The 110985-nt window shown below is 60.9% G+C and carries 116 protein-coding genes, 1 tRNA gene and 2 pseudogenes (1 of these 119 only partly in view); 62 read left to right on the top strand and 57 right to left on the bottom strand.

The genetic code is table 11. The features are described 5' to 3' along the window. Positions 1-871, top strand: partial view of a tRNA dihydrouridine(20/20a) synthase DusA gene (gene dusA / locus AC1D1L_RS06890; protein ID WP_477339976.1) — the 3' portion only. The gene continues 131 nt to the left of window position 1, outside the view; 871 of the gene's 1002 nt are visible here — the last part of the coding sequence; its start codon lies off the left edge, out of view; it ends in the stop codon at positions 869-871. A 5-nt stretch (positions 872-876) separates the two neighbouring features. Here the strand turns inward: dusA and AC1D1L_RS06885 are convergent, their stop codons facing one another. After that, the gene (locus tag AC1D1L_RS06885) at positions 877-1581 is read right to left on the bottom strand and encodes a TIGR02281 family clan AA aspartic protease (protein ID WP_477339974.1); all 705 of its coding nucleotides are present in this window, start codon (positions 1579-1581) and stop codon (positions 877-879) included. A 13-nt stretch (positions 1582-1594) separates the two neighbouring features. Continuing rightward, on the bottom strand, positions 1595-1828 hold the full coding sequence (locus AC1D1L_RS06880; protein WP_477339973.1) for a DUF1289 domain-containing protein: 234 nt from the start codon (positions 1826-1828) through the stop codon (positions 1595-1597). Positions 1829-2045: 217 nt separating this feature from the next. Here AC1D1L_RS06880 and AC1D1L_RS06875 point away from each other — a divergent pair, with 217 nt between their 5' ends. Beyond that, the gene (locus tag AC1D1L_RS06875; protein ID WP_477340731.1) at positions 2046-3044 is read left to right on the top strand and encodes a nicotinate-nucleotide--dimethylbenzimidazole phosphoribosyltransferase; all 999 of its coding nucleotides are present in this window, start codon (positions 2046-2048) and stop codon (positions 3042-3044) included. Positions 3045-3053: 9 nt separating this feature from the next. On the opposite strand, the gene AC1D1L_RS06870 is transcribed toward AC1D1L_RS06875, so the two are convergent. Beyond that, positions 3054-4574, bottom strand: a complete 1521-nt coding sequence (locus tag AC1D1L_RS06870; protein WP_477339971.1) for a sensor histidine kinase — start codon at positions 4572-4574, stop codon at positions 3054-3056. Positions 4575-4649: 75 nt separating this feature from the next. Here AC1D1L_RS06870 and AC1D1L_RS06865 point away from each other — a divergent pair, with 75 nt between their 5' ends. The 4 genes from AC1D1L_RS06865 (at position 4650) to AC1D1L_RS06850 (ending at position 7200) form a co-directional block, all read left to right on the top strand. Continuing rightward, entirely contained in the window at positions 4650-5273 is a 624-nt protein-coding gene (locus tag AC1D1L_RS06865) for a thermonuclease family protein (protein ID WP_477339969.1), read from the top strand. Between the two features lie 60 nt (positions 5274-5333). Next, positions 5334-5945: a glutathione S-transferase gene (locus AC1D1L_RS06860; protein ID WP_477339967.1), complete on the top strand. Its 612-nt coding sequence runs from the start codon at positions 5334-5336 to the stop codon at positions 5943-5945. A 1-nt stretch (position 5946) separates the two neighbouring features. Next, on the top strand, positions 5947-6564 hold the full coding sequence (locus tag AC1D1L_RS06855) for a uracil-DNA glycosylase family protein (RefSeq protein ID WP_477339965.1): 618 nt from the start codon (positions 5947-5949) through the stop codon (positions 6562-6564). A gap of 144 nt (positions 6565-6708) precedes the next feature. After that, complete coding sequence (locus AC1D1L_RS06850; RefSeq protein WP_006333679.1) at positions 6709-7200, top strand: Lrp/AsnC family transcriptional regulator; 492 nt, start codon at positions 6709-6711, stop codon at positions 7198-7200. Positions 7201-7211: 11 nt separating this feature from the next. Here AC1D1L_RS06850 and AC1D1L_RS06845 read toward each other — a convergent pair whose 3' ends face one another. From AC1D1L_RS06845 to moaA, 13 genes are all read right to left on the bottom strand, one after another. Further along, positions 7212-7781, bottom strand: a complete 570-nt coding sequence (locus AC1D1L_RS06845; RefSeq protein WP_477339963.1) for a DUF3299 domain-containing protein — start codon at positions 7779-7781, stop codon at positions 7212-7214. 47 nt (positions 7782-7828) lie between these two features. Next, positions 7829-8407 (bottom strand): GNAT family N-acetyltransferase, encoded by a 579-nt coding sequence (locus AC1D1L_RS06840; RefSeq protein ID WP_477339962.1) that lies wholly within the window; start codon positions 8405-8407, stop codon positions 7829-7831. Next, a complete protein-coding gene (locus AC1D1L_RS06835) occupies positions 8367-9071 on the bottom strand; it encodes a DNA alkylation repair protein (RefSeq protein ID WP_477339960.1) in 705 nt (234 codons plus the stop codon). The genes AC1D1L_RS06840 and AC1D1L_RS06835 overlap by 41 nt, the downstream gene beginning before the upstream one ends. A gap of 6 nt (positions 9072-9077) precedes the next feature. Next, positions 9078-9947, bottom strand: a complete 870-nt coding sequence (locus AC1D1L_RS06830) for an NAD(P)-dependent oxidoreductase (protein ID WP_477339958.1) — start codon at positions 9945-9947, stop codon at positions 9078-9080. Positions 9948-10051: 104 nt separating this feature from the next. Next, positions 10052-10873, bottom strand: a complete 822-nt coding sequence (locus tag AC1D1L_RS06825) for an ABC transporter permease (protein WP_477339956.1) — start codon at positions 10871-10873, stop codon at positions 10052-10054. Beyond that, on the bottom strand, positions 10870-11589 hold the full coding sequence (locus AC1D1L_RS06820; RefSeq protein ID WP_192254027.1) for an ABC transporter permease: 720 nt from the start codon (positions 11587-11589) through the stop codon (positions 10870-10872). Before AC1D1L_RS06820 ends, AC1D1L_RS06825 begins: the two co-directional genes overlap by 4 nt. A gap of 74 nt (positions 11590-11663) precedes the next feature. Further along, positions 11664-12446, bottom strand: coding sequence for an ABC transporter substrate-binding protein (locus tag AC1D1L_RS06815; protein WP_477309758.1), 783 nt, complete (start codon positions 12444-12446; stop codon positions 11664-11666). Between the two features lie 216 nt (positions 12447-12662). Continuing rightward, positions 12663-13166 carry a molybdopterin-guanine dinucleotide biosynthesis protein B gene (mobB, locus tag AC1D1L_RS06810; RefSeq protein ID WP_477339953.1) on the bottom strand — a complete coding sequence of 168 codons (504 nt, stop codon included), beginning with the start codon at positions 13164-13166 and terminating at the stop codon, positions 12663-12665. Beyond that, the gene (gene mobA, locus AC1D1L_RS06805; protein WP_477339951.1) at positions 13163-13795 is read right to left on the bottom strand and encodes a molybdenum cofactor guanylyltransferase MobA; all 633 of its coding nucleotides are present in this window, start codon (positions 13793-13795) and stop codon (positions 13163-13165) included. Before mobA ends, mobB begins: the two co-directional genes overlap by 4 nt. A gap of 4 nt (positions 13796-13799) precedes the next feature. Further along, entirely contained in the window at positions 13800-14720 is a 921-nt protein-coding gene (locus tag AC1D1L_RS06800; RefSeq protein WP_477339949.1) for a DMT family transporter, read from the bottom strand. Between the two features lie 227 nt (positions 14721-14947). After that, positions 14948-15304: a hypothetical protein gene (locus AC1D1L_RS06795; protein ID WP_477339947.1), complete on the bottom strand. Its 357-nt coding sequence runs from the start codon at positions 15302-15304 to the stop codon at positions 14948-14950. Positions 15305-15423: 119 nt separating this feature from the next. Next, positions 15424-15897: a hypothetical protein gene (locus AC1D1L_RS06790; RefSeq protein ID WP_477339946.1), complete on the bottom strand. Its 474-nt coding sequence runs from the start codon at positions 15895-15897 to the stop codon at positions 15424-15426. A 54-nt stretch (positions 15898-15951) separates the two neighbouring features. Then, complete coding sequence (gene moaA / locus AC1D1L_RS06785; RefSeq protein WP_477339944.1) at positions 15952-16947, bottom strand: GTP 3',8-cyclase MoaA; 996 nt, start codon at positions 16945-16947, stop codon at positions 15952-15954. 199 nt (positions 16948-17146) lie between these two features. On the opposite strand from moaA, the gene AC1D1L_RS06780 reads away from it, so the two are divergent. After that, positions 17147-17500, top strand: a complete 354-nt coding sequence (locus AC1D1L_RS06780; RefSeq protein ID WP_112561700.1) for a gamma-butyrobetaine hydroxylase family protein — start codon at positions 17147-17149, stop codon at positions 17498-17500. A 65-nt stretch (positions 17501-17565) separates the two neighbouring features. Then, a complete protein-coding gene (locus tag AC1D1L_RS06775; protein WP_477339942.1) occupies positions 17566-18177 on the top strand; it encodes a pyridoxamine 5'-phosphate oxidase family protein in 612 nt (203 codons plus the stop codon). 24 nt (positions 18178-18201) lie between these two features. Here AC1D1L_RS06775 and AC1D1L_RS06770 read toward each other — a convergent pair whose 3' ends face one another. Continuing rightward, positions 18202-18654 (bottom strand): MarR family winged helix-turn-helix transcriptional regulator, encoded by a 453-nt coding sequence (locus tag AC1D1L_RS06770; protein ID WP_192254043.1) that lies wholly within the window; start codon positions 18652-18654, stop codon positions 18202-18204. 48 nt (positions 18655-18702) lie between these two features. Here AC1D1L_RS06770 and AC1D1L_RS06765 point away from each other — a divergent pair, with 48 nt between their 5' ends. Beyond that, the gene (locus AC1D1L_RS06765; RefSeq protein WP_477339940.1) at positions 18703-19614 is read left to right on the top strand and encodes an alpha/beta hydrolase; all 912 of its coding nucleotides are present in this window, start codon (positions 18703-18705) and stop codon (positions 19612-19614) included. Between the two features lie 9 nt (positions 19615-19623). On the opposite strand, the gene AC1D1L_RS06760 is transcribed toward AC1D1L_RS06765, so the two are convergent. Then, entirely contained in the window at positions 19624-20019 is a 396-nt protein-coding gene (locus AC1D1L_RS06760) for a rhodanese-like domain-containing protein (RefSeq protein WP_192254046.1), read from the bottom strand. Here AC1D1L_RS06760 and AC1D1L_RS06755 point away from each other — a divergent pair. Together AC1D1L_RS06755 and AC1D1L_RS06750 are read left to right on the top strand one after the other, a co-directional pair. Continuing rightward, positions 20018-20779, top strand: coding sequence for an SDR family oxidoreductase (locus tag AC1D1L_RS06755; protein ID WP_477339938.1), 762 nt, complete (start codon positions 20018-20020; stop codon positions 20777-20779). The two genes, AC1D1L_RS06760 and AC1D1L_RS06755, sit on opposite strands and share 2 nt — an antisense overlap. 216 nt (positions 20780-20995) lie before the next feature. Next, the gene (locus tag AC1D1L_RS06750) at positions 20996-22867 is read left to right on the top strand and encodes a L,D-transpeptidase family protein (RefSeq protein WP_477339936.1); all 1872 of its coding nucleotides are present in this window, start codon (positions 20996-20998) and stop codon (positions 22865-22867) included. 97 nt (positions 22868-22964) lie between these two features. On the opposite strand, the gene AC1D1L_RS06745 is transcribed toward AC1D1L_RS06750, so the two are convergent. The 3 genes from AC1D1L_RS06745 to AC1D1L_RS06735 all read right to left on the bottom strand — a co-directional run bounded on the left by AC1D1L_RS06745 (position 22965) and on the right by AC1D1L_RS06735 (position 24614). Next, on the bottom strand, positions 22965-23435 hold the full coding sequence (locus tag AC1D1L_RS06745) for a hypothetical protein (protein ID WP_477339934.1): 471 nt from the start codon (positions 23433-23435) through the stop codon (positions 22965-22967). Between the two features lie 91 nt (positions 23436-23526). After that, complete coding sequence (locus tag AC1D1L_RS06740) at positions 23527-24267, bottom strand: lysozyme inhibitor LprI family protein (protein ID WP_477339932.1); 741 nt, start codon at positions 24265-24267, stop codon at positions 23527-23529. An 86-nt stretch (positions 24268-24353) separates the two neighbouring features. Next, positions 24354-24614, bottom strand: coding sequence for a PepSY domain-containing protein (locus AC1D1L_RS06735; protein ID WP_192254054.1), 261 nt, complete (start codon positions 24612-24614; stop codon positions 24354-24356). Positions 24615-24975: 361 nt separating this feature from the next. Here AC1D1L_RS06735 and AC1D1L_RS06730 point away from each other — a divergent pair, with 361 nt between their 5' ends. Together AC1D1L_RS06730 and AC1D1L_RS06725 are read left to right on the top strand one after the other, a co-directional pair. After that, positions 24976-26748, top strand: a complete 1773-nt coding sequence (locus AC1D1L_RS06730) for an adenylate/guanylate cyclase domain-containing protein (protein ID WP_477339930.1) — start codon at positions 24976-24978, stop codon at positions 26746-26748. Between the two features lie 129 nt (positions 26749-26877). Further along, the gene (locus AC1D1L_RS06725; protein WP_477339928.1) at positions 26878-31185 is read left to right on the top strand and encodes a cytochrome P450; all 4308 of its coding nucleotides are present in this window, start codon (positions 26878-26880) and stop codon (positions 31183-31185) included. Between the two features lie 7 nt (positions 31186-31192). Here the strand turns inward: AC1D1L_RS06725 and AC1D1L_RS06720 are convergent, their stop codons facing one another. Continuing rightward, a complete protein-coding gene (locus AC1D1L_RS06720; protein ID WP_477339926.1) occupies positions 31193-31879 on the bottom strand; it encodes a Crp/Fnr family transcriptional regulator in 687 nt (228 codons plus the stop codon). 540 nt (positions 31880-32419) lie between these two features. Here AC1D1L_RS06720 and AC1D1L_RS06715 point away from each other — a divergent pair. From AC1D1L_RS06715 to AC1D1L_RS06690, 6 genes are all read left to right on the top strand, one after another. Then, positions 32420-34684, top strand: coding sequence for a DNA/RNA non-specific endonuclease (locus AC1D1L_RS06715; RefSeq protein WP_477339924.1), 2265 nt, complete (start codon positions 32420-32422; stop codon positions 34682-34684). A gap of 9 nt (positions 34685-34693) precedes the next feature. After that, on the top strand, positions 34694-35674 hold the full coding sequence (locus tag AC1D1L_RS06710; RefSeq protein ID WP_477339922.1) for a trypsin-like peptidase domain-containing protein: 981 nt from the start codon (positions 34694-34696) through the stop codon (positions 35672-35674). Positions 35675-35856: 182 nt separating this feature from the next. Continuing rightward, positions 35857-37107 (top strand): hypothetical protein, encoded by a 1251-nt coding sequence (locus tag AC1D1L_RS06705; RefSeq protein WP_477339920.1) that lies wholly within the window; start codon positions 35857-35859, stop codon positions 37105-37107. Beyond that, positions 37104-39764, top strand: coding sequence for a DNA/RNA non-specific endonuclease (locus AC1D1L_RS06700; RefSeq protein ID WP_477339918.1), 2661 nt, complete (start codon positions 37104-37106; stop codon positions 39762-39764). Before AC1D1L_RS06705 ends, AC1D1L_RS06700 begins: the two co-directional genes overlap by 4 nt. 22 nt (positions 39765-39786) lie before the next feature. Further along, complete coding sequence (locus tag AC1D1L_RS06695) at positions 39787-40137, top strand: hypothetical protein (RefSeq protein ID WP_477339916.1); 351 nt, start codon at positions 39787-39789, stop codon at positions 40135-40137. Positions 40138-40772: 635 nt separating this feature from the next. Further along, positions 40773-41153 (top strand): hypothetical protein, encoded by a 381-nt coding sequence (locus tag AC1D1L_RS06690; protein WP_477339914.1) that lies wholly within the window; start codon positions 40773-40775, stop codon positions 41151-41153. A gap of 72 nt (positions 41154-41225) precedes the next feature. Here AC1D1L_RS06690 and AC1D1L_RS06685 read toward each other — a convergent pair. From AC1D1L_RS06685 to AC1D1L_RS06675, 3 genes are all read right to left on the bottom strand, one after another. Further along, a tRNA-Val gene (locus AC1D1L_RS06685) sits at positions 41226-41300 on the bottom strand. A 127-nt stretch (positions 41301-41427) separates the two neighbouring features. Beyond that, the gene (locus AC1D1L_RS06680) at positions 41428-42111 is read right to left on the bottom strand and encodes a phosphoglycolate phosphatase (RefSeq protein WP_477339912.1); all 684 of its coding nucleotides are present in this window, start codon (positions 42109-42111) and stop codon (positions 41428-41430) included. Continuing rightward, positions 42108-42314, bottom strand: a complete 207-nt coding sequence (locus AC1D1L_RS06675; protein ID WP_477339910.1) for a hypothetical protein — start codon at positions 42312-42314, stop codon at positions 42108-42110. The genes AC1D1L_RS06680 and AC1D1L_RS06675 overlap by 4 nt, the downstream gene beginning before the upstream one ends. Positions 42315-42443: 129 nt before the next feature. Between AC1D1L_RS06675 and rpiA the strand changes: the two genes are divergently transcribed. The 4 genes from rpiA to AC1D1L_RS06655 all read left to right on the top strand — a co-directional run bounded on the left by rpiA (position 42444) and on the right by AC1D1L_RS06655 (position 46505). Then, entirely contained in the window at positions 42444-43175 is a 732-nt protein-coding gene (gene rpiA / locus AC1D1L_RS06670) for a ribose-5-phosphate isomerase RpiA (protein ID WP_477339908.1), read from the top strand. Continuing rightward, the gene (locus AC1D1L_RS06665; RefSeq protein WP_477339906.1) at positions 43162-43791 is read left to right on the top strand and encodes a DUF2059 domain-containing protein; all 630 of its coding nucleotides are present in this window, start codon (positions 43162-43164) and stop codon (positions 43789-43791) included. Before rpiA ends, AC1D1L_RS06665 begins: the two co-directional genes overlap by 14 nt. Before the next feature lie 124 nt (positions 43792-43915). Then, positions 43916-45307, top strand: a complete 1392-nt coding sequence (gene gor, locus AC1D1L_RS06660) for a glutathione-disulfide reductase (protein ID WP_477339904.1) — start codon at positions 43916-43918, stop codon at positions 45305-45307. Positions 45308-45347: 40 nt separating this feature from the next. Continuing rightward, entirely contained in the window at positions 45348-46505 is a 1158-nt protein-coding gene (locus AC1D1L_RS06655) for a serine hydrolase domain-containing protein (RefSeq protein ID WP_477339902.1), read from the top strand. Positions 46506-46564: 59 nt separating this feature from the next. On the opposite strand, the gene mgtE is transcribed toward AC1D1L_RS06655, so the two are convergent. Further along, positions 46565-47932: a magnesium transporter gene (gene mgtE / locus AC1D1L_RS06650; protein ID WP_477339900.1), complete on the bottom strand. Its 1368-nt coding sequence runs from the start codon at positions 47930-47932 to the stop codon at positions 46565-46567. Positions 47933-48212: 280 nt separating this feature from the next. Then, entirely contained in the window at positions 48213-50105 is a 1893-nt protein-coding gene (locus AC1D1L_RS06645) for an ABC transporter ATP-binding protein/permease (RefSeq protein ID WP_477339898.1), read from the bottom strand. A gap of 640 nt (positions 50106-50745) precedes the next feature. On the opposite strand from AC1D1L_RS06645, the gene AC1D1L_RS06640 reads away from it, so the two are divergent. Next, positions 50746-51180, top strand: coding sequence for a hypothetical protein (locus AC1D1L_RS06640; protein WP_112561726.1), 435 nt, complete (start codon positions 50746-50748; stop codon positions 51178-51180). Positions 51181-51182: 2 nt separating this feature from the next. Here the strand turns inward: AC1D1L_RS06640 and AC1D1L_RS06635 are convergent, their stop codons facing one another. Next, the gene (locus AC1D1L_RS06635; RefSeq protein ID WP_477339896.1) at positions 51183-51863 is read right to left on the bottom strand and encodes a DsbA family oxidoreductase; all 681 of its coding nucleotides are present in this window, start codon (positions 51861-51863) and stop codon (positions 51183-51185) included. 100 nt (positions 51864-51963) lie between these two features. Beyond that, entirely contained in the window at positions 51964-53784 is a 1821-nt protein-coding gene (locus tag AC1D1L_RS06630) for an extracellular solute-binding protein (RefSeq protein WP_477339894.1), read from the bottom strand. 260 nt (positions 53785-54044) lie between these two features. Here AC1D1L_RS06630 and AC1D1L_RS06625 point away from each other — a divergent pair, with 260 nt between their 5' ends. Beyond that, entirely contained in the window at positions 54045-54674 is a 630-nt protein-coding gene (locus tag AC1D1L_RS06625; RefSeq protein ID WP_112561729.1) for an invasion associated locus B family protein, read from the top strand. Between the two features lie 71 nt (positions 54675-54745). On the opposite strand, the gene hspQ is transcribed toward AC1D1L_RS06625, so the two are convergent. Both hspQ and AC1D1L_RS06615 read right to left on the bottom strand, forming a co-directional pair. Beyond that, on the bottom strand, positions 54746-55069 hold the full coding sequence (hspQ, locus tag AC1D1L_RS06620; RefSeq protein ID WP_023668971.1) for a heat shock protein HspQ: 324 nt from the start codon (positions 55067-55069) through the stop codon (positions 54746-54748). Positions 55070-55333: 264 nt separating this feature from the next. Then, positions 55334-56542, bottom strand: coding sequence for a UbiH/UbiF family hydroxylase (locus AC1D1L_RS06615; protein ID WP_477340729.1), 1209 nt, complete (start codon positions 56540-56542; stop codon positions 55334-55336). Positions 56543-56644: 102 nt separating this feature from the next. On the opposite strand from AC1D1L_RS06615, the gene AC1D1L_RS06610 reads away from it, so the two are divergent. The 8 genes from AC1D1L_RS06610 to AC1D1L_RS06575 all read left to right on the top strand — a co-directional run bounded on the left by AC1D1L_RS06610 (position 56645) and on the right by AC1D1L_RS06575 (position 64963). Beyond that, entirely contained in the window at positions 56645-57541 is an 897-nt protein-coding gene (locus tag AC1D1L_RS06610; protein WP_477339892.1) for a DUF2182 domain-containing protein, read from the top strand. A 14-nt stretch (positions 57542-57555) separates the two neighbouring features. After that, the gene (locus AC1D1L_RS06605) at positions 57556-58170 is read left to right on the top strand and encodes a DUF1326 domain-containing protein (protein ID WP_477339890.1); all 615 of its coding nucleotides are present in this window, start codon (positions 57556-57558) and stop codon (positions 58168-58170) included. Continuing rightward, complete coding sequence (gene pcsA, locus AC1D1L_RS06600; protein WP_477339888.1) at positions 58167-59012, top strand: phosphatidylcholine synthase; 846 nt, start codon at positions 58167-58169, stop codon at positions 59010-59012. The genes AC1D1L_RS06605 and pcsA overlap by 4 nt, the downstream gene beginning before the upstream one ends. A gap of 20 nt (positions 59013-59032) precedes the next feature. Then, a complete protein-coding gene (locus tag AC1D1L_RS06595; protein ID WP_477339886.1) occupies positions 59033-60010 on the top strand; it encodes a quinone oxidoreductase family protein in 978 nt (325 codons plus the stop codon). A gap of 215 nt (positions 60011-60225) precedes the next feature. After that, entirely contained in the window at positions 60226-61803 is a 1578-nt protein-coding gene (locus AC1D1L_RS06590) for an ABC transporter ATP-binding protein (RefSeq protein ID WP_477339884.1), read from the top strand. Beyond that, positions 61800-62924: an ABC transporter permease gene (locus tag AC1D1L_RS06585; protein ID WP_477339882.1), complete on the top strand. Its 1125-nt coding sequence runs from the start codon at positions 61800-61802 to the stop codon at positions 62922-62924. Before AC1D1L_RS06590 ends, AC1D1L_RS06585 begins: the two co-directional genes overlap by 4 nt. Next, entirely contained in the window at positions 62924-63844 is a 921-nt protein-coding gene (locus tag AC1D1L_RS06580; protein ID WP_477339880.1) for an ABC transporter permease, read from the top strand. The genes AC1D1L_RS06585 and AC1D1L_RS06580 overlap by 1 nt, the downstream gene beginning before the upstream one ends. A 51-nt stretch (positions 63845-63895) precedes the next feature. Then, entirely contained in the window at positions 63896-64963 is a 1068-nt protein-coding gene (locus AC1D1L_RS06575) for a BMP family ABC transporter substrate-binding protein (protein WP_477339878.1), read from the top strand. A gap of 45 nt (positions 64964-65008) precedes the next feature. On the opposite strand, the gene AC1D1L_RS06570 is transcribed toward AC1D1L_RS06575, so the two are convergent. Beyond that, complete coding sequence (locus tag AC1D1L_RS06570) at positions 65009-66109, bottom strand: acyltransferase family protein (RefSeq protein ID WP_477339876.1); 1101 nt, start codon at positions 66107-66109, stop codon at positions 65009-65011. 238 nt (positions 66110-66347) lie between these two features. On the opposite strand from AC1D1L_RS06570, the gene AC1D1L_RS06565 reads away from it, so the two are divergent. Then, positions 66348-66791: a hypothetical protein gene (locus AC1D1L_RS06565; RefSeq protein WP_112561741.1), complete on the top strand. Its 444-nt coding sequence runs from the start codon at positions 66348-66350 to the stop codon at positions 66789-66791. A gap of 75 nt (positions 66792-66866) precedes the next feature. Here AC1D1L_RS06565 and rimO read toward each other — a convergent pair whose 3' ends face one another. Further along, positions 66867-68180 (bottom strand): 30S ribosomal protein S12 methylthiotransferase RimO, encoded by a 1314-nt coding sequence (gene rimO, locus AC1D1L_RS06560; protein WP_477339874.1) that lies wholly within the window; start codon positions 68178-68180, stop codon positions 66867-66869. A gap of 141 nt (positions 68181-68321) precedes the next feature. Beyond that, positions 68322-68981: a TerC family protein gene (locus AC1D1L_RS06555; RefSeq protein WP_477309421.1), complete on the bottom strand. Its 660-nt coding sequence runs from the start codon at positions 68979-68981 to the stop codon at positions 68322-68324. Here AC1D1L_RS06555 and AC1D1L_RS06550 point away from each other — a divergent pair. Continuing rightward, a complete protein-coding gene (locus AC1D1L_RS06550) occupies positions 68956-69102 on the top strand; it encodes a hypothetical protein (RefSeq protein WP_477340779.1) in 147 nt (48 codons plus the stop codon). The genes AC1D1L_RS06555 and AC1D1L_RS06550 overlap by 26 nt on opposite strands. A gap of 42 nt (positions 69103-69144) precedes the next feature. Here the strand turns inward: AC1D1L_RS06550 and AC1D1L_RS06545 are convergent, their stop codons facing one another. Continuing rightward, a complete protein-coding gene (locus AC1D1L_RS06545; RefSeq protein ID WP_192254106.1) occupies positions 69145-69552 on the bottom strand; it encodes a DUF930 domain-containing protein in 408 nt (135 codons plus the stop codon). 456 nt (positions 69553-70008) lie between these two features. Between AC1D1L_RS06545 and AC1D1L_RS06540 the strand changes: the two genes are divergently transcribed. Further along, positions 70009-70296: a hypothetical protein gene (locus AC1D1L_RS06540; RefSeq protein ID WP_477339872.1), complete on the top strand. Its 288-nt coding sequence runs from the start codon at positions 70009-70011 to the stop codon at positions 70294-70296. 623 nt (positions 70297-70919) lie between these two features. On the opposite strand, the gene AC1D1L_RS06535 is transcribed toward AC1D1L_RS06540, so the two are convergent. Further along, complete coding sequence (locus tag AC1D1L_RS06535; RefSeq protein ID WP_477339870.1) at positions 70920-71291, bottom strand: hypothetical protein; 372 nt, start codon at positions 71289-71291, stop codon at positions 70920-70922. A 229-nt stretch (positions 71292-71520) separates the two neighbouring features. Between AC1D1L_RS06535 and AC1D1L_RS06530 the strand changes: the two genes are divergently transcribed. Next, positions 71521-71802: a hypothetical protein gene (locus AC1D1L_RS06530; RefSeq protein WP_477339868.1), complete on the top strand. Its 282-nt coding sequence runs from the start codon at positions 71521-71523 to the stop codon at positions 71800-71802. 79 nt (positions 71803-71881) lie between these two features. Next, entirely contained in the window at positions 71882-72142 is a 261-nt protein-coding gene (locus AC1D1L_RS06525) for a hypothetical protein (protein WP_477339866.1), read from the top strand. Positions 72143-72182: 40 nt separating this feature from the next. Here AC1D1L_RS06525 and AC1D1L_RS06520 read toward each other — a convergent pair whose 3' ends face one another. Further along, positions 72183-72491 (bottom strand): hypothetical protein, encoded by a 309-nt coding sequence (locus AC1D1L_RS06520; RefSeq protein ID WP_477339864.1) that lies wholly within the window; start codon positions 72489-72491, stop codon positions 72183-72185. A 310-nt stretch (positions 72492-72801) separates the two neighbouring features. Continuing rightward, positions 72802-73044 (bottom strand): hypothetical protein, encoded by a 243-nt coding sequence (locus tag AC1D1L_RS06515; protein ID WP_477339862.1) that lies wholly within the window; start codon positions 73042-73044, stop codon positions 72802-72804. 491 nt (positions 73045-73535) lie between these two features. Here AC1D1L_RS06515 and AC1D1L_RS06510 point away from each other — a divergent pair, with 491 nt between their 5' ends. Beyond that, complete coding sequence (locus tag AC1D1L_RS06510; protein WP_477339860.1) at positions 73536-74117, top strand: hypothetical protein; 582 nt, start codon at positions 73536-73538, stop codon at positions 74115-74117. A 468-nt stretch (positions 74118-74585) separates the two neighbouring features. Here AC1D1L_RS06510 and AC1D1L_RS06505 read toward each other — a convergent pair whose 3' ends face one another. Then, complete coding sequence (locus AC1D1L_RS06505; protein ID WP_477340727.1) at positions 74586-75176, bottom strand: NrsF family protein; 591 nt, start codon at positions 75174-75176, stop codon at positions 74586-74588. A gap of 199 nt (positions 75177-75375) precedes the next feature. On the opposite strand from AC1D1L_RS06505, the gene AC1D1L_RS06500 reads away from it, so the two are divergent. Continuing rightward, positions 75376-75606, top strand: a complete 231-nt coding sequence (locus AC1D1L_RS06500) for a hypothetical protein (protein WP_477339858.1) — start codon at positions 75376-75378, stop codon at positions 75604-75606. 57 nt (positions 75607-75663) lie between these two features. Here the strand turns inward: AC1D1L_RS06500 and AC1D1L_RS06495 are convergent, their stop codons facing one another. After that, a complete protein-coding gene (locus AC1D1L_RS06495; RefSeq protein WP_477339856.1) occupies positions 75664-76566 on the bottom strand; it encodes an AbiTii domain-containing protein in 903 nt (300 codons plus the stop codon). Between the two features lie 173 nt (positions 76567-76739). Continuing rightward, positions 76740-77120, bottom strand: coding sequence for a hypothetical protein (locus tag AC1D1L_RS06490; RefSeq protein WP_477339854.1), 381 nt, complete (start codon positions 77118-77120; stop codon positions 76740-76742). Positions 77121-77948: 828 nt separating this feature from the next. Here AC1D1L_RS06490 and AC1D1L_RS06485 point away from each other — a divergent pair. Both AC1D1L_RS06485 and AC1D1L_RS06480 read left to right on the top strand, forming a co-directional pair. After that, positions 77949-78806 carry an ATP-dependent DNA ligase gene (locus AC1D1L_RS06485; RefSeq protein ID WP_477339852.1) on the top strand — a complete coding sequence of 286 codons (858 nt, stop codon included), beginning with the start codon at positions 77949-77951 and terminating at the stop codon, positions 78804-78806. Between the two features lie 501 nt (positions 78807-79307). After that, the gene (locus AC1D1L_RS06480) at positions 79308-79634 is read left to right on the top strand and encodes a hypothetical protein (protein WP_477339850.1); all 327 of its coding nucleotides are present in this window, start codon (positions 79308-79310) and stop codon (positions 79632-79634) included. Positions 79635-79803: 169 nt separating this feature from the next. Here AC1D1L_RS06480 and AC1D1L_RS06475 read toward each other — a convergent pair whose 3' ends face one another. After that, positions 79804-80112, bottom strand: a complete 309-nt coding sequence (locus AC1D1L_RS06475) for a hypothetical protein (protein WP_477339848.1) — start codon at positions 80110-80112, stop codon at positions 79804-79806. Here AC1D1L_RS06475 and AC1D1L_RS06470 point away from each other — a divergent pair. The 5 genes from AC1D1L_RS06470 (at position 80111) to AC1D1L_RS06450 (ending at position 83821) form a co-directional block, all read left to right on the top strand. Next, positions 80111-80299 carry a hypothetical protein gene (locus AC1D1L_RS06470; RefSeq protein ID WP_477339846.1) on the top strand — a complete coding sequence of 63 codons (189 nt, stop codon included), beginning with the start codon at positions 80111-80113 and terminating at the stop codon, positions 80297-80299. The two genes, AC1D1L_RS06475 and AC1D1L_RS06470, sit on opposite strands and share 2 nt — an antisense overlap. 471 nt (positions 80300-80770) lie before the next feature. Next, complete coding sequence (locus tag AC1D1L_RS06465) at positions 80771-81898, top strand: tyrosine-type recombinase/integrase (RefSeq protein WP_477339845.1); 1128 nt, start codon at positions 80771-80773, stop codon at positions 81896-81898. 187 nt (positions 81899-82085) lie between these two features. After that, positions 82086-82292: a helix-turn-helix transcriptional regulator gene (locus tag AC1D1L_RS06460; RefSeq protein WP_477339843.1), complete on the top strand. Its 207-nt coding sequence runs from the start codon at positions 82086-82088 to the stop codon at positions 82290-82292. A 58-nt stretch (positions 82293-82350) separates the two neighbouring features. Continuing rightward, entirely contained in the window at positions 82351-82611 is a 261-nt protein-coding gene (locus tag AC1D1L_RS06455) for a hypothetical protein (RefSeq protein WP_477339841.1), read from the top strand. 103 nt (positions 82612-82714) lie between these two features. Continuing rightward, on the top strand, positions 82715-83821 hold the full coding sequence (locus tag AC1D1L_RS06450; protein ID WP_477339839.1) for an AAA family ATPase: 1107 nt from the start codon (positions 82715-82717) through the stop codon (positions 83819-83821). Between the two features lie 599 nt (positions 83822-84420). Here AC1D1L_RS06450 and AC1D1L_RS06445 read toward each other — a convergent pair. Together AC1D1L_RS06445 and AC1D1L_RS06440 are read right to left on the bottom strand one after the other, a co-directional pair. Then, the gene (locus AC1D1L_RS06445) at positions 84421-84876 is read right to left on the bottom strand and encodes a phasin (RefSeq protein ID WP_477339837.1); all 456 of its coding nucleotides are present in this window, start codon (positions 84874-84876) and stop codon (positions 84421-84423) included. Between the two features lie 1276 nt (positions 84877-86152). Next, entirely contained in the window at positions 86153-86344 is a 192-nt protein-coding gene (locus AC1D1L_RS06440) for a hypothetical protein (protein ID WP_477339835.1), read from the bottom strand. A gap of 683 nt (positions 86345-87027) precedes the next feature. On the opposite strand from AC1D1L_RS06440, the gene ligD reads away from it, so the two are divergent. Together ligD and AC1D1L_RS06430 are read left to right on the top strand one after the other, a co-directional pair. Further along, positions 87028-89673 (top strand): DNA ligase D, encoded by a 2646-nt coding sequence (gene ligD / locus AC1D1L_RS06435; protein ID WP_477339833.1) that lies wholly within the window; start codon positions 87028-87030, stop codon positions 89671-89673. Further along, the gene (locus AC1D1L_RS06430) at positions 89670-90692 is read left to right on the top strand and encodes an ATP-dependent DNA ligase (protein WP_477339831.1); all 1023 of its coding nucleotides are present in this window, start codon (positions 89670-89672) and stop codon (positions 90690-90692) included. Before ligD ends, AC1D1L_RS06430 begins: the two co-directional genes overlap by 4 nt. A 68-nt stretch (positions 90693-90760) precedes the next feature. On the opposite strand, the pseudogene AC1D1L_RS06425 reads toward AC1D1L_RS06430, so the two are convergent. Beyond that, a pseudogene (locus tag AC1D1L_RS06425) lies at positions 90761-91180 on the bottom strand (GFA family protein); the annotation flags it as partial. 499 nt (positions 91181-91679) lie between these two features. Between AC1D1L_RS06425 and AC1D1L_RS06420 the strand changes: the two are divergent. After that, entirely contained in the window at positions 91680-91907 is a 228-nt protein-coding gene (locus tag AC1D1L_RS06420; protein ID WP_477339829.1) for a hypothetical protein, read from the top strand. Between the two features lie 380 nt (positions 91908-92287). Further along, entirely contained in the window at positions 92288-93271 is a 984-nt protein-coding gene (locus AC1D1L_RS06415; RefSeq protein ID WP_477339827.1) for an extracellular catalytic domain type 1 short-chain-length polyhydroxyalkanoate depolymerase, read from the top strand. 39 nt (positions 93272-93310) lie between these two features. On the opposite strand, the gene AC1D1L_RS06410 is transcribed toward AC1D1L_RS06415, so the two are convergent. The 5 genes and pseudogenes from AC1D1L_RS06410 to AC1D1L_RS06390 form a co-directional block, all read right to left on the bottom strand. Next, entirely contained in the window at positions 93311-93529 is a 219-nt protein-coding gene (locus tag AC1D1L_RS06410; protein WP_477339825.1) for a hypothetical protein, read from the bottom strand. A 33-nt stretch (positions 93530-93562) separates the two neighbouring features. Further along, positions 93563-95674: a catalase gene (katE, locus tag AC1D1L_RS06405; RefSeq protein ID WP_477339823.1), complete on the bottom strand. Its 2112-nt coding sequence runs from the start codon at positions 95672-95674 to the stop codon at positions 93563-93565. 82 nt (positions 95675-95756) lie between these two features. Next, the gene (locus AC1D1L_RS06400) at positions 95757-96362 is read right to left on the bottom strand and encodes a hypothetical protein (RefSeq protein ID WP_477339821.1); all 606 of its coding nucleotides are present in this window, start codon (positions 96360-96362) and stop codon (positions 95757-95759) included. A 33-nt stretch (positions 96363-96395) separates the two neighbouring features. Next, positions 96396-97145, bottom strand: coding sequence for a DUF4142 domain-containing protein (locus tag AC1D1L_RS06395; protein ID WP_477339819.1), 750 nt, complete (start codon positions 97143-97145; stop codon positions 96396-96398). A 286-nt stretch (positions 97146-97431) separates the two neighbouring features. Beyond that, a pseudogene (locus tag AC1D1L_RS06390) lies at positions 97432-97584 on the bottom strand (DUF982 domain-containing protein); the annotation flags it as partial. Between AC1D1L_RS06390 and AC1D1L_RS06385 the strand changes: the two are divergent. Both AC1D1L_RS06385 and AC1D1L_RS06380 read left to right on the top strand, forming a co-directional pair. Then, the gene (locus AC1D1L_RS06385) at positions 97583-97885 is read left to right on the top strand and encodes a hypothetical protein (protein WP_477339817.1); all 303 of its coding nucleotides are present in this window, start codon (positions 97583-97585) and stop codon (positions 97883-97885) included. The pseudogene AC1D1L_RS06390 and the gene AC1D1L_RS06385 sit on opposite strands and share 2 nt — an antisense overlap. A gap of 64 nt (positions 97886-97949) precedes the next feature. Beyond that, complete coding sequence (locus tag AC1D1L_RS06380) at positions 97950-99350, top strand: phospholipase D family protein (protein WP_477339815.1); 1401 nt, start codon at positions 97950-97952, stop codon at positions 99348-99350. 297 nt (positions 99351-99647) lie between these two features. Here the strand turns inward: AC1D1L_RS06380 and AC1D1L_RS06375 are convergent, their stop codons facing one another. Both AC1D1L_RS06375 and AC1D1L_RS06370 read right to left on the bottom strand, forming a co-directional pair. Then, the gene (locus tag AC1D1L_RS06375) at positions 99648-101648 is read right to left on the bottom strand and encodes a sensor histidine kinase (RefSeq protein WP_477339813.1); all 2001 of its coding nucleotides are present in this window, start codon (positions 101646-101648) and stop codon (positions 99648-99650) included. A gap of 125 nt (positions 101649-101773) precedes the next feature. Next, positions 101774-102151, bottom strand: coding sequence for a response regulator (locus tag AC1D1L_RS06370; RefSeq protein WP_477339811.1), 378 nt, complete (start codon positions 102149-102151; stop codon positions 101774-101776). Positions 102152-103217: 1066 nt separating this feature from the next. Between AC1D1L_RS06370 and AC1D1L_RS06365 the strand changes: the two genes are divergently transcribed. From AC1D1L_RS06365 to AC1D1L_RS06345, 5 genes are all read left to right on the top strand, one after another. Further along, positions 103218-103628, top strand: coding sequence for a hypothetical protein (locus tag AC1D1L_RS06365; protein WP_477339809.1), 411 nt, complete (start codon positions 103218-103220; stop codon positions 103626-103628). 16 nt (positions 103629-103644) lie between these two features. Then, the gene (locus AC1D1L_RS06360) at positions 103645-104055 is read left to right on the top strand and encodes a phage holin family protein (RefSeq protein WP_477339808.1); all 411 of its coding nucleotides are present in this window, start codon (positions 103645-103647) and stop codon (positions 104053-104055) included. Further along, positions 104039-104698: a hypothetical protein gene (locus AC1D1L_RS06355; protein WP_477339806.1), complete on the top strand. Its 660-nt coding sequence runs from the start codon at positions 104039-104041 to the stop codon at positions 104696-104698. The genes AC1D1L_RS06360 and AC1D1L_RS06355 overlap by 17 nt, the downstream gene beginning before the upstream one ends. Positions 104699-104803: 105 nt before the next feature. After that, positions 104804-105247, top strand: a complete 444-nt coding sequence (locus AC1D1L_RS06350) for a DUF6894 family protein (RefSeq protein ID WP_477339804.1) — start codon at positions 104804-104806, stop codon at positions 105245-105247. Beyond that, the gene (locus AC1D1L_RS06345; RefSeq protein WP_477339802.1) at positions 105228-105896 is read left to right on the top strand and encodes a cysteine hydrolase family protein; all 669 of its coding nucleotides are present in this window, start codon (positions 105228-105230) and stop codon (positions 105894-105896) included. Before AC1D1L_RS06350 ends, AC1D1L_RS06345 begins: the two co-directional genes overlap by 20 nt. Before the next feature lie 88 nt (positions 105897-105984). Here the strand turns inward: AC1D1L_RS06345 and AC1D1L_RS06340 are convergent, their stop codons facing one another. From AC1D1L_RS06340 to AC1D1L_RS06320, 5 genes are all read right to left on the bottom strand, one after another. Continuing rightward, complete coding sequence (locus AC1D1L_RS06340; protein WP_477339801.1) at positions 105985-106281, bottom strand: hypothetical protein; 297 nt, start codon at positions 106279-106281, stop codon at positions 105985-105987. 77 nt (positions 106282-106358) lie between these two features. Beyond that, positions 106359-107354, bottom strand: a complete 996-nt coding sequence (locus tag AC1D1L_RS06335) for a YihY/virulence factor BrkB family protein (RefSeq protein WP_477339799.1) — start codon at positions 107352-107354, stop codon at positions 106359-106361. 87 nt (positions 107355-107441) lie between these two features. Next, positions 107442-107915, bottom strand: coding sequence for a VOC family protein (locus tag AC1D1L_RS06330; RefSeq protein ID WP_477339797.1), 474 nt, complete (start codon positions 107913-107915; stop codon positions 107442-107444). Between the two features lie 305 nt (positions 107916-108220). Further along, positions 108221-108424 carry a hypothetical protein gene (locus AC1D1L_RS06325; protein WP_477339795.1) on the bottom strand — a complete coding sequence of 68 codons (204 nt, stop codon included), beginning with the start codon at positions 108422-108424 and terminating at the stop codon, positions 108221-108223. A gap of 19 nt (positions 108425-108443) precedes the next feature. Continuing rightward, complete coding sequence (locus tag AC1D1L_RS06320) at positions 108444-108635, bottom strand: DUF3606 domain-containing protein (protein WP_477339793.1); 192 nt, start codon at positions 108633-108635, stop codon at positions 108444-108446. Between the two features lie 554 nt (positions 108636-109189). Between AC1D1L_RS06320 and AC1D1L_RS06315 the strand changes: the two genes are divergently transcribed. The 4 genes from AC1D1L_RS06315 to AC1D1L_RS06300 form a co-directional block, all read left to right on the top strand. Then, positions 109190-109531 carry a low affinity iron permease family protein gene (locus tag AC1D1L_RS06315; protein WP_477339791.1) on the top strand — a complete coding sequence of 114 codons (342 nt, stop codon included), beginning with the start codon at positions 109190-109192 and terminating at the stop codon, positions 109529-109531. Further along, the gene (locus tag AC1D1L_RS06310) at positions 109528-109815 is read left to right on the top strand and encodes a hypothetical protein (protein ID WP_477339789.1); all 288 of its coding nucleotides are present in this window, start codon (positions 109528-109530) and stop codon (positions 109813-109815) included. Before AC1D1L_RS06315 ends, AC1D1L_RS06310 begins: the two co-directional genes overlap by 4 nt. A gap of 108 nt (positions 109816-109923) precedes the next feature. Next, positions 109924-110187: a YMGG-like glycine zipper-containing protein gene (locus AC1D1L_RS06305; protein ID WP_477339787.1), complete on the top strand. Its 264-nt coding sequence runs from the start codon at positions 109924-109926 to the stop codon at positions 110185-110187. 375 nt (positions 110188-110562) lie between these two features. Beyond that, positions 110563-110985: YidB family protein (locus AC1D1L_RS06300; protein ID WP_477339785.1), on the top strand; the 423-nt coding region annotated here is incomplete at its 3' end.

The following is a 110985-nucleotide window of genomic DNA, read 5'->3' as shown; positions in this document are numbered from 1 at the left end:
GGATGCCGTCATCCATGGTGCACGCGAACGCCTGATTGGCTTTGATGACGCCGAACATCCGGTGGCGCTGCAGCTCGGCGGCTCCGATCCGCAAAAGCTGGCCGAGGCGGCGCGCATCGGCGAGGCCTTCGGCTATGACGAGATCAATCTCAATGTCGGCTGCCCGTCGGACCGCGTCCAGTCGGGCACGTTCGGCGCTTGCCTGATGAAGGTGCCCGACCTTGTCGCCGATTGCGTGGCGGCGATGAAGGTGGCGGTGAAGATCCCGGTGACGGTGAAATGCCGCATCGGCGTCGATGAGCAGGATCCCGAGCCCGCGCTCAATGCGCTGGCCGACGGCGTCTTCGCGGCCGGCGCCGACGCGCTTTGGGTGCATGCCCGCAAGGCCTGGCTGGAGGGGCTGAGCCCCAAGGAAAATCGCGATATCCCGCCGCTAGACTATGGCAGGGTCTATCGCCTCAAGGCTGGAAAACCGAACAAATTCATCGGCATTAATGGCGGAATTCAATCGCTCGAGGAGGCTGTTCGACACCTCGATCATGTCGATGGCGCCATGCTTGGCCGCGCCGCTTATCACACGCCGGGCATTCTGGCGGGCGTCGATGCCGCGTTTTATGGGGCTGAACCCGGCGCATTCGATTTCGCCGCGCTGATCGATACGATGGCTGATTACGCCGCGCGCCATATCGCGCAGGGTGGGCGGCTCGGCCATGTCACCCGCCACATGGTCGGCCTGTTCCACGGTCTGCCCGGCGCGCGCCGCTTCCGGCAGATCCTGTCGACCGATGCGACGAAGCCCGGCGCAGGGCCGGATGTGTTGAAGGTGGCGTTCGCTGCCGTCGATTTCGACCGCGCCGAACAGGCCGCCTAGGCGGTTCAGTCGCGCAAAATCATCCGGTCGCCGCGCACGTCGAAACCCGACAGCGAGCCAATAAAATTCATGCCGAGCAGGCTCTGGCTGAGTGCGCCCGGTGCGGCGACCATGACCTGCATGTTCTTGCGTACGATGCCGCCGATCGCTAGTTCGTCGGTCCTCACCGAAGCGGCGCGCGCCATGCCGTTGGCGGTCGAGACCGGAACGGTGAAGCTCAATGCAGCCGGATTGAAGCCGGCCGCTTGCGCGTCTTCGGCCGTCAGCACCGTGCTGGTCGCGCCGGTATCCACCACGGTGCGGATCGGCGCGCCGTTGATCGTGATGCGGGCTTCGAAATGGCCGCTGTCGGCCTTGTCCAGCGTCACGGTGGCGTGGCCATCCTCGACGCCGAGCGCCAGCGGGCTGCCGGGAATGAGGCCTGCCGTCACCCGGCTTGCGAAATCCTGCAACTCGTAGCGGTACTGGTAGCCGGCGACGACCGCCAGCACGATCGCGGCCCAGGTGCCGAGATTGCGGGCCATGGCGCCGAGCGGCCTGCCGGATCGGATCAGGCCGGCGCTGACCAGCAAGCCGATCGCGCCCAGCCAGACCAGCCGGCTGAAATCGTAGTTCTCGATGCCGAACGTGCTGCCGGCGTCGTTGTTGATCATCAGCAGCACCAGCCCGACGCTGATTGCCGCCATCACGATCCAGAACAGTCGGTTCATTGGGTCTGCCGTTTCACGAGAGGACGTCGCGCTCGCGCGCCACGCGGCTGCGGCGTGTTTCCCGGCGCGGCCGACGCTCGACCGTCTCCAGCCGGGCCGGCAATTCGGCCATGACGCTGCGACGGTTTTCCGGCGTCATGCCCATCCAGGCGCCAATTTCATCGCGCGTGCGACCACACCCGAAACAGAAGCCGGTTTTCATGTCGATCGAACAGACCAGGATGCAGGGGGATTCGATGGCCGTCATGATGTTCTCGTGAGATCCCTTTGCGGAATCCCTTGTCCCGCTTCCACATGGTGCAACGGCAAAGCCAATGCAAGCCCTCCGGATTTCGCCACCGGCAGCCGCTTTTGCGGCACGGCCCAGTGTTGCGGCTTGATGGTTGTGGTTGCGGCTTGATGGTTGTGCCGGCCGGGCAAGGCGGCTATGCCGCTTGGCAATCTTGGAGATGAGCACCGACGTCATGACCAGCGCACTGCCTTTCGACGATTTCCGCGATCTGCTGGCGAACCTGCCGCCGGCTGACGAGACGGCCGAGGCGCGCGTGCGCACGCTGCTTGCCAGGGCCGACAAGCCGAAGGGTTCGCTCGGCCGCATCGAGGACATCGCGGCCTGGCTTGCCGCCTGGAGCGGCCGCGCGCCGCCGGCGGTGAACCGGCCCCTGGTGGCGATTTTCGCCGGCAACCACGGCGTCACCCGTCACGGCATTTCGCCGCGCGACGTCGCTGCGACCGCCAGTGCCGTCGAGTTTTGCGCTGCCGGCGGTGCCGCGATCAACCAGGTCTGCATCGCCAACGATCTCGGCCTGAAAGTTTTCGACCTGGCGCTGCACATTGCGACCGCCGATATCACCGAGGACGCGGCCCTCGACGAACGTGGCTGCGCCGCCACCATGGCCTTCGGCATGGAAGCGATTGCCGGTGGCGCCGATCTGATCTGCCTCGGCGATCTAGGCGTCGGCAATTCCACTGTCGCGGCAGCCTTGTGCGCGGCCTTGTTCGGCGGCAGCGGCGCCGATTGGGTCGGCCCCGGCTCTGGCGCCGACGCGGCCATGCAGGCGCGCAAGGCTGACGTCGTCGACGCCGCCCTTGCCTTTCACGGCGCTGCTCTCAGGGATCCGCTGGAGGCGCTGCGCCGGGTCGGTGGCCGCGAATTCGCTGCCATCGCCGGCGCCATCATCGCTGCCCGGATGCAGAAGATCCCGGTGCTGCTCGATGGCTTTGCCGCGACCGCCGCGGCGGCGGTGCTGCACGCCGCCAATCCCGCGACGCTCGACCATTGTCTGCTGGCCAGCCTGTCGCCGGAGCCCGGCCAAAGGCTTGCCGTCGAGCGGCTCGGCATCATTCCGCTGCTCGATCTCGGCGTCAGCCACGGCGAGGGGGTAGGGGCAGCCCTTGCCGCCGGCCTGGTCAAGGCCGCCGCGCTTACCAGTTCGGGCATGGCGGCTGCGGTCAAAGCATAGAACAGGCCGCTAGCGCCGCCGCGCCGCTACCGCCTTGGTCGGCAGCGCGGGCAATTCCTCCATCACCCGGCTCAGCGGGAAGATGGCGATCGCCTCGGTGCCTTCGCGCAATTTGGAAAGAAGTTCGAATTCGCCGCCATGCATGGCGAGCAGGCCCTGCACAATCGGCAGCCCGAGCCCGGTGCCCTGTTCGGCGCTCTTGATGGCGATCGAGCCCTGGCCGAAGGCGGACAGCACGATCGGGATTTCGTCTTCCGGAATGCCCGGCCCGTTGTCCTTGACCGAAATGTATTGGCCGCCGCCCGCCGTCCAGCCGACGCGCACACGAACTTCGCCGCCGGTGGCGGTGAATTTTATGGCGTTGGACAGAAGGTTGAGCGTGATCTGCCGCACCGCCCGCTCGTCGGCGAACAGGCGTGGCAAGGCGCTTTCGAAATCCTGGACGATGCGGATGTCCTTGTTGCGCGCCTTCAACTCCATCATGTGGCAGCAATCCTCGGCGATGTTGAGCAGCATCACCGGCTCCTCGTTGAGCTGGTAGCGGCCGGCCTCGATGCGCGACAGGTCGAGGATCTCGTTGATCAGGTCGAGCAGGTGCTGGCCGGAATCGTGCACGTCGCGGGCGTAGTCACGATAGGTGGGGTTGCTCATCGGCCCCAGCACCTCATTGGCCATCACCTCGGAAAAACCGAGAATGGCATTGAGTGGTGTTCTCAGCTCATGGCTCATCGAGGCGAGAAAGCGCGACTTCGCCAGATTGGCGTCTTCGGCGCGCCGACGAGCTTCGTCCGACATCGATTTCGCTGTCTCGACCTCGGCGAGCAACGCATCCTTTTCGGAGCGGAACGATAGAAGCATCAACGACGAGTGGTTGAGATGACGCGCGAAGTAGGCGAAGAACGGCAGAGCCGCGACCAGCATTGCGACCATCATCGTCTCGACCGACATCCACAGTTTTGATTCGGCATAGGCATAGACCGCCACCGGAATGACGAAGGTGGCGAGCAGCGCGCTGCGCAAGGACGACGCGGTAATGGCGGTCGCTGCCATCGCCAGCAGCAGCACCATCGCCTTGATCACCGGGAAATAGTCGATCTGGCAGGAGGCGCAGCCGAGCCAGGCGAACCAGGCCCAGCCGAGGCCGCACAGCGAATGGCCGATCAGAAAATCCCGGCGTGTCAAAATAGGGTCGAGTTCGGCCGCTTCGGTGCGTTCGACGCGCCGCGCCATAAAGGCAACGATCGAATAGCAGATGAGCGTGAACAGCGCCCAGATGCTGATCTGCTTGTCTATGCCCGCCAGAATCCCGGTCGCCGCGATCGCCAGCACCAAAAGTGGAATGACGGTCGCACCCCCCACCATGGCGCGGGCATGCAGCTTCAGGAGCTCGCGGTCGAAGTCGAGATTGCCGACCTGTTGCGAAAGACGGTCGCGCGTTCTGCGCACCGCGCGCGCCACATCGCTGTTGCGGTGCGGTTTCCTGCGGTCCACAATGAATTTATCCGCTGTGTTCGAGCGTAGCAGAGGCATGGAAACTTCAATTTATGCGCGCAGCGATCTCAATTCGTTAAGCTACGTTCGAATGATTAAGAGACTGTTTGCCATATGAGCCGTTCGTGGTCGCCAAGGCCGCGCCGGCGATACTATCCGCCGCAGCCGCGAAGCCTGTGGCGCAGATTGCTGGATTACGCGCTGACCGTTCTCATGCTCGGCCTGCTGATCCTGCTCGCCGCGCGGCTCGACCGCTTCGAGACGCGCAAGGCGGAGGGCGCCGCGATCGTCAATGACGGCGATTCGCTGACCCTTGGCACTGAACGCATCCGCATGCGCGGCATAGATGCTCCGGAATACCAGCAGATCTGCCGCAAGGACGGCGCCGACTATGCCTGCGGCAGGCTGGCGCGGCAGGCGCTGGTGCGGCTGACATCAGGCAATCCGGTGACCTGCAGCGGCTGGCAGCGCGACCGTTACGGCCGCCTGCTCGGGGACTGCAAGGCCGGCGGCAAGGATTTGAACCGCGCCCAGGTTGAGGCCGGCTGGGCCATCGCCTATGGCGACTACGAAACCGAGCAGGCCGTTGCCCGCGCCGGCAAGGCCGGCATCTGGGCCGGCACGTTCGACCAGCCGCAGGACTGGCGCGAAAGCCACCACGAAGGCCCGGTCGAAAGACGGCACGGCACGCTGGCTTCGTTCGGTGACGCCTTGCGCGAAATCTTTCGCTTCCGGTGAGAGGCAGGCCGTGTCCTATAGCAAGCCCCGTGGTTGCCAGCAAATATCGGGAGGATTGAGATGAAACTGTTCGACGGTGGCCGCGCCCCCAATCCGCGGCGTGTCCGGGTCTTCCTCGCCGAAAAAGGCATCGAAGTGCCACTGGTGCCGGTCGACATGGGTGCCATGGGGCACAAACAGGAGCCGGTCAGCTCACGCAACCCGCTGGAGCGGCTGCCGGTGCTTGAACTCGACGACGGCAGCATCCTCACCGAATCCGTCGCCATCTGCCGCTATTTCGAGGAATTGCAGCCGGAGCCGGCGCTGTTCGGGCAAGGCGCGCTCGGCAAGGCCAAGGTCGAGATGTGGCAAAGGCGCATGGAGTTCAATCTGCTCAGTTGCGTCGCTCAGGCCTTTCGCCACATCCATCCGGCAATGAAGGAATGGGAAATTCCGCAAATCCCCGAATGGGGCGAAGCCAACAAGACGAAAGCGGTCGAATTCCTGAACCTGCTCGACACCGAACTGGCAAACCGGGAATTCGCCGCAGGCGACACCTATTCGATCGCCGATATCACCGGGATGATCGCCATCGACTTCATGAAACCGGCGCGCATCAAGGTACCGGACGAGTGCTCCAACGTGCTACGCTGGTACAGCGCCGTCACCAGCCGGCCGAGCGCTTCCGCCTGAGATGGAGGCGGACCTCGAACGCCTGACGGTAAAGATCCGCGCCTGCCGCATCTGCGTCGACAATCCTGTGGGACGGCCGCTGCCGCATGAGCCGCGCCCGGTGCTGCTGCCGTCATCCAGCGCCCGCATCCTGCTCGCCGGCCAGGCGCCGGGCACCAAGGTGCATTTTTCCGGCATGCCGTTCACCGACGCGTCCGGCGACCGCTTGCGAAGCTGGTTGGGTGTCAGCGCGGAGGAATTCTACGACACCGAGAAATTCGCCATCGTGCCGATGGGGTTCTGTTTTCCCGGCCAGGACGCCAAGGGCAGCGACCTGCCGCCGCGCCGCGAATGCCCGCCGGCCTGGCGCGCGCCGCTGATGGCGTTGATGCCGCAGATCGATCTGGTTCTGACGATCGGCTCCTACGCGCAGTCCTGGCATATGGGTGAGGCGCGGCGGTCATCGCTGACCGAAACCGTGAGGGACTGGCGCGCCATCTGGGATACGCCGGCCAGCCTGAAAGTGCTGCCGCTGCCGCATCCTTCCTGGCGCAATTCCGGCTGGCTGAAGCAGAATCCATGGTTTGAAATGGATTTGCTGCCCTTCCTGAGATCGGAAATCCGCTATCGCATTGCTTAAGCTTTAAGCAAGATATCACTCGCTTTTATGCCATTCGGCAGAATTTCTTTCTTGTGAAAGGCCTAAATAAGAGGGAGTATAGCCAATCTATTCCCAAAGCGCGCCGCGCCCGAGGGAACGCGGCCTGCACCAGGGAGCATCTCAATGGATCGCCTCGACAGAAAAATTCTCCGCCTCCTGCAGGAGGATGCGACGCTCGCGGTTGCCGATGTTGCCAAGAAAGTCGGCCTGTCGACAACGCCGTGCTGGCGCCGTATCCAGAAGCTCGAGGAAGAGGGCGTCATCAAGCGGCGCGTCGCCATTCTCGATCACGAAAAGGTCAATGTGCGCGTCACCGTCTTCGTGTCGATCCGCACCAATTCGCACAGCCATGAATGGCTGCGGCGCTTTTCCGAAGTCATCCAGGAATTTCCCGAAGTGGTCGAATTCTACCGCATGAGCGGCGACGTCGATTATCTCCTGCGCGTGGTTGTACCCGACATCGCCGCCTATGACGCCTTCTACAAGCGGTTGATTGCCAAGATCGAGATCCGCGACGTGTCGTCGTCCTTCGCCATGGAGCAGATCAAGTACACGACCGAAATGCCGCTCGACTACATGGTGCTGGACAAGGAATCCGGGGCCAACGCGGCTTAAGGCTAAACCTGCTAGTTCTTCTTTTTGTTGAGAAAAGTCCAGGGCGAGTTGACCGGCAGCGTGATCGTATCCGGCACGTTGTCGACAGCCACCACCTCGGCTTTGCGCACGGTGTAGCCGGACTGGATGATCGAGACGCCGTCGAGAATGAACAGCTGGCTCTTCTCCATGCCGGGCTGCAAAGCGCCGGTCACGGCAACCGACTCATAGGCCTTCGACATCTTGTAGGGACGGGCCGGCGTGACCAGCACGATCTGGTTCGGCGGCGGCGTTGGCATGTGGCTGCAGGCGCCTGTCCACGGCACCAGCAGGAACTGGTAAACGAGGTCGCCATCGCGATCGACAGGCAATGCATAGCCGGCTAATTGAACGGTCTTGTCCTGGAGGTTGAGCGACAGCGTCTCGCCATGATCGGGCAGTTTTGCCGCGATCATCGGCAGGCCGGCATCTTCGGCAACCGCCTGCGTCGCCGGCCGCAGATCCTTCCAGAAGATGTGCGCGGTCTGTGCCGAGGCATCAAAGGTAGCGGATGCCAGCAACGCGGCTGCAAGCGCCATGGTCGGTTTGAGATGTCTGCTCATCGGCCGCTTCCTTTGTGCTGGGAGTAAAGACGCCGTGGCCGATTGCGTCAACGCTCGAGCCGCATCACATGTCTGCGAGAGCCGGCCATGCCGATCTCGTGGAACCCGCGAGCGGCGAACATGTCGCGAAAACCCATGAAGGTATAGCTCGGCGATGCCTGGTCGACCGGATAGGCCTCGACGGTGCGCGCACCCTTGGCAAAGGCATGGTCGACGGCAGCCTCGAGCAGGGCAGCCGCCAGCCCGCCGCCGCGCAGCGCTCTCGGCACATAGAAGCAGACGATCGACCAGATATCCGTCTCGGCATCGTCCTGTTGCGGCGATAGCTTGCGGTAGGTCTGGCGCGGTGCGACCGAGCACCAGCCGACGGTCTTGCCATCGAGCTCGGCCAGAATACCGACCGGCGTGCCGGCCTCGATAGACGCCATCATCATGCGCTTCTTCTCATCGTTCTCGACATGCTCGCGGCTGGAATGGCGCCAGGCCATGCACCAGCAATATTTCGGTCCGCCCGGCGCTTCGAACAGGTTTTCGAAATCGGCGCGCGTGTGCCGCGTCACCTCGGCAAAACGAAGTTTTGCGAGATCAGGCCTTTCTGGCGGCGATCCGCTCGAGCGTCTTGGCATTGGTCAGCTCCCTGACGGCGTCCTTGCCGTTCCAGCGCGCCGTTTTGTCGGTCGACTGCGCCAGGCGTTCGGCCACGACAAGGGCAGCGCCGTGCATCTCCACCGATCGCTTGCCTATCGAACGAAGCGCCCAGTTTACCGCCTTCCTCACGAAATTGCGGCTGTCGGTGGCATGCGCTTCAATGGTCGGCAGGAAGCCGAGGAAGGTCGCTGCCGGCTCTTGCTTTCGATGCACGACAGACCAGGCCATCATGGCAAAAGCCGTGCGTCGAACGAACTCCCGCTCGTCCGCCGCGAACTCCTCGATCAGTTCCTTCCAGGCGTCCGTGTCGACGAAGAGATCGGAGACGCCGTCAACGATATCCCAGGAATCGAAGGATGCCGCCCATTGCCTTGCATCCGCTGCGGAAAAGCGCTTCGGGTCGGCCGTGACGGATGCGATGAACTGCGCCTCCATGATGCCGGTCTGCCAAAGCTCGAAGGCTCGTTCATGGTTGCGCTTGATCTTCCTGGCGATCTGCCGCTGCATGCCATGCGAAATGCCCAGCGCCCGCTCGATCTTGATGCCGTAGCGCAGCATGCCGCGGCGATTTTCTTCCGAGCCGATCGACCGCAAATGCGCGACGATGTCGTCGGCGCTGGATTGGGGCGATAGCTCGACCATCCCAGCCTATTTCTCCAGGCGCGCCAGCAGCGAAGACGTGTCCCAGCGCTTGCCGCCCATCGCCTGCACATCCTTGTAGAACTGGTCGACAAGCGCCGTCACCGGCAGTTTGGCGCCGTTGCGGTCGGCTTCATCAAGGCAGATGCCGAGATCCTTGCGCATCCAGTCGACGGCAAAACCGAAATCATATTTGCCGGCATTCATCGTCTTGTGGCGGTTCTCCATCTGCCAGGAACCGGCAGCACCCTTGGAGATCACCTCGATCACCTTTTCGATGTCGAGCCCGGCCTTCTTGCCAAAATGGATGCCTTCGGCCAGTCCCTGAACCAGCCCGGCAATGGCGATCTGGTTGATCATCTTGGTGAGCTGACCGGCGCCCGACGACCCCATCAGGCCGACCATGCGGGCGAAAGCGTCGATGACCGGCTTGGCCTTGTCGAAGGCAGCCTGGTCGCCGCCGACCATCACCGTCAACACACCGTTTTCGGCGCCCGCCTGGCCGCCGGAGACCGGCGCGTCGAGGAAGGAAAAGCCGGCCTTTTCAGCAGCTTCGGCCAGTTCGCGCGCGACCTCGGCCGAAGCGGTGGTGTTGTCGATGAAGATCGAACCTTTCTTCATCGCGGCGAAGGCGCCGTTGGCTCCGGTCGTCACGGAGCGCAGATCGTCGTCATTGCCGACGCAGGAAAAGACGAAATCCTGGCCCTCGGCTGCCTCGGCCGGCGTCAGGGCAAGCTTGCCGCCATGCTGGGCCACCCATTGCTCGGCTTTCGCCGCGGTGCGGTTGTAGACGGTGACCTCGTGGCCGCCTTTGTTCCTGAGGTGCCCGGCCATGGGATAGCCCATCACGCCAAGACCGAGAAATGCCACAGATGCCATAGGTTTGCCCTTCAGATGGAAGCGAAATTGTCCGCGCAAGCTCTAGGCTCTGCGCGCAGTTCGTCAAGACGCGCATGAGCCGATCGACTGGTGCAGCCGACCAGTCAACGCTTCAGATGTATGGTGATCCGGCGTTCGATCCATTCAACGCCATGGCGCAAGATCTCGACCATCACCAGATAGACGAGGGCGACCCAGATATAGGCCTGGATGTCGAACGAATTGGCAAAGGCAAGCTTGGCCTGACCCATCAGATCGTAAACGGTGATGATGGCGACGATGGCCGAAGCCTTGACCATCAGGATCAACTCGTTGCCATAGGGACGCAAGGCGACGATCAACGCCTGCGGCAGAATGATCTTTCGCAGCGTCTGCAACTTGTGCAGGCCGAGTGAAGCGGCGCCTTCCCACTGGCCTCTCGGCACGCTTTCGATGGCGCCGCGCAGGATCTCGGCCTGATAGGCGGCGGTGTTGAGTGCGAAGGCAAACACACCGCAGTTGAAAGCGTCCTTGAAGAAATCCCAGAGACCGACCGTTTGAAGCTCAGCCCTGAACGATCCCAGTCCGTAGTAGACCAGATAGGTCTGAACCAGCAGCGGCGTGCCGCGGAAGAAATAGACATAGCAATACGCAAGGCCGGACAGGATCCGGTTGCTGGACATGCGCCCATAGGCGACCGGCACCGACAGGATCGCTCCGAGCACCATCGATATGCAGACCAGCAGCAGCGTGGTTTGCAGGCCTTTCAGATAGGCCGGAGCATATTTGGCGAAGAAGTCGGCGTTCCAGGCAAAGATCAGATAACTGACGATGCCGAGGCCGAACAGGATCCAGAAACCGACCATCGCATAGCCGATGACACGGCTGCGCGGCCAGCCGCGCGCCCGGGGTGGCGGTCGTTCGACCAAGGCGGCGGTGACGCTCATCGTTGCGCCTCCCGCCGGCCGAGCGAGCGCAGGATCGCGCTGGTGGCAAAGGATGAAACGACGGCCAAACCAAGGAAGACCATGGCCGCAACGCCATAAAACAAGAACGCGTGCTTGGTAACGCGAGCAGCAGTGTAGGCATTGCGCAGCGTCTCGGCGAGGCCGACGACCGACACCAGCGACGTATCCTTGAGCAGGCTCAGCCAGCAGTTCTCAAGTCCCGGAAATGCGATGCGAAGGAGTTGCGGCAAGATCACCTTGCGCATGGTCAGCCAATTCGAAAGGCCGATCGCATAGCCGCCCTCATACTGACCTTTTGGAATGGCTCGAAAGGCTGAAAGAAACACCTCGCTGGCATAGGATGAAAAGATCAGCGACAGCACGATCATGCCGGCGACGAAGCTGTTGACGTCGATGGTCGCGTCGGGCCGGAAATATCGCACGAGGTGCTGCAACAGGATCGGCACACCGAAGAAAAACAGGAACAGCGTCACCAGTTCCGGCAGGCCGCGGAAGACGGTGGTGTAGATATTGGCTGCCAGCCGCAGCGACGGTTCATCGGATTGTTTGGCCCAGGCAACGAAAAAGCCGATTGTCAGGCCGATGGGCAGCGTCGCCAGCGCAAGCGCGATGGTAACCAGTGCGCCATAGGCAATATCGTCAATCCAGCCATCGGGTCCCCAACTCAGAAGTATCCATATGTTCTGGCTTGGCATTGACGGGTCTTGTCTCCACTTCTGTCAGGCCAAGGCGGCAGGAGAAGTTTCCCCCGCCGCCTTGTTTCAGGTGATCAGGACTCGGCGCCGAAAACGTCGAACTTGAAGTACTTGTCGTTGATTTCCTTGTACTTTCCGTTGGCGCGGATGGCGTCGATGGCGCTGTTGAGCTTTTTGACCAGATCCGTCTCGCCCTTGCGCACGGCGATGCCGGCGCCCGGTCCAAAGATCTCGACCGGCTGCGGCGAGGGCTGGCCGAGAATCTTGCAGCAGGCGCCTTCAGGCGAATCCAGGAACTGTTGCAAGACGACGATATCGTCCTCGATCGCATCGAGACGCCCATTGGCGAGATCGGCCTGCTCCTCGGGGCTGCTCGGATAACCCTTGACCGTGCTGTCGGTGTAGGTTTTCGAGGCATAGTTGAAATGCGTGGTCGTGGTGGCGACGCCGATGGTCTTGCCGGCCAGATCTTCCTTGGTCACGCCCTTGAGGGTCGAGTCCTTCGGCACGGCGATCGCCGAGGGGGTGTTGTAGTATTTGTTAGAGAAGTCGACCTTTTCCTTACGCTCCGCAGTGATCGACATCGAGGCGACGATGGCGTCGAACTTGCCGGCCTGCAGCGCCGGGATGATGCCGTCCCAATCCTGGGCGACGAAGGTGCATTTGACCTTCATTTCGTCGCAGAGCGCCTTGGCGATGTCGATGTCGAAGCCGACGAGCTGGCCATCGGCGGTCAAATTGTTGAAGGGGGGGTAGGCGCCTTCGGTGCCGATCCTCAGGGTTTCCTGAGCCTGGGCGACGCCGAGCGTCAGCAGCGCAGCCGATGCGGCGAGCGCGATACGCAGTGCAATACGCATGATAGTCCTCTCTTTATTGCTCCCGGCCGTCGTTCCGAAACGGCTCTGTGGGGCGGTGCTTTTGACCGCCCGCTGGCGCGATACTCCCACTGTTTTCGGGAGAAAAGCAACTGTAAAACCGTTGCTTGCGGGATTTGCGGGTCCAGCCAATGCTGACGCCGGGTCAGACAATGAAACCGCTGGAGAGACCGGCTGAACCGGGCTCGGGCAGGGGCCTCAGGGTTTGAGGCCGGTGGCACGCTCGATGAAGTCGGCTATCCCTCCGGTGTCGTTGAGATCAAACACCGGCAGGCTTTCGCCAGTGACCGCGAAGTCGGCGGCAATCGCCACGATATGCGCATCATTTGCCGAGAGCGGCGAGCGGTCCTTGGCCTCGAGCCGCCGGGTCTCGATCTTTTTGTGCGCCTCGCGCTTGTAGCCTTCGACCAGCACGATGTCGCACGGTGCCAGCCGCGACAGGATCGTCTCCAGCGTCGGCTCGTCCTCGCCGCGCAATTCATGCATCAGCGCCCAGCGCACACCCGACACCACCGCGACTTCCGTGGCCCCCGCCTGGCGGTGGCGGAAGGAGTCGGCTCCCGGCTTGTCGATGTCGAACTCATGATGGGCGTGTTTGACCGTCGACACCGTCCAGCCGCGCCGGACGAGCTCGGTGACCAGCTTCTCGGTCAGTGTGGTCTTGCCGGAATTCTTCCAGCCGGTGATGCCGAAGATGTTCATTGCGCGATGCTCTGCAACAGACACTCGGCCACCGCAAGGTCGTCTGGCGTGTTGATGTTGAAGAACGGGTCGATCTCACTGCCGCCAAGAGTGGACAAGGGAAACTCCACCTCGACAAAATCATGGCGCTCGATGAAGGCGGAGACTCGCCTGTTGTCCTCGTCGACCAGGAAATGGCGCAGCGCCTGACGCAACCCGAGCGGCCACAGCGCGAAGGTCGGATGCCGCCTGCTGCTGGAACTGGCAACCGCGATCGAGCCTAACCGATCGGCTGCGGCGGAGGCCAGCATTGCGACCAGATCGGCCGGCAGGAACGGCGTGTCGCCGGCGGCCGTCACCAAGGATTTGCACGCGGTGTTTGCCGCCGCCCATTCGAGGCCGGTGAGGATCCCGGCCAGCGGTCCGGCATGGCCTTCGACCGTATCGGCGAGAACCGAAAGTCCGGACGCCGCAAAACGTGCCGGATCGCCATTGGCGCTCAGCGCCAGCGATCCGACCTGTGGCGCCAAACGGGCAACGACATGGTCGAGCAGCGGCCGCCCGCTAAGGGCGAGCAAGGTCTTGTCGCCGCCGCCCATGCGCCGTGACAGGCCTCCGGCCAGGATGATCCCTGCAATGTCTTGGCTCATGGCCCTATATGCCGTCCGGCGCCATGTCGGGTCCAGCGCTTTCGGCCGCGGGCTTCTGCCGGCCGACGACCCGCTCGCGATAGAGCGCGTAAAGACCGGACCCGATGATGATGGCGGAGCCGACGATCATCGGCAGGTCTGGGATGTCGCCGAAAATGCTGAGGCCAAGCAGGATCGACCACAACAACGCGGTGTAGCGGAACGGCGCAATGAAGGAGATGTCGCCAGCCCGCATCGCCATGATGATGAACTGGTAGCCGATTAGCACCAGCACCGCCGCCAGCGCCAGCAGCGCGGTGCCTTTGCCCGACATCGGCGTCCAGCCGCCCATCGGCGAAAGCAACACTGCGCCGACAACGGTCATGGCGATCGCGGTTGCCGTCGACACCAGCAAGGTCGGGATGGCCTGCGGTATGCGTTTGGTGGCGAGATCGCGCACCGCACAGCAGGCGACACTGACGAGTGCCCACAGCGAATAGACACTGAACCCTTCGAAGCCCGGTCGCACGATGATCAGCACGCCGCCGAAACCGACGGCGATCGCCAGCCAGCGCCGCCAGCCGACGCCTTCGCCAAACACAAGGGCCGCGCCCATCGTCACCGCCAGCGGCAGCGCCTGCAGCACTGCCGACACATTGGCGATCGGCAAATGCGCCAACGCGACAAGGAAGGCGACGGTAGCGCCGGCCTCGCCGACGACGCGCAACGCCACCAGCGGCTGCAGCATCGAGCCCGGACGTGCGAGCGCGCCTTGCTGCCAGGCGAGCAGGCCGACGAGCACCGACGCAAAGGCGCCGCGAACCAGCATGACCTGCGCCATGTTCATCGATTCCGACGAGAACTTGGTGATGGCGTCGTTGAGGGTGAAGCCGATCATGGCCACCATCATGAACAGCGCACCGCGAAGATTTGGAGAAAGAGGCAAGGGCGTTACCGGTTTTGCAAAAGCAATTCCAGGAAAAGTGTGAAACGGTTTTCCGTCCGGAATTGCGTGAAAACAAAGAATAGAGCGGTTCGACGTTTCGGAGAAACGGTGACCCGCTCAAGCCTGTAGCAGTCGGCGGCAAGACAGCAACGTCAAAGAAATAGGCCACGGATTTTCACCCGTGGCCTGTAAAATCCCAGCGAGGGCCAATCCGATGGCCGGTCGCCTCATTTCGGCGTAAGCACCTCGGTGCCGCTGCCGTTCTTGCCGGCGATCGTCCATAGGCCGTGCAGCGAGCCATCATCCTCCACCTTGTAGACGACGAGGCCGATCTCTTCGCCCATGACATAGCCCGCGGAGAAGGCATTGTCGTTGCGCATGCAGATGCCGTCCGAGGACGAGCCGCCGGTTTCCCAGTGGATGGTGCAGGTGGTCTCGCTGGTCAGCGTGATGGTTGCTTCGCCGCCATATTTCGAGCCGTCGAAATTGGTGCCGGCGACGGTGTACTTGCCGCCGATCGATTGTGCTGCTGCCGGCCCGGCTGCAAGCCCAACCACTGCAAGTGAAAGTAAGAGTTTGCGCATGTCGTATTCCCCCAGTGAACAAAGAACCGCTACAGGCGGGAAGCTAGGCCTGATCGCGCTTGCGGTAAATCCGCCGGCCGTTTTGCGCAGAAGACTTTCTGGGATGTGTCCGAAAATGCTCAATGGGCTTTGAGGCTGCCGGCGATGGCGCCGACCAGCGGATCGTATTTCGCTTTCACCGCCGGCGGATAGTCGATCCATATGGTGTGAATGACGCCTTCCTTGCCGAACAGGCGCCGCTCGTAAAAGATCTTTCCATCCTTCAGCCCCGACAGCACCGCCCAGTTCTTGCCTGTCTTGGTGTAACTGATCTCGTAGCCCACCTCCTTGCTGGCCTTCTCCTCGGCAACGAAGGTTTTGGGAGTGTCCTCACTGACGTTGAAGATGCCGGAACAGATCAGGCTGGCGCCGTCGGCGCTGAGCCATTGCTGTCCGTCACCATTGTCCGGCTCGGGCTGGCGGTCTGTGAAGATTTCGTCGGGAAAGGTGCAGACGGTGCCGAAGCGCGCATTGGTGTAGGTGAACGGCGCGGCAGCGGCGCTGCTTGCCGCGATCAATGCTGCCGATACCAAACCTGAGAAAAAACGCTTCATGCCATGCCTCCGGTCAAAAAGTGGAGTCATCCTTCGCACGAGAACGCGGAAAAATCAGCCGCCGGTGACGCTCATATGCCTCGATACCGAGGGGCGGCTGGTGCGTCGGTCGATGATGAAATCATGGCCCTTTGGCTTGCGGCCGATCGCTTCGTCGATTGCGGTGGCGACCAGTTCGTTGCCTTCGGACGCACGCAACGGCGCGCGCAGGTCGGCTGCATCCTCCTGGCCGAGGCACATATAGAGCGTGCCGGTGCAGGTCAGCCGCACGCGGTTGCAGCTTTCGCAGAAATTATGCGTCATCGGCGTGATGAAGCCGAGCCGGCCGCCGGTCTCGGCGACATGGACGTAGCGGGCGGGGCCGCCGGTCTTGTAGGGGATGTCGCTCAGCGTGAACTGCCGCTCCAGCGAGGCGCGCAGCAGCGACAGCGGCAGATACTGGTCGGTGCGGTCGGCGTCGATCTCGCCCATCGGCATGGTTTCGATGACGGTGAGGTCCATGCCGCGGCCATGCGCCCAGCGCAGCATCTCAGGTATCTCGGCGTCGTTGAAATCCTTCAGCGCCACCGCGTTGAGCTTGACCTTCAGCGCCGCCGCCTGCGCGGCGTCGATGCCTTGCATGACCTTGTCGAGATGGCCCCAGCGGGTGATGGCGTGGAACTTGTCGGCGTCGAGCGTGTCCAGCGAGACATTGATGCGCTCGACGCCGCAATCGGCGAGCTCGGCGGCAAAACGCGACAGCTGCGAGCCGTTGGTGGTCAGCGTCAGTTCTTCCAGCGCGCCGCTCTTCAAATGCCGCGACAGCTGGCGCACCAGATGCATGATGTTCTTGCGCACCAGCGGCTCGCCGCCGGTGAGGCGCAGTTTGCGCACACCCTTTTCGATGAAGACAGTGCAGAGCCGGTCAAGTTCCTCGAGCGACAACAGATCCTTCTTGGGAAGGAACGCCATGTCCTCGGCCATGCAATAGGTACAGCGGAAATCGCAGCGGTCGGTGACCGACACGCGCAAGTAGCTGATCGTGCGACCGAAAGGATCGATCATGTCCATGCGTCAAGCATTCCAATGGCTGCTAGTGGCGCCGTTATATACAGCTATGTGATACGAACCAACCCGCCATTCAAGATAGCCGCTCTTGATCTTTGGTAACATTCCCTGGCCGACATCCGATGTCGGCAGGGTCTAAATGACCTTTTCCGGCTGAGCGAAGCAGCGTAGGGAAGGGTGGATTGATGCAGGGTGGACGACAATGACGGCGCCGAAGGAACTCAGAGTCTCGAAGGACAGAAAACTGCTGTCCGTCACCTTTCCCGGTCATCACCCGTTCGAACTGCCGGCCGAACTTTTGCGCGTTGCTTCGCCCTCGGCCGAAGTGCAGGGCCACTCGCCGGAGCAGCGGGTGACGGTGCCGGGCAAGCGCAACGTCGCCATCCTGAAGATCGAGCCGGTCGGCAACTACGCCGTGCGCATCACCTTCGACGATTTCCACGACACCGGCATCTTCACCTGGAACTATCTGCACACGCTCGGCCACGAAAAGGACGAGCGCTGGAATGCCTATCTTGCGGAACTCCAGGAGAAGGGGCTGAGCCGCGACCGATAGCTCGCCGGTGTCGTCAAAACGTCATTGATTGGGAGTAGCGCCGGCAAAGGTTCGGAGACGGGAAAATGTCTGAGATCACATCGGTTGAACAGCTCGAAGCGCTCTATGGCCTGCCCGGCGAAGCGTCGACGGTCAAGGAACTCGATCATGTCATCCCCGAATATGCCGCCTTCATCGAGGCTTCGCCCTTTGTCGCTTTGGCAACGAGTGGGCCGGAGGGCTTAGACTGTTCACCGCGCGGCGATCTCGCCGGCTTCGTGCGCATCCGTGATCCGAAGACGCTGATGATGCCGGACCGGCGCGGCAACAACCGGGCCGATTCGCTGAAGAACATCATCCGGGATTCGCGCGTCGGGCTGCTGTTCCTGGTGCCGGGCTCTGGCACGACGCTGCGCGTCAATGGCCGCGCCCGCATCACCACCGACGCCGCGCTGTGCGCCTCCTTCACCGTCGAAGGCAAGCCGGCGCGCTCGGTCACCGTGGTCGATGTCGATTCGGTCTATTTCCAGTGCGCCCGCGCCATCGTCCGTTCGGAGCTGTGGAACCCGGCAAAGCATGTCGATCCGAAATCGCTGCCGACACCGGGAAAAATACTGGAAGTCACCAGCCGCAAAAATATCGACGCGGAAACCTATGATAAGGAATGGCCGGAGCGGGCGAAGAAGACGATGTGGTAAGGTGGGAGGCGCGGATCGAACCGCTCAGGTATCCTTCAGCACATCGTAGATCTTGCGCATCTGTTCGCCTATCATGTCGCATTGTTCCGGTGTCGACTGGCTCATCGCCTTCTCGATCAGCGCCATATGCACCTTAAGCGCTTTCATAAGCAGCTCCGTGCCGGCCTCGGTAAGCGTCAGTCGCAGCACGCGCTTGTCCTTCTCGTCGCCTTCGCGGCGCAGCAGGCCACGGCTCTCGAGTTGCGGCAACAGCATCGTGATGTTGGAGCGGCCGACTAGCAGCTTGCGGGCGAGATCGTGCTGCGACATGCCGGGGTGGCGATAGAGGTTCATCAGCACGTCGAGTTGCGCCGGCTTCAGGTCCAGCGGCGCCAGCTTCACCGCCAGCGCACGCTCCAGCACATGGCAGGCGCGCGCCACCGCGACCCAGTTGCGAAAGCGCGGGTTGTCCCAGGGCAGCTCTTGTTTAATGTTCATGTTTGAACTATTATGTTCATGCTTGAACGGAATGGATGGATCGCCACTATGGCATCATTTGGACTGAAGGTCATCCGGGGCGTGTTCGGCGCCGCCGAGCATGTGGTGCCGCGCCTGAGCGGCCGCGCCGCCTTTGAACTGTTCTGCCGCACGCCCAGCGTGAAGGCGCTGAGCGACGGCGAGCGGCGCGCTGTCGACCGCGCCGCCGGCTTCATGGCCGAGGCGCGCCATCATCGGCTGAAGACCAAAAAAGGCTGCGTCATGGTGCACGAATTCCGGCCGGAGCCGGGCAGGGCGTCCGCCGGCACAGTGCTGGTCATCCATGGTTGGCGCTCGCGCACCGAATATATGCGTGCGCTGATCGAAGGGTTTCGCAATGCCGGCTACAGGGTCGCCTCGCTCGACCTGCCGGGCCACGGCCAGTCGCTGGGCCGTCGTCTCAACATGGTCAATGCGGTCGAGGCAACCAAGGTGGCGGCTGACTGGTTCGGACCGTTCAAGGCGATCGTCGGCCATTCCTTCGGCGGCGCCGTCGCCGCCAACGCCATTGCCGGTTCCATCAACGGCATCCAGCCGGTGGCGGCCGAGCGGCTGGTGCTGGTCGCAGCACCCAGCTCCCTGCCGGCGATCTTTGCCGACTTCAGCCGCATGCTCAATGTCGGCCCGCGTTCGCAGGTTTCCATGGCCGATCAAGTGAAGCGGCTGTCCGGCCGGCCGCTCGACGAATTCACCGGCGACCGCCAGCTGGCCGAAGCGCCGGTGCCGACACTGGTTATCCACGCGCCCGATGACCGCGAGGTTCCTGCTGACCATGCCAGGCGCTATGCCGGCGCCGGCAGCCATGTGCGGTTGCACTGGGCCGACGGGCTCGGCCACCGCCGCATTCTCGCCGACAAAGGCGTCGTCGAACGTGCCGTCGGCTTTGTGACCGGTCACCAGGACGCAGTATCGTTGCACTGACCTGACTGGTTATTTCTTCTTGCCGCCCGGTTCGACCGGCAGTCCGGCCGCCTTCCAGGCGGTGTAGCCGCCGAGGATGTGCTTAACCGGCGACAGCCCCATATCCTGCGCCGTCTTGGTGGCCAGCGCCGAGCGCCAGCCGCCGGCGCAGAAGAAGACGAAGCTCTTGCCCGAGGCGAAGAACGGCTTGTGGTATGGGCTTTCGGGATCGATCCAGAATTCCAGCATGCCGCGCGTGACATGCTTGGCGCCGGGAATTTGGCCGTCCCGCTCCACTTCGCGCGGGTCGCGCAGGTCGACGAAGATGGTGTCCTCGTCGTCGAGCAGCCCGGCCGCTTCCTCAGGCGACACCACCTCGATCTCGGCATTGGCTTCGTCGAGCAGCTCGCGGTAGCCTTTTTTCATGGACAATCCCTCCCGGCGCGTTTCCGCCGCTCACCGGATTTCCAGCACAACGCCAGCTTTTTGTCACGCCGTTCCGGCAAGCCCCTGCAAAGCGCTTGCGGCCGATGGCGCCGATGTCGCCATCAGCTACGTCAACAGCGAGGCGCCGGCCCAGGCGGTCGTTGCCGAGATCATTGCGGCAGGCGGCCGCGCCATCGCCATCCAGGCCGACAATCGCGACGCCGCGGCAATCGAAGGTTCGGTCGCCGAGGCGGTGAATGCCTTCGGCCGGCTCGACATCCTGGTCAACAGCGCCGGCATCTGGCGTGCCGCGCCCATCGAGCAAATGTCGTTGGCCGACTTCGATGAAACCATGGAGGTTAATCTCAGAGCCCCGTTCGTCGCCTCGAAAGCGGCTGCGGCCCATATGGGCGAGGGCGGCCGCATCATCTCGATCGGCAGCAATCTGGCGGAGCGCGTCACCGACACCAGCCTAAGCGCCTATTCGACCAGCAAGGCGGCTCTGGTTGGCCTGACCAAGGCGCTGGCGCGAGACCTCGGTTCGCGCGGCATCACCGCCAACGTCGTTCACCCCGGTTCGACCGACACCGACAGGAACCCGGCCGAAGGCCCGCATGCCGAACACCAGCGGCAGAAGATGGCGACGCCCCGCTTCGGCAAGGCTGACGAGATCGCCGGCATGGTTGCCTGGCTGGCCGGTCCGGAAGGGCGATTCGTCACCGGCGCGGCGCTGACCATCGACGGCGGCGCCAACGCCTGAAGCAACAGCCCGCTTTGACCGGTTTGGGGCGGCGGCAGCGCCGCTCCAGCCGTCACGATGTTGTGAAACCGTTCTGCAACAGGCCCGTCGAAATTTATGGAAGCTTAACGAAATCAGTATGAATCAGTATAGTAGCGCCTTACATCCGCCATGCGGTTGGCAAGATCGTCTAGCGGCGCGGAACGGGAGCCGGCTTGCAGCCGGAGCGTGTGATTAATGAAATTCCTCGGATATAAAGCCACTGTGATGCCGCTTGCGGTTGCGGCAACGCTGGCCTTCGGTGTACCGCAGGCAGGCGCGCAGGGGCTGTTCGACATGCTGTTCGGCGGCGGCGTCAGGCACGATCCGCAGGGCGAGTTTCCACCACCGCCGAAGCGCAAGCCCGCAGTATCGGGCGGTGGTACCAAAATCAGCAGCCCGAGCTACTACACCTACAAGGCCGACCGGCTGGTGCGCGTCGACTTCACCACATTGGTGGCGGCACCGCCCCAGGTGGCCACAGCTCAGGACGCTGCCTTTGTGCCGTCAGCAACAAGCATCGCCTTCCGCGAAGCGGTTGCAGGCCTCAGCGACTACGAACTTTATGCCGAGCCGGACGTCGCCAAGGCGCTGATCGCTTACTACTCGGCCAATCCGGACTTCATCTGGGTAGCCGACGCGGGCCCCAATGCCCGCGCCCAGGATGCGGTGCGGGTGCTGGGCGAGGCGGCGAGCTATGGCCTCACGCCGGCCGACTACTCGGTCGAGGTGCCGGCTGCCAACGCATCGACGGTCGATGCCGACGCGCATCTGAAGGAACTCGTGCGTTTCGAGATGGCGTTGTCCGCGCGCGTCCTGCGCTATGCCCATGATGCCCAGAGCGGCCGCGTCGACCCCAACCGCATCACCGGCTACTATGAATTTCCGCCGAAGCCGGTCGACATGGAAGGCGTGCTGAGGACTCTCGCCCACACCCAGCAGGTGCGCACCTATCTCGAATCGCGCCATCCGCAGAATGCGGAATATCAGGCGCTGCGCGTCGAACTGGAATCGTTGCAGGCCAGCGCCGAAAACGAAATCGTCGTCGATCCCAAGCTGTTGCTGAAGCCCGGCGAGACCAGCGCCGAACTGCCGAAGCTGCTGACGCTGATCGCGCGCAATCTCGACGACGAGATGGGCGGCGCCTATGGCGAGATCCTGTCCCGGCTCGGCACCAGCGAAATCTATGTTCCCGAACTGGTGCCGGTCATCAAGGCCGTGCAGGTGAAGGCCGGCATGAAGGGCGATGGCGTCATCGGCCCGCGCACCGTCGCTTCGCTCGCCGGCGCCTCCAAGGCCGACCGGCTGCAGAAAGTGCAGGTGGCCCTGGAAGAGCTGCGCTGGTTGCCGTCCGATCTTGGCAGCCCGCGCGTCTTCATCAATCAGCCCGCCTTCACCGCCAGCTATATCGACAATGGCGAGGAAAAGCTGAAGACCCGCGTCGTCATCGGCCGGACCACCAACCAGACCGCCTTCTTCTTCAAGGAGATCAAGCAGGTCGATTTCCATCCCTATTGGGGCGTGCCGCAGTCGATCATCGTCAATGAGATGCTGCCCAGGCTGCGCGGCGATCCGGGCTATCTCGACCGTGCCGGCTACGAGGTGACCGATTCGCGCGGCAGGCGGGTTCCCTCGTCCTCCGTCAATTGGGGCGCCTATGGTGCCAACATTCCCTACAGCGTGCGCCAGCAGCCGAGCGAAGCCAATGCGCTCGGCGAGTTGAAGATCCTCTTCCCCAACAAGCACGCCATCTACATGCACGACACACCGCAAAAATCGTTCTTCCAGCGCGACATGCGCGCGCTGAGCCACGGCTGTATTCGCCTGCAAGACCCGCGCGGCATGGCGGCGGCGGTGCTCGGCACCTCGGTCGACGACATCGCCGAGAAGCTGAAGCACGGCCATGCGACCGAAGACGTGACGCGCAAGATTCCCGTCTACGTCGCGTACTTCACCGCCTGGCCGGATCTGTCCGGCAACGTCGAATATTTCAACGACGTCTACGACCGCGACACGCGGCTGATGCAGGCACTGGACGCGACCGAGGCGGTGCGTTCGCCGACGAGCTGATCCCACAATGGTTCCTCGTTCGTCCAAACGAGGAACCATTCCTATCTCTTTGGTTTCTTTAGGTTTTAGTCGATAGACGGTCGCGCGATTCGTGCGATCAGCGCTGGATGAGCGGACGCCGGAAGCCGGCGTCACGGCCGGCGATCAGCCAATAGACGAGACCCGCGACTAGGCCGGCGCCGGCGATGATGCTGATATCGGCCCAACGCTCGACATCCTCCTCGGCACCTGGCCAGATTAGGAAGAAGCCGGCCGCGGCAGCGGCAGCGCCAAACAGCATGTGGACTAGGAAATTGCGCAGCGCGAAGAATTCGGCAACCAGCGCGAAGATCAGCGTCTGCAGACCGGTCAGTATGATCGTCAGGAAATAGACGAACATGCCGAGCGGCGGCCACAAAAGCACCACGACCGGTGTCACCCCCATGGCGCCGAAATAGTCCGGCGCGTTGGGCAGCGCGGCGAGCGCGCTGTAGATCACCACCACCGCGATCAACCCGATCAGCACCGAAACGAAGAAGCCGGCTAACATCATCAGGATGCGCTTCAAAACGTGCTTTACCACCGCCATGCACCCCCGTGCCCTGCAATCGTTGCGCGCACTCAGCCATCAAAGGCCTATCGGCGCAAGAGTGCATCCAGCAGTGCTTTGCGGCAAATCCTCAGGCGCCGCCGCACATATGCTGCGAATCGGGCAGCACCCATGTGCCCTTTATCGTGAGGTCGACGCCGTAATAGACCCGGCCGCGCTCGTCGCCCTCCGGGCAGTCCCGCGGGATCGATATCAGGCACATCACCACGGGGTCGCCGACTTTAGAATTGGCCAGGCCGGGCTCACGCTCATAGGAGACCCCGGCGCCATCATTGCTGAATCGCGCCAGACTGCCGGCTTCAGGACTGGCGGTTTCCAGCGGGTCGTCGCCGAGCCGCGTCGTTAGCGCCGTGATGTGGGTGAGGGCGCATTGCCCGATCGACGAGGGCAGGGGCTGGTCGGGGCTGCCCGGATGGCGTGCAGCGATGTCGAGCGCCTTCTTGCCGATCAGCGCGATGTTGTAGTCCTGCACCCAGGATGGCGCATTGCCGTAGGTCTGCAGGGCGTTGTTCTGGGCGCTGACGATGCACGCCGCGTCCTGCCCGCAAGCATTCCTGCCGGCGATCAGCGGACGTGCGATCTTGCGCTTGTCGCCGCCAAAGGCCGGCTCGAAGCCGACAAAAGCCTTGGCGACCAGCGCATCGATGGCGGAAAGCTGTGGATCGGCACAGATTGCCTTTTCCGCCGGCAGGCTGGCTTTGCGGCAATCGAAGGACGGTCCCGCGGCACGTGCTGCGGTCCCGCAGATTATCGCGCAGGCCAAGGCAATGGCGGGCACGAGCCATTTGAAACCCCGGCTGGAAGAAAGCATGACCGCCCCACTCACGCACCACCTTGCTCACCACTCTAGGCAAAAAGTCCGCAGTAAGGAATTGCCGAGGCGGTGCGCCAGCAGCGCTATTTCGGTTCGGCAGTCACGGGATCGAAGGTGATTTCGACTTTCGCCTTGTCGGCCGTGTAATAGGTGACGGTATAGCCGTCCTTGTCCCAGTCGACTTCCTTGACATAGCGGAAGCCGTCGCGCTGTTCGACCTTGGCGATGATTGCCGACAGTTTCTGGGCATTCTGCGGCGGCAATGGCCTGTCATCATCCGCGGCAAAGGCCGTTGCGCCGGCGAGAAGAAGTGCAAGGCCGGTCGCCAAAACAAGATTTCGCATGATTGCCCTCATTTCATGTTGGCATGGATCGCACCGGAAACTCGCTCGCAGGGCAATTTGTTCCGCCCACGGCAAACGAGGCGTGGCTTCCGCAAAGCTCCGGAACCGCAACCCAGAGGGGCGAATTCTCCCCACGCATTTGCGGTAACCGGCGGCTAACCATGGCCGCTGCCGTGACCTGCGCCGGACAACCCGATGGTGGTAGAGCTTTCGCCTAGACCCTGCTAGACTTCTGATCCTGGCAGGGTGGCATGGCGCGCCAGACCTGTCGGGATCTTCTTCTCTCAGCGCACGGCGAAGCGTTTCAGGAACGGGTCGTCGCCTGTGCTAGACCAGAACCAGAAGGGACCGGGGCTCCAACATGGCTGTACGGAACTACACCCGTCAGCTGGCGACAATCATTTCTATCGATGCCGTCGGGTTCTCGCGGCTGATGGGCATCGACGATGAGTCCGCTGTCGCGGCATTCGAGGAACGGCGCGACATCATCGCCGATAGTTGTGGCACGTTTGGCGGCCGCACGTTCGGCGACGCCGGCGACAGCATCATGGCCGAATTCGGCAACCCGATCGAGGCTTTGCGCGCGGCCTTCGATTTCCAGGGCCGCATCGTCGCGCTCAACGCTTCGGTCGCCGACGACATGCGCATGCCGTTTCGCGCCGGCATCAACACCGGCGACGTCATCGTGCGTGGCGGGCAACTGTACGGCGACGACGTCAACATCGCTGCTCGCATTCAGGAGTTCGCGCCGGGTGACGGTCTCGCCGTTTCGGAGACGACCTGGCACCATGTGAAGGACAAGACGGCGGCCGAATTCACCGATCTCGGCGAATTCATGCTGAAGAACATTGCCCTGCCGGTGCGCGTCCTGATCGCCGGGCGCAGCGGCAACGGATCCTCGCCGGCGCCATCGTTCGCAGCCATCCCTCAGGTCAACGCCCCGCAGAAACTGTCGTCCAAGGGCCCGCCGGCGATCGCCGTGCTGCCCTTTCAGGGCAATGGCGGCGAGCACGACATCGGCTATATGGCCGATGGCATTGCCGAGGACATCATCTACGGTCTTTCCAACACCAAGTGGCTCTCGGTCATCGCCAAGGGTTCCAGCTTCCAGTTTCGCGACGATACGCTGGGCACGCGGGTGATCGGCAACGCGCTCGGCGCGCGCTACATCGTCAGTGGCACGCTGATGCGCAATGGTGGTCAGATCCGCCTCAACACCTCGCTGGCGGACGCGTCCAACGGGCGGCTGGTCTGGTCGCAGCGCTTCGATCGCGACCTGGTCGACATCTTCAACCTGCGCGACCAGATCGGCGCCGAGATCGTTTCGATCCTCGACAAGGAGGTCGACCGGGCGGAGCAGGCGCGCACTTTCCAGGTGCCCTGGGAGAGCCTGGAGACCTGGCAGTTGGTCCGGCGCGGACGCTGGCACATGAACCGGCGCACCCGCGGCGACACCGAAACGGCGCTGGAATTCTTCCAGAAGGCCCACCGCGAGGACCCCAATTCGAGCGCCGTGCTCAACGAGCTGGCGTGGTGGTATTTCTGGCGGGCATGGCTGCGGTTCGGCGACAGCGACGATTTGAACAAGGTCGAGCAGTTTGCCCGCAAGGCCTTGCTGATGGACAGCCTGGATGCGCGTCCGCACGCCCATCTCGGCGCCGTCGACATTATGCGAGGCGAACCGCGATCGGCGGTCGACCATCTCGAGGAAGCGATCCACATCAATCCGAGCTTTGCCTTCGCGCGCTCGGCCATGGGCAGCGCCCAGCTGCTGCTCGGCAATGCCGCATCAGCGATTCCGTTCTTTCTCGACACCGAGCGACTGAGCCCGTTCGACCTCTACCGCTTCCACAATCTGGGGGAACTGACGGCAGCCTACAGTTTCGTCGAGAACTGGCCGGCGGCGATCGCCGCCGCCGACCGCTCGCTCAACCTGTCTCCGGGCTATTTCTATGCCAGGTTCCTGAAAATTGGCGCCCTGATGCGCAGCGGCCGACCGGAACAGGCACGGCGCGAGATGGCCATTTTCGCCACCCGGCATCCCGATTTTTCCGAAGAGCGCGTGCGCTGGATACCCTTCACCGACAAGGCAGCGAACGAGTTCCTCGTCGCCAATTTCCAACTGGCCAAATGAGCATGGCGTTCAATGCTGGCCGAACACGGATTAACTGTGAAAAAATTCACATACGTACAACCGATGCAAACCTAGGCGTTGAAGGGCCGGCATCGCAATAACGTGGACAGCCGGGGGGCTTGAACGCGCATGACCAAACTGAAGTATTTCGACGGCATTCGTGAGGCCCAGAAAAACCAGCGACCGCTATCGGAAATGCCGCCTTTCGATCTCGGCCGGATCCGCAAAACGGGCCTTTTGGCGCGCATCGCCGAATTTATCGTCGAAGATCATCCGCGCGTGTGGTTGGCGTTCTTGCGGCGCTTCCGCCCGACCGGCAAACTGTTCGGGGTTCTGCTCGTTACCAAGAACGCCGATGTCCGCGACATATTGGAGCGCGGCGACGAATTCCAGACCCCGTACGGCCCAGAAATGACCGAGTTCGCGCGAGGCTCCAATTTCATCCTCGGCATGCAGGACGGCGCCGACTACCGGCGCATGAAATCGTCGGTGCTGAGCGCCTTTCCGCCAGCCGAAGTCGAAGCCGTCGTCAGGCCGATCGCCGCGCGTCATTCGCAAGAGATAATGATGCGCGCCAGCCCCGGTTTCGATGCGATCTCCGGATTGCTGAAGCTCGTTCCGGTGCACATCTGCCGCGATTATTTCGGGATCGAGATCGACGACGAATCGGAATTCGCCGATTGGTCGATCGCGCTCAGCGCGCTGTTCTTTTCGGACCCGGGGGCGAGCCCCGTCATGCGCGAGCTTGCAGTGGTGGCGGGCGATCGTCTTCTCAAAGTCATCGACCGCTCCATCCAGTCGGTCAGGGACCGGGGCTTGAAGACCGAGCTGCCGCTGGCGAGGCTGGTCTCCCAGATGGACCAGGGCCGCTTGTCGCGGGACGACCTCAACTCGATCATGTTGGGCATGATCGCGGGCTTCGTCCCGACCAATGTGTTGGCCAGCGGCAATTGCCTCGACGTGATCCTGTCGCGGCCCGATGCACGGCAAGCCGTCGACGCCGCACTTGCCGAAAACGACACCGGCAAGCTCGACAAGGCCGTCCTTGAGGCCATGCGCTTCAAGCCGATCTGGATCGGCCCGTGGCGCTACACCGCACGCGACGCGATCATCGGCAAGTGCACGCGACGCGAGCGCCTCGTCAAGGCGGGCACCGTGGTGATGCCGGCCACGCTGTCGGCGATGTTCGATGCAGACGCCGTGCAGAACCCGGACCAGTTCGATACATCGCGCCCGCATCGCGACTACATGGTCTTCGGCCACGGCATCCATCAGTGCATCGGCGCCGAGATCGCCAGGATCCAGATCGGCGAAAGCCTGCGCGCCTTGTTCCAGAAGCAGAACCTGCGCCGCATGTCGGGCAAGGCTGGGCGGATGACGCGCATCGGCGCTTATCCCGAAACCCTCAAGGTCGATTTCGAACCGGCAGCACTTTGCCGCACCGTCACCCAGTCGATGGTGACGGTGGTTTGCCCGGTCACCCGGTCCGGATCGCTGGACGCTGTGCGCGACAAGGTTGCCAGCCTCGGCAATCCGGCCGGCGAAGAGATCCGCACCGCGCTCGACATTGTCGGCACCATCCATTTCACCAGCCTGGCGGTTGTCGGCACGGGCGAGATCGACGCTGATTCCGGCCAGGAAAAGGGAGCCCTGGTTCTCGAGATTTCCGGCGACGGCAGCATCGACGATGTCATCAATGCCGTGACGCACGCCATCGGGCACAGGCTGCGGCCGATCTTCAAGGACGTCTGCGACCTGCGTGACGGCGGCGCCTTGAACGATTTCCTGCGCAAGCACAATGTCGACATCTCGCCGTCCTTCGGCAGCAATGCCGGACTGGTGTTTTCGGGCACGCCCGGTCACTCGGTCCAGCGCATCATGGCCGAGGCAGAACTTTTCGAAGCTGTGCGCGGCATCGTGGAGCGGCCACGCAAAGGCACCGGCAACGCTCCCGCCGTGCTCGCTGAAGCGCGCCAGCATCTTCAGTCATTGGGGACGTTTGCCTGGGCGTTCGAGCCGGCCGAAAGCCTGCTGGAAAAGCCGCCGGGACATTGGGGCCGTGCCCTGATGACGACCTTGCTGGTGCCGCCGGTCTTCGTCACAGTGGCGATCATCTGGGCTGCTTGCTGGTACATGACCTACAGTGTGGTGTTCGACAGATCTATCGACATCAGTTCCCAGGAAATCTCCTTCACCGCCATAGCCGTAGCAATCACTTCACTTCTGTTGTCGGGACTTGGAGTGTTGGTGGCAGCGGCGCTGCTGGTGTTTGCGTGCTTGCTGGCGCTGCGACGCCGCGAGGACAGCGATCAGCCGGAAAGCACATCGATCGGCATATCTGAATTGAACGCGATACTCGTCAAGGAGGACCACGCGGCGCAGAACCATCTGACCGCGATTTCGACGATGAAGGCTGGCATCTTGCGGCGGCTGGCGCTCAGGTTTTCCTTCTACCTGATCTCGATAGCTGCCCAGAAGGTGTTCAAGCCAGGCTTTCTCAACACCATCAACACCATCCATTTTGCCCGCTGGATACTGCTGCCCGGCTCCAACCGATTGATGTTCTTCTCCAACTACGGGGGCAGCTGGGAAAGCTATCTTGAGGACTTCATCGCCAAGGCATCCGCTGGCCTGACCGGAGTGTGGAGCAACACCGTAGGCTATCCACGTACACGATGGCTGTTCCTTGACGGCGCGCGCGACGGCGATCGCTTCAAGCGCTGGGCGCGGCGCCAGCAGGTGCCGACACTGTTCTGGTACTCCGCCTATCCCCAAATCAACACAACGCGCATCCGGATCAATTCCCGGATCAGGCGCGGCATTGCTTCCGCCGTCGGCAACGAGGCGCGCGACTGGCTGAGCTTGTTCGGTTCGCTACGGCGCCCGGCGAGCGAAACAACCACCGTTCAAAAGACCACCTCGCTGCTGGCCAATATCAGCTCTGCTTTTCCGGCACCTCTCGAGCAGCAGCTGGAAACCGGCGAGATCCAGTCCATCTTCTTCGGGCCGCTCGGCCCTCTCGGTTATTCGCATATGCTTGCGATCCGGGTGCCGGACAAGTTGCCGGCGCCCAAGCGCAGAGCCTGGCTCGATTTCGTTGTCGAGCAGACGAGTTTCGGCGAAGGCAGGCCCGCCGGGCGAGCCATGATAGTAGCCTTTGGTCCCGATGGCCTGCGGCAGCTTGGGCTCGACGAGAGTGTGGGGGACGATCCACTGGAGACATTTCCGATCGCCTTTCGCCATGGCATGGGCAATCCCGAGCGTGGGCGCATTCTGGACGACCGAGGCCGCGACGGCCCGGACGAATGGGAGTGGGGGTCGTTGGAGAACCCGGTGGACGTGGTCATCGTCTGCTATGCTGAAGAACCGGGAAGGTTGAAGACCGAGATTGCGACCGTGAAACGAAAGACGACCGGTGCGGGCATGCAGGTCGTCGCCGAACTGCCGCTCGCCGTAAATCGGGGTCCGACCGACACGAATACGAAATCATCCGACCGGGCGGAACGTGGGCCAGCCTACGAGCATTTCGGTTTCGCGGACGGGATTTCGCAGCCGATTGTCCGCGGCACGACCCGCGCCAGCAGGGGCGCCGCGCCCATGCATCTGGTCGCGCCCGGCGAGTTCCTGTTCGGTTATCGTGACGAGCATGGGTTCTATCCAGCCTCGCCCTCGGTAAGCGCATCGCGCGATCGCACCGGAATCCTTTCGCAGGTGCGCCGTAGCCGGCTGATCCCGGGCTTGCCGCCACCGCCGCGCGATTTCGGCCGCAACGGCTCATTCCTGGTTATTCGCCAGTTCGAACAGCATGTCGACGTCTTCAACGACTACTGCAAAAAGGCTGCAGCCTTGGTCGCGAGCCAACTCGGCAACCAAGCCATCACGCAAGATTGGATTGCCGCCAAGATGCTCGGCCGCTGGCAGAACGGTAGCTCGCTGGTGCGCAACCCTGATCATCCGGGGCGCATCATCGACAACAACTTCGCCACTGGCGCCGAGGATCCGCAAGGCCATCGCTGCCCGCTTGGTGCCCACATACGCCGCTCCAACCCGCGCGATTCGCTTGGCGAGGACCGCGATACGCAGATCAATATCGGCAAGCGCCATCGTATCCTGCGGGTCGGCCGCACCTACCAGAAACAGGACGGCAAGAATGGCAAGGTCGAAAAGGGATTGCTCTTCATGTGCCTTAACGCCGACATCGAGCGCCAGTACGAATTCATCCAGCAAACCTGGGTTTCGTCAGCCACGTTCCAAGGCCTCGTCGCTGAAAAAGACCCGACGATTGGGTCGCGCGACGGCGATGGCAGGTTCACCATTCCGTCATGGGAAAAGGTAACGACGCTCCGTGACATGCCGCAATTCGTCACCACCAAGGGGGGCGGGTATTTCTTCATGCCCAGCCGCTCGGCGTTGCGCTATCTGATTTCGCAGCTCTGATTCGACGTCAGTCGTCGTCCTGCGAATCGGCGATGTGGCGCAGCGCGCCGGTGTCGGTGATGCGCAGGCCGCCGCGTTTGATGGCAATGAACGAGCGGGCGCGCCAGTCATTGAGGGTCTTGTTGACGGACTCGCGCGTGGCGCCGAGGAACTCTCCGAGCTCCGATTGCGAGATCGGTATCCAGCCGGCGCTATCGGCCATCACCTCGGCCAAGAAGACCAGGCGCTTGGCGAGCCTTGCCTCGATGCCGAAAAAGGCCTGGTCGCCGAGCTCGCCGCTGACCCAGCGCAGCCTGGCGCATAGAAGTTCGATCATCGCGCGCGCCAGTGGCGGATTTCTTTCAATTCGATCAAAGAGTTGTGTCCTGCTCAGCGAGACCAGCTCGCACGCGGTAAGACAGATGGCGGTGGCGGTGCGGGGCCGTCCGTCAAGCGCGCCGATCTCTCCGACCAGGCTTCGCGACAGCTCGATATTGGCCACCAGCTTCTGGCCGCCGGGCGAATAAATCGAGATTTCCACCGTGCCGCTCATCACCCCATAGATGCGGTCGGCGGCATCTTCCTGGACGAACAGATGCTGGCCTGCGGCGTAGCGCTCGACCTTGCAACCGCTGAAAAGAATATCGAACAGCTTTGGATCGATGCGCGCCAGGCGCGGCAGATCGTTTCTGTCGTTCGCGCCGCCAAAAGCCATGTTGAACTTCCCAATTGCCGCAATCAGCAAAGTTTACGGCAAGAGTGCACCGCATCAAAGCCCGGTGTTCATCCCTTTGCCATTACGCCTTCTAAAGGCGTTGAGCGGTTGTTGCGCCCAATGCTGGCCTGCGCCAGGCGGAAAGCCGTCTGCACGCCCGGCGGGAGGTGCCGGAGGCGTGCAGACGGCAACTGATGAAAAGAGTTAGGTGATGAAAATTCCTGGTGCCTGCTAATCCTTGCAGAACTGTCGAAATCGCGAAAAGGCAGCATGAGCCGCAATGCCTGTTTCCGCCGCTGCGATTGGTGGGCGCAAACAGCGTGAGCGTCTGTGATCGAGATCACATACGGCGGGGCTAAAATAATGCGAGCGTCATACATTGCGCGAGCGACTGCGGGCGAAGAGACATGCCAGCGTCACGCCTCAGTCATATTAGACGCGCGTTGATTTGTTTCCTTGCGTGCCAGCCAGAATTGCGCCAGTCTAAAATGGGGCAATACAGTTCTTTACTTTGGCAGAACCTTTGGGCGAGGGGCGACCATGCCGGTCAGCAGAGAGCAGCGTATCCGTCAATATCTCGATCTCGTCACCGGGGGCGAGGGGACTGAATCGGTCCTCGCAAACATGGAGACGATGGCCGGTGGCGCCTTGGAATCGCTTGCGCCCACGGACGGCGGCAAGACGGAAGCGGCGTTTGAATCTGCGCGTGCGGGTGCGGAAAATCTGGCGCGAGGGGCCGAAGTCGCGCCCGATCAGCTTTCCGATCTGGAAGCCATAATCATCCCGGAGTTGCGGCCTGTCTACGACATCAAGGACGGCACCTTTACGACGCTGACTTTCGACGGGGCTCCGACACCAGGTCACTCGCTGTGGACGAAGCTGACCAGCGAGGCCGCATTGAAGCAGCGCATCGAAGCCGCCCTGCCGGCGATCGGGCGCATCGAACTGTTGTGGAACACAAACATCCCCTATGGCGGCACCGGCTTTGTCGTCGGGCGCAACCTCTTGATGACCAACCGTCATGTTGCGCAGATATTCGCCGCAGGCCTCGGTGACCGCAATCTGCAGTTCATCAACGGCCGTGCCGCCGGCATCGACTTCAAGCGCGATTCGGCAGCAGGAAACGTCTTCAAGATCCACAATGTCCGGATGATCCATCCCTATTGGGACACGGCGATCCTCGAAGTCGAGGGCCTGCCCGACAACATCAAGCCGCTGTCGCTCGCCGTCGCCGACGCGCGCGACATGCTGCGTCAGGAAGTTGTCGCCATCGGCTATCCGGCGTTCGACAACCGCAACGCGGTCGATGTCCAGAACGACCTCATGCGCAACCGCTTCCAGGTCAAGCGCCTGCAGCCGGGCATGCTGCAGGGTGGCTTCGGCACCGAGAGTTTCGGCAAGATCGTCAACGCGGCCACACATGATTGTTCGACGACTGGCGGCAACTCCGGTACCGCCATGATCAACCTCGCCACCGGCGAGGTCGTGGCGCTGCATTTCGCCGGCCGCTATCTCGAGCGCAACTACGCCGTGCCCACCGGCGCGCTGGCCAAAGACCAGCGTGTCGTCGACCTTGGCCTCAACTTCGCCAGCGCCGCCAGCGGCGGCCCCAACGATTGGGGCGCCTGGTGGAACAAGGCCGACAATGCGTCGCCGGCCGAAGGGGTAAACCTGGTCGAGGTCGGCGGCGTAAAGCGGATCCCGGGCGTCATCACCCAGACGCCTTCATCCGGAGGCGTCGTCATGTCGCCCGGCGGCAGCGTCACCTTCGAAGTGCCGTTGCGCATCACCGTCTCGCTCGGCGCAACGCCTGCCCATGAGGCGGTCACGGAATCGGTAGAGCTCGAAGCGACCAAACCGACGCCCCCCGGCGGCGCGTTCGTTCCCAAATCGGTCGCCGACTATGCCGCCTATGAGGGTTACGACGAAAAATTCCTCTCCGGCGGCACCAAGCTCGCGCCGGTCGTGGTGCCGATGCCGGAGGCCACCGACCCTTCTGTTCTGGCGCCGCTCAAGGCCGGCGGCACGCGGCTCGACTACCAGAACTTCTCGCTCAAGATGCACGCCAAGCGGCGGCTGGCCCTGTTCACCGCCTCCAACGTCACCGAGGAGAGCAATCTGCGCGAGCCGGAAAAGGGCCGCAACTATTCGCGCGGCGGCCTGTTCAGCGAGCGCTGGTTCCCGGATCTGCGGCTCGACGACAAGTACCAGATCCCCGACGTCTTCTATGTCAAGGATCAGGGCGCTTTCGACAAGGGCCATATCGTCAGGCGCGACGACGTGGCCTGGGGCAGCACCTTCGAACTTCTGCTGAGGGGCAATGTCTGCTCCTTCCATGTCACCAACTGCTCGCCCCAGGTCGAAGGCTACAACCGCTCCGACAGCGGCGAGAAGAACTGGGGTGACCTCGAGAACCACGTCCTGTCCGAGGCGGCGAGCGAGCGGCTTTGTGTCTTCGCCGGCCCGGTTCTCGCCGATGACGACCGCACATTCGCCGGCAAGGGCTCCAAGGGCACCAGTCTTCGCGCGCTCGTGCCGCGCCGCTTTTGGAAGGTGGTCGTGGCCCGCGTCAATGACGGCCTCGCCAGCTACGGCTTTGTGCTCGAACAGGACCTCACCGACACGGAGCTGGAGTTCACTGTCGCCGAAGAATTCATCGGCGCCATGTACCCGCTGACCGAAATCTCCGAAATGACCGGCGTCAGCTTCGACCAATCGCTGATCGACGCCGATCAGTACGACACGGTGCGCGGCACGGAGATTGCCATGCGGGCCGGGTCACGGAAGCGAAAGAAGAAGGGCTAGTGACGTCCAATGACCGAATGGACGCAATCCGAACTGACCAGCCTCAACCGGATCCTCGCCAACCTCTACCCGATGATCGGCGACGGCGTGCGTGTTGCCAAGGGCGTTGGGCTGTCGACGGCGCAGATCGCCTTTGACAACAAGGCGATCAACAACTGGTTCGCCATTGTCCAGCGCGCAAAACAAGAAACGAAAGCCGACGATCTTGTCGCCTTTGCGCTGGATGAAAATCCTGGCGATGAGGCATTGCAGCAGGCAAAGCAGCACGCTCCGCCACCGCCGGTCGAAGGACCTCCCACTGCCAATTGGGGTGGCGCGACGGCGCCGGCCCAGCTTGAAAAAATTCTTGGCGACAAGAGCACGCTTGTGCCGATCAGCTATCTCGAGCTCGGTCTCATCAGGGCAAGATCGGTCGTGCGCATCAAGCGTCCGGATGGCAGCTCCGGCACCGGGTTCATGACCACCGGCGGGATCCTGATCACCAACAATCACGTGTTGCCTGACGATGCTTCCCTGGTGGGCACTGTGGTCCAGTTCAACTATCAGCGCACAATTGCCGGGCTTGACGCGCCGCTCGACCAATTCGACATCGACACTGCGGTGCCGCTTCGCACCTCCAAGGACAATGACTGGTCGGCTGTCCGCATCAAGGGCGATGCTTCCAAATGGGGCGAGCTGGAATTGAAACCCACGACCGTCAAGGTCGGCGACCATGTCAACATCATCCAGCACCCCGGCGGCGCGCAAAAGCAGATCTCGTTCGTCGCCAATGTCGTGGCCTTCGTCGGCGGCGGTCGCGTCCAGTATCTCACCGACACGCTCCCCGGCTCTTCGGGCTCGCCAGTCTTCGATACGGATTGGAACCTCATTGCGCTCCATCACAGCGGGGGCTGGCTCACCGAGCCCAACGCGGCTACCAAAAGCACATATTATCGCAACGAGGGCATTGCGATCGACAACATCATCCAGGACCTCGCCAAGCCTGTTTAGATGGTGAGCTATGCAGACCAATGGCGCGGCGCGATGCGCGGCGATTTGGGAATACAGCATGTAAATTTTTTCAGATGTGACGGTTTATAACGCCACACCAAACACCAGGGAGTTCAGAGATCAGCGCCTATTTCGACCTCAGGCTTCAACTGGCTGATCTCTACCCATTGCCTCCCGATTGGTTGCAGGTAACCAAGGACGCTGGGATCGTCGCTGGCGCCATCAATCTCCAGGGGGCTGCGCTTACAGTCTGGTTCAACATCCTTGACTATGCGTTGACCAACAAACTGTCGCAGGCGCTTATGACTGCCGTCGTGGCGCAAAATCCGCAGTGCGCGGCCCTGTTCAAGACCTATCTGGACGAACTCGCCGCAGGCCAGAAACCGACGGCCGAGTTGCCCGGCCTGACGACCGACGACCGGGTCAACACCGCGCTTGCAGGCTTCAACGCCGTCAACCAGCAGCCCAAGGACATTCAGGCGCAACTCGCCGCTGGCGATGGCCTCACCACCGTCACCAGCCAGATCGATGTCCTCAAGACCTACAAGGATCTGCATGACCACCTGCAGAGCTTCCAATATGGCATCGGCAGCTTCCAGACCCTGCTGATCGCCGCGCGCGACATGGGCGCCTCCCTCGAACAGGTCCGCGTCCTGCGCAACTTCCTCAAAATATTGAAGCTCTTTTGTGTCTCGATCGGAGAGTCGGTCACCGCTTTGCCGGCAGGGCCGGCGCTTCACGATATCGAGCAGGCATGGCTCGACGATTTGAAGGCGGCGGCGAGCAAGTTGCAGGGCGCAATCGATGACAAGTCCCCTGACGCCTACGACGCCCTGTTCGACGTACGCACCGTGCTGCGCGTCGTGCCTTCGCGGCTCAACCAGCAGATTTTCGTCACCGCGAAGAATCTGCCTTTCGGACTTCTGGCCACCGGTCTCGACACGATAGCCGGCAAACTTCCAGCAGGCGACCCGGATGTTCCTTTGATAAAGGCCGCGCATGACGCGATCATGGTGCTGTCGTCGACCATCTATGCGCGCGTCGTCGAGCACAAGCTCTGGCAGGACGTCGACAACAAGCTGGCCAGCCTCACCGACATGATCGAGCCGATAGAAGGGGGGGCTGCGGCGGACAAGTCGCTGCCGTTCCAGTTTTCGCCGCTGTGGCGAAACCTGGAAGTGAAGGTCAAGGTTCTTGCCGATCTCGATCCCAATGCAGCCTGGCGAACGACGCTCGCCGACTACTCCACCGACGTCAACGACCAGCTGTCGCGCGAGACCGTCGACACCGCCTTCATCCTTGCCTTCGAAGCCTATCGGGACGAGGCCCAGCAACGCTTCGTTCAGGTCGATCTGGCGCTGAAAACGGAATGCGCCTCGATCGTCCGCGTCAGCACGCCTTTGCACAAGATCATTGAGGACCTTGGGTCATGAGCGAAGAAACAGTGGCAGGCACCGAAACCTCGGCCGAGTTTGTCTCGCTGAGCGACATCCGTATCGCGCATCTCGAGCTGATGCGCATCGCCAGCGCCAACGAAGCGGGCGATCCCTCAATGAAGCGCAGCGACAAGGCCGGCGCCGAAACGACGGAAGCCAGCATCGACAATACGGCTCCCGATGCCCGGACCATCCGCGACTTCCTGGCCAGGGCGCGGCGTGCGGGCAGCACCATTGCGCGCGAATCCGACCGCCGCGCGGCGCAGCGCATCCTCGACTATTGGTCGGCAGAATTGGTCACGCGCCCCGGCATCACCTCCGGCGATGTCAGTCCGGCGCGTCTCGCTGCCTTCGCAGGCGGCCTCGAAACGGCCGAACCGGTCGCCGTCGCAGTCGACTCCGAACCCGCATCGCGTGAAATCGATGATCCCGGAGCGGTCGCCATTGCCGTTCCTGAATCGGTGGCCGTCGCGACCAAGGACAGTGCCGAATCCGGCGACGGCTTCGCTTCGGACGACGAACTGAGTTCGGACGAGCTGACCGAGCGCTTTCGCATCCGCGTGGCCGCCCAGGCCCGGCAATGGAAGAACACCGGCTACGCCGGCTATCTCCTGCGTGGCGAAGCGCTGAAGGAGGCGGCGGAGCTTCCGCAGGGGCCTGACATTGCCGAGTTCGTTGAGGAAAGCGCCAAGGCGGAGACGGACAGCCAGAAGCAGCGCGATCGCAGCAAGAACATATTGATCGCGCTGTTTGCCACCGCGGCCTTGATCCTCGCGGCAACGACCATATTCGCTCTTTATCAGAGGAATGAAGCCGTTGTAGAGCGCTCCAATGCCGAGCGGGAGCAGTTCAAGGCCGAGACGGCGGCGAGTGAGGTCGCGGAGCTGAACAAACATATTAGTGCTGCCCTCGCGGACGCAAAAAGAGCACGCAAACAGGCCGAAGCTGCGCTTGACGCTGCTCAGAAGAAGGCGGACGACGCCGGCAAGGCGCTCGCCGATCAGCAAACCCAGCAGACCACCTTGAGATCAGCGATCGTATTCCTAGCCGATCAGATCAAAGGCGGCGGCATGGCCCTGGATGAGTTGACGGGCGATTTGCGGCCGGCGGTGCTTCTCGAACTGGCCGACCGGGTCAAGAGCGGCCAAGTAAAGCTCAGTGAGTTGCCGGAAGCGGCGCGGAACGCGCTTCAACCACTTCTCGGCAAGGATACAGACAAGCAGCCCAATAGTCTCACAGGATATAAGGTAGATTTTATCCAGGCCACGATCGGCTTGCCCAGGCTGACCGGTGATCTGGCAAGCGACGCCGTGGCGACACCGCTGGACTACATCAACTACTCGCTCGTCATGGGCCGAAGCCACCGCATGGCCATCTATTCAGCGGTCAATCTGGACCGGTCGCAAAGGATGACCCTGCAGGTCACCGGCGGCGGATTGCGGTATGATGGCCGCCTGCCACGCGATGCGCAGCCGGATCGCAGCTGGTATCATCAACGCTTGTTGCCGGCTCGCCTGGCGAACGCCAGCGACATCGCCTGGGGCCCTGAATTCACAGGCGATCCCGCAACGGCGGCGCTCAAACTTGCGCAGTACGCCTATGTCCTGCCCAACACGATGCCGCAGCCGCGAGAACTTAATGGCGATATCTGGCTGCCACTCGAAAACTGGGTGCGCTCGCAGCACAATCCTCTGGCTAACCGGGTTACCATCTTCACCGGTCCTGTCTTCCGCCCCGCTGACCAGCCGGTCGGCGACGTGCCAACACCCTATGCCTATTGGAAGCTCGCTGTCTCTTCCGTACCGGCGGTCGAGAAGGGAGAGGTGAGGGACCCGGAATATGTCGTCGATGCGTTCCTTGTTCCGCGCGATGCTACGGGTGAGTTTGATCCCAACAGTAACCGAATCTCGGTTGCGGATCTCGAAAAAACCACCGGCCTGTATTTTGGCACGGTCATCGAATGGGTGGATTCCATGAAGAATCCTGGCCCGAATGGAACCGTGGCCGACGAACTGGCGGGGCGCGTCAAGTTGCTCGGCAGTGCAAATGATGCACTGCTTGGTGAATTGACCGCCGTCCTCGGCAATCCGGACCTGCCGGTGCCCGAACGGCGCAAGATCGTGGCGGCTCTTGTCAAGATGGCCGGTCTCCAAAGCATGACCGGACTGACGCCTGCCGGGCGCCGCAACGTGCTTGAAGCCTTGCTCGGGGTTCCGGCCGACTTGTGGAGCCGCCCGGACTGGCTGCCTGTGTTCGCCGGGGCGCGCCGGGCCGTCGCCGATCTCGAAACATCCGCGGCCGGCGGCCAGACCATTATCGACGATCAGGATCGCGAGGTGCTCGGCGTGTTGAGGGATCGGCTGAGTATGCAGAAGAGTGCGCAGAACGTCTACGTCGAGTTCGCCGGCGTGGCGCAGGAGGATGTCCAGGCGCTCTCCGCCAAGTTGCGCGCATTGGGCTGGGCCATGTCCGGCGAAGAACAGGTGAAAAGCGCGGCAGGCAAGAACCAGGTTCTCTACAGGCCCGACCTCGACGCCGCACACGACGCTGCCGAACTTTTGGCCGCCGACCTCGCCGCCGCCGGCCAACCAGTGACCGTCCGGGCATCGCCCTTGATTGGCGGCAGGATGCTGATGATCTTTATCGGGCCATAGGGGCGGCGAAAGCCGAACGACGATGGTGCGCAAAAAAGCCGCGATGCGGCTGCTGACTGCGACGGTCGCAACTATGCGTTGGCTCATTTCGGGGGCTTTTCCATGCGCACGCGTCACGCCGTCATGCTTGCACTTTCCGTACTTTCCATTTCCGCCGTCTCCATCCCGCTTGAGAAGGCGCGCGCCGGAGCCTGAAAAATACACGGTCTATTGCGCCGACGACCGCATCGAAGTCTCGTTCTGGGATCTCGAACAGATGAAAGTGCGCCGCGGCTCCAATGTCTGCCAGTTCCAGAGCTATACGAGCTACTCAAGCGCCCTGAATATCGCCCAGAAGACTTTTGGTGGCGAGGGGGCGAGTTGTAGTTGCTGAGGCAGTCCAGACTCAAGCCTCGTGCCGCAGTGATAGATACCGCTTGCGCGGTTTTCTCCGATGCTGGAGCGATGAGCCGAGTCACTCGACGCGAGCAGACGCCAGATCAAGTAAATTCGACCTGATATTAATTTTCGAATATCGCTCGTCTTGTACGTCATAGTTAATGGACATGGACTTATTTAAGTGCTCAAATAGCTTTGTCATCAGCCATTGTACGGGCGCTGGTGCTTGAGAGAGCATAACATTCTCCCGCCCCAGCGGGAGCTATGCAGTGACAAACAGCCAGCCTAACATGTTTTCGGGGATCCCGATCGCGCGCAGGGACGGCACGATCTCAGTCCTTGCTACGCTGCCTCAAATGGCCGACGCTTTGGCGAACGACTGGCCATCCGATGGCCCACTGTTTCTGGCCGCGCTTGCTGCCTTGGTGGGGGAACGGACGGGGTGCTGCAGCACAAGGGACGTTCACCGAGCCTTCATAGCAGCGGCACTTGAAGCCGAATGTCTTCCCGACAGCTACATGAAGAATTGAGCGCGAAATGCCTCTCACCCTCCGGACGACACTTTGCGAAACGAGAGATGCGCTGCACGTGCTGCGAAGGGCCCTGTTTGTCTGCGGCCATACTGCGGCGATGGAAGAGATCGATTCCCTCATCGGCGTCGCCCAAGATAAGGCGGTTCAGGCAATCGGAGCCATTGATCGGGCAGCGGTTCGAAGACCTATCCTCGTGGTGGTGGCAAATCCGGCGGACCCGGCAGCCATTGTTCTGTCGATCGCTCAGCCCGCAAAGCTTGGCGAGCTTCGCGATCAAGGCATGGGCCTCAGCGTATATTGCGGCAATCCCCGATGCGGTCATCTACGCTCGCTCGATCTCGATGATCTAATCGAGACCTACGGCACGCACTACGATTTCATCACCGAAAAGCGGCTGGCGTCGAAGCTTGTCTGCAAACGCTGCCAACATGTTGGAGGGAGGCTGGTCGTGGTATTCGACAAAAGGCCACGGTATTGAGTATCCGGTCCCGAGTGGCCGAAGCCGACAACCTCGCCGAAGAGCAAATATGATGGGATTTCCACGAAAAAATGGTGGGCGATGCAGGGATTGAACCTGCGACCCCACCCGTGTGAAGGGTGTGCTCTCCCGCTGAGCTAATCGCCCGCTCGTTGCCCGAAGGCCAAGCGAGCCGCGATATAAGGGAGGCAGGCCGTTGAAGTCAAGGCGATGCGCTGGCCTTCTGTGCCGGAAATAGGCGAGGGCAGGGCAGCGGCGCAATCGCCCGTTTCTCTCAGCCGCTTACCGCTGCAATCAGCCGTTCCGCCAGGTCGAGCGTCAGCGCGTCGAAATGCGAAATGACAGCCGACGGCTCGAACTCTCTGACATGCCGGTCGGTATAGCCGAAATCGACGGCGACCACCGGAATGCCGGCGGCCTTGGCGGTGTCGATGTCGGTCTGCGAATCGCCGACCATCAGCGCGCGATGCGGATCGCCGCCGGCCAACTTGATGGTTTCGGTCAGATGCCGAGGGTCGGGCTTGCGGAAGGCGAACGTGTCCTGGCCGGCGATCGCGGCAAAATGTTTTGACAGGCCGAGCGCTTCGATCAGCGCTTTCGAATTGCCCTCATATTTGTTGGTGCAGATGGCGAGCAGATAGCCGGCCTTCTCGAAGCGGGCGATCGCTTCGACCACGCCTGGGTAGGGGCGCGATTTGCCGGGGATGTTGAGCGTGTAGTGATCGAGAAACAGCTTCAGCAGCCGGTCGTGCTCTTCCACTGCCAGCGACCTCTGCTGCGCGGTATGCGCGCGCTCGATCATCACCCGTCCGCCTTGGCCGACAAAGCGCCGGAAGCCGGCCTCGTCGACAGCGGCGAGCTCGCTGGCGGCAAGGCTGTGGTTGAGGCTGTCGAGCAGGTCCGGCGCCGTGTCGACCAGCGTCCCGTCGAGGTCGAACACGATGATCGGTCTGGTCATGGCCTGTCCTGTGGCGATTGTTTTGTCGGCAGGCGATAGCCGCTGCGGCGCGTCGAGGCAAGCGGGCTGGCAAGCACGTCGAGGCAAGCAGGCGTGGCGAGCCGCCAGAAATGAAAACCCGCCTCGGCGGCGGGTCGTTGACGCAAATCAGCACTCTGAACGGAAATGTAGCATACCTGCCGCCATCGGGCAACGGCATCCAAGAAAATATTCCTACGGAAGGCCCGCGCATCTCACCCTGCGCATCGCCAGGCGTTCCGCTGCCGCCAAGGGCTTTGACCAGACTGGCAAAAATGTTAGGAGCCCGAGACACAAGGTTCCGGGGCAGCAGCATGGATGCGAGGCAGTTGAAGGTCGAGGCCGCGCGGGCAGCACTTGCCCATGTCAGCGACGGCATGCGGCTCGGCATCGGCACCGGCACCACGGCGGAAGAGTTCGTGCGGCTGCTGGCCGAGAAGGTCGCCACCGGCATGACCGTCATCGGCGTACCGACGTCGGAGCGCACCGCGGCCCTCTGCCGCGAACTCGGCGTGCCGCTGTCGACACTGGAGGAAACGCCCGAGCTCGATCTCACTGTCGATGGCGCCGACGAGGTCGATCCGGCGCTGACGCTGATCAAGGGTGGTGGCGGCGCGCTGCTGCGCGAGAAGATCGTCGCGGCGGCCTCCGGGCGCATGGTCGTCATTGCCGACAAGTCGAAGATGGTCGAGACGCTCGGCCGCTTTCCGCTGCCGATCGAAGTCAATCAATTCGGCCTGCGCGCCACCGAAATCGCGGTCGCGGCAGCGGCCAAAAGTCTCGGCCTTTCCGGGCCTATTACATTGAGGATGACGGGGAGCCAGCCTTTTGTTACAGACGGCGGCCATTTTATCCTCGATGCATCTTTTGGCCGCATTCCGGATACAAGAGCGCTTTCGAATGCTCTCCATGCCATCCCCGGCGTGGTCGAGCATGGTCTTTTCATCGGGCTGGCGTCAGCGGCCATCATCGCCGGCGGCGACGGCATCCAAACCGTCCATGCCGCCCGAAAACCAGGGAGTTCTACCGACCATGATGTTGCATAAACGGGTTCGCCAATTCTCCGCCATCGTGGCGGCTTCGGCTGTCCTGGCGTTTTCCGCGCCGGCGTTTTCGCAGGATGTCACCGAATCGCACCTGAAGGCGGCGCGCGCCGCGGTCGCTGCCATCCACGCGACCGACCCGTTCGACAACATCCTGCCGCAGGCGGCTGCCGCGCTAGAGCAGCAGCTTATCCAGAAGAACCCCGACATGCAGGAGCTGATCGGCAAGACCATCAGCGAGAAGGCGCTGGCGCTGGCCTCACGCCGTGCCGACCTGGAGAAGGAGGCAGCACTGGCCTATGCCAAGGTGTTCTCCGAAAAGGACCTCACCGACATCGCTGCCTTCTACAATTCCGAGGCCGGCAAGAAGCTGCTCGACAGCGGCCCGACGGTGACGCGCGATTTGGTCAAGGCGGCCGACATCTGGCAGAATGGCCTGGCGCGCGATCTCGCCCAGCAGGTCGGCGAGACGCTGGCCGCGGCCGCGAAGGCCAAGGCTCCCGCGGCACCCGCCGACGGCGCTGCCCCGGCTGATGGTGCCGCCCCGGCTGATGGCGCGGCACCTGCTGACGGCGCCGCACCCGCTGACGGCGACCAGCCGGAAGCACCGAAGAACTAAGTCATCGATTTCGCCACCGGCGTCCTCGCCGCTGGACCAAGAAAGCCCGGTGCAAACCGGGCTTTTCTTTTGGCCTCATGCAGCCTACCTGTCTCAAACATTTCTTGAGGCAAGGAGCGGCAGCATGGCCGGTTACGACTACGACCTCTTCGTCATCGGCGGCGGCTCCGGCGGGGTGAGGGCGGCGCGTGTGGCGGCCGCACTCGGCAAGCGCGTCGGTATCGCCGAGGAATACCGCTATGGCGGCACGTGCGTTATCCGCGGCTGCGTGCCGAAAAAGCTCTACGTCTACGCCTCGCAATTTCCCGAGCATTTCACTGATGCCGCCGGCTATGGCTGGACGGTGCCGGAAGCGAGCTTCGACTGGCCGACGCTGGTCGCCAACAAGGATCGCGAGATCGCCCGGCTGGAGGCTATCTACGAGAAGAACGTGCAGGGCGCCGGCGGCGAGACGTTCCACTCGCGCGCCATGCTGGTCGATCCGCATGTCGTGCATCTCTTGGGCGACGACCGCACCGTCACCGCCGACCAGATCCTGATCGCCACCGGCGGACGGCCGGCACCGCATCCAGCACTTCCCGGCCATGAGCATTGCATCTTTTCCAACGAGGTCTTCGACCTCAAGCGGCTGCCGAAGTCGATCATGATCGAGGGCGGCGGCTACATCGCCGTCGAATTCGCCAACATCTTCCATGGTTTGGGCGTCGACACCACGCTGGTCTACCGCGGCAAGGAGATCCTGTCGCGCTTCGACATGGACCTGCGGCGCATGCTGCACGAGACCATGGAAAAGAAGGGGATAAAGATCCTCTGCCACGCCGTGTCGGAATGGGTGCGCAAGCGGCCGGATGGGAGGCTGGACGCGCTGGTCACCGGCGGCAAGGTGTTGACGGTCGACCAGGTCATGCTCGCCATCGGCCGCATCCCCAACACCGAGAATATGGGCCTGGAAGGCGTCGGCATCGAGCTCGGCAAGACCGGCGCCATCGTTGTCGACCAGTATTCCCGCACCAACATCGACAACATCTGGGCGATCGGCGACGTCACCAACCGTGTGCAGTTGACGCCAGTGGCGATCCACGAAGCGATGTGCTTCATCGAGACCGCCTTCAAGGGAAACCCGACGGCGCCCGACCACGACACGATCCCGACCGCCGTGTTTTCACAGCCGGAGATCGGCACTGTCGGCCTGTCCGAGGACGATGCCGTCAAGCGCTACTCCGACATCGAGATCTACCGCGCCACGTTCCGGCCGATGCGGCATACGCTGTCGGGCCGCGACGAAAAGATGCTGACGAAGCTGGTGGTCGACGGCGCCACGCGAAAAGTGCTCGGCGCCCACATTCTGGGACCGGACGCCGGCGAGATGGCGCAGCTGCTCGGCATTCCGCTGAAGGCCGGCGTCACCAAGGACGATTTCGACCGCACCATGGCCGTCCACCCGACAGCGGCGGAAGAACTGGTCACCATGTACAAGCCGAGCTACCGCGTGAAGGACGGCGTGCGCGTCGATTGACGCCCGTTATCATTCCTCGAGGAGCGATGAGGAGCGATCTATGCCCGTAACCGCCGCGCCGCTCGACGACAATTTTGGCCGGCGCCTCGATGAGGTCGTCGACCGGGCCGTCGAGGAGCAGCGCGTCGTCGGCGCGGTGATCCTCGTCTCCTGCCGCGGTGAAATCCTCTACGGCCGCGCCGCTGGTCTCGCCGACCGCGAAGCGAAAAAACCAATGACGGCTGACGTAATCTTCCGGCTGGCATCGGTGACCAAGCCGATCGTCGCCACCGCGACCCTGGCGCTTGTCGAGGCTGGCGTGATCAGTCTTGCCGATCCGGTGACCAGATTCATCCCGGAATTCAGACCGAAGCTGGCGGACGGCGGCGAGCCCGTCATCACCATCCGCCAGCTGCTGACCCATACGGCCGGTCTCGATTACGGCTTCCGCCAGGCAACCGGCGGGCCTTATCACCGTGCCGGGATCTCCGACGGCCTCGACCAGCCCGGCCTGTCCATGGCTGAGAACCTCAGGCGCATCGCCTCGGTGCCGTTGTCCTACAAGCCGGGAACCAACTGGGGTTATTCGGTAGCGATGGATGTGCTGGGCGAGGCGCTGGCGAGGGCCACCGGCGCCACTCTGCCGGATCTTGTCGATCGCCTGGTGGTGCAGCCGCTCGGCATGCGCGACACGGCCTTTGGCGTCCGTGACCGGGCTCGGCTGGTGACGCCTTATGCGGACGGTCCCGGCAAGGCTGTCGCTATGGGCGAGCATCATCTGGTGCCCTTCGGCGACGGCGCCATCTCGTTCACGCCTGGCCGTACCTTCGATGCCGCATCGTTTGCCTCCGGCGGCACCGGCATGAACGGCACGGCCGGCGATGTTATGAAGCTGCTTGAAGCGCTGCGCAGCGGCGGCGGCACGGTGGTCCGCCCCGAAACGGCCACGGCGATGAGGACCGACGCCATTGGCGGTCTCGAAACCACGATGCCCGGCTGGGGTTGGGGTCTCGGCTTCGGCGTCCTGCGCGATCCCGTGGCGGCAAACACGCCGCAGACCGTCGGCACGTGGCGGTGGGGCGGCGTCTACGGTCATTCCTGGTTCGTCGACCCGACGCTGGACCTGACGGTGGTGGCGCTGACGAACACGGCCATTGCCGGGATGATGGGCGCTTTCCCCGACGCATTGCGCGACGCCATCTACGGCCGGCAGGCCTGAAGCCTGGGCAAGGCGAACCCGCCGCCGGTCATTGCCGGCGGCAGGATGTTTAGCGGCTGCTACAGCAGGGCGCCGCGCAGGATGACCAGCGCCACCGAGAAATAGATCACCAGGCCGGTGACATCGACCAGTGTCGCGACGAACGGCGCCGACGCGCTCGCCGGATCGAAGCCGATCCGTTTCAGCGCGAAGGGCAGCATCGATCCCGACAGCGAGCCGAAGGTGACGATGCCGACGAGTGCAGCCCCGACGGTCGCCGCGATCAGCGGCCAATGCGGCCCATAGTCGTAGAAGCCCATATATTGCCACAGCGCGATGCGGCAGACGCCGACCACGCCAAGCATGCCGCCGAGCACGAGGCCGGTGGGCAGTTCGCGCAGCGCCACCCGCCACCAGTCGCGAAGACCGATCTCGCGCAATGCCAGCGCGCGGATGACGAGCGAGGTTGCCTGCGAGCCGGAATTGCCACCTGAGCTCATGATCAGCGGGATGAACAAAGTGAGCACGATCGCCTTTTCCAGTTCACCCTCATAGCTTTGCATGGCATTGGCGGTCAGCATCTCCGAGATGAACAGCGCGCACAGCCAACCGCCACGCTTCTTGATCATGGCGAGGAAGCTCATCTTCATGTAGGGCTCGTCCAGTGCCTCCATGCCGCCGAAACGGTGCACGTCCTCGGTTGTCTCCTCGATCATGGTGTCGATGATGTCGTCGATGGTGACAATGCCGAGGATCTTGCCGTGGTCGACGACGGGAACCGCGAGCAGATCGTATTTGGAGATCCTCTGCGCCAGGGTCTCGCGATCGGTCAGCGGCGTCACGGTCACCGGCACGCGGTCCGGCGCCACCGACAGGATCGGATCGTCCGGCTCGCCGGTGATCAGCCGGCGTAGGCCGGTCGACCGGACCAGTACATGCGTGTCGGGATCAACGATGTAGATGGCGTAGACGGTCTCGCGGGTCCGCTCGACCTTGCGGATGTAGTCCAGCGTGCGGCCGACGGTCCAATCCGAAGGCACGCTGACGAACTCGGTCGTCATGATCGAGGCGGCGCTGCCTTCGGGGTAGCCGAGAATGGAAAGCAGCGTCGCCCGCAGCGGCGGTGCCAGCCCGCCGAGCAGCTCGGAACGCGCCGGCTCGTCCAGCTCGCGCAGGATATCGGCGGCGCGGTCGACCGACATGGCGGTGAGGAGCTTGCACGCCTTGGCGCGCGGCAGTGCCTCGGCCAGTTCGGACGCACCGTCGAGTTCCGGTTGGTCGAAGATCTCGACCAGCCGCTCGAACGGCACTTCGCAAAGCAGTTCGATCGCGGTTTCGCGAGGTTCCCGGTTCAGGGCCTCGACGACATCGGCGACGTGATCATTGGCAAGGATACGGGCGATCGCGACGGCATCGTCGCCCGCTACGACGGGGGAAAATTCGTTCATGGCTCACTCCTTGCCGTCCGGCAGGACGTGAGCCATCAGGTCACGTCTAGGCGGACGGCGGTTGCGTTCGACTGTGACTGTCGCCAGGCATGGCGCGGTGACCTTTCTGCTTGCGGGTTCGATTTGGAATGCTGCAAGCCGGGCGCAACATAGGAGCGCATTTTGGCGAGTCAATCGCAGGAACGGCGGAAAACTGCCGGGAACAGGCCCAATCGCGAGACTGTGATCAACCGCCGTCGTTGCCGCACTGTTGCGGCCCGGCAAGAGTTTGGTGTTGTTGCTATTTCTGCTTCAGCCGGCGCGAGAAGCGCAGCCATTTGTCTTCGACCGGTCGCGGCTGCGTAAGGATGGTGGTGAGTTCGCGCGGCAGGTTCGGAGCAAGCGGCTTCTTGGTGGCGACACCGTCGGCGATCGCAACCACGCTGTGGTAGAATTCCTCGCCCGTGGCTGATCGTGGCGCAATCGCCTCGTGCATGATGCTGATCACCGTGACATCGGGACAGTTGTCCTTGATCGACTGGTGGAAAGCGATCTTGCCATCCGGATCGAGCGCGCCGGTCGCTTCGTCGAGGAACAGAAGCCCAGGCTGCTGCAGCACGATGCGAGCCACCACCAGCTTCTGCTTCTGGCCGCCGGAAAGCATCTGATCCCAGATCTTTCCCTCGCGGCTTTCGTCGGCCATGTGTTCGATGAAGTCGCCAAGGCCGGCCTTGTGCAGGGCAGACGCCACCTGCGCATCGCCATAGTCCTGCTCGGAGCCGGGCAGACACACCAGCTGCTTCAGTGACACCTGCTGCAGCTTGACCTCCTGGGCGGCATAGAAACTCTTCACGCCGTCGGGGAAGACGATGGTGCCACGGCCATAGGGCCACAGGCCGTTGATCGCCTTGATCAGCGAAGTCTTGCCGCAGCCGGACTCGCCCTTGAGGAACGTCCACTCGCCACGCCGGAAGCGCAGATTGGCAGCACTCAGGAACGGCGTGGCATCTTCGCCCTGATGCGCCAGTTCGAGCTTCTGGATAGTCAGGCCGAAGACCGGGTTCTGGCTGGCATAGTGGAAGTCGGAGCGGCCGGTCTGGCCGTAGAACTCCTGCGGCTGCTGGACGTTCTCGATGGCGTTCGCCAATTCGGTGACGCGCTGGCTGTTGGCGCGCAAGGTCGCGATGTCGGGCATCACGCGGATGAGCCAGGAACACTGGCCGATCAGCTGATTGATCATCTCGGCGCCGGTCACGTAGCCTTTGAGGTCGAGTTTGTTGTGAATAAAGGAAACCAGACCGGGCGCATAAGCGACGATGCGAAAGCCCATGAAATTGTGGACCGCCTCGAATGCGTCGTAAGAGACGTTGACGATATTCAACCGTGCCCAGGTCCGATCGATGTCGCCATAGAGCCGGTTGTTCACCGTCTTCTGCACGTCTTCTGCGCCTGACGCGGCGACGTGGAAACTGCGGCGAAGAAAGGTCGTCAATTCGCCGCGATAGCTGCCCTCGGCCTGCTGCAGCCGCACATTCAGCCGCTCCAGCACTCTTCCAAGCCTTACTGCGATCCAGGTGTTGAACGGCACGTAGGTGGCGATGGCGAGCAGCGCGAGGACAGCGCTGCCATAGCTCCCGAGGAACTCCAGCCCCGCCACCTCCACGGAGGTCTCGATGAGGTTCTCGCCGATAAAATAGAGTGACGTGGCAACGCCAAGCACGCCCATGGCGAGGCCGATCGCGCCGCCTGTCATGCCTTTGATCGATTCCTGGATACGTTGGTCGATATTGTCCGGCGCGGGGCCCCCGCTGCCGGCCGAACCATGCTGGGCGTGGAAATGGCTATGATTGCCATCGAGCAGCGCTTGATTGAACTGGCTGTTCAACCAACCGCGCCATTTGCGGTGCAAAGTCTTTGACACCAGGCTTCTCGCACCAACGAGGCCGGCATCCTTGAGCACAAACAGGGCCACGACGAGCCCCGCATCAGTCAGCAGCGTCCTGAGTGGCGCGGTGTTGGCGGCGTCATGATAGTAATTGATCGAGTAGGTCAATTCCCCGATCATCAGGGCCAACCAGACCCCGGCTTTGCTGAGGAGTGTTGTGAGGGCTGCGATGACGATGGTGAGGGTCCAGGCTTCCTTCCACCGGTCCGAGAACCAGTAGGCCCGCATCAGTCCCCAGAAGGTCCGCATCGACGATACTGGCGTCAGGGGCGACGGGCCAGCGGCGGCGTCGCGGTTCCAAAGTGCCGATATTGAACGTCGCGGTCTGTCGACCTGAATCACAATCCCGCCCAAACCTTTTTTAGTTTTGTTACGGATAGTAACACCAATTGATCATTTTCTATTAATTTTATCGCGGCGAATGTGAGGCAGCCCACGCGCCGTTGCCTTGAGGCAACAGGTGGTGCGTGGAGACAGCTGTCTCCAGGCCAAATATCCCGTTTGGTTTCAATGTTTTGTGAGAACGCTGAGATGTGCGAAAAGCTTCCCTTGGGGAAGCGCGATTCACGGTTTCGTGAACCGATCGACCTTGCCGATTGGCCGGTTTTCCTACCGCGGGCTGACGGGACCACCGGAAATTTGCCGTCTGTGATCACTTCGGGTTTGCCCGAATCATCCTTTCCCGAAGCCGAGAAGTGCCCCGGAAATGGTCTTGGCGGCGGCGTCATAGCTGTCGATCACCGTTTCGCCGCTGGTGAAGCGGACATGCTCGACCAGGCGCGCTTAGCTGTCGCTCAACAAGATTTGACAATTCATACGCCGCCGGTTGAACCTTGCGCGGCACTGTCGGCACCCATGCATACCCGGTTCTCCAACAAGGAATCTCCCAATGCTTGCACGCGCAGCCGCCCCAGCAATCCTGTCGCTCTTTGCCTTTCTGTCTCTGGCGCATGCCGGCAACCAGACCATTCCGGCGAGCGCCGAGGGCCAAATCGAGTTCAACACGCCCTCCGGCAACATCGGCTGCATTTACACGCCCAAGGGCGGCACCAGCACCTACCAGCCGCAGGATGGCGGTCCGGAACTGAGCTGTTCGCGCGTCGAGCCCAGCTACGTCACGGTGATCCTCGGGCCGAACGGGCCGGCGACATTGATCAAGAATCCGGGTGAGCAGGGCTGCTGCAGCGATGTCGCCAAGCTGGCCTATGGCAACAGCTGGAGCAAAGGGCCGTTTACCTGCCAGTCGTCAACCAAGGGACTGACCTGCACGGGCAGCAACGGCCATGGCTTCTTCGTCAGCAAGGCCAAGGTAAACGTAAAGTAGGCTTAGCCCACCTTTTCCAGCTCGCCCTTGGCCTTTGCGGCGGCGACCTGGCGGATGGCGTCGGCCAGCGTGTCGGCGTCCTGCGCGCCCATGACGGCGTATTTGCCTTCAAGCAGGAAGCACGGCACGCCGGTGATACCCATTCGCGATGCCGTGGCGATTTCCGTGCGCACCGCCTCGACGTCGGCGTCGGTCGGCAACAGCGTTTCGACCACGGCAGCGTCCATGCCCGCCTCGCGGGCGGCTTCGATCAGCACCGCGTGATCGCCGACATTGGCGCCTTCCTCGAAATACAATTGGAACAGCCGGCGCACCAAGCGGTTCTGCACGGCTTCGCCGGCTGCCCCGGCCCAGCGGATGACGCGATGCGCGTCCAGCGTGTTGGCGGCGACCTTGATGGCGTCGAAGGCGAAGTTGATCCCCTCGGCTTCGCCGAGCGGCTCGATGCGCGCATGCATCTGGCGGATACGCTCCTCGCTGCCGAACTTGGCCAGCATGTATTCACGCCGATCCTTGCCGTCTGGCGGAATGGTCGGGTCGAGCTGGAACGGCCGCCAGCGCACATGCACCTCAATGTCGCCGGCAGCGGCGATCGCCTTGTCGAGCCGCTCCTGGCCGATGAAGCACCAGGGGCAAACGGCATCGGAAACCACGTCGACGGTAATGGAATTGTCTTCGCTCATCTCGGATCTCCTGCCGCGAACACATCTTTGAGCATGATCTCTGGACAAAACGGCTTTCCGTTTGTCCTAGAAAACCGGTAACCACTTTTCGGAATCATGCTCAGTTCGCTTTGCGCCACCAGGTCGGCCATTGATAACCGAATATGGGCGTCTTTTTCGGATGGTCCAGATAATTCCAGTAAGCGAGCCATTGCTGCGCGTTGTACTGCATCGGCACCATATAGTTGCCGGAGATGAGCAATCGGTCGAGGACGCGCACCGCAGCGACGTAATCCTCCTTGGTCCGCGCTCTCAGCATCGCATCGATCGCAGCATCCACCGCCGGATCGGCGACGCCGGCCAGGTTGAACGAACCTTCCCTCTTGGCTTCTGAAGAACCCCAGCGAAAACTCTGCTCGATGCCGGGCGACAGCGAGTTGCTGAAACCGCTCGACCCGATCAGCACCTCGAAATCGAAACGCTGCTTGCGCGACTGGATCTGGTCGGCTTCGAGGCTGCGGATGGTCACCGTGATGCCGATCTTCTCCAGCGTGCGCTGATAGATGGCGGCAAAGCGTTCCTCGTCCTGCGAGGCGGTCAGGATTTCGAAACCGAAGGGGCTTCCTTTGGGATCCATCAGGACGCCGTCCTTGACGGCGTAGCCCTGGCTCTTCAGCAGGTCGAAAGCCACCTTCAGCACCTTCCGGTCCTGGCCCGTGCCGTCATTCACCGGCGGTCGCCAGGTGCCGTCCATGACATCGGCCGGCACGCGTCCGGGGTAGGGCGCCAGCAGCGCCTTCTCCCTGTCGGAGGCGGGATGGCCGAGCGCGGACAGTTCGGAATTCTGCCAATAGCTCATCGTGCGTGTGTATTTGCCGCCGAACAGGTTCTTGTTGGCCCATTCGAAGTCGTAGAGCATGCCGAGCGCGCGCCGCACCACCGGATTGGAAAACTTCTCCAGCCTGGTGTTGAACAGGAACCCGGTCACCACTGGCGGTATGCCAGTGTCGAAGGTCTCGGTGATCACCTCGCCACGGTGGAAGGCGGGAAAATCGATATCACGCTCGCGCTTGACCGGATCGCCCTCATCATAGATGGCGCAGATGCCTTTCTTGAACGCTTCCGTCTTGGCATTGGCGTTGAGGAAGTACTCGATGGTGATCTGGTCGTAATTGTCGAAGCCGCGCTTGGAGGGGAGGTTCTTGCCCCAGTAATTCGGGTTGCGCTTGAAGACGATGCGTTGGCCCGGCTGGATCTTGTCCACTGTGTAGGGCCCGCTGCCAATCACCGGCTTCAGCGTCGTCTTGTCGAACGTGTCCTTGTCGAAGGCATGCTTCGGGATGATCGGCGTCAGCGCGATAATCAGCGGCGTCTCGCGGTTGGCCTTGTCGTTGAAGGTAAAGCGCACGCTGTGATCGCCGGTCTTTTCGAGCTTGGCGATCAGGCTCATGCGATCCCTGTAAGGCGGGCGGCCCTTGTCGGTAAAGACATCGTAGGTGAACAGCACATCCTCCGGTGTCACCGGCTCGCCATCAGACCATTTTGCGTCAGGGTTGAGATGGAACTCTATCGACTTGCGCTCGGGATCCATGTCGGCGCTGTCGGCGAGCAGGCCATAGAGGCTGAAGGCCTCGTCATAATTGCGCGTCATCAACGGCTCGAAAACCAGGTTGCCGTAGTTGAGATCCATCATGCCACGCGCCGTGGTGCGCAGGCTCTTCAGAATGAACGGGTTGAGATTGTCGAAGCTGCCGACGACGCAATAGGTGATGTTGCCGCCCTTCGGCGCATCGGGATTGGCGTAGTCGAAATGGGTGTAGTCGGCCGGCAGCGCCGGATCGCCCTGCATGGCGATGGCATGTTTCGGCTCCGACATTGCGGGCTGAAGTGAAAAGGCGAGAAACGAGATCGCGGCGATCAGCCAAACAAGAACGCGGCCCATGACCGTCTCCTTACTGGGCGGCTTGATGATTCGGAGTGCACCCTAGCATGGCGCCGCCGCGCTCCGGCCAGATACGTCAGCCCAAATCGCACGACCCAAATGGCACAGCCAAGAATCGCAGGCGCCGGGCTGGATTCGGCTGCGCATGCGGTGTAACACGCGCTCCGAAGTCATCCTGTTGCCTCAATTCGGCAACAGGTAGCTGGACCACGCGGCGCGAAGAAGCCGGTTCCGGGATCATTTGAGAGGAAGTGCACGACATGACGAGCCTGAACAGCAACGCATACCGCCTTTCGGTCATTGCCGCGGGCGTGGTCGGCTTTCTGGGCGCCGGACTTCTCTCTGCTTCGGCACAACAGCAGCAGCAGATTCCGCAGGGCTGGTTCAAGGCCTGCACCAAGCAGGAAGACGTCGACATCTGCAATGTCCAGAACATCGTCACCGCCGGCAACGGCCAGCTGGTCACCGGCGTCAGCCTGATCGAGCTGAAGGGCAAGGTGAACCGCAAGGTGTTCCAGGTGACGGTTCCGACCGGACGTCTGGTGCCTCCCGGCATCGGCCTGCAGATCGACACCGGCAAGGCGCAGAAGCTCGATTATGTCATCTGCTTCCCTGATCGTTGCGTGGCCGAAGTGCCGCTGACCGACACGCTTGTCGCTTCCTTCAAGAAGGGCCAGGCGATCACGCTCACTTCGGTCAACTTCCAGAACCAGCCGAACCCGATCAAGGTTGCCTTGACCGGCTTCAGCGGCGCCTATGACGGCCCGCCGCTGCAGCAGTCCGATATCGAAGACCGGCAGAAGAAGCTTCAGGACTTCGTTGCCAAGAACAACCAGGATTTTGCCAAGAAGCTCAAGGACGAGCAGGACAAGGCCAAGGCCGCCAACTGATCTCGGGAAAATTCCAAAATACAAAAAGCGGGGCATTGCCCCGCTTTTTTGTTGCCCCGTTCAGGATGCGGTCAATGTCTCGACTGGCGTTTCGGCTCGTAGCGTCCGTCCGGCCGCTTGTCGAACATCTCGCCGATCTGCGGATGCCGGACCGGCTCGCCCGATTGATCCTCGAGCAGGTTCTGTTCGGACACATAGGCGATGTATTCGGTTTCCGAATTCTCGGCGAGCAGATGATAGAACGGCTGGTCCTTGCGCGGCCGCACATCGGCCGGGATCGCCTCGTACCATTCGTCGGTGTTGGCGAATTGCGGATCGACATCGAAAATGATGCCGCGAAACGGAAACAGCCTGTGGCGAACCACCTGTCCGATCGAGAATTTGGCTGTTTTCATCATACTCACCACTAAGCCCTGAAGCGCCCGGCGTCCCCTGGAATGCACGGCACACGCTCTAAGGCTTTGAATTTACACACGCCGTCACCAAAAATCGAGCCCGACTTTAGGGCTGGTATCCGACACTATCTGGCGCAGCCGGTGGTCCAATTCAATGCCGAAGCGCTTGACTCCTTGTGAAGCTACGGGCTAGCCCGGCTCAGGGTTTTCGGGCCAGGGCCTAAAATGTCTGACCGGCTGCTCTACATGATCCGGCACGGCATATTACCGCCGGACCTGTTTCCCTAAGCCGGTAAGCGCCGCAAAGCCGCTGCCTGGCCTCAAGCCCTCGCGCATGAAGAGGGCGCGCAATGGCGCGAAGCTGCCGAGCACATTGAGCCCGGCGCTGCGCGCCATCTGCGCCGGCAGCATGTCCGACAGCAGCGACATGTTGAGCAGATAGACCGCGCCACTGCGCGCCAGAATGTCGGGACGGCGTCTGAAATCGTAGGCTGCAAGCACCTTGGCCGCGCCAGGATCGTCGCGATTTTCACCAGCGATTCCAATCAGATCGTCGATGTCCCTGATCCCGAGATTGAGACCTTGTGCGCCGATCGGCGGAAACACATGCGCGGCCTCACCAACCAGCGCAACGCGGTTTTGAGCAAAGCGCCCCGGTGATGCCGCTGAAAGCGGGTAGATCTGCCGGCCGGGCTCGACCGACACCCGGCCCAGCATCGACTGCATCTGCTGTTCGACACGCTCGGAAAGTGTCACGTCGTCGAGTGCGGCAAGGTCTTTTGCCGTTTCCGGTTTCACCACCCAGACAAGGCTGGAGCGGTTGCCGGGCAGTGGCACCTGGGTGAACGGCCCGGTCTCGGTATGGAATTCTGTCGAGGTGAAGCCGTGTTCGCTGCGATGGCCGAAATTCAGCACCAGCGCTGCCTGCGGATAGGATCGCACCGACGCCGCTATGCCCGCCGCCTCGCGCGCCGGTGACAGGCGCCCATCGGCAGCGACCGCCAGCGCTGCAGAAATTTCGCGGCCATCCGCCAGAACGGCATGTGCCTCGTCGGCGTCCAGACGCCAGCCCTCAACCATCACCTTCAGCCATTCGATACCGGGATGCGCGACGACGGCCCTGGCCAGCGCCGGGTTGAGCGCGCTGTTGGGCAGGTTGAGCCCGAACTGCTCCTCGCCGATCTCCGTGGCACGAAAGGTGACCACCGGGCTGCGGATCAGCCGGCTTGTAGCATCGACGATGCGCATCACCTTCAGCGGCGCGGCCTTCGACGTGACTTCGGCCAGCACGCCCAGCCGATCGAGAACCTTGAGGGCAGGGTTCATCAGCGCCGTCGTCCGGCCATCGGGGCCGCCCGCCTCGGGTCCGATGAGAGTCACGGGAAATCCCGCCTCGGCAAAACCGAGCGCCGCGATCAGCCCTGCAGGGCCGCTGCCGGCAACCAGTATCCGTGCTGTCTCGCGATGATCCAAATTGGACTTCCAGTTTGCGATGCAGGTCCATCCTGTCTGTCCATGGATATAGGTCAGACCATGCGGCTTGATCAACGCGGCGATTAGGCTCATTCGATTGCCATGACCGGCCAGCAGGACGATTTCAGCCATCTCGACCGCGCCGGCCGCGCCACGGCAGGCCTTGCCCGCCATCCCCGGCTGACGGTCAACATCGCCATCGGCGGCGGCATTCTGCTCGCATGGTTCATTCTCGGCGCCATGGCGATCCGCGGCGCCGAAGGCCGGCTTCCCGGCGCCGGCGCACCGGGTGATGTGGTGTTGCGCTATCTGCCGCAGCTGCCGCTGCCGGATTTTCTCGACCGCTTCTTCGGCCTGTGCTTGACGCCCGCACCGCTCGATGCCGGCAGCGGCGCACAATTTCTGGCACTGATCGCCATGTGGTTCCTGATGGCCGTGGCGGCGATGCTGCCGTCGGCAGCGCCTATGATCCGCACCTATTGCGAAATCGCCGACACCGCCCGCATCAAGGGCGAACCGGTGGCCCACCCGCTCGCCCTGGTTGCCGGCTACCTCTGTACATGGCTGGTCGCCTCGGCCGGCTTTGCGGTGCTGACGTTGATCGTCCACACATTCGCCTCGTCCGGACGATTGCTCGATCCGGTGAGCGGCATTGCCGCTGCTGCCGCTTTGCTGGTGGCCGGCCTCTACCAGTTCAGCAGCCTCAAGCAGGCCTGCCTGACAAAATGCCGGAACCCGTTCTCGATCCTGTTTTCCAACTGGAGCGCTGAGCCCAGTCGCATTTTCCGGCTCGGGCTGGAGCAGGGCCTGTGGTGCCTGGGCTGTTGCTGGGCGCTGATGCTGGTGATGTTTGCCGTCGGCACCATGAACGTGTTCTGGACGGCGCTGATCGGCCTGGTCACTTTGATCGAAAAACAGACCACCGGCAGGGTTCCTACCCGGGTGGCCGGTGCGATACTGCTTGTCTGGGCAGTCGCCCTACTAGTAGTCTCGGCATGACGGGGGAAAATTCAATGGCAGAGCAAGGCTGGGCAATGAAAGGAGAGCTCGTACTCTCCTGCAATTGCACGGTTTTTTGCCCTTGCGTGCTGTCGCTTGGCAGCCATCCGCCGACAGAGGGCTATTGCCAGACATGGGCGGGTTTTCGTATCGATGCCGGCCATTTCGGCGAGGTCGACCTGTCCGGCCTCAATCTCGGACTGGTCATGGAAATTCCCGGCTATATGAGCCGCGGCAACTGGACCGCGGGTCTGTTCATCGACAAGCGCGCCTCGGTCTATGCGGCGAAGGCGTTGACGAAGGTTTTCACCGGCAAGGCCGGCGGAACCACATCGTTGCTCTGCATCCTTGTGGGAAAATTCCTTGGCGTCGAACAGGTGCCGATCACCTACGAGACGCGTGACAAGACCCGTATTTTCCAGATACCGAAGATCATCGACGGGGCGGTGACACCGATTCCCGGCAAGGATCGCGAGAAGGACACCGTGATCAGCAATTCGGAATACTGGATCGCGCCGGAGATCATCGTGGCCAGGTCCGACAAGAGCAAGATGCGTGCCTTCGGCCGCAACTGGAATTTCGCCGGCCGCTCGGCCGAAATCTGCAAGCTGGATTGGCGGGGCCCGTGAGCAAGAACACAACCGCCAGGAACGCCGCCAAAAAGATCACCGACCGGATTCCGAGGCCGAAGAAGAAGGTCACCTGGCCGCAGGCGCGTGCGTTCTCGGTGCATCTGCTCACAGCGTCGGGCTCGTTCCTGGCCTTCCTTTCGCTGGTGGCGGCGAGTGAGGAACGCTGGACGGCGATGTTCTGGTGGCTGGGTCTGGCGCTTTTCGTCGATGGTATCGACGGCCCGATCGCCCGAAAGCTCGAGGTCAAGGAGATCCTGCCGACCTGGTCGGGCGAACTCCTCGACAACATCATCGACTATGTCACGTATGTGCTGATCCCGGCCTTCGCGCTCTACCAGCGCGGCTTCATGGGGGAGCGGCTGTCGTTCCTGTCGGCGGCCATCATCGTCGTGTCCAGCGCCATCTATTATGCCGACACCGGCATGAAGACGAAGGAGAACTTCTTCAAAGGGTTTCCGGTGGTCTGGAACATGGTGGTGTTCACGCTGTTCGTCATCGAGCCAGGGCAATGGGTGTCCTTTGGCGTCGTCGTGGCGGCCGGCATCCTGACCTTCGTGCCGATCAATTTCATCCATCCGGTGCGGGTGGTGCGGCTGCGGCCAATCAATCTCGGCATGACGCTACTGTGGTGCGCTTTCGGCGCGCTGGCGCTGGCGCAGGCAGGCCTTGCCGCCTTCTACGACCAGATCGGCGTTCTGGGCGAACAGGTCAGTATCTTCACCAAGGTCGGCATTACCGTCACCGGGCTTTACCTCGCCTGCATCGGCGGTATCATGCAGTTCTTCCCAAAGCTCGGCGCCAAGCCGCCAACAAAAGCGACTGACAGCAAGAAAACCTGACCCCGCAGGAAAGCCCGAAAATGTCCAAAGCGATCCGTATCCACGCCCATGGCGGTCCGGAAGTCCTGGCCTATGAGGATGCCGATCCGGGGCAGCCCGGCGCAGGGCAGATCCTGGTCAGGCACACGGCGATTGGCCTCAATTTCATCGATGTCTATCATCGCACCGGCCTCTATCCGCCACCTGGCGGCTTCCCGCTGATCCCGGGCGGCGAAGCGGCCGGCGTCGTGCTGGCGGTTGGCACGGGCGTCGACTGGCTGAAGCCGGGCGATCGCATCGCCTATGCCGTCAATGTCGGCGCCTATGCCGAACAGCGCGTCGTCGCCGCCGACCGCGTGGTCAAGGTGCCGGACGGCATCAGCGACGAGCAGGCCGCCGGCATGATGCTGAAAGGCATGACGGCGGAGTATCTCCTGCGTCGCACCTTCAAGGTGAAAGCGGGCGACACCATCCTGTTCCACGCCGCCGCCGGCGGCGTCGGCCTGATCCTGGGACAATGGGCGAAACATCTCGGCGCGACCGTCATCGGCACGGCAAGCTCGACTGACAAGATCGAGATCGCCAAGGCGCATGGCTTCGACCACGTCATCAACTACAGGGAGCAGGATTTCGTCGCCGGCGTCGCCGCCATCACCGGCGGCAAAAAATGCGACGTCGTCTACGATTCGGTCGGCAACGATACATTCCCTGCCTCGCTCGACTGCCTGAGGCCGCTCGGCATGTTCGTCGCTTTCGGGCAGTCCTCGGGGCCGATCCCGCCATTTTCAATGTCGCTCCTGGCGCAGAAGGGATCGCTGTTCGTCACCAGGCCGACGCTGTTCGTCTACAATGCAAAGCGCGAGGACCTCGAAGTTTCGGCTGCAGCACTCTTCGACGTGGTGCTGAGCGGCGCGGTCAAGATCCAGATCAACCAGCGCTATGCCCTGAAGGATGCCGGCAGGGCGCAGGCCGATCTCGAGGCCCGCAAGACGACGGGAACCACCATTCTGGTTCCCTAACGGGAATTTTCCCAGCTTTTCAGCGCTTTGCCGAGGTGCCGGGCGCTGTTTGCACGAAAACCGGTCGGTCAGTTTGTTGTGCGAAGCAGGCTTATTTTTACCCCTTGAGTTTCCGCTGAAATTCTTGAAGCTCTTTCAAGGTGGGTGCTGCTTTCGCACGAGAGCAGCCAGCGCATACCATGCTTTCGGGAACACAGAACATATCCGGAAACCGGATGGGAGGCACTGTGAGTGCAGATCATGATGGAGCGAACCTGCTTGAGGTTCGTGGCCTGACCAAGATATTCGGCACGCTGACTGCGTGCGATCATATCGACCTCAACATCGCCAAAGGCGAGATCCACGCGCTGCTCGGCGAAAACGGCGCCGGCAAGTCGACGCTGGTCAAGATGCTGTTCGGTTCGCTGGAGCCGAATTCCGGCGAGATCTTCTGGAACGGCGAGGCGGTTCGCATCACCAGCCCGGGCATGGCGAAGAAACTCGGCATCGGCATGGTGTTCCAGCACTTTTCGCTGTTCGAGGCACTGACCGCTGCCGAGAACATCGCGCTGTCGCTGGATGACGGTTCGCCGATCAGCTCGATCGCCGCCAAGGCGAGGGCGCTTTCCTTCAGCTACGGCCTGCCGCTCGATCCGGACTCGCTGGTCGGCGATCTCTCGGTCGGCGAACGCCAGCGCATCGAGATCATCCGCTGCCTGTTGCAGACGCCGCAGCTCATCATTCTCGACGAGCCGACCTCGGTGCTGACGCCGCAGGAAGCCGACAAACTGTTCGAGACGCTGGAACGCCTGCGCTCGGAGGGCAAATCCATCCTCTACATTTCGCATCGGCTGGAAGAGGTCAAACGCATTTGCGACCGCGCCACCGTGCTGCGTCACGGCAAGGTCGTCGGCCATTGCAATCCGCGCGAAGAGACCGCTTCGTCGCTGGCCCGCATGATGGTCGGCAACGAGGTGAAAGCCGTGGTGCGGGCGCCGGCCGAAGGCATCGAGACTGCCGCCCCGCTGCTCGAGATCCGCGCGCTTAGCCGCAAGCCGGCAACGCCGTTTTCGATCCCGCTGAAGAATATCAACCTCACTGTGCGCGCCGGCGAGGTGATCGGCATTGCCGGTGTCGCCGGCAACGGCCAGGGCGAGTTCTTCGAATCCGTCTCCGGCGAGGTGCTGCAGCAGGATGCCGCTTCCGTGCGCATCCGCGGCAGGGACGCCGGCGCGCTATCGATCACCGGCCGGCGGCTGATGGGGGCAGCCTTCGTGCCGGAAGAACGGCTCGGCCATGGTGCGGCGCCGCGCATGAAGCTTTCTGAGAACCTGCTGCTGTCGCGCCACGCCACCGACGGCAAGGTTTTTGTCGGCGCCGGCGGCGCAGTCAAAAGCGGTGCGGTCTATGCCGCCGCCCAACGCATCATCGTGGCGATGGACGTGCGCAAGAGCGCGCCCGATCCGGAAGCCGCAGCCCTTTCCGGCGGCAATCTGCAGAAATTCATCGTCGGCCGCGAGCTCGACCGCAGCCCGGCTGTCATGGTGGTCAACCAGCCGACATGGGGCGTCGACGCCGGTGCTGCCGCCCATATCCGCCAGGCGCTGATCGAACTTGCTCGCAGCGGCTCGGCGGTTCTGGTCATCAGCCAGGATCTCGACGAGCTGTTCGAGATTTCGGATGCGATCGCCGTCATGCACAATGGCGAGCTGTCGAAACCGCTGCCGATTGCCGAGGCCACGTTCGAAAAGATTGGCCTTTTGATGGGCGGCGCCGAGCCCGGCCACGCCGAACACACGCTGGAGACGGCATGATGCGCCTCGAACTCGTCAAACGCCCGCAGCGCTCGATGCTGTTTTCGGCGCTGTCGCCCTTCATCGCCTTCGGCCTGACGATGATTGCCGGCGCGATTCTGTTCGCGCTGCTCGGCGTCAACCCGTTGACGGCATTCCGGATCTATTTCATCGAGCCGGTCAGCCAAGTCTGGCAGCTGCATGAGTTGGCGATCAAGGCCGCACCTTTGATCCTGATCGCGGTCGGCCTGTCGGTCTGCTACAAGGCCAACATCTGGAACATCGGCGCCGAAGGCCAGTTTATCCTCGGCGGCATCTTCGGCTCGGCCATCCCGGTGCTGTTCCCTGGCTTCGAAGGCCCGCTCGTGCTGCCGCTGATGCTGTTGTTCGGCATGGTCGGTGGCGCTGCCTACGCAGCGATCCCGGCCCTGCTGAAGACACGCTTCGGCACCAACGAGATCCTGACCAGCCTGATGCTGGTCTATGTCGCCCAGCTCTTCCTCGACTGGCTGGTGCGCGGTCCCTGGCGCGATCCGCAGGGCCATGGCTTCCCGCAGACGATCCAGTTCAACGACTCGGCCGTTTTGCCGGAGCTGATGCCGGATGCCGGCCGCGCCAATTGGGGTTTTGTCTTCGCGCTTGTCGCCGCCGTTCTGATCTGGGTGCTGATGAGCCGCCTGCTCAAGGGTTTTGAGGTCCGCGTGCTCGGCTCCAGCCCGCGGGCAGGGCGCTTCGCCGGTTTCGGCCTCAACCGCATGGTCTTCTTCGCCTTCCTGCTGTCGGGGGCGCTGGCGGGGCTTGCCGGCATCTCGGAAGTCTCCGGCGCCATCGGCCAGCTGCAGCCGGTGATTTCGCCCGGCTACGGCTTCACCGCCATCATCGTCGCCTTCCTTGGCCGGCTGAACCCACTTGGCATTGTTGCCGCCGGCCTGGTGCTGGCGCTGACCTATCTCGGCGGCGAGGCGGTGCAGAGCGCGCTCGGCATCTCCGACAAGGTGGCGCGTGTGTTCCAGGGCATGCTTTTGTTCTTCGTCCTCGGTTGCGACACCCTCATCCACTACCGCCTTCGTCTCGTCGGCATGGCGCTGGCGAAGGGCGCTGCAAAACTCGATGCTGCGCCGAAGTTGAAGGAAGCCCGCTGATGGACATCACCGTCAACATCCTTTTGACCATCGCCACGGCGGCGACGCCGTTGCTGATCGCGGCCATCGGCGAACTGGTGGTCGAGCGCTCCGGTGTGCTCAACCTCGGCGTCGAAGGCATGATGATCATGGGCGCCGTCGGCGGCTTCGGCGCCGGCTATCTCACCGGATCGCCCTGGATCGGCCTGCTCGCGGCAATCGCCATGGGCGCGGTGTTCTCGCTGCTGTTTGCGGTGATGACGCTGTCGCTCGCCACCAACCAGGTGGCGACCGGCCTGTCGCTGACGCTGCTTGGCCTTGGCCTCTCCGGCATGATGGGCACCGGCTTTGTCGGCCAACCCGGTGAAAGACTGCCAAACCTATACGTTCCGGTGCTGACCGACATTCCTGTGGTGGGCAGGCTGCTGTTCGGCCAGGACCCGATCTTCTACATCTCGATCGCACTGACGGCGGCCGTCATGTGGTTCCTGTTCAAGACCCGCACCGGGCTGACGCTGCGCTCGATCGGCGACAGCCACACATCGGCGCATGCGCTCGGCATCAAGGTCATCCGCTATCGCTATCTCGCGGTGATCTTCGGCGGCGCCTGCGCCGGCCTTGCCGGCGGTCACCTGTCGCTGGTCTACACGCCGCAATGGGTGGAGAACATGACTGCCGGGCGCGGCTGGATCGCGCTGGCGCTGGTCGTGTTCGCCTCCTGGCGGCCGTGGCGGGTGCTGGCCGGCGCCTACATCTTCGGCGCGGTGTGGATCGGCCAGCTTCATGCACAGGCTTTTGGCATTCCGGTGCCTTCGCAGCTGCTTTCTTCTCTGCCCTATCTGGCAACCGTCGTGGTTCTCGTTCTAATCTCGCGCAACAAGCGTCTGACGATGATGAACACGCCGGCTTCCTTGGGGCAGCCATTCGTTCCGGATCGTTGACACCAAAAACAAACGGGAAAGCTCCAAGGCTAAACTCAGAGAGGTAACACAATGAAAAAACTGCTTATTGCGTTGATGACCACGACCGCCGCGATGTCACTGGCGGCGTCGGCGCAGGCTGCCGACAAACTGAAAGCGTGCTGGGTCTACACCGGCCCGATCGGCGATTTCGGCTATTCCTACCAGCATGACCAGGGCCGTCTCGAGGTGGAAAAGGCGCTCGGCGACAAGGTCGAAACCGCCTACCTCGAAAACGTCTCGGAGGGCCCCGACGCCGACCGCGCTTTCGAGCGTCTGGCGCGCGAGGGCTGCAAGATCATCTTCGGCACCTCCTTCGGCTTCATGGACCCGGAAGTGAAGGTCGCCAAGAAATTCCCTGAGGTGATGTTCGAGCACGCCACCGGCTACAAGACCGGTGACAATCTCGGCATCTACAATGCGCGCTTCTACGAAGGCCGCTATGTGCTCGGCCAGATCGCCGCCAAGGAATCGAAGGCAGGGGTTGCCGGCTACATTGTTTCCTTTCCGATCCCCGAAGTGGTGATGGGCATCAACTCCTTCATGCTCGGCGCGCAGTCGATCAACCCGAACTTCAAGGCCAAGATCGTCTGGGTGAACTCCTGGTTCGATCCGGGCAAGGAAGCCGACGCCGCCAAGGCGCTGTTTGACCAGGGCGCCGACATCGTCGTCCAGCACACCGATTCCACCGCTGCCTTGCAGGTGGCCGAGGAGCGCAAGCTGCACGGCTTCGGCCAGTCCTCCGACATGATCAAGTTCGCGCCGAACGCGCAGCTGACCTCGCTCACTGACGAATGGGGCCCGTACTACATCAGCCGCGTGCAGGCAGCACTCGACGGCACCTGGAAGCCCGACAATGTCTGGCTGGGCATCAAGGATGGCGCCGTCAAGCTGGCGCCCTTCACCAACATGCCGGACGATGTGAAGGCGATGGCCGAGGCGACCACGAAGAAGATCGCCGATGGTTGGAACCCCTTTACCGGACCGGTCGCCAAGCAGGACGGCACGCCTTGGCTCAAGGACGGCGAAGTCGCCGACGACGGCACGCTGCTCGGCATGAACTTCTATGTGAAGGGCGTCGACGACAAACTGCCGCAGTAAGCCCAGGAAACGCAAAGCAAAAAGGGCGCCCTCTGGCGCCCTTTCTCATTTCGCGGGCTGTGCGCTCCTGCCGCGAAACCGAGCCAGCGCGGTATCGAGCGCGCCGCCGATCCAGGCCTTCAACCTGCGCTGGGCCGGCCGTTCGAAATACTGCCGGATCACCCAGGAAAGCAGAACCATGAGCGCGACACAGCCTAGCGCTGCAGCCCATTTGCCGACCAAAGGTGCGGCGCTATTGATGGCGATATAGCCGATTTTCGGGTGCAGGAGATAAAGCGGGTAGGTCAGCCCGCCCAGCGCCAGCGTCAGTGCGGACGGCACGACATAGCTGCGCAGCAGGATCGCGCCTATCAGCACGGAATGCATGACGATGTTGGCGATCACCAGATGCGGCTGCGAAACGGCAATGCCGTATTCTCTGAGCATCCACTGCTGCGTCACCGACAACGTGCTGCAGGACAGAAGGAAGGCCGCACCAAGCAGCAGCAGGGCTGCCAGGGAGCGGCCATGCGCATGGATGTGGTGGACGAGTACGCCGGCGGCGAAGAATGGACCGAATTCGGTGATGAACAGCAGCCTTGCCGCACGGCTTTCGATGAAGAACTCGTTCGACGCCGAGATCGCCAGCCAGACGAAGATCAGCCCAAGCTTCCACCTCTGGAAAACGCCACCGAGCAGAGCGAGCGTCACCCAGCCGTAGAACACCAGTTCAAGCAGGATCGACCAGTAGACGCCGTCCATGAAAGGCTGGCCCAAGGCCGGCGCAAACATCGACAGATTGGCTGCATATTGACCGAGCGAAGTTGAAAACAGCGGTGCACCGAAAGCCATGACGATGACGAAGGTGATCGTCATGCACAGGAGGTAGCCGGGGTAGAGGCGTACGAAACGCGCGATCGCAAACTCTTGCCAGAAGCGGCCTTCCGCCGACCAGGCAATGACGAAGCCGCTGATCAGGAAGAACAGATTGACGCCGAGATAGCCGTAGAGGGCGAACGGCGCCACGCTCGGATAGCCCTCGGCCAGCGCGCCCTCGGCAGCCGCGCCGCGAAAGAAGTAATGGAAGAACACCACAGCCAACGCCGCCGCCAGCCTCAACAGGTCAAGCGTCGCGATATGATCCTGTCGGGCAGGTCTGGCATCCATGCGAAGTCTCGGCGTTTACGGCCCGGAAACCATAACGCAGATCTCGACGAAACAGGGTAAACAGCGGCAAATATCGCGAAATTTGGTAAATGGCGGCGGAAGCATCCGACCGGGCACAATTGTCTGCGACACGGGCTCCGTGACCCCCTTCACAGACGAAGTTGCTTTTTACTTGCATGCTCATCTTGCGGCCTGACGAAATCGGCCGACGTTACTAATTTGAGCAGGAGAATGTCTTATGCAATTGAGCAAAAAACTCTTAGCCATTATCGGTAAACGCATTCCAGCCATTTATGACGTCATCCCGCGCGGACCACAGGGGCGGCTCGCGCAAATCGCACTCAATCCTCAGCCGCTCCCGCCTCACGAACTGGGCGCCGCGATCGCGGACGAATTCGTCCGATCCGCCTGGTCCGCCGAGCGAGGCGGGCTCGATAGCAAGGCGTTGATGAGCGACCTCGACGATTGGTGCCCGACGCGACCGAAGATACCGAAGCTGCCCCCGTGGTGGCCGCCGATTCCGGAACCCGAGCCGCATCCCGAATGGTTCGTAGACTATCATCTGGGATTTGCTGCACGGCTGTCCGTGGTCGCGGCCGGCTCGGCGGGCACGCGGCTGGACAAGACCCTCAATCAGGCGATCGATCGGTCGCTGGCCGCAATGGAATCGGTCAAGCTCTGAAGAAAACGCAACACCGCCTTACCAGGGGTGTGCCAAAATCGGAGGGCGCCGGGGAGGCGCCCTTTCGGCGGTTTTCTAGACCGCTGAACCGTAAAGATCGTAGGCGTCGGCGCGGTCGATCTTGACGGTGACGATGTCGCCTTGGCGCAGCGGACGGCGCGACTGGATGTGCACCGAACCGTCGATCTCCGGCGCGTCGTATTTGGTGCGGCCCTTGGCCGAGGTGCCATGTGCCTCGTCGATCAACACCGGCAGGCGCTTGCCGACCTTCTTGGCCAGCTGTGTCGCCGAGATCTTCTGCTGGCGCTGCATGAAGCGGTGCCAGCGCGCTTCCTTGATCTCCTGCGGCACCTGTTCCAGGCCGAGATGGTTGGAGCGGGCGCCCCGGACCGGCTCGTATTTGAAACAGCCGGCGCGGTCGATCTTGGCCTCGTCCAGCCAGTCGAGCAGCATCTCGAAATCCTCGTCGGTCTCGCCAGGAAAGCCGACAATGAAGGTCGAGCGTATCGCGAGGTCCGGGCACACGTCGCGCCAGCCGCGAATGCGCTCCAGCGTCTTTTCGCCGTGGGCGGGCCGGCGCATGTTCTTCAGCACCTGCGGCGAGGCGTGCTGGAACGGGATGTCGAGGTAAGGAAGAATTTTTCCCTCGGCCATCAGCGGAATGACATCGGCCACATGCGGGTAGGGATAGACATAGTGCATGCGCACCCAGATGCCGAGCTTGCCCAGTTCCTCCGACAGGTCGAGGAATTTCGCCCGCACTTCGCGGTCGCCGAAAATCGAGGTCTGGTACTTGATGTCGATGCCGTAGGCGCTGGTGTCCTGCGAGATAACCAGCAATTCCTTGACGCCGGCCTTGGCCAGTTTCTCGGCCTCGCGCAGCACGTCGGCCGCCGGCCGGGAGACGAGGTCACCGCGCAATGCCGGAATGATGCAGAAGGTGCAGCGGTTGTTGCAGCCTTCCGAAATCTTCAGATAGGCGTAGTGGCGCGGCGTCAGCTTCACGCCCTGCGGCGGCAACAGGTCGATATAGGGGTCGTGGCTCGGGGGTGCCGCCTCATGCACCGCTGCCATCACGCTTTCATAAGCCTGCGGTCCGGTGATGGCGAGCACATTGGGGTGCTTTTCGCGGATCACGTCGGGCTCGGCGCCGAGGCAGCCGGTGACGATCACCCTGCCGTTTTCCGAAAGCGCCGAACCGATGGCGTTGAGCGACTCGTCGCGCGCCGAATCGAGGAAGCCGCAGGTGTTGACGACGACGAGATCGGCGCCGTCATGCTTGCGCGCGATCTCATAGCCTTCGGCGCGCAGGCGCGTGATGATGCGCTCGGAATCCACAAGGGCCTTCGGGCATCCAAGGCTGACGAAACTGACGCGAGGCGCAGACATGAGAAAACATTCCTTTTCGGGATAGGCGGCCCAGTACCACACTTATTGCGGCATTGGTATGGGCAGCGGCTGCGGCGAACGCGACCGCAGCTGCTTCCAGCTGACACCCAGGCTGTTACAGAAGTGATCTGACCGGCAGCGTCAGCTCACCACAGGACTGACATGCGGCCAGACCTCGACCACGCCGCGATAGACCATGTCGAGCGCGACATAGAGGATGATCAGCAGGCCGATATAGGCGATCCAGCGGTAGCGGTGCAGCAGCCTGGCAATGAAGCTCGCGGCAAGGCCCATCAGCGCAATCGACAGCACGAGGCCGATGACCAGCACCGGGAAATGATCGCGCGCCGCACCGGCGACCGCCAGCACATTGTCGAGCGACATCGAGACATCGGCGACGACGATCTGAAGCGCTGCCTGGCCGAGCGTCTTGCGCGCCTTGCCGGTCGCAACCGTCTTGTCGCCGTCGAGATCGGCATTGGCCAGCGCCTCGGTCGCCTCCTGCTCGTCGGCGTGGGACGTCCGCAGCTCGCGCCACATCTTCCAGCACACCCACAACAAAAGGATGCCGCCGGCCAGCAGCAGGCCGACGATTGCCAACAGCTTGACGGTGACGGCGGCAAACAGGATGCGCAGCACTGTTGCAGCCAGGACGCCGATGAGGATGGCCTTCTTGCGCTGCTCGACCGGCAGACCGGCTGCAGCCAAACCGATGACGATGGCGTTGTCGCCGGCAAGCACCAGATCGATGGCGATGACCTGGAGGAGGGCTGTCATGCTTGCGGCGCTGAAAATGTCCATCGACCGGAGGCCTCTTTTTGTTCGCCGCGTGTTCGTCGTCGGATATGCCGACGCCCTAACGTGTATGGTTCCCGCGCGTCAAGAGAACGCTACGGGCAAGGCCAAAAAACCACAGGAATAGCGAAAGCTCGTTCTGCCAGAGAGAATTCTGGTTTTGGAAAATTCAGTCGTAGAGATTGTACTTCGCCCAGTCGGCTTCCGGGATCTCGTCACCGATGCGGTAACGGAACTGCAGAACCTCCATATGGTCCGGCGCCGTCTCGCATTTGAATTTCAGCCGGTACCATTGCCCCTTGCTGCGGAAGGCCGCGCCCGGGCTGCGGATGGCATCGGCTTTCATTTCCGGCGTCGCAAAGGCGTAGGCGACGACGCGGTCGGCCTTGTACTTGTGGTCGTCATGGCTGATGCGGTCGAGAACCTCTGCGTCGCATCGCTGTTCCAGCCGGGTCTGCGGATCGAGTTTCAGCAGGCCGGCGCGCAAAGCGGCGTCCATCGCGTGGGCAGGCCAGGCCAGCGTCAGGGACGCCAGGGCCGCAAGGAATAGTTTTTTCATGGGCGGGAGAACCAGCATATTTCGGTTCAAAAATCAACCGGAGTGCCGGCCCGGCCGCGTCCAGCCGGACTGGCAATTGAAACCAGAAACGGCGCGCAACGGTGCGACGTTGAAGGCGTAATCTTCCGGATGGAGCTGCGAGAACCAAGACAAAACGGCATCGCGTTACGGCCCTCGCGCAGACAGCCAGACAGACAGCAGCCCGGTGAGCGGCGGCGCCGGCTGGGGAAGACTGCAGGCCGGCCAATCACTACCGCTAACTTGGTAATGTGGATGCGACATGCGCGGCCTACTTCCATTGCAGGTGCCGCTTACCCCCAATCTCCAAGTTGATCAAACGACACTTGCGCCTTTAGCCTACCAAGATGTTCGCGCTCGTAGCTCAATCAGGTGCGCTGTCGGCAGGGGGTAGTTGGGGCCTCGCCGCTTCGCAAATGGAGCAATACCAATGCTAAACTTTGTGAGGGACGCATCATGACCGATCCCATCATCATGGACTTAGTCGAAACGGCCATCATCCCCGATGTCTTCATTTCAGGGATGGCCGACATGGAAAATTTGGGAGACGGGAATTTCCGGTGCACATTCTACAGCCGGCAGCGAGCGATCTACGAGCGTGGAAAGTTCGAACGCGTCGTTGTGTGCCGCCTCGTCATGTCGGCTGCCGCGGCTCAAGCGACGCTGAAACAAATCGCACATGCCGTTGAGCGGGCATCGGATAACACAGATTCCATCAGCTTTACTGGTGGGGCACTGCAATGACAATCCATCGTCTACACCTCGCCATCGCGTAAGGAATTAACAAGTCCCCGCCCGAACGCGCGCTGGTGAGGCCTCCACCCCGTCAGGCCGTCAAGGTGTTGCTAATATACAGCATCGACTGCATCTCTGACTTCCTCACGCGCGGAACCGCTTCCAAGGACTGTCCGATAGCGCCAATATGCCCCCGCTAACGACGCAAGGCGACGAAGATGGACAAGCGACAAAACACAAAAAATATTGAGTTGTACGGTCTCCTAGCCGTTCCGTTGTCACTCCTCATTACGGTGTTGTTTGCCGGAATGATCCTCGGCTAGCCGACAGGGGCATACACTTAGAGCCCGCGCTGCGCCCGGCGCCACCGGCAAGCCTGGGCAGCCGGTTGGTGTGGTGGGTCGTGATTTAGCCCTGGTGAAGTGACCGTCAATCGTCCCTGACGCTATCCCGCGATTGCCATTCCAATGCCGACGCCCAGGCTGATTCCAGGGCGGCCCGGCACCTGGCCGAGGAAGCCAAGTACGCGCCGGGCCTGGCCGGGGCATGGACCTCAAAACCGGCTTGAAATCTATAACGCGCCCAAGCGGGCATGGCGGGCTTTTTTCGCGCATGACGACGTGCTTTTTCTGTCAATGATCATTCAGTTCGTTGAAACCGCATGCTTTGCAGCGATACGCGGGGTTCGGCTCCTCTTCGGGATGGAGCATCCTGACTGTACCGCGTTCCACCCAACAGATTGGGCAAGAGAAATTGCCTCCATATTGCGGCCGATACATTTTCAGGCGCCCGTTCGCGAGATCGGCGGCCTTGAGTCTTTCAGACATTTCAGCCAGGCTTTTGTAGGCTTCGGCGATTTGGTGTCGCAGGGCTTCCCGCTCGTTCGCTTGTGTGAGTGCTTGTTCCTTCGCGCGAAGAGTGAGTTTTTCGGCAAGCCGTTCCATCGGCTTGACGCCTCGTTGCTTGACCGGGATGGGCGGGCCGGGGTCTGATAGCTTCGTCATTGCTAACGAACAATTTCCCGTCGATTAAAATGTTCCGGAACTAATTCAGCGCATGCTAATTGAATCCGCCGGGTGTGGGTCAGTGTATGCGTTTGAAGTTCGTCGAGCCGTTGATGCCGAGTGACCCATATTGGATCAGTCACTTGGCACCGCAATTGCGTGGGGCAGAATGTGTTGGGGGGTGAGGGGCCGCCACTTCATCGCGAAACGACGGAACGGGGTAAAGCAAATGCGGATGCTTGTCGGGCCTGCCAAACGGGAAGGAACTTCTCGAACCATCTTCGATCGACCGTTGATTGATGGCGATGTCAAACCTGGAACAGGCGGCCCGGTGATAACGATTGAAGCCGAGGGCATTTACTCGGATGATTCGAAATACCGATACCAGATTGAAATTACGCTTGGTGAACTTGAGGCACTTATCGGAAGCAGCGGCCCGGCACTTGGGGCGGGTAGGCCAGTAAGCACCGGGCCTAACCGGCGGGGGCATCAAGATGGCGGCGCCGGCTGATGGGAGATATACGCGCCCGCTAGTACAGGCGGAACACAACCAAATGAACGAATGACGCAACAAAAGGGTGGAAAGCCCTTTGGCATTTGATGATGCCCCAAGCGGGCCCCAGGAGGCGCGAGGCGCTTCGGCGGCGCAGGAAAGCGGCCAAGGGGAAACGCGCGCCTTGAGGCTTAGGTGGTCTCACCGAACCTCACTTTTGCATCAGCGAGGATTCCAGGCGCAGTCGCTCGCCTTCTGCGAAATCCTTGGCATCTCGTTCGAGTTCGAATTCACGCTTTTTGAGTTGTCCCTGCTCAACGATTTGGACGATCCACTGACCGCCGAAAAAAACGACTGAAACGCGGGCAGCCCATCAGAGAGCTTGCCCATTTTTAGGGCTACCCCTTATCGACAAGCGGGGTCTTCCGCGTGGGCGCTACATAGTAGCTCTGAACCATCCGCACATGCTCGACGTCGACAGTCACCAGGGGCCGGAGGCTGATGGTCACCTTATCGCCATCGATGCGAGTGATATGGCCGGTTAGCTCCATATGCTGGCCGATCACGGCGCTCGACGTCGAATCCAAAACCGAATGCGGGAAGGCATAGGAGGGTATCGTCACGCTTATGCGATCGGGCGTCACCCGACCGCGCACAACCGCCGTGACGGCGACCTCATCGCCTACTTTGATATTACCCCCAGCCATGACCTCAGCCCTAGGAGAATAGCCGGTGCAGGTTAACCCCAGACCCGCACTGCACCGGCTAAGCGAGCCTAGAAAACCTCGCTCCTGAAACGTATTTTATCGCATATTAGCAATCTCTCAATGAGACTGAATGCCCAAAGTCGCTGGGCACAAAGACGCAAGGCATGCCCAGCGCTACCCGGGGAATGGCCGGTGCAGTTGGGGTGCTTTGGGTTGCGGGACCGCACCGGCCACTGCGGGAAGGTGTTAAGCCCACCCACGTCGCTGACGCTAACGGCATATTAGCAATCACGCAATTAAGCCGATCGGTCTACCCAGACGTAGGCGGCTGCGCTGGCCCTGTCCCGTTCGGCTGGATGAACGGCGCCCTCTTGCCGGTGATGGTCACAATTGCCTTCAGCAACGGCTCGTGGACCTCACGAAGCGCCCGGTAGTGCTCGCTGTGGTACGCCAGGAGCGGCCTGATGATGCTCTTGTGCAGCGCTTCGGCTGCCGCCAGGAAGCTGTCAATTTCAGCCTGTGAAAGCCGTTCGGATGGTTTGGTTCTGGCCATTGGCGATCTCCGTTGAAGGGGTTCGCCGCAACGAGGACAATAATCCTACTTGCTGGGCCGGCTGGCAAGGTCGTGACGGGTTTTAATAGGATTTCAGGAGAGATTGTCGGCACCAGCGCAGCTTTTGCCGGCTGACCTCGGTCCTGATCGCGTACTCTGATCAGGTTTGTGAGGCTCGCCGGGCTTGAGGTCGTGGGGGGTCTTCGCCCGGCGAGTTTTTAAGCTGAACTGCGCCAAGTGCTTGCCGAGTGCTTGCCGAGTGCTGGGACCCCGTTCCAAGAGGTGAATATCGCAGTTTAGCTCGGGCTACATTATAAGATAAAACATTAGGAAAAACTGATATAAATGGTCGTTCCTTATTGTGGAAACTAGGAACTACGTCGGTCAAAATGATCCAAGCATTATGGATCAAGAAGTCTCTCTCAGGGTTTACTAATATGTGCAACCGGCAGAACGCTCGTTGGACGTATAGCAACCACAAGGAGAGTGACATGGCTAGTTTCTTCATGAGAACCGCCAGAGCATTGGCGAGTGGGGCAATGATTGCAGTTCTTAGCATTCCCGCCGGTGCCGACGGGATTGGTGTCGGCGCCGGTGCATCGGTGGGAGGCGGTGGCGGCATTAACGCAGGTGCGGGCGCATCGATTGGCGGCAGTGGTGGCGTAAAGGCTGGGGGCGGGGCCTCGGTCGGTGGATCGAGTGGCGTGAATGCGGGCCTTGGCGCGTCGATCGGCGGCGCCAGCGGCGTCAATGCTGGTGCGGGTGCAACAATCGGCGGCACCAGCGGGATTGCTGCCGGGGCCGGAGCGAACGTAGGCGGCACCGGAGGCATTACGGCTGGACTGGGCGCGACCGTCGGTGGCACCAGTGGTGTCGGCGTTGGCATAGGCGGCGTGCCTGGCACGTCTGGTACACCGGGCGTTCCTGGCACAACTGGAATTCCGGGTGTTGTTGCCGACATGTCGACCAGCCAGATCACTCGTATGAAGAAGCGCTGTGCGGACGTGCTTAATAGCTCTGGTACCTATGATCGAGACCTCCGGGAACTCTGTCTGTTGATCTCGCGACGCTGAGCGGTAAGCATCCGTGTACGGCTACGAACTCTCTAGCCGTTTGGCCAAGCCCGCCGCCGAAAGGCGGCGGGCAGACTGAATGCCACTGCTTTCATAATTTCCTCAACCTTACGTCGGCGCCGCCGCCGTTCTCGGGGATGAACTCGACGCCAGCCGCTTCCAGAGCCCGCTGGAGCTTTAGTATAGTGTCAGGGTCACCGCCGGATTTGCCGGTCTCGATATTGGTGATCGTGCAAGGTGGTTGGCGGGCCATGCCCGACGAAGATGAGCACTACGAAAGCATCATAAGCATCTAATACCATTGAATATGTTCGGCCTTGTGCGGCGATCGGCGGTCTTCGGTGGCGATTGCGTAGCTCACGGGAGCTATAGCGGATGTTTGGCGGGCAGTTTTGCGATTTCCCTCCTCACCTCGACCCTTCGTCAGCGACGTTTAGCCTCCCAAGCAATGGGAGCAATCGCCGTCACTCAATCGCTCTTCCCACTTGCAGTGCTCGACACCTTCCGGCTGAAGATCGCGGCGCCCGCGAGGAACAGAACCGCCGTACCAAGGTTCCATCCGAGGATCATCGCGGTCGCATCGAGCGGATGGAACATCGACAGGGCCGTCGCGGTGATCGCCGATACCGCGAGGCTTCCCATCAGGATGACCGATGTGGGCCGTAGCGCCGCCGTGTAGCGCAGCATCGCCAGCATCAGCAGCGACAGAGGCAGGCTGGTCAGCACAAGAGTCGCGAGGCAACCGGACGCGGCCTCAACGGTGATTGCGCCTGGCGGCACAGGCACCCAGCCTGCGAAGCACTGATAGCCGATCGTCGACAGCCAGACTGCGAGCGCCGGGGCGGGCAAAAGAAGCCATCGGCGGGACCGGTCCGGCAGGCTGACGAAGAAAGTGGCGATTGTCGCAAGGACGCCGGTTATGAGCGACGAGATCATGTTGATGGCGAACACGGCATCCTGCATACGCTCGGCAAATTGCGGCCGCACACCGTGGCTGACCGTCATTAGGCCCATGATCGCCGCGGCAAGCAGGAGCCAAAACGGTCCTTCAAGCCGCATGGTCAGGCGAGATAAGCCCGGACGAGGCCAAGCAGTTGCTCGATGCAATCGCGGCAGGGAAGGGGATAATTGAGGATGGCGAGCTATTGCGGCGCGTCGAACAATTGGAAGCGGCCAAGCGCTAATGCGCCAATCCCAACGCGTCGCCCTGGCTAAGCGTCTAGACAAGTTGGCGCCCAGTTGCGACCGGCAATTCTCGATGGCAGGATTGAGTCGCGATCAATTGGCGTTCCTCGACGCGTTCCACATCACGCTAGGGATGCTGTTCAATCCGGTCGACAAATACACCTATACGCTCGCGGCGGATGGCTCCGCATTGGTCGCGAAGCTTTTCCAGATTACGGCCACTGCGGCGGCAAATGTGGACGTTATCGAGCAGACCGATGCGCCGGAAATTGCTCAAGCGAAATACCGGAATTGGATGGGATAATTTCTGCCACGGCGGGATGAGCAGAAAATATCCCCTCCAAAGTTTCTCTCGGAAGTCTCACGATCCGAGTAGCTTGAGCGCGGCCGCAATTAGGGACATAGCGCCCTCGGCCGTTAGATTTCCTGCCGCCCCGACAAGTGCTTCCCGAGCATCAGAAAGAAGTGCCTTTAAACGTCCGCCATTCGGTTGAGCGTTCGTTGCCTCGCGCTCGATCGCTTCCACCGCATTCTTTAAGCGCGGCCCATTTGCGCCGGCTCGTTCTAGATCGGGGACGAACTCTCGAATTTTGCGAACAATTTCTAAGATCTGGCTGGATGACGACACGGAAACACTGATGTCACCAGCTGTATTTCCGCTGCCCATATTGCCAGCGAAGGTTCCTATAGAGTTTATGTTGTACGTCACAGACGAATCTTTCGCCAAGTTCCGTTCGTTGTCGTTGAATGAAAAACCTTCACCGAAAATTCCAGCTTTTTCTAAGTCAATTGCCCAATCGAGAACGAGATTTCTTACCGCATCTACTACACCTTGGCCTTGGCTGGTCGGGATGTGAATGGCCATTTGCCCGAACTTCACACCAAAATGATCATTCAATAGAATTATAGTCTCCGGGGGGAAGGGCATCTCCAAATGGCCCGTCGAATCGCGAATTACAACATCCTCCAAAGATGGAAGTGATTGTCTAATGTCGCACCTAGAAATGAGGTCGTTTTCCGCTTCGGTCGCCATCATCATCGGTACCCAACCTTGGAAAGGGTCGAATGCCTGCGCCCGACCGTAGAGTTTCCGATAACTCGGCAATTCAGGACCAAAATAGCCGTTTAATTCGTGTTCCACCCAATCTTCTACTTTGTTCAGTTTCAACTTCGCTGCCGCCACCTTCACCTTTCGGAGAAGGGTTGAAACCCGGATATTCGGATTAAGCGCGTCTCGCTGGATTTCCTCTACTAGACCGGCCATTTGCCCTCCCAAATCGCAACTCTTTGCGGTTTAGATTTAAGGTGTGCAATTACAGATTTCCATCCACGGTGCACTCATCATCCATCGCATGATCAGAAATGGCGCTCGGTGAGTAGCAAACATTCAAACAGATGCTAGGTGATATGCGCTCGCTAGCAACTTTTCCCAACAGCTCATTGATGGCTCAACGCCGCTGCTGCCAAATAAATTATTCCATTTGCGGATAGAGCTATGAGAAGCAAAGCCACAATATAAAGGATTTGTACTGGGTGCCACATCGTGCGCTGTGATTTTGCGAGGGGCGGGAGCAACGTATCGCCTATCCGGCGAACAACGACGATAATCCGCAGGCATAAGAAAACCGAAAAACAGACGGGCGCAACTAGGGGCATGAGCCGTACAGTTAAGTCATACCAGTTCTGGTGAATTTCAATTTCATGCTTCACGCCAACAAAGCATGCAATTGCAAAACCCAGCGCCGTCAATACCATTCGGGCTAAATCGAACCACGGCTTTTCCCGGTCGAGTACTTCTTGAATTTCCTTAGCAGGCATCGCGCGACTCACGTTGAGGCAAGCACAGCATACGCGCATTTCGACAAGTCGATGATTGCCGTACGAATGCGGCACTCTTGATAAGAGAAAGGCGCTGTGATTGCTCACAGCGCCGATCCCATTCCTACATGATCAGCTTGAGGATGGTCGCTGCTGCCCAAAGGCAAAGCGCCACATCAATCTTAACCACGATGGTCAGACTGGTGCGTTTCCACATGGGGAAAGCCCCTTTCTAGACCACGCCGGCGCAGCCCATTAGGGTTGCGTGAAGCGCACCATCGAAGGACTTATACCCGGCCTTCATGGCAGCATCGGACCAGCTTTCGCGTTTCGAACCGCTTCCACTGGGTCCCGTCCGAATCTGGGGTGCGCCGCGGTTTTTCAACTGGCACTGCCAATCGATTCCGGGACGGGCCCAGTACGGGCCTCAGGTATGTGGCCCAGTGGGTGTCCGCTTTTCGAAGGCAGTTCCAGTGGGGGCCTGAGTGCGAATGATGTGGGGTTGTGAAAGCCGCCGCACAATCCCATTGCAAAAATTTCCAGCGGTTTCACGCCATCGTCGCGGCTATTCCTAACTCGCCGGCTCCTAGGCAGCTCGGATTTTCAGCCGCAGCTGGCTCACCGCTGGTGCTCGCCATTGTGAAACCAAACGTGGTGTTGGCAACCGGTTTTGGCTAGTCGCTCCAAATCCCCTAGCAAAATCAGAGAAAATGGCGGTCCAGTCCTCCGCCCACAGCGCCCCGTAACCAATCGAACATCGAATTCGCCTAAAATGCGCTGGAACTAAATTAGCAATTGCGCTTTGAATCGCGCGGTTGGGGTTAGTGCATGCGTCTAAAATTCGTTCCGCCATTGATGCCGACGTTGACCGATAAGCCTCCAGAGGGCGCCGGCTGGATTCACGAAGTCAAATTCGACGGCTACCGGTCTCAGATCGTCATTGATGGCGAAGGCGTCCGCATATTCACTCGGCGTGGCCTCGATTGGACTGCGAAGTATCGAGACCTAGCGAAGACGGCAGCAGCGCTCAATGCGGAAAGCGCGATCCTCGACGGAGAAATCGTCGTTCTCAACAAGGCGGGAGTTTCAGACTTTGGGGAATTGCGACGAGCAATCACACGTCGGCAACACGACCTGTATTTCGTCGCTTTCGATCTGCTGCACCTCAACGGCCACGATCTGCGCGATATGGCGTTGGAAGACCGTCGCGAAATCCTTGCCGAGTTGATCCCCGAAGGGCAGCACATTCAATTCAGCCAGGCGCTGCCCGGTGAGGCGAAAGCGATCTTCCATTTGATCGACCAAGCCGGCTTAGAGGGGATGGTCTCGAAGCGAAAGGACAGCGTCTATCGCAGCGGCGATTCAACGGCGTGGCTTAAGACGAAGGCGTACAGCATTAATGAATTCGAAGTGCTGGGCGTCGAGCGCGAGACAGGCAAGCCGGCCTTTGCTTTGATGGCAGAGCGCGGCACTGGACGCTATGTCGGATCGGCGTTCATCACCTTGAATCGCGAGATGCGCGAACGGCTCTGGCAGCGCGTCCAAGAGCATGCAGGACCGGCACCGAAGGGGATGAAGCGACCGGCAACGCAATGGGTCAAGCCGGGGCTAATTGGACGTGTAAAGCACCTTCGCGGCGAGGAAGATTTACGCCATGCATCGCTGCAGGATTTTCGGGAGGAGTAGCACTTACAAGCGCTTGCGCACGGTCGCAGCTCCAACCTACCTTGTGCTTTGAATCCCGACTAGTTCAAAAGCGTGCTCAGGGTAGGCAAGAATGGTAAGAATGGCTAGAAAACCTTGGAACCTTCAATTTGCTATAGCAAAAATGCTTTTGCATGTGAGCCAGATGAGGCATCGGTCATCACCGCTTTTTCTATGGTCGAAATTGGCAGTAATAGGGAAATCAAGAGCGGTAAGGCTAACCATTCTGATACCCCTTATCGGGACAGTCATTATATTCAATCAAAACCTACACGGAATGTTGCAATTTAGCAGTAAGTTTATTCATGACATTGGGGGAGATGTTGGAGCAAATGAAAACGCTTCCGGATTCTATGCAAATAATATATATTTTCTATATTTTGGAATGTGCTTTCTAGGATTTGGATCTTTTATATTCAGCTTTTATTGTCCCGATTCTATAAAAACGAGCCAAACATCGATAACTATCTATCTGCTACGGATTTGCGCGACAACAGCGTTGTAGCGAAGGCTAATCTGCAGTTCGTTCTGAACGCCTATCTAAAAAATGTTGGCCATCGATATCAAAAACCTAGAACCACTCAAAATCCAGAGTACCCGGTGGAGGTCGAGAACGACTTTGGTCAATTAATTCAAGAAATGTTCGATGCTACGATGGCAATGCCTGAGAACAAAGAATGGGCAACTGGCGGAGATGAAGATACAAATAAGTCAGATACTAGCGACCAATTTTTGTCGTCCATGTACACGGGATCTGGCTATCCAAACGTAAATGAAATAGCCTATAATGTCTGGAGTAGTCCGAAGTAATTTGGGCATTCACAATGCCATTCAAAAGCCTATCGTCAATTCACGCTAAAGATATAGCTTTCGTAATGTACAAAACTCTTAATTATAGCAAATATGAGGCAGCGGCTTTTAGTGTTCGCTCTTTATACGATTGGTTTTACTCTTTTGCTTATTCCAACAGCTGTAACATTCATCCGGCTTGCTTGGCATGCTTTAGCATTGATGTTGGGACATGCGCGATAGGTCGCTGCCCCGCTGCTTCCCAACCGGCATCTTTCCGGCTATTCGGATGCTCGCAAAAATGATGTTGGATGCCCGGCGCAGTAGCGTGTTGCGGTCGCGGCAATCCAATTTCGTCGCTCATGTCGACAGTGAACAAAATAAGAACAAAAAAGTCAAGCTCCCCTTGACCAGCTAGGAAAATGTTCTCTATCTCTGCCTGATCGGGTGATGCAAAGGACGGAGCGGCGAGGCGTTTAGCGCTGGCCGGCGAAGCCATGGGCGAGACTGCAGAAGGCAATTTCCGGATAGAGGTTTGGGATCGCGAGGAAAAGAACCTTGTCGAAACGATCTGCCGTTCGCCGGATTCATCGGTTAGTCAGGCGGCGTGGCACATGGCTATTCGCCGCCGTCCGGGGATGGTCCTAATCCACTATAACAGCCGGCATGTGATGAAGAAATCATAACGCCGGGCGAACCTACAATCTCGCCACAGACCATCGTTAAGGGCAGCGTGCATGCTGGATTGGACGTTTCGCTAGGTGATCTGCGCGAGTGGCATACGCTTCGCGCATGGTGCAAAAACTGCTCGCATCATGCCCAAGTTAAGCCGGCTGCGCTGGTCAAGCGCTACGGGAAAGACGCGCTTTTCAGCACGGTTGAACGGGCACTGTTTTGCACAAGTTGTGACAGGGGCGGGCCGGTGCGGCTGGAGATACACAAGCTGCCGAGGAACTAGCCGCGCCAGATTTTCGATTTGGCTACTCGTTTGGCTATCTAAGCCCCGGAAATTCAAGAAAAAGCACGATTTCCGGTTGACTTGGCGGAGGGAGTGTCCGCCTCTTTATGTAACATATTGAAATTACTAGAGCGTTGACCTTGCTATTTGCCGTATTTTCCCTATTTTCCGTATCGCGGTTATGGCAACGGGAATCGATATGGCCAAGCACCGGCTTTCCGAAACACGCATAAAGACCCTTCCGGTTGGCATCCATTCCGATGGAGACGGCCTGTTCCTAAGAGTAAGGAAGGAGGGAAGTCGCCAGTGGTTTTTCATTTATAGGCGAGCGAGCAAGCGTACCGAACTTGGCCTTGGAGGCTATGGCCAAGGGACGGCACCAGTCAACCTGGCTTTGGCCCGGGAGAAGGCGGAAGCCGTTAGGCAACGTCTGGCGCGGGGTGACGAGCTTTCTGCAAGGAAGACTTTCGCAGATGTCATGGATGACGTGCTCGAAGTGAAATCATCCGGTTTCCGGAACGAGAAGCACAAAGCGCAATGGGCGATGACGTTGCGAGAGTACGCCAAGCATCTGCATAAAATGCCCGTAGCAGGCATCACTCGCGATGACGTGGTCGAAACCTTGAAGCCTATCTGGGGAACGATACCGGAAACGGCCGATCGGCTCAGGATGCGAATTGCGTCCGTCATGGATCACGCGAAGGCGAGGGGGCTTTACGTTGGCGACAACCCAGCCGACTGGCGTGGTGGTTTAAAGAATCTGCTGCCGCCACGGCAAAAGCTCACGCGGGGTCACCACGCGGCYGTGGGGTATAAGGAACTGCCAGCCGTCATTAAGGCTCTGCGCACCGCTGCAGGCATATCCGCGCGAGCCGTCGAGTTCTCCTGTCTGACCGCAGCGCGAAGCGGGGAGGTACGCGGCGCGAAATTTGACGAATTCGATATGAAGCAGGGTCTTTGGGTCGTTCCGCCACAGCGAATGAAAGCCGGGCGAGAGCATCGCGTTCCGCTGTGCGACCGGGCAATCGAGATTATCGAGGCGATGAGGGAAGTCGCGACCACTGATGCCGTGTTCCCGATCAGCGACACGGCGATGGTGAAGGCGCTGCGGAAGGCCACGGGCGATGACTCCACACTTCACGGTTTGCGATCAAGCTTCAGAGATTGGTGCGGCGACGAGACGAGTCATCCCCGCGACGTGGCAGAGGCGGCGCTCGCGCACACGCTTAAGGACAAGACCGAAGCCGCTTACAGGCGCTCAGATGCGTTGCAAAAAAGACGCATCCTGATGGAAGACTGGTCGAAATACTGCGCTAGCGGCCAGTAACCGCATTTACTATATTGACAAAACTGGCGAAAACGCCTATTGGGAAAGTAAGTCGGTGCCTGTCGCCGGGACTCGCTTCTCCCGCCTAAATTAACGGCGGCCCTAACCCCTCATCATTGTCAGCTTTTGAAGCGCGCTTTGGCGTGCGCAATTTCCGCGCTTATCAGCGTTGGAATAGGGGAGAACTATGGACCATTCGAACGACAATACACCACGCTTGATGGCGCCTAAGGAGGCAGCTCTGGCCACCAGCCTTTCCCGACCACTTTTGAGTTTGATGGCTGACGAGGGCCAATTTCCAAAGGCAGTCAGGCTTGGCGAGCGGCGTGTTGCATATGTGCGGGCCGAGGTGGATGCGTGGATCGATGCCCGCATCGCGGCGAGGGCGGCTTAGCGTCCTCCTAAAAACCCACCGCGGAACCAACCGCGGTTCTCCAAATCAGGAACTCACCTTGAAAATCATTGCCTGTCGACCCGAACCGCCTGGCGGTTTCGGCAACGTCGTCGCGCGCGCTGACGTCGAGATCAGTGAAGATCTCCGCGTCTTCAACCTAAAGGTCTCACGGCGTCCAGCCGGTGGGTATTCCGTGTACGCCCCGAACGCCATGGGCGGACGCGTCATTACTTTCTCCATCGCACTTGCCCAAGAAATCGCCGCCGCCGCACTTGCAGCGCTTGAGGAGCAGAAGCCTTATGTCCGTTTCGAAGCCTAGTCCAAGTCTTGCCGGCGCGTGCGCGCGGGTGAGGTATTTCCCAGGCACAATAACGCAACTTTCAGATGGAACGGTCGTCGTCCACCAAATCAATGGAGAGGTGATGCAATATGTCGACGGTCAGCCGCGTCCGTACGTCGAAGAGGCAGCCAACGACAACCTCCCATTCATCAATCCAGCCGACTGGCACGGTGTCCCCGTACCGACGCGCGAATGGTTCCTAGATAAACTTATCCCCCGCCGGCAGGTTACCATCCTGAACGGCGACGGTGGCGTCGGAAAGTCCCTCCTGGCCCTGCAAATCAGTGCGGCGAGCGCGATGGGATGCGAAACTACCGGGGTACAGCCAATGGCTGGGCGCGTGATGTATCTCGGCGCAGAGGATGAGGCAGACGAGTTTCACAGGCGGCTGGCCGACATCACCTATCAGCACCACCGTCAGATGAGTGACCTTTCCGACTTCCGCCTTATCCCGATGGCCGACCGCGACGCGTTGCTTGCGCTGCCTGATAGAGCGGGCGTCATGCAGCCGACTGGAAACATGGTGAGGCTAAGGGAAAGGCTGACCGAGTTTCGACCGGCATTCCTAGTGCTGGACACTTCGGCGGACTTGTTCGGTGGCGACGAGATCAAACGAAATCAAGTCCGCCAGTTCATAGCTATGCTGCGCAAGCCAGCGATCGAACTGGACATGGCTGTACTTTTGCTCTCGCACCCGTCCATTCAGGGCATGCAAAGCGGCACAGGTTCTTCCGGCTCGACGGCATGGAGCAACAGCGTGCGCAGTCGCCTGTACCTGACCAGGGGCACAGACGATGAAGACATTCGCATTCTGACGACCAAGAAGGCCAATTACGGCAAGACCGGATCCGAGATGCGAATGCGCTGGCACGAAGGCGTGTTCGTCTTGGATGACGGCAAGCCATCGCCTGACGCATGGCTGATGAACGGGCGAGCCGACGACGCCTTTAAGAAATTGCTCTCGACGTTCAATAGGACGGGCCAGACGGTTTCGGACGTAACCGGCACGAACTATGCGCCGGCGAAGATGGCGAAACATGCCGAGGCCAATGGCGTTTCAAAGCCGCAGTTTACCGACGCAATGCAGCGGCTTTTGGAGTCAGGCAAAGTCAAGATCGTCATGGAGGGGCCGCCCTCACGGCAGCGAAAGCGGCTGATCCTGGCATCTGAAGATTACGGAGGGACATGATTCCACCGCAGCCTTCCACCGTCTTTCCACCGGGCTACCACCGCCTTCCACCGGCCTAGCCTCCACCACCCCTTATACCCCGCTGCCGGTGGAAGCACCTGCCGCCGGTGGAATCCGGCGGGCACTTCCACCCACCAGAACGAACGAGGAGAACAACACGAAATGGAACCTGAAGTGATCGCCTTAACCACCCAGTTCGATGCCGTCGCCCCTGATACCGGCAAGTCCGTCCGAGTTGTAGGAGTCGACATGAGCGACCCGCATATTAGGCCGAAGCTTATCTGCCTCGTTACCGACGGCAGCGGGACGTATGTCGAGGTCTACGATCGCGTGAAATTCAAGCAGCCCGGCGCCTAAACATGGAGGCCGCTCATGAAACGTTGTGCACGCACCACAAGCACGACAGTCAACGGCGAGACAGTCACCAAGCGCCGGATATCGTGGGAGGCTCTATGGAAGATACGGCCGGACCTGAAGCCGGCGAATGATAACGAGTGGCGGAGAATAGCAGCCAGGCATAGGTAGCCACCACGGCTCTCCGAAGTACTGAAGAGCCGTGGCTACCCGCCCCCGCCTGCTATCCGCCGCACCAAGAAAAACTAGGCGATCTTGATTTCCTTCATCGCCTTCTCGAAGGCGGTCTTCATCGGCTTGGAGACGTCCTCGAAAGCCTTGGTCGTGGCGGCCTGGAAGTCCTTGGCCTGCTCGACTGCACTTTCAATCTGCTTGCGAACGAAGGCGGTCTGCAGTTCGGCAAATTCGGAGGGCGACTTGACGGCGATTAGGGCTTCGAAATGCGCGAAGGCAGAGTTGGCGTTGGCGCGCAGAGCCGCGACGGTCTTGAGCGACAGGTCGCTGGAAACGGTCTTGGCGGTCTGGAAGCTCGACTCGAGAGCCTTCTGGGTCGTCTCGGATCCCGTCTTGAATTTGGCAAGAACTTCTTTCGACTGCTCGACGCCCTTTTCTGCGAAGGCACTGACCTGGTCGATAGCCTTGGATGCATCAAAAGCGGCGTTGTCGATAAATTCGGCGGTCTTTTCAGTGGTCTTGGACATCGTTTCCATCCTTCGTTGGGCGCGGCTTTTAAAAAGCTTCGCATTTGTATTAGCGTTACCTAACGTAAGTCTGTGTGCAATGCAACATTTTTGTTGCGTCGCACCATGATTTATTAACCTACTGCGGAAACGGACTGCCCGGCCCGGCCGGTTTCTCGATCTGGGATGACCACCCACCCAACGGGGTCTAGGTATGGCCAGTGGTTACCCGCTTAGACCGCTTCGGGGCTTACCTTGGCTAAACCTGTATAGAAAAACATTTAGCGGTGGGAAGATTTTCAATGCAAACCGCCAGGGATCTAGCCCGATCATCAACGACGGACGCGGTCACGGATTCCGCAAAACCCTACCGGCAAGCGCCTCAGTTGGGTTGAATTCTACGCACTGCGGCCGGACTTGCGGCCGGACAACGACAACGAACGGAGGTGTACGGCCGGCAGGTCCGAAGTCGTTCGGCCGGCGGAATGACACGTGGGCCAGTCGTGTCGTGGCCTTGGTTTTCCAGATCGGCACGAGGTGCCAATGGCTCCTGCTCAAGCTCGAGTACGGATCCGGCTGGCGTCCTCGCCGATCGAAGTGGACGGCTAGGCCCGCATCAACCGCAGCCAATACAGCGCACCGCTCGATCTGATCGTCCGACATCTCGCAATCGGGAACCTTGTCTCGCACTGACTGAACTGCCGCAAAGGTTGAAATGATGCGTCCGGGAGCAGAGCAGTCGATACATCCAGCGATAGCGTCAGTGACGTTATCAGGAACAAGATAGTTAAATTGGCGAGAGTTCGTTGTTGTGGAAGCTACGATCCGCTCTAGCATTTCGCCTTCTGAAAGCCCCAGTCGACGCTGGCGCCTGGAAATTAAATTAGCAATGGCTAATGGACGACGCGGGGCGTTATGCACCGTTTTCCTAGGGGCGGGGGCGTTACGACCGCCACCAGGCCACGATCCGAAACTACCAGCATGCCTCTCACCCGGATTTTTTTGATTAGTTCTGATTTTTCTGCCGTGCCGCACATCGCGGAAACGGACTGCCCGGCCAGGCCGGTTTCTCGATCTGGGATGACCACCCACCCAACGGGGTCTAGGTAGCGCCAGTGGTTACCCGCTTAGACCGCCTCGGGAGTTAGTCTTGCAAAACCGTAACAATTTCGATTTTTGTGGGATTTTCTTCCGGCAGCACGCGCTAGCACGGCCGCCCCGAGCCCATCAGGCGTCGTGCGGAAGGCGGTGCGCTTGGCCCAGGCTGCGCACAGGGCGTGGGACCGGCAGCCCGCAGTTATTCCGTCTTTGGTGGCACTTCGTTCGTTATAGTTTGAGTATCCGCAGCCTTCGACATATCGGCCTTCTCGACGCTCGCTGTTTTCTGCGTGTCGACGGATGCCTGTACCTTCTCGTGATATGGGCAATCGGCATAGGCGGCGGATACGCACAGGCCTAACGCTGTGGCTATTGCGAGGAATGTTTTCATCGTCATCTCCTCAATCGTTGAAGACGCAGCGTAAGCCCGCTGGCACCGATCGTAAAATCACATTTGCCACCGGGGGGGCGTCTCAAGACCTGTGCCAGTCGACTCCGGATACCGCCCGCATCAACAAACGCGTTATGCCGCAGGTTTTCATATTATTTTTTGGAGCGGTAGGGGCGGGTCAACTCCCTACCGCTCTTTCATGCCGTACCGCTGTGCCCCAGCAACGATAGCGCTATTACAAATTTTCCTCGCGCACGCGCAGCTCGGGAGGGGTCAACTTTTGAATTGCGGCAATGCGTACTCTGCAGTGCGAGCGGTCAGTGACTGGAAGACCATAGGGATGCGCCCCCCTTACCGGTAGGGGATACTTCGATCTCTACGACCCTTCCTGTCGCGTACCGCTCGTGCCGGAACGCGCACATTTTTCCAATTGAAAATATGAGGGTCCTTCAATGAATACCATCCATGAGGATACCCGCCGGCGGGACCACCGAACCAAATGCCTATTCGTCCGTAAGAGCGACCAGGTGCCATCGCAACAATGCGTCGTCCGCTTGGTCTGGGCGGCGTGCCCGCTCACATGCGCCGTCACGCAACATTATCAGGGCTTTCTGTTCGAGAGATGAACCCAATGACCTTCACGGCGTTGAGTCGCGCGTTGCGTGATCAGTCGGGGCACTTTCATGACCAAGGGCGAGCTTTCCACCTATCGGGCCAAGCGGGATTTCTCGAAGACAAAAGAGCCTAGCGGCGAGACGTCGATCGCGGAATCAAACCGGCTTCGATTTGTGATCCAGAAACATAATGCCACCCGTCTGCATTACGACCTGCGTCTGGAGCTCGGCGGTGTCTTCAAGTCGTGGGCCGTCACCAAGGGGCCATCACTGAATCCTCAGGACAAGCGCCTGGCGGTCGAGGTCGAAGACCATCCACTGGACTATGGCGATTTCGAAGGCACGATCCCCAAGGGCCAGTATGGCGGCGGCACCGTACAGTTGTGGGATCGGGGCTATTGGGAGCCGGAAGATGCACTGTCGCCGCAGCAGGCTCTAGAGAAAGGCGATCTGAAGTTCACGCTCGACGGCAATCGCCTGCACGGCAGTTTCGTCCTGGTGCGGATGAAGCATGACCGCGATGGCGGGAAGCGGACGAATTGGCTGCTGATAAAACACCGCGACAAGTACGCAACAGATAGCAATGGCGACGCGGTGTTGGCGCAAGACCGGTCCGTCGCCTCCGGACGAAGTATGGATAAGATTGCCGCGGGCAAAGGCCCCGGGCCGAAGCCCTTCATGATACAAGGTTCCTCGGTGGCCGATGCGGAAGCCGTATGGGACAGCAATCGCGGCCATGCTGTAGAAGAGCGCGCCGCCAAAGCCACCAAGCCGTCTCAGCGCCGCAAGCGCACGGCTCCTACTTCGGCGTTGAAGGCGCCCGACTTCATCCCGCCCCAGCTCTGCGCGACGCTTTCCCGGCCGCCGGCCAGCTCGAACTGGGTCCATGAAATCAAGTTCGATGGCTACCGCGTCCAGATGCGCGTCCAAGATGGCGCCGCCACGCTGAGGACGCGGAAGGGTTTGGACTGGACGGAGAAATTCGGCGCTATCGCGAAAGAGGCCGCCAGCCTTCCCGATGCCATCATCGACGGTGAGATCGTGGCGCTCGGCGAAAACGGGGCGCCCGATTTTGCCGCTATGCAAGCCGCGCTGTCGGAGCGCCGGACAAAGGATCTGATTTTCTTCGCCTTTGATTTGCTGTTCGCAAATGGTGTCGATCTGCGAAAGCTGCCTCTCACTCAGCGCAAGGAACGGCTGAGCGAAATGCTCGGCGACGTCGATCGCGGGACTGAAAATCTCATCCGCTATGTCGAGCACTTCACCAATGGCGGCGACGCGGTGCTGCAGTCCGCCTGCCGGCTTGAGCTTGAAGGCATTGTCTCGAAAAAGGCTGATGCAACCTATGTCTCAGGAAGAACCGATACCTGGGCAAAATCGAAATGCCGCGCTGGCCATGAGGTCGTCATCGGAGGCTGGTCGACCACCAATGGCAAGTTCCGGTCCTTGCTGGTCGGTGTCAATCGCGGGGAGCATTTCGCCTATATCGGCCGTGTCGGGACCGGCTACAGCGAGGCAAAGGTCAAGCAGCTGTTGCCGAAGCTGAAGGAGATGAAGGCCGCGAAGTCGCCGTTCACAGGCGATGCCGCACCGAAAAAGGATGCGACCGTGTTCTGGACGAAGCCGGAACTGGTTGCGGAAATCGAGTTCGCCGGCTGGACCGGCGGCGGCAATATCAGGCAGGCGGCCTTCAAGGGCCTGCGCGAAGACAAGCCAGCGAAAGAGGTCGAGGCCGAGCGTCCGGCCGATCCCCAGGAGACTGAGATTGCCGACCCCGCTAAGGTGACTGGCAAAACGGGAAAAAGCTCAGTCGTCATGGGCGTCATCATTTCCAAGCCGGACAAGCCGCTCTGGCCGACTGCGGGCGACGGCAAGGCTGTCACGAAGCTCGATCTTGCAGAATACTTCGAGGCGGTTGGCCCCTGGATGATCAAACATCTGAAAGGGCGCCCCTGTTCGCTGGTACGAGCCCCGGATGGCTACGCGGGCGAGCAGTTCTTCCAGCGGCATGCGATGCCGGGCACATCCAATCTGCTGGAACTGGTGAAAGTCTTTGGCGACCACAAGCCATATCTGCAGATCGACCGCGTTGAGGGCCTGGCAGCAATCGCCCAAATAGGCGGCCTTGAGCTGCATCCCTGGAATTGCCAGCCCGGTCATCCGGAAGTACCCGGCCGGCTCGTCTTCGATCTGGATCCTGGTCCGGAAGTCTCCTTTGCGCAGGTGGTCGCGGCCGCCAAGGAAATGCGCGATCGCCTCGAAGATCTGGGCCTGGTGAGTTTTTGCAAGACGACGGGTGGCAAAGGCCTGCATGTCGTCACGCCACTGGCCAGCCAGCGCAGCAAGACGACATGGCCCGAGGCCAAGGCCTTCGCGAAAGCTGTCTGTATGCAGATGGCGGCGGAGCGCCCCGATCTCTACCTCGTCAACATGGCCAAGAAGCTGCGGACGTCACGCATCTTTCTCGACTACCTCCGAAACGACCGAATGGCGACTGCCGTTGCTCCGCTGTCACCGCGGGCAAGGGAAGGCGCGACCGTCTCCATGCCGCTGACATGGGGGCAGGTGAAGGCGGATCTCGATCCGAAGAAATACACGGTCCGAACCGTGCCGGGCCTCCTGAAAAAGACCGTCGCCTGGGCCGACTATGACGATGGCGAACGGTCGATCGCCACCGCCATCAAGCGGCTGGGTTCAGCAAAGCTCGCCGCATGACATCGAAGCTTGTGAAACCGTCCTTTGGCCTTCCGTTGGACACTGAACCCATGGAGGCAAAGTCGGCGGACGCGCTGCCTGATGACAGCGGCGGCCAGTGGCAATACGAACCCAAGTGGGACGGGTTTCGCTGCCTGGCGTTCAAAGCCGGCGACGAGGTGGAATTAAGGGCGAAATCGGGCAAGCCACTTGGTCGATATTTTCCTGAGGTCGTCGCGATGTTGCGCGACTTGAAGGCGAATGCGTTTGTGGTCGATGGTGAGATCGTCATCGACATCGATGGTGCGCTTTCTTTTGACGCACTGCAGATGCGACTGCATCCGGCGGAAAGCAGGATTCGAAAACTGTCGGCCGAGACCCCGGCCAAACTGATCCTCTTTGATATGCTGGCCAGTGCCGATGCCAGCTTGATGGATCAACCGCTGTCCGCACGACGAGCCGCGCTGGAAGCCTTAGTGAGGGCAGAAGCGGACAGCGGACTTGAGCTGTCGCGCCGTACAACGAATTTGGCGACCGCAACGAAGTGGCTGAGCGAATCCGGTCAGGGTTCAACGGATGGCGTTGTCGCCAAGCTACTCAATGACGAATATCGGCCCGGCGAGCGCGCCATGGTCAAGGTCAAGCGCCTGCGCACGGCCGATTGCGTGGTCGGCGGGTTCCGCTATCTGGCGAACTCGCGCGAGGTCGGCTCCTTGCTGCTTGGACTCTACAACGGCCAGGGCAAACTCGATCATGTCGGTTTTACATCGACCATAGCCAGTGAGGACCGGTTAAGGCTGACCCGACAGCTCGAAGCGATGCGATCGCCTCCTGGCTTTACAGGGAAAGCGCCGGGCGCCCCAAGCCGATGGAACACAGAGAGAAGTGGGCAGTGGGAGCCACTCCGCCCTGAACTGGTGGTGGAAGTGCGTTTCGATCACGTCACCGGCGATCGCTTCCGGCACGGTACAAAACTTATGAGGTGGCGCCCTGACAAGAGCCCACAGCAGTGCACGTTCGAACAGATATTGAAAACATGACGGCTTTCCAGATCGCCCCTCGAAAACGGGTCCCAGCTCAGGCCACCACCGCAACGACAAGGACGACGCTATGTCTCGGGCTGATGCGCCGGCGGTGGAACGTCAGGTTCGATCGACGGAGCGTCGATGGTGCGAGACTCGCGATCGTGTTGATACTGTTCGGCCCATGGCCGATTCATCAGCCACGGTTCCCACCGCCCGAGCCAGAGTTCGTAGCCCGGGATGATATCGCTGGGAGCAAGGTCGAGAGCACCGAGCATGGTCTCCGCCTCGTCATCGCGAAGCGATGCGACACGGGAACCGCAAACGGAGCAGAAACTTCGGCCTTCAAATGTCGTGAGGGTTCCCGTTCCTTCATAAACCGATCGCGACCAAACGCCAAAGAAGTTGAACGCGCTGCCGCTCACGCGCCGACAATCCTGGCAGTGACAGAGGCCGACGCGAAGCGGAGCGCCTTTGACTGAGAAGCGAACCGCCCCACAAAGGCAACCACCAGTAGACGTCGCCGCCGCGCTGTCAGAGCTCGCTTTGGCGGGTCACGGTTTCGTCGGGATTGGGGACGGGTAGCTCATCCGGAAGAAGATCGGGATCAGGTTCACGTACGTCCGGCGTCCAGGTTGGTGCGTCTACCGGCGGGTCGTCAGTCGGCTCTGGTCTGGGCGGCATGACTATTCTCCGGGCTTCTCGGTTGGGCGCGGTGTCTTGCCGCTTACCGGCCGTGCATCGCTCCGCCGGTTTGAGAACGGATCGGTAGAAGGGCTTGCCTTCCCGTTCGCAGCTCCCGCAGTTTTGGGGGCTCCGCCGGCATCCTTGTCTTGGCGCCGGCGCTTTCAGGGTCCTTGATGATCGCCTTGTTGAGGTTTTTGATGCTGCCCATTCTAACGATCTCCTTTGCTGGCCAACGACCTGCCGGGAGGAATGTTCCATGAGGCGCGGAACTCCTTGGCGTCTGGCGTGGTTATCGATCCATCAGCCAGGAGGATCAAAATGCCCGACAACGAAAACCATCGCGAAACCGGAGCGACGAAATATCCGACCCGGACCGGCCCGGACCCTTCGGACGCGTTCTCGCAAGACGCGGCTGGCAACAAGAAGCCGAAAGACGGGATTGGGCTGACGCGTCCTGTAAACGACGTCGATGACAAGACACACCAGTCAGATGGCCAGAATCCGCCTCGGGCGCGGCCGAGGGGCGAAGAGAAGACGCGGCCATGAAATGCCGCCGATCTTCAGCTTTAAGACCTGATGAGTCGCGTCTGATCCTACATTTCGCTGTTGTCGATGATGCCGGCTTCGCCATCTCGAATGACTGGGCGTGGAGCCGGGGGCTTTTTGAGCCGAACCCCTGGCCCTACCTCGGCTGTCTCGCCATCGCCCAGGAAAGCAACGCCTGCCAGCTCGAATGCCGATTGTATTGCGCTGATTTTGTCGGGCTAGGGACACGCTTACCACTTTCGAACTCGCGAACCGTTCCTTCGCTCACATTTGATTTGCGCCCAGCCTGGCCTGCGGCGAATTGAGCAGGCCCCTCGCAGCACGGCATTGTTCGCGGGTCAGTTGGATCAAAAGCATCTTCTCGCTTTCCTTAAACCGTCTTGCGCTTCGGCGATCACGCCGCACGCCACTGCCCCAAGCTTCAGGAAGCCCTTCCAGACGGCTCGTGGAGCAACCATTTAGCCGCCGAGCATGGTTTTGCCGTGCTGTCCCCCGAACAGCAGCGCGCCAACAACGCCAATCTTTGCTTCAACTGGTTTGTGCCGGGCGATATCAGCCGCGACAGCGGCGAGGCGCTGTCCATCCGCCAGATGATCGAGGCGGCTGTCGTCACGCATGGCCTTGACCGCAAGCGGATCTTCATCACCGGTCTTTCCGCCGGCGGCGCCATGGCGGCGGCGATGCTGGGAACCTACCCTGAAGTGTTTGCCGGCGGCGCGATCATTGCCGGGCTTGCCTATGGCAGCGCCTCGACCATCCCCGACGCCTTCGACCGCATGCGCGGCCATGGCGGCCCGTCCAGGACCGAGCTGCAGCGCTTGCTGCGGGCGGCCTCGTCACACAAGGGGCTGTGGCCGAGGATTTCGGTGTGGCACGGCTCGGCCGACACCACCGTCGTGCCGGCCAATGCGGACGCGGTGCTGGCGCAATGGCAGAGCGTGCACGGCGTCGGCGAGAGGCCGACACGCACGGAAAAGGTCGACGGTCAGACCCGAAAAGTCTGGTCCGACGGCCAGGGCCGCGACGTGCTCGAGGCATACACAATCGCCGGCATGGGCCATGGTACGCCGCTGAAGACGAGCGGCGACGATGGCCTCGGCAAAGCAGGGCCATTCATGCTGGATGTCGGGATTTCCTCGACCCGCCACATCGCCCGCTTCTGGGAGCTGACCAAGCCGGACGTGCGGCGAAAGGCGAAAGCCGAAGCGACTTCAGGCGCCGCACTACAGCCCTTTGCGCCGGAGGAAAAACCCCGGACGGTCCGTGTCGATCCTAGACCGGAGCCTGCCAACGCACGCGGCACGGCAGGCGGAATTGCCAAGGTCATCGAGGATGCGCTGCGCGCAGCTGGGCTGATGCGCTAGCGTTGGCGGCGGACGAGCTTACGGGCTCGCCCGTCGTGCTCACTCCTTGCGAGCAGGGACCGGCGAAGGGGCGGGCTCTTCACCCTCGACGCTGTTGTCGTTCACCCGCAGAGCATTGCCCTCAACCTTGGACGGTTCGGCATCGGTGCGCGGCTTCGTCGGCGTCGGCGAGGACGTTTCGTCGCGCTCGCCCGCACTGTTGTCGTCGACCCGCAACGCCTTGCCTGTGACCTTCGTCCGGTCGCTGTCATCGTTCATGTCGCACTCCTTGTCCGCGCTAACCAAGCGGGCCTACGCCATCTTCACCTTCGGCTCGCGCGCCCACAGGCGAAGCGCGCCGAGGGCCGACATGAAGCCGGCGACATCCTTGGGTCCGGACAGCGCAACGCAGCCCTCGTCGAGGCTGTCGGCAATGCCGGCTTTGTCGAGCAGCGGCAGTGCGGCCTCGACATAGCCGATGAATTTGCAATGGGCGAAAGCGTCGGCGACGAAATCGCGCGCCGTGGACTCTTTGACGAGATCGGCCATCGACGCTTTCGACGGCAGCAAGGCGACCGCATCGTAGAGCACCGACGGACCGCCGCCGATCATCTGCTGCGCCTCGATCAGACTGCCGTCGCTGGCCTTGGCGCCGCCGACCTTCGGGGCAATGATTTCGAACACCGCACCGGCCTTGGTCAGTGCATCGGTCAGCGCCTTGAGCAGTGCGGCATCTGTGCCGTCGGTCACCAGTATGCCGAGCTTGCGGCCCTCGAAACGATCGGGGCCGTTGGCGACGATGCTCAGCGACGGTGAAGCGGCCAGATCCTGCCTGGTGGCAATGGCCGCATCGGCCGGTTTCGGCATCGCCTTCAGGCCAAGCCCGTCGCCGACCTTGCCCGCCAGCCCTTCATCGATGTTGAGCAGGTGGGAGACCATTCGCTCGCGAATGACAGGCGTCTGCACCTTGCTGAGTTCGAAGGTCAGCGCGGCCGCGATATGGCCTTGCTCGGGCGGGGTCTGGCTGATGTAGAACTGTCGCGCCTGGCTGTAATGGTCGGCGAAGCTTTCGGCGCGGATGCGCTGCTTGGGACCTTGCTCGGCCTCAGGGAACGAGCGAAAGCCGCGCTGCGGCGATTCCCGCGCGCCTTCGCCGAAGGAGTTCGGCTGGTAGTTCACCCGGCCGGTTGGATTGCGCATGGCCATATGGCCGTCCTGCTGGAAATTGTGGAACGGACATTTCGGCGCGTTGATCGGGATGTGGGTGAAGTTGGTGCTGCCCAGCCGCTTTATCTGCGTGTCGAGATAGGAGAAATTCCGGCCCTGCAGCAGCGGGTCGTTGGAAAAGTCGATGCCGGGGGGAACGTTCTGGGTCATGAACGCGACCTGCTCGGTCTCGGCGAAAAAATTGTCGGGCATGCGGTCGAGCACCAGGCGGCCGACCGGGGTCGGCGGCAGGATTTCTTCGGGGATGAGCTTGGTGGCGTCGAGCACGTCGAAGTCGAAACTGTCGGCAAAGTCCTGGTCGAACAATTGCAGTTGCAATTCCCACTCGGGAAACGCGCCGGCCTTGATCGAGTCCCAGAGATCACGGCGATGGAAATCCGGGTCGGCGCCGTTGATCTTCACCGCTTCGTTCCACGCCACCGATTGCAGGCCGAGCTTCGGCTTCCAGTGGAATTTGACGAAGGTGGATTCGTCCTTGGCGTTGAGCATGCGGAAGGTGTGGACGCCGAAGCCTTCCATGAAGCGGAAGGAGCGCGGGATCGCGCGGTCCGACATCACCCACATGATCATGTGCATGGACTCAGGTGTCAGCGAGATGAAGTCCCAGAAATTGTCATGCGCCGATTGCGCCTGCGGAAAGGCGCGGTCGGGCTCTTCCTTCACGGCGTGGACCATGTCGGGAAACTTGATGGCGTCCTGGATGAAGAACACCGGGATGTTGTTGCCGACGATGTCCCAGTTGCCTTCCTGCGTGTAGAGCTTGACCGCGAAGCCGCGCACGTCGCGCGCCAGGTCGAACGACCCCTTGTTGCCGGCGACGGTGGAGAAGCGCACGAAGGCCGGCGTCTTTTCGCCGGCGCGCTGGAAGAGGTCGGCGCGCGTATATTTGGCGAGCGACTCGTAGGTTTCGAAATAGCCATGCGCGCCATAGCCGCGCGCATGCACGACGCGCTCGGGGATGCGCTCGTGGTCGAAGTGGAAGATCTTCTCGCGGAAATGGAAGTCTTCGAGCACCGTCGGTCCGCGCGCGCCGATCTTCAGTGAATTCTGGTCGTCGGAGACCGGTCCGCCCTGGGCGGTGGTCAGCACAGGAACGTCGCCCTCGGCAATCTGATGCAATTCTCCCCCTTCGCCTCGAACCAGCTTCTGATCGTGGATGACAGCCTGATTGCTGACGCGGCCTGGAGACTTGGACATGGACGGGTTCCTTGGGTAGCGAGTGGACGGATTCGTGCGTGGTGAGGATGCCCCGCCGCCTTCGGCGGCGGGGCATCGATGATCAGAGCGGGCTGGCGTTGCGGACTTTATCGCGCTGCGCTTCAATGTCTCCGTAGGGGTCGGCGTCGGCGTCGAAGCGGGTCCAGCCATCGGCCTCGTACAGCCCGCGACGCTCTTCCAGATCGACCGAGTTCGCCTGCCCGAGAATACGCTCGGCTTCTGCGGCCAGATCGTCGTCGACCTTGGCCGTCACCATTGTGCCGCCGCGGCGAACGCCTTCGGCATAGACATGTGCATCCCTTTCCGGCACGCCGGAATCGGTCAGTGCGCCCACGATGCCGCCGGCCGCACCACCGACGACCGCGCCTCCCACGGCGCCGACAGCGGTGGCGGCCAGCCAGCCGGCTGCCACGACCGGACCCACGCCCGGAATGGCCATGAGGCCAAGCCCGGTCAGTAGTCCGCCGGCGCCGCCGATGACGGCGCCAACGCCGGCACCGCCGGCTGCGTCATCCGCCGCCTTGGAGGTGTCGCCATCCTCGTACCAATCGTCCGAATTGTTGGCGACGATGCTGATATCTGCATGGGGCACGCCGCTCGCCTCCAGTTCGCCAACGGCATCGGAAGCATCATCGTAATTGTCGAAAAGTCCGGTTACGGTTTTCATGATCTTGATCTCCTCGATCTGGTTTCAGTCGGTTCAGTTGGCGCCGGCAACGACGTTGCCCTGGTAGTCGAGCGCGACGGTCGTGTTCTTGCCGTCCTTGGTCGCCTGGCCGCGCCAGATGCCCTGCTCGTCCTTGGTCAGCTTCGACACATCGGAGTAGCCGGCATCCTGGATGCGGCTCTTGGCCTGGTCCTCGGTGAAGGAGTTGGCGCCGGGAACGGGAGCGGCCGGGTTGGCGGTCTCGGTCGTGGTCACGGCAGGGGTTGTCGAGCTCGTTGCTGCCGCAGCGTTGCCAGTGGCGGCGATCTTCTCGATCATCTCCTGATGCATCTTGAGCGTTGGCAAGGTCTCGGAGGCGAAGGTCTTCAGCTGCGCGTTATCGCCGTCCTTGGCATAGCTCTCGAACTGGGTGACCGCCTCCGAATGCGCATCGCGCTGCATCTGGACATAGGGCTTGTCGATCGAGTCCTTCGCACTCTGCAGAGTGTCGAGATCGGCCTTGTGCTTGGCGTCCAGTTCCTTGGGGACGGTCAGCTTCTGTTCGCCGGCGATGGTCTGAAGTTTGGCGTTGGCTGCGCCATGATCGTCGATCATCTTCTGCGCAAAATCCTTGACGGCCTGGTCCTGCACCTTGCCTTCGGCGATCTTGCTGGAATCGACTTCGAACATGCCACCGACGGCGGCCTTGTCGACAAAATCCTGCGCGCTGTCGGCAGCGAAAGCGGGCAAGGCGAAGGTCATGGCAGTAGCCGCGGCCATAGCCAGAAGCATACGGTTTTTCATGGATAGGATCCTCGTTAGGCACCCATCGTGCTGAGGAGCTAACAAGTGCCTGAGGGCTTTGTTCCGGCGCGCAACTGATTATACGGGCGAATCGGTTTTTGCCTTCCCGGAAGCGGTCCGTCTCCCGGCAGCAGGCTTTCTGCGTACCGGGACCGTCAGGTCGGCAGGTCACATCGTCCAACATCCTGAGTGCAGAACTTTTGTTTGTCGGTTGCAGCAGGCGCTGGTCGATCGCAGCCGCCTTGAACGCCACGAAAGCGATGGCGGAGCTACAACTCCCTTCTCTCGCGGCCGCGATCAGCCTGCAGGCATCGCGGTAAGCCGCCGCTCCCTTGTTGGGCCACTGTCCCAGGAGTGCCTTTTCGGCGTCGCAGACCGAAGAGACCAATACGGTTTGGCCATCAACCAGCCTGATTGGAAGCGGTAAGAAATTGCCCATGACCCGGGCGCTGGAAATCCTGAAGAACGAACCGAAGCTGGATTTGCTCATCACCGATCATGCCATGCCCGGGATGACGGGCGCTGACCTGATCGACATGGTTAGAACCGAGCGCCCGACCTTCCAATTCTTGCCATGGGTTATGCCGAACTTCCGTCTGGCACACAGACAAGTGCGACCCGCCCGGCCAAGCCCTTTTTTGATGAAGACTTGGAAAAGGCAATGGACATCGCCCTTCGGCGATGATGTCGCGCTGTCGTCCCTGTCAGACGGCTGGGACATGCAACCAGAATCGCACTGACGGGTTCTTGCTATGATTTTGAACAAGGCCGGCTGCGACCGCCGTCCGAAGGTGGCCAATTTTCATGGACGTATCGGTTTCTCAAACCGCAGACGACAACATCAAGGCCGGCAAGAGTGGCTTGCTGCTTGTGTCGGACAACTATGACGCTTTCGCCGTGCGCGTGCTGGCGGCGAGAAGTGCAGAGAGCACTCTCGACCTCATGTATTACCTTTGGCACGATGACCACACCGGTCGCTTGCTGCTGCAGGAGGTTTTTCGAGCCGCTGAGCGCGGCGTGCGGGTCCGCATGCTCCTTGACGACGTCAATCCGCGCAAAAACGATGCTGCCTATCTGGCGCTGAACAATCATCCAAACATCGAACTGAAGTTGTTCAATCCAAGCGGAATCAGGAGCGGCCGAATCGTGCGTGGTGTGGAAGTGCTGTTGCGGCTCTTTGCACTGACACGACGTATGCACAACAAGGCTTGGATCGCCGACGACAGGTTTGCCATTGTCGGCGGTCGCAATGTTGGCGACGCCTATTTCGATGCGGCAGAGACCAATTTCCGCGACCTCGACATGCTGCTCATGGGGCCTGCAGTACAGCAAACGGCGGCGATATTTGATGCCTTCTGGGCATGCGAGGAATCCAAGCCAATCAAGACGCTTGGTTCAGCGACGGAGCATGAGCAGGTCAAACGGTTTGAAGTGAACGAGTCCGAAACCGAGTCAAAATTCTTGAACGGCATAGGGGAGCGAGGCTCTGTCGTAGAATTTATCGCGGCCAGCAACGATGTTCACTGGGTGGAAGGCGTGCGGGTCATTTCCGATCCACCAGAGAAGGTTCGTGGCTGGAGACGTCGCAGCTGGCTTATGAAAGAGCTGCGTCCCATCATTCAATCTACGCGCGAATGTCTGGAAATTGTGTCGCCCTATTTCATCCCCGGCAAAAGAGGCACAGCGATGTTGCTGGACCTTGTCGGCACTGGTGTTGACGTTTCGGTTCTGACCAATTCCCTGGCCGCCACAGACGTTGCCGCGGTCCACGGCGCCTACGCAAACTATCGCAAGCGGCTGCTGAGGAACGGCGTCAAACTTTTCGAGCTTCAACCGTTCAGCCGTCAGCCGTCAATTTCGGTGTTTGGTTCAAAAGGCGCCAGTCTGCATACGAAGGCTTTCACCGTTGACGACAAGACCGGCTTCGTCGGCTCCTTCAATTTCGATCCGCGGTCAGTGTCATTGAATTCGGAAATGGGCGTGCTCTTCGAGGATGCGAAATTGGTCGCTGAGCTACGGCATCGGTTCCAATCAGAGATATCTCCGGAGGCTAGCTATCGGCTCGAACTGAAAGGCAGCGTGCTGCACTGGCATGGATGCGACGAAGGCAAGCTCCAAGACTATATCCACGAACCAGAAGCCGGATTCTTTCGCCGTATCCTAGCGGGCCTGGTCCGCCACCTTCCGATCGAATCCCAACTCTAGCCGACAACAAAGCGCGCATGAAACTAAGGTCGGTTTGAGGAGCCTCATACACATGACAGCGTTTTGGAAGAGTTGATCCCCCATGGGCTGGCGTTGTCGCGCTGGCCTTTCTTGGTCGCAGCATGGCTCCAGTTCAGCCCCGCAGGTCCTCTGCAATCTGCTTTTTGACGGCATCCGTTGATGACATCGCCATAGCTAACGACGATCCGCACCAGCCTTGGTTCGTTTGGGCGCGGGCTCGACGGTCAATGCAACTCGCTTCGAGTCCAATTGGACCTGGTGTGCAAGCTGGAATAATCAAATCGCGCGAGCGGGGATACCTCGCGCTGGGCTCAAGACGCGTGCCCCCCCAGGTTCTCCCAGGTGAACCTCAAAAACGCAAACGAGACCGGTCGGCTCGAACGTGATGGTAACGGTCCCTGCAGATTTTGGCCCGAGAAGCCTCTCAAGCATTCGTGTACCGAATCCTTTGCGCTCGATTGCCGCGACAGGAGGGCCGTCCAGCTCGCGCCATTCTATTCGAAGGTGCTTCCTCTGCTCTTGCCAGCTTGTTGCCCAGGAGATCGAGACGGTTCCCTCCTTGCACGAAAGTGCTCCGTATTTAATTGCGTTGGTGGCGAGTTCATGGAAACCCAATGATAGGGACAACGCCAGACTGGGGGAAAGCCAGACCTCGTCCCCTGAGATTTGCAAGCGATCCGTATTGGCATGCGGTGAAAGTGCTGCCTCGACGACATCCTTCAGACCGGCGCCGCTCCAATTCTCTTGCGTCAGGATATCGTGTGCCTTGGCAAGAGAGACAAGCCTGCTTGCGAGCGAGCGCCCCGCCTCTGGCAAACTCGTGGCATTGCGCAGGGTTTGGCTCGCGATGGACTGAACAACTGCCAAGGTGTTTTTCACACGGTGATTGAGCTCGTTGACGAGGAGCCTACGCTGTTCTTCGCCCTGCTTGCGTTCGGTTATGTCGAGGCTGACCTGCACCGCACCGATGACCTTGCCAGAGGTGCCGCGGATCGGGCGGGCACTCGACAGAAGTGTCCGTTGAACGCCGTTCGGAAGGATATAGGAAAATTCCTGATTGTCTGTCTGCTCGCCGCGCATCGCCTTGCTGAGCGGCCGATCTTCGCGGCTCACAGTGTGCCCATCCTGCAAGGCGATCGTGTCGATGACCAAATCGGTCGTGCCGAAGGATTTGCGAGTGTCGGTAGGCAAGCCCATGAGTTCCGCGGCGAAGCGATTGCGTATCACTTGGCGTGCTTGTGGATCATATGTGAACCAGACCGCCGCAGGAGCAGTCTCCAGGACAGCTTCCAGCTCGAACTCGCGTTCGGCAAGCGCGCGCTCTGCGGCGACAAGTGCGTCAGCGACCACTGCAAACTCTGAGACCGCGGTGGACATGGCGGTGACCGGTCGGCCTTGGCCCAGCGCATCAGCGCGGCTAGCCAGATCGCGGGCCGCCTTGGCGAAGCCGTTCCCGACAACGTAGGCGAGTGCGGAAGAGATCAGCATCGCCACAAGGGCGAGCGCAGCGATCGCAGCAAGAGATCGCCAAAGGGGTGCCTGGACTACAGAGAGCGGAACATTTGCCGTGTAGAACCAGTTGGAAGCGCCGGAACGGTAGTAGCCGGCAAGCAGTGTCATGCCCTGAAAGTTTCGGGAGGTGAACGTGCCCGAGCGTCCGGCGACCTTCTCAAGATACTCTGGCAAGCCCGGCTTACCGGTCATCTCCTCGTGGAGTCTGGATCGTGCCACATAGGCGCCCTCGCGGTCGCCAACGCCGATCGTCCAACCTTCGGGCACCGCCGGCATCATGACGTCGCGAATGTGGGCGGTAGGGACCGAGACGGCGAGAAGCCATTCTTCGCCTTTGGGGCCACGAACAGGGATCGCGACGGCAATCCGATATTCTCCCGAGACGGCATAGACGCTGCTGACGATCGGCAGTTTGGATTTGACCTTGGCGATTTCCGATGTCGACAACGCTGTGACGGGCGGCAAAGCCGCGCCGAAGGGCAATTGAGTATTGATCAACTGGTTGCGGCCCAAGTCGCGCAGCAAGATGACCCGATCCGTACCCAGCACCAGGCGAGTGGCTTCCTTGTGCAGCGTCATCAGGTCGCCCCCAGACATAGGGGATGACTTGGAAAGGCCGTCGACCACTGTGGCGAGGTTTGTAATCTCGCCTTCGACCACGAGTGATATCTGGCGCGCGACCTGCAGTGCCTCACTCTCGAAACGCGACCGCTCGTTCAAGGCGTATTGGGCGAGGAGGTAAGCGGCAAAGAGCCAGACAGGCACAACGGCGGCCGTTATAAGGCTTAGTAGATACAATCGAGCCGACAGACGAGGCAACTTACATCCCCACATTGTTCAGGCCGCCAACACCATGCTGAGACTAAGCAAGTGCCATCTAAAAAGTGAAACTATTTACCCTCGTCTTTGGAAGGGAGGGCCAAGGAAATTGCATTCGCGAGCTGGTCCGGTTCAAAGGGCTTTTGAAGTGTCGTGACTTCTTTAAAGCGCTCGTCCAGCCCTCGCAGCCCGTATCCAGTGGCGAAAACGAACGGGATACCTCGCTCCTGTAAAAGCTGGGCCACGGGAAAGGATTGTTCATTCGCCAAATTGACGTCCAAGACGGCAAGATCGAAACTTTCGTCCAGTGCCATCTTTAGCGCAGCGTCAAGGCGCATAGCCGGGCCGAGAACTTCAAATCCCAGATCCGCCAACATGTCTTCGATGAGCATGGCGACAAGTATTTCGTCCTCAACAACGAGGACTCTAAGGCGCCCTTTGTCAGCCAAATGCCACCGCCTTCAATCCCAGGAGCGACATCCTAGCGGGCGGAAAGCATGATGAGAATGATCATCGGAATGGAATCCGCCCGACGCGACGGCAATCTGGACTCCCCATTATATCCCTCCCACAAATTTATTAGCGCCCGCTAATAATTCGCGGAAGAATCATTCGTTCCCTCGCAGAGGTCCAATGCGGGTTCTTCAGGGCGCGATTAGCTAGCGTAGAGTTCTGAAAACCGCGTTGGGGGCTCGCCTTTACGGGGATCAGTGTCCATCCATTGGCGGAGAGGCTGCACACGGTTGTACATTAGCCATTTGATCTCTTCCTTGCGGCGGTGGGATTCTGGCCAGTAGCAGCCGCGGTCTGGGCGTCCTTCGAGTGTGCTGCTATTGCTGGACCCGCGCCCGTAGCCTTACGCATGTCGCCACTCTTCTCTTTCTCGGCCCGCTTTTTAACACGAAGGCCAGAGAAATATTTTGCGAGAAAGCCCATCTTTTCCTCCCTATCATCACCTGCTCAATGGCGGTTTTCTTTGTAGGGAATTGCCTGGACGGTCTTTTGTTCCTTAGCGCAAACGAAAGGATGTGCGAGGAGCTTGATGTCAGCACCGTATCCTCTTGAGTGGATTTCCGTGGCTGTGCCCAAACCAGCTCACGGCCTAGACCAACAGCGAGTTTTCTAAATCGCTCGACGAGCCCATGAGCGCCTGCAAGACAACTGTCCCGGTTGAAACCAGACAACCCACGCGTTGAGCATCTGCAGTTTTGTCGTCTCCTCCCGGCCTGACCTTTGAGACCCTCCTTGCGCCCTGAAGTTCCATCCGAAGTGAACTCGGACCCGCGGTGCCCGGCGCCAACGGCTCACGAGCTGGTGGATCAGGAATATTCGATTCCGCCAGGAACTGGTTGCTGTTGGTCGAGTTCAATTCACGACATCAATTCGCGACAACAGGAGTGAAAAATCGTGAACACGCCAATTACCAACGACCTCAGCGGGTCATCTAATGAGAATGAATGGCAGGACGAGACCGATACCGGCCGGACCGGCAAAAGCAAGGAAGCGCTCGGAAAATTGAAGTCGAGCGCGGCCGAAACTGCAACCCACCTCAAAACCGCCGCCGCGTCGGTTTCGACCGACGCGAAAAATTATGCCGGCTCGGTGGCATCAGATGCTGCTGGGGCGTTCAAGGAAGCGGTGGAGTCGAACAAGACCGCCGGCGCCGACGCGATCGCCAACATTGCCCATTCCGTCAAGGAAGCCGCCGATGGAATCGAGAAGCAATCACCTCAGGTTGCTGGCATGGTCCGCACCGCCGCCGAAGGCGTGGAACGGATCTCGTCGGATATCAGGGACCGAAACGTCGGTGAATTGCTGGATTCCGTTACAAAATTCGCCCAGCGCCAGCCTGCAGCCTTCTTCGGCGTAGGCATCCTGGCCGGCGTGGTTCTCACCCGCATCATGCGAAGCTCCGATCGGTCCTGAAGGAGGAGCACTCCAAATGGATGATGGTTCCGATCGCCGCTCCTTGGGGAGCCTGTTCAGCGAAGGGTTGAGCCAGTTCGCTTCGCTGATGCGGCTCGATCTTCGTCTTCTCCAGGCGGAGATGAAGGTCAAGACGTCGACGATCGTCTCGTCAGGAGCATGCGGAATCGCTGCATTGGCGCTCTTTGTCCTGGCAGCCTTTGCCCTGGTCCAGTTCCTGATCCTCGCGATGATCCAGTTCGGCGTAAATCCGATGGTCGCTTGCCTGGTCGTCGGTGCTTTGCTGGGGGTGGGCGGAGTGCTGCTGCTCTATCTTGCCAAGCGAACGCTTGCCGGATGGACCATCACACCGGTCGAGACCGTCAACCAGGTGCGCACTGACATCGCAGCATTAAAACAGGGGATGCGTTTTGGCTCAACTCAATGAAGAGATGCGAGAGATCATGTTGCAAAGCCGAACAGAGCGCCAGGCTTTGTTTGAGCCGGTCAGAGAAATTAGCCGGCGGCTGCAGCCCCGAAATCTGGTCGATGCGTCGACCCGATACGCGAAGCAGAAGGTTGGGAAGCTCCTTGGCGGTGTGTCCGACGCTGTGAAGGATAACGGCGGCACGGCCGCAGCGGTCGCGTTGGGCGCAGTTGCCGTGTTCGACGCGGGCAGGCGAAGTGCCCGCGTCGCAGCAGGCGCCGATCATGAGGCTGTCGACTTGGTTGCCGGCGCCGCGCATTCGGACGCAGCGTCAATTCGATACGAAGCCCATACGCACAAGGCGGTGACAAACTTGACGCGGGCGAAGGTGCTCGCCGGATCTGCGGGAGGGCTGTTGATCGGCCACATTATTGGCAAGGCGTTTGAGCCCACGGCAAAAGAGCGCGACCTGTTCGGCCAGGCTGGGGCTGAAGCCCGCAATGCAGCGGACGCGTTTCTCGCTGAGCATGTGCATGGTGCGAAACTAGCCGCCGCGCAGACCTTCGGATTTGCCAGATACGCCGCTGCGTTCCTAGCAGTATTGGCCGCTGCCAGCGACTTTATCGGCCGCGCTGACGAGCAAGACGATGAGCTAAATCGCTGATCGGCCGCAAGCCTGAGTCACCGAACAATTGAAGGATTTCCCATGCAGATTGTTGGTATCAACATTGGACCGGCCGCCGCGTCCTCAGGCCTGCCTCTAATTCGCGTGGTGTTTGAGGGCGAGGGCGGGGAATCTGTCGCCGTCGAAATGGCGCGAGGCGAAGACGCCGATGGCGCTCTCGGTGCAATCGACCGTGCAAAAGCCCTGCTTGTCCAGGCCGCAACCTTCGAGATGCCTGTCGAGAGGAAAGATGCATCGGATACGAAACTCGACGACGTCCACACCGGGGAGAGCAACATTTACACGTTCGAATATCGCGATGGGAGCCATGTCCGCCAGGTTCCCCCTGCCGTGATGCCAACTTTTGAGGCCGCTCGCGCCGAAGCAATTCGTTGCGCGATCGACATGCTCGTCGATCTGCAACCCGGCGATGACGACCTGACTGGATGGCTGGTACGAATGCGCGATCCGGCCGGCAATGAGCTTTGCACGATCGACATCGCCGAGGCCGAAGCCGCCCGGCAGGCCAATGACAACACAGCGCTTTGAGGCAAATTGGCAATTGCGGGCGGGGGAATTGATGATGGCAGCTCGCGGTCTTGTCCACGGCCCTCTCAGCCAAGCGTCGGTTCACGTCTGTGTCGATATGCAAGGCCTTTTTGGCGCTGCGGGCCCATGGCATATACCATGGGCAAAGCATGTGCTGCCCGCCATCGAGGAACTTGTTAGCCGGCATGCAGAGCGCACCATCTTCACACGCTTCATTCCAGCGGCACGACCGGGCGAGGGTATGGGCATGTGGGTTCACTATTACCGACGCTGGGCCGAAGCCACGCTCGAAAATATTGATCCGGCGCTGGTGGAGATCATGCCCGAACTAGCGCGTTTCGTGCCGCCGGCGAAGGTCGTCGACAAGGCCGTCTATTCGCCTTGGACGGAAGGCCGGCTTGACGCACTACTCACCAGCACGGAGGTGGATACTCTAGTTGTCACGGGCGGAGAGACAGACGTGTGTGTTCTGGCCACGGTGCTAGGTGCGGTTGACCGCGGCTTCCGTGTCATTCTGGTTTCCGATGCCATCTGCAGCTCAGCCGACCAGACCCACGACGCGCTCATGGAAGTCTATCGCTCGCGGTTCAGCGAGCAGCTTGAAACCGTCAACCTGAAAGATGTCCTCCAAAACTGGCAGTCGAACTAGATGGTCGCATCGCCGTCTATCTTGCCGGAGAACACACGCGGGGTGTTGAGGGTTCAATTGTTGAGGGTTTCCAGACGATTTGGCCAGTTCAGCCGGATCGCGTCACACCTGGCTCTTCGAGAGGGGACTCGATAATCCCATCTGAAGAGGCGTTCGGATCGACAGGCAGCACATCGGAAAAATTGACGGTGGCGACCAGATATCCGGCTTCATCGTAGACCTTGGTAATTGACCCCGATTGCTCGGTGCCAGACCCGGGGTCCGCCACGATTGCTGCGCGTGCCTTTTCGATCGCTCTCGGACTGGCCATATCCGCGCTAGCGAGTTCTTCCTCGAAGGCGGTTGTCTGGCCAGATGTTGTCGTCTCAAAGCGAAACTTCGGCATGAGAAAACCTCCTGTTCCTATGCAATGCCCGTGTCCGGGTTGCGTTCCAAGGGAAAGAGAGTTGGTCGGGAAAGGAGCTAAGATCGCCGCGATCGCAATAGCCTTGTCGCCACGATGGTCAGCACGCCGGTGATCACAATCCACGCCTGTACCTCGCGTTGGTGAATTGTCCCGAGGTTCGATACCTGCTTCGGCGGAGCCTTCTCCGCATGCACTATCCCTTGAAGGTCGGACCGACTGCCGAGACGCACCGAATAGGCTCGCGTGAATTCGGCTCCGAGCAAGAAGATCTCCGAGGAATAGTAAACCCAAAGCAGCACGACCAAGAGCGCACCCGCCGCGCCATAGGAGGATGCGATCGCACTGGTTCCGATGTACCAGCCGATCAGCGACTTGCCCACGGTGAAGAGCAAAGCGGTGACCACCGCACCAATTCCGACATCGCGCCACTCGAGGGATCGGTCTGGCAGAATTTTGAAGATCGCGGCAAACAGAGCGGAGATCAGGACGAATGAAATAACGCCGTTTATCGATGCGAGGATGAATGTGCCGAACGGCAGATGGTCATTGATAACAGCACCAAGCGCAGAAATCGCAGTGCTCGCGGCCAATGAGACAAGCAGCAAAAATCCCAACGCTGCAACCAGGCCAAGGCTGGCTGCGCGCGCCCGAACAAGTCGCGACAAGGACATGGCGGGAGGCTCTATCTTCCAGATCTTGTTAAGCGAAACCTGCATTTCGCCAAACACCCCTGAGGCTGTGACGACGAGGGTGACGATGCCTATCAGCGTTGCAAGAGTGCCAGATGTTCTACGAGAAGCGCTTTCGATGGTCGTGCGCAGAAGGTCCCCGGTTTGCGTACCCATCACGCCTGCAATTTCGGCCGACAAGGCAAGTTGAGCTGCTTCATGCCCGAAGACGAGTCCGGCAATCGCAACGACGATTAATAGGATCGGCGCCAGGGACGTAACAGCATAGAACGCCATCGCCGCACCGTGGCTAAGTGCATTGTCGTTGATAAATCCGACGATGCTATCCTTGCCAAGAAACCAGGCTTCGCGTGCCACTTGCATTGGAACTTCTTTGCCTGAATGAGGAACCTAGTGCCACGTAGCTGGAACGTGCACGTATGGCAGATTGGCGCCCGGCGCGATGCTGCCTCAGCCGCGCCGCGCCGCTTCGATCACTGCCACGTCGATTTTCTTCATGTCCATCATCGCATCAAACGCGCGCTTGGCCTCGGCGCCGCCGACCGCCATCGCCTCCGTCAGTGTGCGCGGTGTAATTTGCCAGGACACGCCCCACTTGTCTTTACACCAGCCACAGGCGCTTTCCTGGCCGCCATTGCCAACGATGGCATTCCAGTAACGGTCGGTCTCATTCTGATCGTCGGTGGCGATCTGGAACGAGAAGGCTTCGCTCTGTTTGAACGCCGAGCCGCCGTTGAGACCGATACAAGGCACGCCAGCGACGGTAAATTCGACCGTCAAGACGTCACCCTTCTTCCCGGACGGAAAGTCACTTGGCGCACGATGGATCGCTCCCACTGCACTATCAGGAAAGGTCTCGGCGTAGAATCGAGCCGCAGCTTCGGCGTCCTTGTCGTACCAAAGGCAAATCGTATTTTTTTGCATCGCTTGGTCCTTCCGATCTCAAGCCAGTTGCACATCAGCGCCTTCCGGGATGGCAATCTAGGATTTGATACTCGTGGCAGGCGGCTTGGCTCTCCCCTCTCTCAAACCCTTGAAGCGAAGATATGCTGCCGCCGCATAATCGCACCGCGCACGGGAGGGTCCGTTGCTGTGCAAAATAACCTCGGCCATCTCCCGGGACAGGCCGTGCTTCTCGGCGAAAAAATTCAACTCGTAAGGGCAGATGTCCGAATCGGGGTCAGCGCTCGTCGTTGGTTTTGCCATCGCACCTCCTTGCTGCCAGCTCGTCATTTGGCAAAGTCGGCAGGTTGCTGCTCTTGGTCCAGGCTGAATTCGTGGACGCTTCCTCCCTCGTCCACGACTCTGAACCAGTGCTCTTGCAACGCCCGTGGCGAAATCACCTTTCCTGTCACTGCCTCGACGGCCGCTAGCGCATCTTCTGCATCTGCATCGCGTGAGGTGACAACTTCATCGCCGTAGAGCTCGTCCACTTGATATCGCGCCATCCCTTCACCTGTTGCCGAGCTGTTTGGCTTCACGCTCCAAGGTTGCACGGTCGTTCCCGTGTTTCTCGATCAGCTCTCGAACCTGGGGGATTGAAAGGCCAAACTTGCTTGCGAAATAACCAACCTCGTATTCCTGGTCGCCGCTGACTTGAGTGCGATCCTGGTAGCCAGCGTTATTCCTGTCGTCTGTCATCATTTGAAACAGCCTCCACAACGCCATCGCTTCTTCGAACGTGCTTGATCGTGATTGGTTTCAACGGCATGCGAATTCTCGGTCCGGAGCGCTCAGCTTGCTTTGTCCCGATTGCAAACGTCCCTCGGCACAGGCTTCGGTCGGGCCGACGCCGGACGAACGTCTGACTGCGAGACGCAATGGTCTTGCGGATTGTCCTGCCCGGAACAGCCACTCCCTGCGCTCGTTGTTCAATGCAGATTGCAGGAGGAACCTATGGATAGAAGTGTTGGCCAAGCGCGTTGGCTTCTCGCGCCGATTTTTGCGGCCATCGCGTTCCTAATGATTGGAATATCCCTTGGCTGACGATCCCAATATCTGCTTGGCCCATTGCTGCGCTGAGAGGATTCTCCTGCAGCGGAAAATGGCGATCGAACCCTCTGTCCTGACTGGTGAGCGTGGGGTGAACTAATGCTTCGAGACAAAGAAGTCCGCTTCCTGGAGGCAGGCTTGCTCGCGGCAGTGCCAATCTGCGTCGCCCTCGCTTCCCTGATTGCCTTGTTGACCGTGGGGACGACATGAACCGCATCCTTTTCGCGGCTGCCGATTTTCTTTCGCGGCCACCGGGCTTCTACGTCATCATGATAGCCATGGTGGCATGCACCGCCCTGGTGCCCTTTGGCATGACAAATGTAGTTACCTATGCGCTTTCAGTAGCGGCCATCGTGATCACGGGCATCGTCCTTATTCAGGGCTATCGAGACACAGCCGCCATCCACGCCAAACTCGATGAGATCATCGTTTCACTGGATGAAACCAGAAACGATGTTGTCGGATTGGAGCACGCTGAGCCGGAGGAGATCCGGGAAAAGCTTATCGTGCTCGAAGAAGAAGCGGCAAACCGAGGACAGCGATCATGAGCGTCTCTGGCCCAGCAGACGACGTGGCCATATCGGTCGGACCCGTCACGGCATCTGCCCAGAGGAAACGCGCACCGTGGAAGCGTGCCAAGCGTCTGGGCAAAGACGGGGGCGAGTGTATTGCGCCTGTTCCATCTGAGGAGAAGTCCTTTCGTGTCTTCTTCCTGTCGAGGGAAACCGGCATCGACCCCGACCAAGCCCGCGAGCTCGTCGATAGCATTGAACGAGACGGCGCTGCGATGGTGAACGCCCCACGCCGTATGAAAATCAAGCCCAATGACTGACGAAGGCATGCCCGATCTGATTTTCGCTTGCTGGCAGCGGGCGTCGTTGGATCAAAAAAACCGGTCGCGCATTTAAGTCATGGCTAATAATAGCCTTAGGAGGAATCTATGAAAAAGACACTTCTTGTTTTGAGTCTACTTGTCCCGCTCTCAGCATGTTCGCGCACCGAACAAGGCGCTGCCGTCGGCGGATTGGGCGGCGCAGCAGTCGGTGCCGCCGTGGCAGGCGACCCGGTCAAAGGCGCGGTTGTTGGCGGCGCAGTTGGCGCGATAGCCGGGGCGGTCATTGGTCACGCCAGCGAAGCCGGCCAGTGCAGATACCGCGATAGGTATGGAAGAGTTTACGTGGCTCGGTGCCCCGACGGCTACTGATTTGGAAGGCGCGTGGTCCTCTACGATCACGCGCCTTTTCCAAGGCAGATAATCAAATGGCATTTACCGTCGAGAAGCTGCCTATTTCTGGTGCGCTGTAGCTGATGCCCTGGAGCTCGCGACCGCCTATTAGCGGTCGGCGCGTTGAACGTGGGCAAGGCGCAAATCTGTAAGCTTCTTGGATGGAGCCAATAGCTCGTTGCGGCAGCCCGCGATCCACCACATTTTAGCGCAAGCGTAGCCTCGTAGCGGCCCTCTCATCTCAGTCGGACGCCCCCGGACAGCGCCGCAACGATACCCACAACATTAGATCGTCGCTCGCGGAACCTTTGTGAAGCTGAGCCCTTCCTCCATTGAACCGTGGAGGAGACCAAAATGGCAAATCTGGGAAGATTGGCGATCGCGATGCTTGGCGTCTTAGCGTACCAGAATCGCGACAAGATCGGCGACATGATCCGTGAGGCGAGAGATCGTAATCCAAACGACCCGCAAGGCGGGATTCTGGATCAGATTTCGAATGGCGTCTCGGGGACAGCCCTTGGTGACATCCTGGACCGATTCAGGGGGGCAGGGGCAGGATCGAAGGTCGACTCTTGGGTTGGCACCGGGCCAAACCAGCCTATCCAGCCGAGCGACGTGGAAGCGGCAATAGACGAAGACACGCTGACGTCCCTCTCAATGCAGACCGGCCTTTCGCGCGAGGAACTTATCAGCAGGATAACCCGGGATTTGCCCGAGGCGGTCAACAAGATGACGCCAAATGGTAAGTTGCCCCATGAGCCGACGCGAGGCTCGGAT

Source organism: Mesorhizobium sp. P2_D6, assembly GCF_056404315.1.
The sequence above is the reverse complement of the archived record's forward strand: the minus strand, read 5'-3'. Positions and strand labels throughout refer to the sequence as shown.

Excerpts from the sequence above, each read along its gene's own strand:
- AC1D1L_RS06885 (WP_477339974.1), bottom strand. The coding sequence starts at position 1,581 with ATGAACCGACTGTTCTGGATCGTGATGGCGGCAATCAGCGTCGGGCTG.
- AC1D1L_RS06880 (WP_477339973.1), bottom strand. The coding sequence starts at position 1,828 with ATGACGGCCATCGAATCCCCCTGCATCCTGGTCTGTTCGATCGACATG.
- AC1D1L_RS06875 (WP_477340731.1), top strand. The coding sequence starts at position 2,046 with ATGACCAGCGCACTGCCTTTCGACGATTTCCGCGATCTGCTGGCGAAC.
- AC1D1L_RS06870 (WP_477339971.1), bottom strand. The coding sequence starts at position 4,574 with ATGCCTCTGCTACGCTCGAACACAGCGGATAAATTCATTGTGGACCGC.
- AC1D1L_RS06865 (WP_477339969.1), top strand. The coding sequence starts at position 4,650 with ATGAGCCGTTCGTGGTCGCCAAGGCCGCGCCGGCGATACTATCCGCCG.
- AC1D1L_RS06860 (WP_477339967.1), top strand. The coding sequence starts at position 5,334 with ATGAAACTGTTCGACGGTGGCCGCGCCCCCAATCCGCGGCGTGTCCGG.
- AC1D1L_RS06855 (WP_477339965.1), top strand. The coding sequence starts at position 5,947 with ATGGAGGCGGACCTCGAACGCCTGACGGTAAAGATCCGCGCCTGCCGC.
- AC1D1L_RS06850 (WP_006333679.1), top strand. The coding sequence starts at position 6,709 with ATGGATCGCCTCGACAGAAAAATTCTCCGCCTCCTGCAGGAGGATGCG.
- AC1D1L_RS06845 (WP_477339963.1), bottom strand. The coding sequence starts at position 7,781 with ATGAGCAGACATCTCAAACCGACCATGGCGCTTGCAGCCGCGTTGCTG.
- AC1D1L_RS06840 (WP_477339962.1), bottom strand. The coding sequence starts at position 8,407 with ATGCCAAGACGCTCGAGCGGATCGCCGCCAGAAAGGCCTGATCTCGCA.
- AC1D1L_RS06835 (WP_477339960.1), bottom strand. The coding sequence starts at position 9,071 with ATGGTCGAGCTATCGCCCCAATCCAGCGCCGACGACATCGTCGCGCAT.
- AC1D1L_RS06830 (WP_477339958.1), bottom strand. The coding sequence starts at position 9,947 with ATGGCATCTGTGGCATTTCTCGGTCTTGGCGTGATGGGCTATCCCATG.
- AC1D1L_RS06825 (WP_477339956.1), bottom strand. The coding sequence starts at position 10,873 with ATGAGCGTCACCGCCGCCTTGGTCGAACGACCGCCACCCCGGGCGCGC.
- AC1D1L_RS06820 (WP_192254027.1), bottom strand. The coding sequence starts at position 11,589 with ATGCCAAGCCAGAACATATGGATACTTCTGAGTTGGGGACCCGATGGC.
- AC1D1L_RS06815 (WP_477309758.1), bottom strand. The coding sequence starts at position 12,446 with ATGCGTATTGCACTGCGTATCGCGCTCGCCGCATCGGCTGCGCTGCTG.
- mobB (WP_477339953.1), bottom strand. The coding sequence starts at position 13,166 with ATGAACATCTTCGGCATCACCGGCTGGAAGAATTCCGGCAAGACCACA.
- mobA (WP_477339951.1), bottom strand. The coding sequence starts at position 13,795 with ATGAGCCAAGACATTGCAGGGATCATCCTGGCCGGAGGCCTGTCACGG.
- AC1D1L_RS06795 (WP_477339947.1), bottom strand. The coding sequence starts at position 15,304 with ATGCGCAAACTCTTACTTTCACTTGCAGTGGTTGGGCTTGCAGCCGGG.
- AC1D1L_RS06790 (WP_477339946.1), bottom strand. The coding sequence starts at position 15,897 with ATGAAGCGTTTTTTCTCAGGTTTGGTATCGGCAGCATTGATCGCGGCA.
- moaA (WP_477339944.1), bottom strand. The coding sequence starts at position 16,947 with ATGGACATGATCGATCCTTTCGGTCGCACGATCAGCTACTTGCGCGTG.
- AC1D1L_RS06780 (WP_112561700.1), top strand. The coding sequence starts at position 17,147 with ATGACGGCGCCGAAGGAACTCAGAGTCTCGAAGGACAGAAAACTGCTG.
- AC1D1L_RS06775 (WP_477339942.1), top strand. The coding sequence starts at position 17,566 with ATGTCTGAGATCACATCGGTTGAACAGCTCGAAGCGCTCTATGGCCTG.
- AC1D1L_RS06770 (WP_192254043.1), bottom strand. The coding sequence starts at position 18,654 with ATGAACATTAAACAAGAGCTGCCCTGGGACAACCCGCGCTTTCGCAAC.
- AC1D1L_RS06765 (WP_477339940.1), top strand. The coding sequence starts at position 18,703 with ATGGCATCATTTGGACTGAAGGTCATCCGGGGCGTGTTCGGCGCCGCC.
- AC1D1L_RS06755 (WP_477339938.1), top strand. The coding sequence starts at position 20,018 with ATGGACAATCCCTCCCGGCGCGTTTCCGCCGCTCACCGGATTTCCAGC.
- AC1D1L_RS06760 (WP_192254046.1), bottom strand. The coding sequence starts at position 20,019 with ATGAAAAAAGGCTACCGCGAGCTGCTCGACGAAGCCAATGCCGAGATC.
- AC1D1L_RS06750 (WP_477339936.1), top strand. The coding sequence starts at position 20,996 with ATGAAATTCCTCGGATATAAAGCCACTGTGATGCCGCTTGCGGTTGCG.
- AC1D1L_RS06745 (WP_477339934.1), bottom strand. The coding sequence starts at position 23,435 with ATGGCGGTGGTAAAGCACGTTTTGAAGCGCATCCTGATGATGTTAGCC.
- AC1D1L_RS06740 (WP_477339932.1), bottom strand. The coding sequence starts at position 24,267 with ATGCTTTCTTCCAGCCGGGGTTTCAAATGGCTCGTGCCCGCCATTGCC.
- AC1D1L_RS06735 (WP_192254054.1), bottom strand. The coding sequence starts at position 24,614 with ATGCGAAATCTTGTTTTGGCGACCGGCCTTGCACTTCTTCTCGCCGGC.
- AC1D1L_RS06730 (WP_477339930.1), top strand. The coding sequence starts at position 24,976 with ATGGCTGTACGGAACTACACCCGTCAGCTGGCGACAATCATTTCTATC.
- AC1D1L_RS06725 (WP_477339928.1), top strand. The coding sequence starts at position 26,878 with ATGACCAAACTGAAGTATTTCGACGGCATTCGTGAGGCCCAGAAAAAC.
- AC1D1L_RS06720 (WP_477339926.1), bottom strand. The coding sequence starts at position 31,879 with ATGGCTTTTGGCGGCGCGAACGACAGAAACGATCTGCCGCGCCTGGCG.
- AC1D1L_RS06715 (WP_477339924.1), top strand. The coding sequence starts at position 32,420 with ATGCCGGTCAGCAGAGAGCAGCGTATCCGTCAATATCTCGATCTCGTC.
- AC1D1L_RS06710 (WP_477339922.1), top strand. The coding sequence starts at position 34,694 with ATGACCGAATGGACGCAATCCGAACTGACCAGCCTCAACCGGATCCTC.
- AC1D1L_RS06700 (WP_477339918.1), top strand. The coding sequence starts at position 37,104 with ATGAGCGAAGAAACAGTGGCAGGCACCGAAACCTCGGCCGAGTTTGTC.
- AC1D1L_RS06695 (WP_477339916.1), top strand. The coding sequence starts at position 39,787 with ATGGTGCGCAAAAAAGCCGCGATGCGGCTGCTGACTGCGACGGTCGCA.
- AC1D1L_RS06690 (WP_477339914.1), top strand. The coding sequence starts at position 40,773 with ATGGAAGAGATCGATTCCCTCATCGGCGTCGCCCAAGATAAGGCGGTT.
- AC1D1L_RS06680 (WP_477339912.1), bottom strand. The coding sequence starts at position 42,111 with ATGACCAGACCGATCATCGTGTTCGACCTCGACGGGACGCTGGTCGAC.
- rpiA (WP_477339908.1), top strand. The coding sequence starts at position 42,444 with ATGGATGCGAGGCAGTTGAAGGTCGAGGCCGCGCGGGCAGCACTTGCC.
- AC1D1L_RS06665 (WP_477339906.1), top strand. The coding sequence starts at position 43,162 with ATGATGTTGCATAAACGGGTTCGCCAATTCTCCGCCATCGTGGCGGCT.
- gor (WP_477339904.1), top strand. The coding sequence starts at position 43,916 with ATGGCCGGTTACGACTACGACCTCTTCGTCATCGGCGGCGGCTCCGGC.
- AC1D1L_RS06655 (WP_477339902.1), top strand. The coding sequence starts at position 45,348 with ATGCCCGTAACCGCCGCGCCGCTCGACGACAATTTTGGCCGGCGCCTC.
- mgtE (WP_477339900.1), bottom strand. The coding sequence starts at position 47,932 with ATGAACGAATTTTCCCCCGTCGTAGCGGGCGACGATGCCGTCGCGATC.
- AC1D1L_RS06645 (WP_477339898.1), bottom strand. The coding sequence starts at position 50,105 with ATGCGGACCTTCTGGGGACTGATGCGGGCCTACTGGTTCTCGGACCGG.
- AC1D1L_RS06640 (WP_112561726.1), top strand. The coding sequence starts at position 50,746 with ATGCTTGCACGCGCAGCCGCCCCAGCAATCCTGTCGCTCTTTGCCTTT.
- AC1D1L_RS06635 (WP_477339896.1), bottom strand. The coding sequence starts at position 51,863 with ATGAGCGAAGACAATTCCATTACCGTCGACGTGGTTTCCGATGCCGTT.
- AC1D1L_RS06630 (WP_477339894.1), bottom strand. The coding sequence starts at position 53,784 with ATGGGCCGCGTTCTTGTTTGGCTGATCGCCGCGATCTCGTTTCTCGCC.
- AC1D1L_RS06625 (WP_112561729.1), top strand. The coding sequence starts at position 54,045 with ATGACGAGCCTGAACAGCAACGCATACCGCCTTTCGGTCATTGCCGCG.
- hspQ (WP_023668971.1), bottom strand. The coding sequence starts at position 55,069 with ATGAAAACAGCCAAATTCTCGATCGGACAGGTGGTTCGCCACAGGCTG.
- AC1D1L_RS06610 (WP_477339892.1), top strand. The coding sequence starts at position 56,645 with ATGACCGGCCAGCAGGACGATTTCAGCCATCTCGACCGCGCCGGCCGC.
- AC1D1L_RS06605 (WP_477339890.1), top strand. The coding sequence starts at position 57,556 with ATGGCAGAGCAAGGCTGGGCAATGAAAGGAGAGCTCGTACTCTCCTGC.
- AC1D1L_RS06595 (WP_477339886.1), top strand. The coding sequence starts at position 59,033 with ATGTCCAAAGCGATCCGTATCCACGCCCATGGCGGTCCGGAAGTCCTG.
- AC1D1L_RS06590 (WP_477339884.1), top strand. The coding sequence starts at position 60,226 with ATGGGAGGCACTGTGAGTGCAGATCATGATGGAGCGAACCTGCTTGAG.
- AC1D1L_RS06585 (WP_477339882.1), top strand. The coding sequence starts at position 61,800 with ATGATGCGCCTCGAACTCGTCAAACGCCCGCAGCGCTCGATGCTGTTT.
- AC1D1L_RS06580 (WP_477339880.1), top strand. The coding sequence starts at position 62,924 with ATGGACATCACCGTCAACATCCTTTTGACCATCGCCACGGCGGCGACG.
- AC1D1L_RS06575 (WP_477339878.1), top strand. The coding sequence starts at position 63,896 with ATGAAAAAACTGCTTATTGCGTTGATGACCACGACCGCCGCGATGTCA.
- AC1D1L_RS06570 (WP_477339876.1), bottom strand. The coding sequence starts at position 66,109 with ATGGATGCCAGACCTGCCCGACAGGATCATATCGCGACGCTTGACCTG.
- AC1D1L_RS06565 (WP_112561741.1), top strand. The coding sequence starts at position 66,348 with ATGCAATTGAGCAAAAAACTCTTAGCCATTATCGGTAAACGCATTCCA.
- rimO (WP_477339874.1), bottom strand. The coding sequence starts at position 68,180 with ATGTCTGCGCCTCGCGTCAGTTTCGTCAGCCTTGGATGCCCGAAGGCC.
- AC1D1L_RS06550 (WP_477340779.1), top strand. The coding sequence starts at position 68,956 with ATGCTTGCGGCGCTGAAAATGTCCATCGACCGGAGGCCTCTTTTTGTT.
- AC1D1L_RS06555 (WP_477309421.1), bottom strand. The coding sequence starts at position 68,981 with ATGGACATTTTCAGCGCCGCAAGCATGACAGCCCTCCTCCAGGTCATC.
- AC1D1L_RS06545 (WP_192254106.1), bottom strand. The coding sequence starts at position 69,552 with ATGCTGGTTCTCCCGCCCATGAAAAAACTATTCCTTGCGGCCCTGGCG.
- AC1D1L_RS06540 (WP_477339872.1), top strand. The coding sequence starts at position 70,009 with ATGACCGATCCCATCATCATGGACTTAGTCGAAACGGCCATCATCCCC.
- AC1D1L_RS06535 (WP_477339870.1), bottom strand. The coding sequence starts at position 71,291 with ATGACGAAGCTATCAGACCCCGGCCCGCCCATCCCGGTCAAGCAACGA.
- AC1D1L_RS06530 (WP_477339868.1), top strand. The coding sequence starts at position 71,521 with ATGCGGATGCTTGTCGGGCCTGCCAAACGGGAAGGAACTTCTCGAACC.
- AC1D1L_RS06520 (WP_477339864.1), bottom strand. The coding sequence starts at position 72,491 with ATGGCTGGGGGTAATATCAAAGTAGGCGATGAGGTCGCCGTCACGGCG.
- AC1D1L_RS06515 (WP_477339862.1), bottom strand. The coding sequence starts at position 73,044 with ATGGCCAGAACCAAACCATCCGAACGGCTTTCACAGGCTGAAATTGAC.
- AC1D1L_RS06510 (WP_477339860.1), top strand. The coding sequence starts at position 73,536 with ATGGCTAGTTTCTTCATGAGAACCGCCAGAGCATTGGCGAGTGGGGCA.
- AC1D1L_RS06505 (WP_477340727.1), bottom strand. The coding sequence starts at position 75,176 with ATGCGGCTTGAAGGACCGTTTTGGCTCCTGCTTGCCGCGGCGATCATG.
- AC1D1L_RS06500 (WP_477339858.1), top strand. The coding sequence starts at position 75,376 with ATGGCAGGATTGAGTCGCGATCAATTGGCGTTCCTCGACGCGTTCCAC.
- AC1D1L_RS06495 (WP_477339856.1), bottom strand. The coding sequence starts at position 76,566 with ATGGCCGGTCTAGTAGAGGAAATCCAGCGAGACGCGCTTAATCCGAAT.
- AC1D1L_RS06490 (WP_477339854.1), bottom strand. The coding sequence starts at position 77,120 with ATGCCTGCTAAGGAAATTCAAGAAGTACTCGACCGGGAAAAGCCGTGG.
- AC1D1L_RS06485 (WP_477339852.1), top strand. The coding sequence starts at position 77,949 with ATGCGTCTAAAATTCGTTCCGCCATTGATGCCGACGTTGACCGATAAG.
- AC1D1L_RS06470 (WP_477339846.1), top strand. The coding sequence starts at position 80,111 with ATGGGCGAGACTGCAGAAGGCAATTTCCGGATAGAGGTTTGGGATCGC.
- AC1D1L_RS06475 (WP_477339848.1), bottom strand. The coding sequence starts at position 80,112 with ATGGCTTCGCCGGCCAGCGCTAAACGCCTCGCCGCTCCGTCCTTTGCA.
- AC1D1L_RS06460 (WP_477339843.1), top strand. The coding sequence starts at position 82,086 with ATGGACCATTCGAACGACAATACACCACGCTTGATGGCGCCTAAGGAG.
- AC1D1L_RS06450 (WP_477339839.1), top strand. The coding sequence starts at position 82,715 with ATGCAATATGTCGACGGTCAGCCGCGTCCGTACGTCGAAGAGGCAGCC.
- AC1D1L_RS06445 (WP_477339837.1), bottom strand. The coding sequence starts at position 84,876 with ATGTCCAAGACCACTGAAAAGACCGCCGAATTTATCGACAACGCCGCT.
- AC1D1L_RS06440 (WP_477339835.1), bottom strand. The coding sequence starts at position 86,344 with ATGAAAACATTCCTCGCAATAGCCACAGCGTTAGGCCTGTGCGTATCC.
- ligD (WP_477339833.1), top strand. The coding sequence starts at position 87,028 with ATGACCAAGGGCGAGCTTTCCACCTATCGGGCCAAGCGGGATTTCTCG.
- AC1D1L_RS06430 (WP_477339831.1), top strand. The coding sequence starts at position 89,670 with ATGACATCGAAGCTTGTGAAACCGTCCTTTGGCCTTCCGTTGGACACT.
- AC1D1L_RS06420 (WP_477339829.1), top strand. The coding sequence starts at position 91,680 with ATGCCCGACAACGAAAACCATCGCGAAACCGGAGCGACGAAATATCCG.
- AC1D1L_RS06410 (WP_477339825.1), bottom strand. The coding sequence starts at position 93,529 with ATGAACGATGACAGCGACCGGACGAAGGTCACAGGCAAGGCGTTGCGG.
- katE (WP_477339823.1), bottom strand. The coding sequence starts at position 95,674 with ATGTCCAAGTCTCCAGGCCGCGTCAGCAATCAGGCTGTCATCCACGAT.
- AC1D1L_RS06400 (WP_477339821.1), bottom strand. The coding sequence starts at position 96,362 with ATGAAAACCGTAACCGGACTTTTCGACAATTACGATGATGCTTCCGAT.
- AC1D1L_RS06395 (WP_477339819.1), bottom strand. The coding sequence starts at position 97,145 with ATGAAAAACCGTATGCTTCTGGCTATGGCCGCGGCTACTGCCATGACC.
- AC1D1L_RS06385 (WP_477339817.1), top strand. The coding sequence starts at position 97,583 with ATGACCCGGGCGCTGGAAATCCTGAAGAACGAACCGAAGCTGGATTTG.
- AC1D1L_RS06380 (WP_477339815.1), top strand. The coding sequence starts at position 97,950 with ATGGACGTATCGGTTTCTCAAACCGCAGACGACAACATCAAGGCCGGC.
- AC1D1L_RS06360 (WP_477339808.1), top strand. The coding sequence starts at position 103,645 with ATGGATGATGGTTCCGATCGCCGCTCCTTGGGGAGCCTGTTCAGCGAA.
- AC1D1L_RS06345 (WP_477339802.1), top strand. The coding sequence starts at position 105,228 with ATGACAACACAGCGCTTTGAGGCAAATTGGCAATTGCGGGCGGGGGAA.
- AC1D1L_RS06340 (WP_477339801.1), bottom strand. The coding sequence starts at position 106,281 with ATGCCGAAGTTTCGCTTTGAGACGACAACATCTGGCCAGACAACCGCC.
- AC1D1L_RS06335 (WP_477339799.1), bottom strand. The coding sequence starts at position 107,354 with ATGCAAGTGGCACGCGAAGCCTGGTTTCTTGGCAAGGATAGCATCGTC.
- AC1D1L_RS06330 (WP_477339797.1), bottom strand. The coding sequence starts at position 107,915 with ATGCAAAAAAATACGATTTGCCTTTGGTACGACAAGGACGCCGAAGCT.
- AC1D1L_RS06320 (WP_477339793.1), bottom strand. The coding sequence starts at position 108,635 with ATGATGACAGACGACAGGAATAACGCTGGCTACCAGGATCGCACTCAA.
- AC1D1L_RS06315 (WP_477339791.1), top strand. The coding sequence starts at position 109,190 with ATGAACCGCATCCTTTTCGCGGCTGCCGATTTTCTTTCGCGGCCACCG.
- AC1D1L_RS06310 (WP_477339789.1), top strand. The coding sequence starts at position 109,528 with ATGAGCGTCTCTGGCCCAGCAGACGACGTGGCCATATCGGTCGGACCC.
- AC1D1L_RS06305 (WP_477339787.1), top strand. The coding sequence starts at position 109,924 with ATGAAAAAGACACTTCTTGTTTTGAGTCTACTTGTCCCGCTCTCAGCA.